Source organism: Roseivirga sp. AWQ4_251 (assembly GCF_056158225.1).
In genome coordinates this window covers 803,439-918,781 of the sequence record NZ_JBSWSW010000001.1, presented here as the reverse complement: position 1 = coordinate 918,781, position 115,343 = coordinate 803,439, and the positions used below count along the sequence as shown (strand labels likewise).

At 39.8% G+C, this 115,343-nt stretch carries 105 protein-coding genes, 1 tRNA gene and 1 other RNA gene (2 of these 107 cut by a window edge); 52 read left to right on the top strand and 55 right to left on the bottom strand.

All coding sequences use genetic code 11. The features are described 5' to 3' along the window. Together ACXACJ_RS04215 and menD are read left to right on the top strand one after the other, a co-directional pair. On the top strand, positions 1 to 843 hold the 3' portion of the coding sequence (locus tag ACXACJ_RS04215; protein ID WP_475133024.1) for a chorismate-binding protein. 378 nt of this gene lie to the left of the window's left edge; the window shows 843 of its 1,221 coding nt (coding positions 379-1,221); its start codon lies off the left edge, out of view; it ends in the stop codon at positions 841 to 843. After that, on the top strand, positions 840 to 2,549 hold the full coding sequence (gene menD, locus ACXACJ_RS04210; protein WP_475133023.1) for a 2-succinyl-5-enolpyruvyl-6-hydroxy-3-cyclohexene-1-carboxylic-acid synthase: 1,710 nt from the start codon (positions 840 to 842) through the stop codon (positions 2,547 to 2,549). The genes ACXACJ_RS04215 and menD overlap by 4 nt, the downstream gene beginning before the upstream one ends. A 6-nt stretch (positions 2,550 to 2,555) precedes the next feature. On the opposite strand, the gene ACXACJ_RS04205 is transcribed toward menD, so the two are convergent. Continuing rightward, a complete protein-coding gene (locus ACXACJ_RS04205) occupies positions 2,556 to 3,674 on the bottom strand; it encodes a carboxypeptidase-like regulatory domain-containing protein (protein WP_475133022.1) in 1,119 nt (372 codons plus the stop codon). Between the two features lie 19 nt (positions 3,675 to 3,693). Here ACXACJ_RS04205 and ACXACJ_RS04200 point away from each other — a divergent pair, with 19 nt between their 5' ends. Next, positions 3,694 to 4,755, top strand: a complete 1,062-nt coding sequence (locus tag ACXACJ_RS04200) for an AMP-binding protein (protein ID WP_475133021.1) — start codon at positions 3,694 to 3,696, stop codon at positions 4,753 to 4,755. A gap of 7 nt (positions 4,756 to 4,762) precedes the next feature. On the opposite strand, the gene ACXACJ_RS04195 is transcribed toward ACXACJ_RS04200, so the two are convergent. Further along, positions 4,763 to 5,566, bottom strand: coding sequence for an XRE family transcriptional regulator (locus ACXACJ_RS04195; protein ID WP_475133020.1), 804 nt, complete (start codon positions 5,564 to 5,566; stop codon positions 4,763 to 4,765). 125 nt (positions 5,567 to 5,691) lie between these two features. Between ACXACJ_RS04195 and ACXACJ_RS04190 the strand changes: the two genes are divergently transcribed. The 4 genes from ACXACJ_RS04190 (at position 5,692) to ACXACJ_RS04175 (ending at position 14,022) form a co-directional block, all read left to right on the top strand. Then, positions 5,692 to 6,375 carry a hypothetical protein gene (locus ACXACJ_RS04190; RefSeq protein ID WP_475133019.1) on the top strand — a complete coding sequence of 228 codons (684 nt, stop codon included), beginning with the start codon at positions 5,692 to 5,694 and terminating at the stop codon, positions 6,373 to 6,375. Between the two features lie 110 nt (positions 6,376 to 6,485). Beyond that, positions 6,486 to 9,782, top strand: coding sequence for a WD40/YVTN/BNR-like repeat-containing protein (locus ACXACJ_RS04185; RefSeq protein WP_475133018.1), 3,297 nt, complete (start codon positions 6,486 to 6,488; stop codon positions 9,780 to 9,782). Between the two features lie 160 nt (positions 9,783 to 9,942). Beyond that, positions 9,943 to 12,765, top strand: coding sequence for a glycosyl hydrolase (locus tag ACXACJ_RS04180; RefSeq protein ID WP_475133017.1), 2,823 nt, complete (start codon positions 9,943 to 9,945; stop codon positions 12,763 to 12,765). A gap of 102 nt (positions 12,766 to 12,867) precedes the next feature. Further along, the gene (locus ACXACJ_RS04175) at positions 12,868 to 14,022 is read left to right on the top strand and encodes a sigma-54-dependent transcriptional regulator (protein WP_475133016.1); all 1,155 of its coding nucleotides are present in this window, start codon (positions 12,868 to 12,870) and stop codon (positions 14,020 to 14,022) included. On the opposite strand, the gene ACXACJ_RS04170 is transcribed toward ACXACJ_RS04175, so the two are convergent. After that, positions 14,023 to 14,160, bottom strand: a complete 138-nt coding sequence (locus ACXACJ_RS04170) for a hypothetical protein (protein ID WP_475133015.1) — start codon at positions 14,158 to 14,160, stop codon at positions 14,023 to 14,025. A 109-nt stretch (positions 14,161 to 14,269) separates the two neighbouring features. Next, positions 14,270 to 15,259: a LuxE/PaaK family acyltransferase gene (locus tag ACXACJ_RS04165; protein WP_475133014.1), complete on the bottom strand. Its 990-nt coding sequence runs from the start codon at positions 15,257 to 15,259 to the stop codon at positions 14,270 to 14,272. A 69-nt stretch (positions 15,260 to 15,328) separates the two neighbouring features. Between ACXACJ_RS04165 and ACXACJ_RS04160 the strand changes: the two genes are divergently transcribed. The 3 genes from ACXACJ_RS04160 to ACXACJ_RS04150 all read left to right on the top strand — a co-directional run bounded on the left by ACXACJ_RS04160 (position 15,329) and on the right by ACXACJ_RS04150 (position 18,825). After that, positions 15,329 to 16,108 carry a hypothetical protein gene (locus ACXACJ_RS04160; RefSeq protein ID WP_475133013.1) on the top strand — a complete coding sequence of 260 codons (780 nt, stop codon included), beginning with the start codon at positions 15,329 to 15,331 and terminating at the stop codon, positions 16,106 to 16,108. Between the two features lie 88 nt (positions 16,109 to 16,196). Next, complete coding sequence (locus ACXACJ_RS04155) at positions 16,197 to 16,670, top strand: (2Fe-2S)-binding protein (protein ID WP_475133012.1); 474 nt, start codon at positions 16,197 to 16,199, stop codon at positions 16,668 to 16,670. Continuing rightward, entirely contained in the window at positions 16,657 to 18,825 is a 2,169-nt protein-coding gene (locus ACXACJ_RS04150; protein ID WP_475133011.1) for a molybdopterin cofactor-binding domain-containing protein, read from the top strand. The genes ACXACJ_RS04155 and ACXACJ_RS04150 overlap by 14 nt, the downstream gene beginning before the upstream one ends. 177 nt (positions 18,826 to 19,002) lie before the next feature. On the opposite strand, the gene ACXACJ_RS04145 is transcribed toward ACXACJ_RS04150, so the two are convergent. The 4 genes from ACXACJ_RS04145 to ACXACJ_RS04130 all read right to left on the bottom strand — a co-directional run bounded on the left by ACXACJ_RS04145 (position 19,003) and on the right by ACXACJ_RS04130 (position 25,284). After that, on the bottom strand, positions 19,003 to 20,442 hold the full coding sequence (locus tag ACXACJ_RS04145) for a TolC family protein (protein ID WP_475135069.1): 1,440 nt from the start codon (positions 20,440 to 20,442) through the stop codon (positions 19,003 to 19,005). Between the two features lies 1 nt (position 20,443). Further along, complete coding sequence (locus tag ACXACJ_RS04140; protein ID WP_475133010.1) at positions 20,444 to 23,596, bottom strand: efflux RND transporter permease subunit; 3,153 nt, start codon at positions 23,594 to 23,596, stop codon at positions 20,444 to 20,446. A 25-nt stretch (positions 23,597 to 23,621) separates the two neighbouring features. Further along, on the bottom strand, positions 23,622 to 24,707 hold the full coding sequence (locus ACXACJ_RS04135) for an efflux RND transporter periplasmic adaptor subunit (RefSeq protein WP_475133009.1): 1,086 nt from the start codon (positions 24,705 to 24,707) through the stop codon (positions 23,622 to 23,624). A gap of 160 nt (positions 24,708 to 24,867) precedes the next feature. After that, entirely contained in the window at positions 24,868 to 25,284 is a 417-nt protein-coding gene (locus ACXACJ_RS04130; protein WP_475133008.1) for a hypothetical protein, read from the bottom strand. A 465-nt stretch (positions 25,285 to 25,749) separates the two neighbouring features. On the opposite strand from ACXACJ_RS04130, the gene ACXACJ_RS04125 reads away from it, so the two are divergent. From ACXACJ_RS04125 to ACXACJ_RS04105, 5 genes are all read left to right on the top strand, one after another. Beyond that, the gene (locus ACXACJ_RS04125) at positions 25,750 to 26,592 is read left to right on the top strand and encodes a hypothetical protein (protein ID WP_475133007.1); all 843 of its coding nucleotides are present in this window, start codon (positions 25,750 to 25,752) and stop codon (positions 26,590 to 26,592) included. A gap of 124 nt (positions 26,593 to 26,716) precedes the next feature. Continuing rightward, complete coding sequence (locus ACXACJ_RS04120) at positions 26,717 to 28,357, top strand: ABC1 kinase family protein (protein WP_475133006.1); 1,641 nt, start codon at positions 26,717 to 26,719, stop codon at positions 28,355 to 28,357. Between the two features lie 392 nt (positions 28,358 to 28,749). Beyond that, positions 28,750 to 29,724: an alpha/beta hydrolase family protein gene (locus tag ACXACJ_RS04115; protein ID WP_475133005.1), complete on the top strand. Its 975-nt coding sequence runs from the start codon at positions 28,750 to 28,752 to the stop codon at positions 29,722 to 29,724. Positions 29,725 to 29,807: 83 nt separating this feature from the next. After that, on the top strand, positions 29,808 to 30,389 hold the full coding sequence (locus ACXACJ_RS04110; protein WP_475133004.1) for an O-methyltransferase: 582 nt from the start codon (positions 29,808 to 29,810) through the stop codon (positions 30,387 to 30,389). A gap of 40 nt (positions 30,390 to 30,429) precedes the next feature. After that, positions 30,430 to 31,611, top strand: a complete 1,182-nt coding sequence (locus ACXACJ_RS04105) for an alginate lyase family protein (protein ID WP_475133003.1) — start codon at positions 30,430 to 30,432, stop codon at positions 31,609 to 31,611. Positions 31,612 to 31,655: 44 nt separating this feature from the next. On the opposite strand, the gene ACXACJ_RS04100 is transcribed toward ACXACJ_RS04105, so the two are convergent. Both ACXACJ_RS04100 and ACXACJ_RS04095 read right to left on the bottom strand, forming a co-directional pair. Then, the gene (locus tag ACXACJ_RS04100) at positions 31,656 to 32,036 is read right to left on the bottom strand and encodes a DUF3037 domain-containing protein (RefSeq protein WP_475133002.1); all 381 of its coding nucleotides are present in this window, start codon (positions 32,034 to 32,036) and stop codon (positions 31,656 to 31,658) included. After that, positions 32,014 to 32,808 (bottom strand): HipA family kinase, encoded by a 795-nt coding sequence (locus ACXACJ_RS04095; RefSeq protein WP_475133001.1) that lies wholly within the window; start codon positions 32,806 to 32,808, stop codon positions 32,014 to 32,016. The genes ACXACJ_RS04100 and ACXACJ_RS04095 overlap by 23 nt, the downstream gene beginning before the upstream one ends. 236 nt (positions 32,809 to 33,044) lie before the next feature. On the opposite strand from ACXACJ_RS04095, the gene ACXACJ_RS04090 reads away from it, so the two are divergent. Then, positions 33,045 to 34,109, top strand: a complete 1,065-nt coding sequence (locus tag ACXACJ_RS04090) for an AI-2E family transporter (protein ID WP_475133000.1) — start codon at positions 33,045 to 33,047, stop codon at positions 34,107 to 34,109. 601 nt (positions 34,110 to 34,710) lie between these two features. Here the strand turns inward: ACXACJ_RS04090 and ACXACJ_RS04085 are convergent. The 4 genes from ACXACJ_RS04085 to ACXACJ_RS04070 all read right to left on the bottom strand — a co-directional run bounded on the left by ACXACJ_RS04085 (position 34,711) and on the right by ACXACJ_RS04070 (position 39,784). After that, a complete protein-coding gene (locus ACXACJ_RS04085; RefSeq protein WP_475132999.1) occupies positions 34,711 to 35,970 on the bottom strand; it encodes a PepSY-associated TM helix domain-containing protein in 1,260 nt (419 codons plus the stop codon). 158 nt (positions 35,971 to 36,128) lie between these two features. Beyond that, on the bottom strand, positions 36,129 to 36,407 hold the full coding sequence (locus tag ACXACJ_RS04080) for a hypothetical protein (protein WP_475132998.1): 279 nt from the start codon (positions 36,405 to 36,407) through the stop codon (positions 36,129 to 36,131). Next, positions 36,370 to 37,356, bottom strand: a complete 987-nt coding sequence (locus ACXACJ_RS04075) for a DUF4374 domain-containing protein (RefSeq protein ID WP_475132997.1) — start codon at positions 37,354 to 37,356, stop codon at positions 36,370 to 36,372. The genes ACXACJ_RS04080 and ACXACJ_RS04075 overlap by 38 nt, the downstream gene beginning before the upstream one ends. Positions 37,357 to 37,396: 40 nt before the next feature. Beyond that, complete coding sequence (locus ACXACJ_RS04070; RefSeq protein ID WP_475132996.1) at positions 37,397 to 39,784, bottom strand: TonB-dependent receptor; 2,388 nt, start codon at positions 39,782 to 39,784, stop codon at positions 37,397 to 37,399. A gap of 198 nt (positions 39,785 to 39,982) precedes the next feature. Here ACXACJ_RS04070 and ACXACJ_RS04065 point away from each other — a divergent pair, with 198 nt between their 5' ends. From ACXACJ_RS04065 to ACXACJ_RS04035, 7 genes are all read left to right on the top strand, one after another. Further along, the gene (locus ACXACJ_RS04065; RefSeq protein WP_475132995.1) at positions 39,983 to 40,333 is read left to right on the top strand and encodes a DoxX family protein; all 351 of its coding nucleotides are present in this window, start codon (positions 39,983 to 39,985) and stop codon (positions 40,331 to 40,333) included. Positions 40,334 to 40,349: 16 nt separating this feature from the next. Then, positions 40,350 to 41,207 (top strand): helix-turn-helix domain-containing protein, encoded by an 858-nt coding sequence (locus ACXACJ_RS04060; RefSeq protein WP_475132994.1) that lies wholly within the window; start codon positions 40,350 to 40,352, stop codon positions 41,205 to 41,207. A 333-nt stretch (positions 41,208 to 41,540) separates the two neighbouring features. Further along, entirely contained in the window at positions 41,541 to 42,044 is a 504-nt protein-coding gene (locus ACXACJ_RS04055) for an anthrone oxygenase family protein (RefSeq protein WP_475132993.1), read from the top strand. 18 nt (positions 42,045 to 42,062) lie between these two features. Continuing rightward, positions 42,063 to 42,899, top strand: coding sequence for an SDR family oxidoreductase (locus ACXACJ_RS04050; protein ID WP_475132992.1), 837 nt, complete (start codon positions 42,063 to 42,065; stop codon positions 42,897 to 42,899). Between the two features lie 162 nt (positions 42,900 to 43,061). Continuing rightward, a complete protein-coding gene (locus ACXACJ_RS04045) occupies positions 43,062 to 43,616 on the top strand; it encodes a carboxymuconolactone decarboxylase family protein (RefSeq protein WP_475132991.1) in 555 nt (184 codons plus the stop codon). Positions 43,617 to 43,795: 179 nt separating this feature from the next. Beyond that, positions 43,796 to 44,266, top strand: coding sequence for a MarR family winged helix-turn-helix transcriptional regulator (locus tag ACXACJ_RS04040; RefSeq protein ID WP_475132990.1), 471 nt, complete (start codon positions 43,796 to 43,798; stop codon positions 44,264 to 44,266). Between the two features lie 31 nt (positions 44,267 to 44,297). After that, positions 44,298 to 44,705: a DUF1801 domain-containing protein gene (locus ACXACJ_RS04035; protein WP_475132989.1), complete on the top strand. Its 408-nt coding sequence runs from the start codon at positions 44,298 to 44,300 to the stop codon at positions 44,703 to 44,705. 34 nt (positions 44,706 to 44,739) lie between these two features. Here ACXACJ_RS04035 and ACXACJ_RS04030 read toward each other — a convergent pair whose 3' ends face one another. Next, a complete protein-coding gene (locus tag ACXACJ_RS04030) occupies positions 44,740 to 45,132 on the bottom strand; it encodes an acyl-CoA thioesterase (protein ID WP_475132988.1) in 393 nt (130 codons plus the stop codon). A gap of 1 nt (position 45,133) precedes the next feature. After that, the gene (locus tag ACXACJ_RS04025; RefSeq protein ID WP_475132987.1) at positions 45,134 to 45,583 is read right to left on the bottom strand and encodes a Dps family protein; all 450 of its coding nucleotides are present in this window, start codon (positions 45,581 to 45,583) and stop codon (positions 45,134 to 45,136) included. Positions 45,584 to 45,678: 95 nt separating this feature from the next. Here ACXACJ_RS04025 and ACXACJ_RS04020 point away from each other — a divergent pair, with 95 nt between their 5' ends. Then, a complete protein-coding gene (locus ACXACJ_RS04020) occupies positions 45,679 to 46,608 on the top strand; it encodes a LysR substrate-binding domain-containing protein (protein ID WP_475132986.1) in 930 nt (309 codons plus the stop codon). Positions 46,609 to 46,610: 2 nt separating this feature from the next. Here ACXACJ_RS04020 and ACXACJ_RS04015 read toward each other — a convergent pair whose 3' ends face one another. Next, positions 46,611 to 48,059: a hypothetical protein gene (locus ACXACJ_RS04015; protein WP_475132985.1), complete on the bottom strand. Its 1,449-nt coding sequence runs from the start codon at positions 48,057 to 48,059 to the stop codon at positions 46,611 to 46,613. Positions 48,060 to 48,216: 157 nt separating this feature from the next. Then, the gene (locus ACXACJ_RS04010; protein WP_475132984.1) at positions 48,217 to 48,426 is read right to left on the bottom strand and encodes a hypothetical protein; all 210 of its coding nucleotides are present in this window, start codon (positions 48,424 to 48,426) and stop codon (positions 48,217 to 48,219) included. A 215-nt stretch (positions 48,427 to 48,641) separates the two neighbouring features. Here ACXACJ_RS04010 and hisS point away from each other — a divergent pair, with 215 nt between their 5' ends. The 4 genes from hisS to ACXACJ_RS03990 all read left to right on the top strand — a co-directional run bounded on the left by hisS (position 48,642) and on the right by ACXACJ_RS03990 (position 53,211). Further along, entirely contained in the window at positions 48,642 to 50,015 is a 1,374-nt protein-coding gene (gene hisS, locus ACXACJ_RS04005) for a histidine--tRNA ligase (RefSeq protein ID WP_475132983.1), read from the top strand. 114 nt (positions 50,016 to 50,129) lie between these two features. Next, the gene (locus ACXACJ_RS04000; RefSeq protein WP_475132982.1) at positions 50,130 to 51,848 is read left to right on the top strand and encodes a T9SS type B sorting domain-containing protein; all 1,719 of its coding nucleotides are present in this window, start codon (positions 50,130 to 50,132) and stop codon (positions 51,846 to 51,848) included. 23 nt (positions 51,849 to 51,871) lie between these two features. Further along, positions 51,872 to 52,204 (top strand): YbaB/EbfC family nucleoid-associated protein, encoded by a 333-nt coding sequence (locus tag ACXACJ_RS03995; RefSeq protein WP_475132981.1) that lies wholly within the window; start codon positions 51,872 to 51,874, stop codon positions 52,202 to 52,204. Then, positions 52,204 to 53,211, top strand: coding sequence for a glycosyltransferase family 2 protein (locus tag ACXACJ_RS03990; RefSeq protein WP_475132980.1), 1,008 nt, complete (start codon positions 52,204 to 52,206; stop codon positions 53,209 to 53,211). The genes ACXACJ_RS03995 and ACXACJ_RS03990 overlap by 1 nt, the downstream gene beginning before the upstream one ends. On the opposite strand, the gene ACXACJ_RS03985 is transcribed toward ACXACJ_RS03990, so the two are convergent. Further along, complete coding sequence (locus ACXACJ_RS03985; RefSeq protein ID WP_475132979.1) at positions 53,208 to 53,426, bottom strand: PspC domain-containing protein; 219 nt, start codon at positions 53,424 to 53,426, stop codon at positions 53,208 to 53,210. The genes ACXACJ_RS03990 and ACXACJ_RS03985 overlap by 4 nt on opposite strands. 125 nt (positions 53,427 to 53,551) lie before the next feature. On the opposite strand from ACXACJ_RS03985, the gene ACXACJ_RS03980 reads away from it, so the two are divergent. The 4 genes from ACXACJ_RS03980 (at position 53,552) to ACXACJ_RS03965 (ending at position 57,838) form a co-directional block, all read left to right on the top strand. After that, positions 53,552 to 55,345: a tetratricopeptide repeat protein gene (locus tag ACXACJ_RS03980; protein ID WP_475132978.1), complete on the top strand. Its 1,794-nt coding sequence runs from the start codon at positions 53,552 to 53,554 to the stop codon at positions 55,343 to 55,345. Positions 55,346 to 55,473: 128 nt separating this feature from the next. Beyond that, positions 55,474 to 56,451 (top strand): pyruvate dehydrogenase complex E1 component subunit beta, encoded by a 978-nt coding sequence (locus ACXACJ_RS03975; protein WP_475132977.1) that lies wholly within the window; start codon positions 55,474 to 55,476, stop codon positions 56,449 to 56,451. A gap of 61 nt (positions 56,452 to 56,512) precedes the next feature. Continuing rightward, on the top strand, positions 56,513 to 57,013 hold the full coding sequence (locus tag ACXACJ_RS03970) for a nucleoside/nucleotide kinase family protein (protein ID WP_475132976.1): 501 nt from the start codon (positions 56,513 to 56,515) through the stop codon (positions 57,011 to 57,013). 84 nt (positions 57,014 to 57,097) lie between these two features. Next, positions 57,098 to 57,838 (top strand): hypothetical protein, encoded by a 741-nt coding sequence (locus ACXACJ_RS03965; RefSeq protein WP_475132975.1) that lies wholly within the window; start codon positions 57,098 to 57,100, stop codon positions 57,836 to 57,838. Between the two features lie 48 nt (positions 57,839 to 57,886). Here the strand turns inward: ACXACJ_RS03965 and ffh are convergent, their stop codons facing one another. Beyond that, entirely contained in the window at positions 57,887 to 59,218 is a 1,332-nt protein-coding gene (gene ffh / locus ACXACJ_RS03960) for a signal recognition particle protein (RefSeq protein WP_475132974.1), read from the bottom strand. A 146-nt stretch (positions 59,219 to 59,364) separates the two neighbouring features. Between ffh and ACXACJ_RS03955 the strand changes: the two genes are divergently transcribed. Beyond that, positions 59,365 to 61,809, top strand: coding sequence for a YfhO family protein (locus ACXACJ_RS03955; RefSeq protein WP_475132973.1), 2,445 nt, complete (start codon positions 59,365 to 59,367; stop codon positions 61,807 to 61,809). An 87-nt stretch (positions 61,810 to 61,896) separates the two neighbouring features. Here ACXACJ_RS03955 and ACXACJ_RS03950 read toward each other — a convergent pair whose 3' ends face one another. Both ACXACJ_RS03950 and ACXACJ_RS03945 read right to left on the bottom strand, forming a co-directional pair. Then, on the bottom strand, positions 61,897 to 63,531 hold the full coding sequence (locus ACXACJ_RS03950; RefSeq protein ID WP_475132972.1) for an amidohydrolase: 1,635 nt from the start codon (positions 63,529 to 63,531) through the stop codon (positions 61,897 to 61,899). Next, positions 63,531 to 64,304: an AMP nucleosidase gene (locus ACXACJ_RS03945; RefSeq protein WP_475132971.1), complete on the bottom strand. Its 774-nt coding sequence runs from the start codon at positions 64,302 to 64,304 to the stop codon at positions 63,531 to 63,533. The genes ACXACJ_RS03950 and ACXACJ_RS03945 overlap by 1 nt, the downstream gene beginning before the upstream one ends. Positions 64,305 to 64,334: 30 nt before the next feature. On the opposite strand from ACXACJ_RS03945, the gene ACXACJ_RS03940 reads away from it, so the two are divergent. The 5 genes from ACXACJ_RS03940 (at position 64,335) to ACXACJ_RS03920 (ending at position 67,484) form a co-directional block, all read left to right on the top strand. Next, positions 64,335 to 64,796 carry a type I restriction enzyme HsdR N-terminal domain-containing protein gene (locus ACXACJ_RS03940; RefSeq protein ID WP_475132970.1) on the top strand — a complete coding sequence of 154 codons (462 nt, stop codon included), beginning with the start codon at positions 64,335 to 64,337 and terminating at the stop codon, positions 64,794 to 64,796. 151 nt (positions 64,797 to 64,947) lie between these two features. Beyond that, positions 64,948 to 65,034, top strand: a tRNA-Ser gene (locus ACXACJ_RS03935). A gap of 127 nt (positions 65,035 to 65,161) precedes the next feature. Then, a complete protein-coding gene (locus tag ACXACJ_RS03930) occupies positions 65,162 to 65,536 on the top strand; it encodes a hypothetical protein (RefSeq protein WP_475132969.1) in 375 nt (124 codons plus the stop codon). Continuing rightward, entirely contained in the window at positions 65,533 to 66,240 is a 708-nt protein-coding gene (locus tag ACXACJ_RS03925; protein ID WP_475132968.1) for a hypothetical protein, read from the top strand. Before ACXACJ_RS03930 ends, ACXACJ_RS03925 begins: the two co-directional genes overlap by 4 nt. A gap of 851 nt (positions 66,241 to 67,091) precedes the next feature. Beyond that, on the top strand, positions 67,092 to 67,484 hold the full coding sequence (locus ACXACJ_RS03920) for a hypothetical protein (protein WP_475132967.1): 393 nt from the start codon (positions 67,092 to 67,094) through the stop codon (positions 67,482 to 67,484). Positions 67,485 to 67,502: 18 nt separating this feature from the next. Here the strand turns inward: ACXACJ_RS03920 and ACXACJ_RS03915 are convergent, their stop codons facing one another. The 6 genes from ACXACJ_RS03915 to ACXACJ_RS03890 all read right to left on the bottom strand — a co-directional run bounded on the left by ACXACJ_RS03915 (position 67,503) and on the right by ACXACJ_RS03890 (position 73,525). Then, positions 67,503 to 70,085, bottom strand: coding sequence for a M1 family metallopeptidase (locus tag ACXACJ_RS03915; RefSeq protein ID WP_475132966.1), 2,583 nt, complete (start codon positions 70,083 to 70,085; stop codon positions 67,503 to 67,505). Continuing rightward, a complete protein-coding gene (locus ACXACJ_RS03910) occupies positions 70,082 to 70,660 on the bottom strand; it encodes a hypothetical protein (RefSeq protein ID WP_475132965.1) in 579 nt (192 codons plus the stop codon). The genes ACXACJ_RS03915 and ACXACJ_RS03910 overlap by 4 nt, the downstream gene beginning before the upstream one ends. Before the next feature lie 38 nt (positions 70,661 to 70,698). Then, complete coding sequence (locus ACXACJ_RS03905; RefSeq protein ID WP_475132964.1) at positions 70,699 to 71,445, bottom strand: SDR family NAD(P)-dependent oxidoreductase; 747 nt, start codon at positions 71,443 to 71,445, stop codon at positions 70,699 to 70,701. A gap of 74 nt (positions 71,446 to 71,519) precedes the next feature. Then, on the bottom strand, positions 71,520 to 72,254 hold the full coding sequence (porT, locus tag ACXACJ_RS03900) for a type IX secretion/gliding motility protein PorT/SprT (protein ID WP_475132963.1): 735 nt from the start codon (positions 72,252 to 72,254) through the stop codon (positions 71,520 to 71,522). Further along, positions 72,203 to 72,925, bottom strand: coding sequence for a bifunctional demethylmenaquinone methyltransferase/2-methoxy-6-polyprenyl-1,4-benzoquinol methylase UbiE (gene ubiE, locus ACXACJ_RS03895; RefSeq protein WP_475132962.1), 723 nt, complete (start codon positions 72,923 to 72,925; stop codon positions 72,203 to 72,205). The genes porT and ubiE overlap by 52 nt, the downstream gene beginning before the upstream one ends. 171 nt (positions 72,926 to 73,096) lie before the next feature. After that, a complete protein-coding gene (locus ACXACJ_RS03890; protein ID WP_475132961.1) occupies positions 73,097 to 73,525 on the bottom strand; it encodes an FKBP-type peptidyl-prolyl cis-trans isomerase in 429 nt (142 codons plus the stop codon). Between the two features lie 127 nt (positions 73,526 to 73,652). Here ACXACJ_RS03890 and yihA point away from each other — a divergent pair, with 127 nt between their 5' ends. From yihA to ACXACJ_RS03875, 3 genes are all read left to right on the top strand, one after another. Continuing rightward, positions 73,653 to 74,243: a ribosome biogenesis GTP-binding protein YihA/YsxC gene (gene yihA, locus ACXACJ_RS03885; RefSeq protein ID WP_475132960.1), complete on the top strand. Its 591-nt coding sequence runs from the start codon at positions 73,653 to 73,655 to the stop codon at positions 74,241 to 74,243. A 66-nt stretch (positions 74,244 to 74,309) separates the two neighbouring features. After that, positions 74,310 to 74,750: a DUF5606 family protein gene (locus ACXACJ_RS03880; RefSeq protein WP_475132959.1), complete on the top strand. Its 441-nt coding sequence runs from the start codon at positions 74,310 to 74,312 to the stop codon at positions 74,748 to 74,750. A 28-nt stretch (positions 74,751 to 74,778) separates the two neighbouring features. Next, positions 74,779 to 75,099 (top strand): hypothetical protein, encoded by a 321-nt coding sequence (locus ACXACJ_RS03875; protein ID WP_475132958.1) that lies wholly within the window; start codon positions 74,779 to 74,781, stop codon positions 75,097 to 75,099. A gap of 90 nt (positions 75,100 to 75,189) precedes the next feature. Here ACXACJ_RS03875 and ACXACJ_RS03870 read toward each other — a convergent pair whose 3' ends face one another. Next, entirely contained in the window at positions 75,190 to 76,572 is a 1,383-nt protein-coding gene (locus tag ACXACJ_RS03870; protein ID WP_475132957.1) for a M28 family peptidase, read from the bottom strand. A 493-nt stretch (positions 76,573 to 77,065) separates the two neighbouring features. On the opposite strand from ACXACJ_RS03870, the gene ACXACJ_RS03865 reads away from it, so the two are divergent. Together ACXACJ_RS03865 and gloA2 are read left to right on the top strand one after the other, a co-directional pair. Next, on the top strand, positions 77,066 to 77,662 hold the full coding sequence (locus tag ACXACJ_RS03865) for a hypothetical protein (RefSeq protein ID WP_475132956.1): 597 nt from the start codon (positions 77,066 to 77,068) through the stop codon (positions 77,660 to 77,662). Positions 77,663 to 77,669: 7 nt separating this feature from the next. Continuing rightward, complete coding sequence (gene gloA2, locus ACXACJ_RS03860; RefSeq protein ID WP_475132955.1) at positions 77,670 to 78,062, top strand: SMU1112c/YaeR family gloxylase I-like metalloprotein; 393 nt, start codon at positions 77,670 to 77,672, stop codon at positions 78,060 to 78,062. A gap of 5 nt (positions 78,063 to 78,067) precedes the next feature. Here the strand turns inward: gloA2 and ACXACJ_RS03855 are convergent, their stop codons facing one another. The 14 genes from ACXACJ_RS03855 to tsaD all read right to left on the bottom strand — a co-directional run bounded on the left by ACXACJ_RS03855 (position 78,068) and on the right by tsaD (position 90,735). Next, positions 78,068 to 78,934 (bottom strand): nucleoside phosphorylase, encoded by an 867-nt coding sequence (locus ACXACJ_RS03855; RefSeq protein WP_475132954.1) that lies wholly within the window; start codon positions 78,932 to 78,934, stop codon positions 78,068 to 78,070. Beyond that, complete coding sequence (gene trhO / locus ACXACJ_RS03850; RefSeq protein WP_475132953.1) at positions 78,935 to 79,900, bottom strand: oxygen-dependent tRNA uridine(34) hydroxylase TrhO; 966 nt, start codon at positions 79,898 to 79,900, stop codon at positions 78,935 to 78,937. It abuts the gene before it with no gap. An 84-nt stretch (positions 79,901 to 79,984) separates the two neighbouring features. Continuing rightward, entirely contained in the window at positions 79,985 to 80,617 is a 633-nt protein-coding gene (locus tag ACXACJ_RS03845; protein ID WP_475132952.1) for an acetyltransferase, read from the bottom strand. A gap of 48 nt (positions 80,618 to 80,665) precedes the next feature. After that, complete coding sequence (locus ACXACJ_RS03840) at positions 80,666 to 81,961, bottom strand: DUF2851 family protein (RefSeq protein WP_475132951.1); 1,296 nt, start codon at positions 81,959 to 81,961, stop codon at positions 80,666 to 80,668. 24 nt (positions 81,962 to 81,985) lie between these two features. Continuing rightward, positions 81,986 to 82,801, bottom strand: coding sequence for an orotidine-5'-phosphate decarboxylase (gene pyrF, locus ACXACJ_RS03835; protein ID WP_475132950.1), 816 nt, complete (start codon positions 82,799 to 82,801; stop codon positions 81,986 to 81,988). Further along, complete coding sequence (lolA1, locus tag ACXACJ_RS03830) at positions 82,802 to 83,443, bottom strand: outer membrane lipoprotein periplasmic chaperone LolA1 (protein ID WP_475132949.1); 642 nt, start codon at positions 83,441 to 83,443, stop codon at positions 82,802 to 82,804. A gap of 19 nt (positions 83,444 to 83,462) precedes the next feature. Next, a complete protein-coding gene (locus ACXACJ_RS03825; protein ID WP_475132948.1) occupies positions 83,463 to 86,009 on the bottom strand; it encodes an FtsK/SpoIIIE family DNA translocase in 2,547 nt (848 codons plus the stop codon). A gap of 80 nt (positions 86,010 to 86,089) precedes the next feature. Next, positions 86,090 to 87,133: a quinone-dependent dihydroorotate dehydrogenase gene (locus ACXACJ_RS03820; RefSeq protein WP_475132947.1), complete on the bottom strand. Its 1,044-nt coding sequence runs from the start codon at positions 87,131 to 87,133 to the stop codon at positions 86,090 to 86,092. Positions 87,134 to 87,251: 118 nt separating this feature from the next. After that, on the bottom strand, positions 87,252 to 87,653 hold the full coding sequence (locus ACXACJ_RS03815; RefSeq protein WP_475132946.1) for an HNH endonuclease: 402 nt from the start codon (positions 87,651 to 87,653) through the stop codon (positions 87,252 to 87,254). A gap of 95 nt (positions 87,654 to 87,748) precedes the next feature. After that, on the bottom strand, positions 87,749 to 88,543 hold the full coding sequence (locus ACXACJ_RS03810) for a C40 family peptidase (protein ID WP_475132945.1): 795 nt from the start codon (positions 88,541 to 88,543) through the stop codon (positions 87,749 to 87,751). Beyond that, the gene (smpB, locus tag ACXACJ_RS03805) at positions 88,543 to 89,010 is read right to left on the bottom strand and encodes an SsrA-binding protein SmpB (protein ID WP_475132944.1); all 468 of its coding nucleotides are present in this window, start codon (positions 89,008 to 89,010) and stop codon (positions 88,543 to 88,545) included. Before smpB ends, ACXACJ_RS03810 begins: the two co-directional genes overlap by 1 nt. Further along, positions 89,011 to 89,406 (bottom strand): thioesterase family protein, encoded by a 396-nt coding sequence (locus tag ACXACJ_RS03800; protein ID WP_475132943.1) that lies wholly within the window; start codon positions 89,404 to 89,406, stop codon positions 89,011 to 89,013. It lies immediately after the preceding gene. Continuing rightward, positions 89,396 to 89,716, bottom strand: a complete 321-nt coding sequence (locus ACXACJ_RS03795) for a hypothetical protein (protein WP_475132942.1) — start codon at positions 89,714 to 89,716, stop codon at positions 89,396 to 89,398. The genes ACXACJ_RS03800 and ACXACJ_RS03795 overlap by 11 nt, the downstream gene beginning before the upstream one ends. Before the next feature lie 5 nt (positions 89,717 to 89,721). Further along, the gene (tsaD, locus tag ACXACJ_RS03790; RefSeq protein ID WP_475132941.1) at positions 89,722 to 90,735 is read right to left on the bottom strand and encodes a tRNA (adenosine(37)-N6)-threonylcarbamoyltransferase complex transferase subunit TsaD; all 1,014 of its coding nucleotides are present in this window, start codon (positions 90,733 to 90,735) and stop codon (positions 89,722 to 89,724) included. Between the two features lie 65 nt (positions 90,736 to 90,800). Here tsaD and ACXACJ_RS03785 point away from each other — a divergent pair, with 65 nt between their 5' ends. The 4 genes from ACXACJ_RS03785 to rnpB all read left to right on the top strand — a co-directional run bounded on the left by ACXACJ_RS03785 (position 90,801) and on the right by rnpB (position 98,031). Continuing rightward, positions 90,801 to 95,327, top strand: coding sequence for a translocation/assembly module TamB domain-containing protein (locus ACXACJ_RS03785; RefSeq protein ID WP_475132940.1), 4,527 nt, complete (start codon positions 90,801 to 90,803; stop codon positions 95,325 to 95,327). A 40-nt stretch (positions 95,328 to 95,367) separates the two neighbouring features. Further along, positions 95,368 to 96,669, top strand: coding sequence for a cryptochrome/photolyase family protein (locus tag ACXACJ_RS03780; protein WP_475132939.1), 1,302 nt, complete (start codon positions 95,368 to 95,370; stop codon positions 96,667 to 96,669). Between the two features lie 123 nt (positions 96,670 to 96,792). Further along, positions 96,793 to 97,677 (top strand): DUF2279 domain-containing protein, encoded by an 885-nt coding sequence (locus ACXACJ_RS03775; RefSeq protein WP_475132938.1) that lies wholly within the window; start codon positions 96,793 to 96,795, stop codon positions 97,675 to 97,677. Positions 97,678 to 97,715: 38 nt separating this feature from the next. Beyond that, positions 97,716 to 98,031, top strand: an RNA gene (gene rnpB, locus ACXACJ_RS03770) — RNase P RNA component class A. Here the strand turns inward: rnpB and ACXACJ_RS03765 are convergent. The 8 genes from ACXACJ_RS03765 to ACXACJ_RS03730 all read right to left on the bottom strand — a co-directional run bounded on the left by ACXACJ_RS03765 (position 98,032) and on the right by ACXACJ_RS03730 (position 104,394). Then, positions 98,032 to 98,904, bottom strand: a complete 873-nt coding sequence (locus ACXACJ_RS03765) for a glycerophosphodiester phosphodiesterase family protein (protein ID WP_475132937.1) — start codon at positions 98,902 to 98,904, stop codon at positions 98,032 to 98,034. A 63-nt stretch (positions 98,905 to 98,967) separates the two neighbouring features. Continuing rightward, positions 98,968 to 100,146 (bottom strand): aminotransferase class V-fold PLP-dependent enzyme, encoded by a 1,179-nt coding sequence (locus ACXACJ_RS03760; protein ID WP_475132936.1) that lies wholly within the window; start codon positions 100,144 to 100,146, stop codon positions 98,968 to 98,970. Between the two features lie 132 nt (positions 100,147 to 100,278). Continuing rightward, entirely contained in the window at positions 100,279 to 100,551 is a 273-nt protein-coding gene (locus ACXACJ_RS03755; RefSeq protein ID WP_475132935.1) for a hypothetical protein, read from the bottom strand. Between the two features lie 156 nt (positions 100,552 to 100,707). Further along, positions 100,708 to 101,412 carry a DUF4097 family beta strand repeat-containing protein gene (locus ACXACJ_RS03750; RefSeq protein WP_475132934.1) on the bottom strand — a complete coding sequence of 235 codons (705 nt, stop codon included), beginning with the start codon at positions 101,410 to 101,412 and terminating at the stop codon, positions 100,708 to 100,710. A gap of 1 nt (position 101,413) precedes the next feature. Continuing rightward, positions 101,414 to 102,163 carry a hypothetical protein gene (locus ACXACJ_RS03745; RefSeq protein ID WP_475132933.1) on the bottom strand — a complete coding sequence of 250 codons (750 nt, stop codon included), beginning with the start codon at positions 102,161 to 102,163 and terminating at the stop codon, positions 101,414 to 101,416. Between the two features lie 87 nt (positions 102,164 to 102,250). Next, on the bottom strand, positions 102,251 to 103,018 hold the full coding sequence (locus ACXACJ_RS03740) for a DUF4097 family beta strand repeat-containing protein (protein WP_475132932.1): 768 nt from the start codon (positions 103,016 to 103,018) through the stop codon (positions 102,251 to 102,253). A 97-nt stretch (positions 103,019 to 103,115) separates the two neighbouring features. Further along, positions 103,116 to 103,895, bottom strand: coding sequence for a HEAT repeat domain-containing protein (locus ACXACJ_RS03735; RefSeq protein ID WP_475132931.1), 780 nt, complete (start codon positions 103,893 to 103,895; stop codon positions 103,116 to 103,118). After that, positions 103,882 to 104,394 (bottom strand): RNA polymerase sigma factor, encoded by a 513-nt coding sequence (locus ACXACJ_RS03730; protein WP_475132930.1) that lies wholly within the window; start codon positions 104,392 to 104,394, stop codon positions 103,882 to 103,884. Before ACXACJ_RS03730 ends, ACXACJ_RS03735 begins: the two co-directional genes overlap by 14 nt. Before the next feature lie 185 nt (positions 104,395 to 104,579). Here ACXACJ_RS03730 and ACXACJ_RS03725 point away from each other — a divergent pair, with 185 nt between their 5' ends. Beyond that, complete coding sequence (locus tag ACXACJ_RS03725) at positions 104,580 to 105,305, top strand: YdcF family protein (RefSeq protein WP_475132929.1); 726 nt, start codon at positions 104,580 to 104,582, stop codon at positions 105,303 to 105,305. Positions 105,306 to 105,317: 12 nt separating this feature from the next. On the opposite strand, the gene ACXACJ_RS03720 is transcribed toward ACXACJ_RS03725, so the two are convergent. After that, positions 105,318 to 106,682 carry an NAD-dependent succinate-semialdehyde dehydrogenase gene (locus ACXACJ_RS03720; RefSeq protein WP_475132928.1) on the bottom strand — a complete coding sequence of 455 codons (1,365 nt, stop codon included), beginning with the start codon at positions 106,680 to 106,682 and terminating at the stop codon, positions 105,318 to 105,320. 48 nt (positions 106,683 to 106,730) lie between these two features. Further along, on the bottom strand, positions 106,731 to 107,033 hold the full coding sequence (locus ACXACJ_RS03715; protein ID WP_475132927.1) for an ArsR/SmtB family transcription factor: 303 nt from the start codon (positions 107,031 to 107,033) through the stop codon (positions 106,731 to 106,733). A 204-nt stretch (positions 107,034 to 107,237) separates the two neighbouring features. Between ACXACJ_RS03715 and ACXACJ_RS03710 the strand changes: the two genes are divergently transcribed. Further along, on the top strand, positions 107,238 to 107,738 hold the full coding sequence (locus ACXACJ_RS03710) for a metallophosphoesterase family protein (RefSeq protein ID WP_475132926.1): 501 nt from the start codon (positions 107,238 to 107,240) through the stop codon (positions 107,736 to 107,738). Between the two features lie 56 nt (positions 107,739 to 107,794). Here the strand turns inward: ACXACJ_RS03710 and ACXACJ_RS03705 are convergent, their stop codons facing one another. Together ACXACJ_RS03705 and ACXACJ_RS03700 are read right to left on the bottom strand one after the other, a co-directional pair. Next, a complete protein-coding gene (locus tag ACXACJ_RS03705; RefSeq protein ID WP_475132925.1) occupies positions 107,795 to 108,484 on the bottom strand; it encodes a hypothetical protein in 690 nt (229 codons plus the stop codon). 25 nt (positions 108,485 to 108,509) lie between these two features. Further along, entirely contained in the window at positions 108,510 to 109,931 is a 1,422-nt protein-coding gene (locus ACXACJ_RS03700) for a CCA tRNA nucleotidyltransferase (protein ID WP_475132924.1), read from the bottom strand. Between the two features lie 278 nt (positions 109,932 to 110,209). On the opposite strand from ACXACJ_RS03700, the gene ACXACJ_RS03695 reads away from it, so the two are divergent. From ACXACJ_RS03695 to ACXACJ_RS03685, 3 genes are all read left to right on the top strand, one after another. Further along, on the top strand, positions 110,210 to 111,829 hold the full coding sequence (locus tag ACXACJ_RS03695; protein ID WP_475132923.1) for a CTP synthase: 1,620 nt from the start codon (positions 110,210 to 110,212) through the stop codon (positions 111,827 to 111,829). 12 nt (positions 111,830 to 111,841) lie between these two features. Further along, on the top strand, positions 111,842 to 113,659 hold the full coding sequence (gene yidC / locus ACXACJ_RS03690) for a membrane protein insertase YidC (RefSeq protein WP_475132922.1): 1,818 nt from the start codon (positions 111,842 to 111,844) through the stop codon (positions 113,657 to 113,659). Positions 113,660 to 113,745: 86 nt separating this feature from the next. Next, on the top strand, positions 113,746 to 115,343 hold the 5' portion of the coding sequence (locus ACXACJ_RS03685) for a prolyl oligopeptidase family serine peptidase (RefSeq protein WP_475132921.1). It continues 493 nt past the right edge of the window; the window shows 1,598 of its 2,091 coding nt (coding positions 1-1,598); the start codon lies at positions 113,746 to 113,748; its stop codon lies off the right edge, out of view.

Below are 115,343 nucleotides of genomic sequence, written 5' to 3'. Positions count from 1 at the left end.
GAAAAAGCACCTCAATTTCACATTAAGCCTTTAGCAAACAGCAACACCATCAGCTATACCAATTTGGTCGAAGCTGGCGTTGAGGCAATTAAATCTGGTGCATTCGAAAAAGTAGTTCCTGCAAGAACAAAGCAAATCAAACTTCAATCTGGCTTCAACATTATTAGCCAGTTTATGGCCCTTTGCCAAAAATACCCCAATGCATTTGTGAGCATTGTTTCTACTCCTGAATCGGGAACTTGGATGGGCGCCACACCAGAACTTCTTCTAGGAGTAGATGGTGACATTTTCCATACCGTTTCTTTAGCCGGAACCCAACGAAGAGACCCTGAAAAACCTTTGAGCGAAACGGCTTGGATGCAAAAAGAAATTGAGGAACAGGCTTTGGTAAGCCGATACATCATCAATTGCTTCAAAAAAATACGCTTAAGAGAATACGAAGAAAGAGGACCAAAAACTGCTGTTGCTGGCAACCTACTTCACCTCAAAACAGAATTTAAAGTAGACATGAAGTCTACCAATTTCCCTGAACTTGGTACCATAATGTTAGAATTACTCCATCCCACTTCGGCCGTGGCAGGCATGCCAAAAGATTCGGCCTTGGCTTTTTTAAAAGAAAACGAAGGTTTCGACAGAGAATACTACGCTGGTTTCTTGGGGCCTGTTCAAAATGAAGGAAAAACACAGGTTTTTGTAAACCTCAGATGCATGCAATTGTTGAATAATAGTGCTATTCTGTATGCAGGAGCTGGAGTCACGCAAGACTTTAACCCTCAAAAAGAATTGGAAGAAACCGAACTGAAATTCAATACACTTTTAAGTTTACTGAATCCCGAAAATTGATACTGCAACACATCTACGATATAGCCTCAATTTGTGCGGCTCATGGCATTGAGTCAGCCATCATTTCCCCTGGCTCAAGGTCTGCAACTTTAACTTTAGCTTTTGTTCGCCATCCCGATATAGAAACCAAGATTGTCCCTGACGAAAGGTCTGCTGCCTTTATCGCCATGGGAATGGCCCAACAACAAGGCAAGCCTGTAGCTCTGATTTGCACTTCGGGTTCTGCAGCGTACAATTATGCTCCGGCTATTGCCGAAGCCTTCTACCAAGAAATTCCGTTGCTAGTATTAACCGCTGATCGTCCTCCTGAATGGATTAATCAATATGATGGACAAACCATTCAGCAATCAGGAATTTACGGCAAGCATGTTCGGGCTTATTATGATTTGCCAGTAGATGCCTCGCATCGTGATGCAAAATGGCAATGCAACAGAACCGTAAATGAAGCTGTAATTACGGCTACCAACAAAAAAGGGCCTGTGCATATCAATGTACCAATCAGGGAACCCTTCTACCCCGATAGCAACGAGGTGGTGAGTTTTCCTGAAGTCAGGATTATACAGAATAAGAAACTCGACTTTAACATAGAGCATTTCGATTGGATACGACTTGGCAGAGCTTGGCAAAAGCACAAAACCAAAGCCATTGTAATTGGTCAAATGGAGTATTCTAAAGCCTTTTTGAATGCTTTATACAAGTTTACAGAAAAGGCGGGTGTGCCTGTGATTGCCGATGTGATTAGCAATCAGCAGGATTTACCAGGCGTTATTACCCATCAGGATTCATTTTTACAGCCTCAATTGAACACAGACCATAAAGAAATGGCTCCTGAGCTTTTAATTACGGTTGGAAAATCTTTGATGTCGAAAAGTTTGAAACTGTTCTTAAGAAACAATCCTCCACAAGAGCATTGGCATATAAGTACATCTTCTCAACTCAATGACACTTTACAAAATCTCACTGAAGTAATTCGCTTAAAGTCAGAGATGTTCTTCAATGAGTTTGTTCGCTATATAGGTGGCAAAGGTGATTTCAACTTTTTGAATGCTTGGCAGCGAGCCGACCAGCAAGTGATTGAACAGCAGGATAAGTTTTTGAAGCAACGTAAATTCAGTGAGTTTCAAGCGTTCAGTTGTGCTTTAGAGCATTTACCTAACAAAACCTTGGTTCATTTAGCCAATAGCATGTCGGTACGTTACGCGAATGTACTTGGAGTGCCTAAAAATAAGAGCCTCCAAGTTTTTGCAAACAGAGGCACTAGCGGAATTGATGGCAGCAACAGCACGGCTGTTGGAGCGGCTTTAAGCCAAAAAAACCTTGTCACTCTTTTTACGGGCGACATGGCCTTTTTCTACGACAGAAACGCATTCTGGCACAATTACAATCTGAAAAATCTTCGACTAATTGTTTTCAACAATCATGGAGGTGGTATTTTCAGAATGATTGATGGACCAAAGAGACAGCCTGAACTTCAGGAATATTTTGAAACCAAGCAAAAACTTGATGCAGAGAATACAGCTCGTGATTTTGGATTTGAATATGTTTGTGTCTCTAATTTAAAGGATTTGAAAGAAGAACTTTCTTCCTTTTATCAAGCTTCAAAAACTGCCAAAATTCTGGAAATCCAAACCCAAACTGAGCGAAACACTGAAGTTTACAACGAATACAAAAGACAGGTTTTAGAGAGCTTTAAGAAGAGTGAGTAAAATAACTCACTCCTTTTCTCTTGTGTGGATATAATCAATAGGCATTAATTCACCTACTTTTTCGTATCCCCAATATTCTCCAACAAGAAAATCAAGCGGATTATATATATAACCGTTGCTTTCAAATTCTATATAGGTTTTGCCTTCTCTTAAAAAGAGAACCGAACGCTGTCTATTTCCTCCTGAAAAAGATGAAGGCGATCTAAAATCTCTTGAAGGAGACAAAATATCTGGAGCTTCTCTGGTGTAGGTAACATATAGAATATTCTCAAATTCTAAACGCTTGGAGTTTGAAGTTTGCCCTGGTTTTACAAATTGGTTGAGATCAATTTTATTTCTATCTAAAAACCGCTTGCCATCAACATCTCTACCCATTTGAACATAAAAACCTTCATCATCCAACTTCCCGCTAAACAAGCTGCTAAAAAAGTGGTCAACAGAACCATTATAAGCTATTTCCCTATTATCCAACCACCTGTTTCTTGGGCCTTTTTCTCGCAATTCTTCAAAAGAAGGGAAACCCCAATATGAAGTATATCTTTCATTATAGTAAACCTTATAACCTTCAAGAACATATTTAAGTCTATAACCGAGCGACTTATTCTCTATGATTAATGGCTCGTTTGCAAATGCCTCAAAAACATTGTTCTCCTTATCGAAGTAAAAATCTATGGCCTCTTCATTCACGATTTTACAACGTTGGGCAAAAATGGAAGTGCCTAAAAATCCCTTTTTAAAATCCTCAAGATTTCTTCTCCACTCATCATCCTTTTTTGCAGTAACAACTACGCCCGACAGCTGTCGAGTTTCCGGAGTCAATTGTACATCTATATCGATGGTTTTAAATTCAAAAAACTGCACAGACCTCACATAAGTCTCATAAGCAGCGAATTTCACAATAAAATCATAAGACCCCTTTTTCGGAATGATCAACTCAAAATCACCATCCTTATTGGACACGGTACCTATCGTTGTATTAGCCAAGAAAACAGAAGCGAAAGGCAAAGTCTCGCCTGTTTCGGCATCGGAAACTGTTCCTTTTATAACGTATTGCGTGCTTTGAGCATTGATCTTTATCGCAAAGGCGAGCAGAAACAAGAAACTTAGAATTTGAACTCTAAACATAATAAACTAAAATTGGCCTATGAGCGGCACAGTGATTTGGGATAGTACAAAAAAACATTTTTCAAAAGCTTCAGATCAACAAAAATCGAGCCGTGATCTCTCCCTTATTTCTTCTTTCAAGTTTATAGAAGAATGGCTTTCCGACCAACCCAATTTTCAACAAAAAACCTCTGGATCTACTGGCCAACCCAAAATAATTTCGATCCAAAGGAATCAAATGGTCGCGAGTGCACAACGAACAGGGCAAGCTCTAAAACTTGCTGAAAACACAACAGCGCTGCTATGCATTAACCCTGACTTTATTGGTGGAAAAATGATGATCGTCCGTGCTATTGAATTGGGTTGGAAATTGATACATATTCCTCCATCCTCAGATCTTTCTGCTCACTTAGATATTGATCAAAAATTTGACTTCGCGGCTATGGTTCCTCTTCAAGTAGAAAACCTATTGAATAGCGAAAAAGGAATAGCCATCCTCAACAACGTTTCTAAGCTTATTATCGGTGGAGCGAGTGTAAGCCAAAAGCTAGTGGAGAGACTTCAAACCATAAAAACGCAAGTCTTTAGTACTTACGGCATGACAGAAACCGTCTCTCACATTGCACTGAAAAGACTTAATGGAGCAGAAAAAAGCGACTTTTTCGAACTACTACCTGGTGTTGAAGCCAAGTTAGATCAGCGTGATTGCCTGGCCCTAAAAGCGGATGTTACTCAAAACGAATGGATACAAACTAATGATGTGGTCAATCTTAAAGGCGAAAAATTTCAATGGTTAGGCAGAGCAGATTTTGTCATTAACTCTGGTGGTATCAAAATCCACTTGGATCAATTGGAAGAAAAAATAAAATCGTTGCTGAATACTGATTTAGCACTCATTAAAACCCTTCATGAAAAGTATGGGGAATCCTATGCTGCGGTGATTGCCTCTACCAATTTAAATCTTTCAGAAGATGAAGTTCTTTCAAGACTCAAATTAGAGTTGCCCAAATACCATGCTCCTGCTAAAGTTCAAATCTTAGAGAAACTTCCGTTAACTCCTTCAGGAAAAGTAGATCGGCAAAAGATAAAATCTTTGCTCTAAGCTTCAATTAATTTACCTTGGAACCAGAATCCTTTAGTTTAATAACTTCTTGTTGAAGCTCCAAAACTATTGATTTTAGCTTTTCAAAGTCCATGTCGTCTTTTGAGTATTCCGGTAAATCCATGCTCAAATATGCTTTGGCTTCCCATACCTCGATAACATCATTCACATCAATATCATAAGGTGAATATGCTTTGTTATCAGAGACCAAAAAGAGCTTTCCGTTCTCATTGGTATAATCGAAAACCCGTTTATAAACCACACCTTCTTCCCTAGAAAGAATCACATAGCATCGACCATTTTTAATCTCCCTCACATCATCCAAATACTTACCGATCACTATGGTTCCAGGCTTCAAAGGCAACATAGAATCTCCTGTAATTTCGAATGCTCTATACGTACCAGATTTCGGCAAATTAGGCAGCTGAAACTTGGGCAAATCTCCTAAATATTCAGGATCGGCATAGCCATTTAAATAACCTGCAGAGGCTTTTTGAGGAATTAGGTCAATCAATTCTTCATTATCTTGATCTACCGTAATGGACAAAATTTTAGATGAGCCTTTTTTAGGAGCAACTAGCTTTTGAATTTGCTCAAGAGAAGAGCCTGAAAGGTCTTTTGAAATCAATAAGTCCACCTGCACGCGAAAAACCTTCGACATGTTCAGTAAATTGTTTAGGCGAGGGTCTGCCCTACCTTCTTCATAAGCACCAACAAGCGAACGCTTAATATCAATCTTTTCAGCAAAATCAGCTTGTGTCCAACCTTGGAGCTTTCGCAGGTGTTTAATATTATCAGAAACTATGCTCATCCTAAAAAATTTAGACAACAATATTACTAATTATTTTAGACCGAACTCTATTTAATTTTACTTAAAATGTCAGCTATTTTTTGGCACAATCTTGGTTTAGAAAAAGTTGGTCAAACGCTTCAATCATGAAAAAATTATTTTTTGCGCTTACTATTATAGCGCTCTCGCTGCCCAAAGTTCAGGCTCAATCAACACTAGGTTTTAGTATCAACGGATTTCTTCCTACAGGCGAACTAAGAAACGATTCTCCAGAAATATGGGGAGGCGGTTTTAGTACCGATGTTGCTGTTCAAATCAGAAACTCACCAATCCATCTCGGTGGAATTTTCAGCATGACAAGATATGGGTCAGAAGTTCGCGAAGGTTATCACGGCCCCGACTTGGGAGATGTTCGAGTAAGAAGGAACAACAGTTTCGCCAACCTTAGCGCTCTTCTTCGCATTAAACCGCCAACCAAAATTGGTGTTCAGCCTTATATTGATTTCACTACTGGACTGAGCTACATCTATACGGTCGCCAGTTTTCGTGACAGTGCATGGGATGAACCTTGGGATCGGGTTTTAGATCAAGATGATTTTGTACTGAATTACGGTTTGGGTGTTGGTTTAGAGGTTTACCTGAATGATTACTTGAGCTTCGATACTCATTTACGATCCACGATTTCCAACCGAGCTCAATATTTAACGCCCCAAAGTGTATTTTACGATCATGAAAATGAATGGTACGACATGACTGTTCGTGATTCAAGGTTCAACTATCTCACTTTTGGTATTGGCATTAAAGTACTGCTCTCATATGTAGAAGATTAGTATTCGTAACCATTCATACACCAAAGAGAATACTTCTTAGAAAACGATATTGTCCGATTGATAGAAAAAAGTTAGCTTAACTCAACATCATTCAAACAAATTTCTAATCTATGAATAACACTCAAAAAATCAAGTTCGGAACCCTGAGCTTGGTGATGGTGCTTATGCTAGTATCTTCTTTTGCCTTTGGGCAAAAGGTAGATATGGAGCTTTTCAAAGATATGAAAGCCCGTAGTATAGGCCCAGCCGCCATGAGCGGTCGAATAACCGCGATTGACGTGGTAGAAAGTAATCCTCAAATTATTTATGCTGGAGCCGCTTCAGGAGGCCTTTGGAGATCTACCGGAGGTGGCCTTGACTGGGAACCTCTTTTCGATGACGAAAGAGTTTTAGGCATTGGCGCTATCGAAATTTATCAAAAGAATCCTGATATCATCTGGGTAGGTACAGGAGAAGGAAATCCAAGAAACTCTGTAAGTGGTGGATATGGCGTTTACCGTTCTTTAGATGGCGGAGACACTTGGGAATTGATGGGGCTTGAAAAAACAAGAAACATCTACAGAATCTACATTCATCCAGAAAATCCAGACATCGTTTATGTAGGAGCAATAGGTTCTCCTTGGGGAGAACATGAAGAAAGAGGTCTTTATCGTACAAAAGATGGAGGTAAAACCTGGGAGAAAATTCTTTACACCAACAATTTGAGCGGTGTGGCCGATATGATCGCAGACCCTTCAAACCCTAACAAAATTTTTGTTGCCATGTGGGAACACAAAAGATGGCCTTGGTTTTTCAAATCAGGTGGTGAAGGTTCTGGGCTATACGTTACTTATGATGGTGGTGATAACTTCAAAAAGTTATCTTCAGAAGATGGCCTTCCGAAAGGCGAACTCGGCCGAATTGGTTTAGGAATTTCAAGAAGCAACCCTAACTACGTTTATGCTTTAATCGAATCAAGCGCCAATGGACTTTATCGCTCTACCGATGGTGGTAAATCTTGGGAATTACGAGGTGCTTCTGCGAGCACAAGAAATATAGGGGATCGTCCTTTCTATTATGCAGATATTCACGTTGACCCGAAAAACGAAAATAGAGTTTACAGCCTTTACTCAAGAGTTTCTCGTTCTGAAGATGGCGGTAAATCTTTTGAAGAAATCCTGCCATATTCAGGAGTACACCCTGATCACCATGCACTTTGGATTCACCCAGAAGACCCTTCTTTCATTGTTGACGGAAACGATGGCGGTTTGAACATTACTCGCGACATGGGCGATACTTGGAGATTTACCGAAAAACTTCCAGTAGGTCAGTTCTATCATGTAAATGTGGACAATGAAATGCCATACAATCTTTATGGTGGCATGCAAGATAACGGTTCATGGGTAGGCCCGGCTTATGTGTTCAACTATGCTGGCATTCGAAGCTCTGATTGGCAAGAACTGAGTTTTGGTGATGGTTTTGATGTTGCCCCAATTGAAGGTGATTCTCGCTATGGATATACCATGTCGCAAGAAGGAAACGTAAGCCGTTTTGACAAAGTGAGTGGTTATGCGAAAACAGTAAGACCCACTGAGCCTGATACTGCTACAGAACTTAGATTTAACTGGAATGCGGCACTTTCAACAGACCCTCATGATCCAAATGGAGTGTATTTTGGCTCTCAATTCTTGCATTACAGCACCAACCGTGGTGATGACTGGACCATTATTTCTCCAGATTTGACCACAAACGATCCTGAAAAGCAAAAGCAAAACGAAAGCGGTGGACTTACAATTGATGCTACTGGCGCAGAGAACTTCACCACCATTTTGGCAATTGCTCCTAGTCCACTAGACAAAAACGTGATTTGGGTAGGCACTGATGACGGAAACGTTCAAGTAACAAAAGATAAAGGTGGAAACTGGGAAAACGTTGCCGCTAAGCTACCTGGCTTGCCTGCTGGCAGCTGGATTCCACAAATTCGCGCTTCTGATTACAATGCTGGCGAAGCGTTCTTAATCGCTAACAACTACAGAAGAAACGATTTCTCTGCTTATGCTTATCACACCACCGATTACGGCCAAACTTGGACCAGAATTGTGGATGACAACGATGTATTCGGTTATACTTTATCCATTCTTCAAGACCCAGAAGAGCCAAACTTGATTTTCTTAGGAACTGAAAACGGGCTTTATGTGAGCTTCGATAAAGCACAAAACTGGAACAAATGGAATCACGGATACCCATCTGCTTCTACTATGGACCTTGCTATTCAAACGAGAGAAAACGACTTAGCTATCGCTACTTTTGGTAGAGCCATGTATGTTTTGGACGATATCCGTCCGTTGAGAGCCTTTGCAGCTCAAGGAATAGACAAAGTGAAGAGCTCTGACATTGTAATGTTCGATATTCAGGATGCTTACCAGATGACCTACCGCCAACCAGCGGGCATGAGATTCCCTGCAGATGGTGGACCATACGAAGGTGAAAACAAATATTTAAGCGCTGCCAATGTAAAATTCTGGGTTAGAAATGACGAGAAAAAAGACGAAGTTTCTGATTCGAAATCAAAAGGCAAGAAGCGTAAAGGCAAAACTGAAGAAGCTCCTGCAGAAACAAAGGAACTACCTACAAAGGTTAAAATGACAGTTCTGAACTCAGCTGGAGACACAGTAAGAACTTCTACTTCAAACATTAAAAAAGGAGAAATCAACACGGTGACTTGGGGATTGGATAGAAGAAATCCATATCCAACAGTTGGTGGTGGAGGCCGAGGATTCGGTGGTTTTGGTGGAGGCTTCGGTGGCGGAGGCAACCAAAACAGAGAACAATCTGCTGGTTCGGCTCTACCTGGCACTTATAAAATAGTGTTAGAACTAGGTGACCAACAGGTTTCTAAAACTGTAACTGTTCACCAAGACCCAAGAATGGAAATCAGCCTGAGTGAGCTTCAAGCCAACAAAGCTTTTGAAGATGAAGTATTGAAAATGGCGCAATCATTCTCTGAAATTACTGACAGGGTAAGAAAGGCTGATGACATTATTGAGAAAGTTGAAGCACAAATCAAAAATGCAGACAGCAAAAATCTGAAAGAGTTAAAAGAGGCCTTGAAAGCCGTGAAAGAAGAATTTGAACCTGTTCAAAAACTCACTACTGGTATTCAAGGCCCTAGAGGTCAAGCTGTGGTAAGAGAATCAACCACAACTGCCAATAACTGGATTCAGCAGGCTCGCAGATACAACAACTCTCGTATGGGTGCTCCTGGACCAAACGAGAAAAACTTGTTAGAAAATGCTCAAAAAATGATGAATCTGACGATTGAAAAAGCTAACGAATTCTTCCAAAACGATTGGCCGAAATTCAAAGCTGTTTACGACAAAACGGATTTAAACTTCTTTGAAGATTTCTCTAGTCCAATCAAGAAATAACAACTAGCAAATCACTTATCAAAGGCCATCGGAAACGGTGGCCTTTTCTTTTGCTCCACATCAAAACAGGCTGGATAAACGGCCAAACTTTTTACCTTGTGCTAATTTTCAATATAAAAATGAGACTCATCAATGCGAGGCTCAACCTTAACCACGACCAATGAAAAGAAGAGATTTTGTTAAAAGCAGCTTTGTTGCTGGTTCTGGAGTATTTTTCATTAACTCTACGCTTGGCAACCTTGCCGACACTTTAACTTCCCCTCAAAACTTAGAAAGTCTTTATAAAGGTTTTCAAAACCCTCCGCTAAACACTCATTTGTTCGTAAGGTGGTGGTGGAACGGCAACCGTTTAGCCGAAAAAGAAATTCTGAGAGAACTCGATGTAATGAAAGCCGCAGGCATTGGCGGAGTAGAAATAAATCCTATTGCCTTCCCGGGAAGTACCGATCCTGTTGGCTACAAATCGCTCACCATTTTTGAGAAAGATTGGCTAGAAATACTTCAAGTGGCTTTGAAGGGAGCGAAAGAACGAGGCATGACCTGCGATATGATTGTAGGTTCTGGCTGGCCTTTTGGTGGTGAGTTTCTTGAAAAAGATCACCAAACCCAAATGGTGACCATCGGAACCGTTGATTTAAAAACAGGCAGCCATCAACTTAAAGTAAAGGAACTACTCGATGCTGTTGACCCTGCGCTTCATTCTAAAAACAAAACGGTTTATAAAGAAATCATAATGGCTAGGTTGGCTCCTAAACAAGCCAGTAAGTTTACTGAAGGTGTTGACCTGACTCAAAACATTCAAGATGAAACTCTTTCAGTGGAAGTACCTTCAGAAAGTGTACTTTATTATGTAGTTAAATTGACGGGCTACATGGCTGTAATCAATGGTGCCCCTGGAGCAGCCGGCCCAGTATTGAATCATTATAGTAAGCCTGCCACTGAAGCTTATTTAAATAGGATTTCGAACCTAATTACCGGGCAAGTTGGTGATATGGGCCAATACATCAGAGCGATGTTTTGCGACAGTATGGAACTAGAAGGCGCCAATTGGAATGATGATTTACTTGCTGAATTCGAAAAAAGGAGAGGTTACTCACTTCTACCCTATTTGCCATTTGTGTTGAAAAAAGTTGGCCATATGGGCAACCCTTTAAACGAAGAATACGGCACACAATTCCCAGAAGAAGTGATCGATCAGATTAAACGGGTAGACCTTGATTACTACAAAACGCGTATCGAGCTATTCAAAGAAAGGTTTATAGACACATTTAATGATTGGTGTCACGCCAACCATGTTAAATCCCGAATGCAAGCTTACGGCCGAGGAATGCATCCGTTGGAAGCCAGTATGTCCATAGATATCCCCGAAAGTGAAACTTGGCTTTTCAAAGATGTTGGTCGCGAATACCCTGATACTGGGCTTAGTGGCCGAGCACCCCGAATGTCGAATAAATATGTTTCTTCTGGAGCTGTTTTGGCAGGAAAGAAAATTGTGAGCTGCGAAGAAATCACAAATACGGAAATGGCTTTTATGGCCACGTTGGAAAACATCAAAGTAGCTGGCGATCAGAGTAATATCTCCGGTGTTACGCATTCTATCTTACATGGCTTCAATTACTCCCCACCTGAAGCAAAATTCCCTGGATGGATTAGATACGGAGCCTATTTCAATGAAAGGAATACATGGTGGCCGTATTTCAAAAATTGGGCTAATTACAAAGCCAGATTCTCCTATTTTCTTCAGAACACAACGCCTCAGGCTAACGTGGCAATCCTTCAACCATTAACAGATTTATGGCTGAAATATGGGCCGCAACGCGATCCATTTCCTCAAAAGTGGTATCCAGAATACCAAAACAATATCTGGGAAGCCATTCAACAAAACGGAGGAGGCAGTGATTATGTGAGCGAACATATTATTCAGAATTCGCAATTCCGTAAAGGTGAAATGCATTACAACCAACGTGCGTATCGTTGCATTCTTTTGCCAGAAATTGAAACGCTCACTGTTGCTACGGCAAAGGCTTTAATGGCTTTCGCTAAAACTGGTGGAAAGATTGTCTTTATTGAGAAAAAACCATTCAAATCCACTGATTTTCTCAATGCCTCACAAAGTGACCTTGAAGTTAAAAACCTGATAAATAATCTGTTAAAAGAACACTCAGCAAACACCGTAATTTACCCTGCGCCCAAAGAAGATATTATTGGATGGTATAAAAAACTTCAAACAGAATTAAACATTCTGCCTTACATTAAATTGAATAAGACTCACAAATATTTGAGCCAAGGAAGTTATTTAGCTGATGGCAAGCCTGCATTTTTCTTAGCTAACACCAGTCTTTCGGAACACATCTCAGTAGAAGCAGATTTTTCTGTAGACAAGAATCTTTACCCACATTTATGGGATTTAGAAACAGGCAAAAAATGGCTCTACCCTACCGCCAAGGCTAACAATCAACTCAAATTGGAATTGCCCAAAGCTACTTCCCTACTTATTGTATTCGAAGAAAAAGCGAGCGGTGAAGTCTATAGCCCATTCAACTTCAGCCAAAAAGGAAAAACGATAGCAGGTGCATGGCAATTATCGCTGAACCATATGGACGGCAGCTCACAAAACATCGATTTCTCTGAACTAAAAGATTTGATTGAAGATCCCAAAACCAAACATTTTGCGGGAGAAGTGATTTATAAAAAGACCTTTGAGGCCAATAGAAATGAGTTCTCACAAATAGATTTGGGCAATGTTCAAGGGGTTACAGAATTAACCTTAAACGGAAAAAACCTGGGAACTCGTTGGTATGGATCACATAGCTATAATATTGCAGAAGCACTTAAAAGTGGCACGAATCAACTTGAAATCAAACTGACAACCATAACTGGAAACTACATGAAGAGCCTTGAAGATAATCAAGTGGCACAAAATTGGACGAGGCATCAATCGTACTATCCAATGGGAATTATTGGTCCCGTACGTTTAATTTAGAAGTACAATCTTTTTAAAATTAATACCGAGTCAGTGTAAACATTAATTTCGCTTCTCGTTGTATAGTTGTTAACACCATTTTAGATATTATAAAACCGAACCATGGCAAAAATCTTAATCATAGATGATGAACAAAGCATCCGCAGTACACTCAGAGAAATTCTAGAATACGAAAACTATAGTGTCGATGAGGCTAAAGACGGAGAAGAAGGACTTAAAAAGTTAATTGCTGATGGTTTCGACATTGCGTTATGCGATGTGAAAATGCCAAAAATGGATGGTATCGAACTTTTGGAACGCGTTCAAATGGCTGGAATTGACACTCAATTCATCATGATTTCGGCCCATGGTACCATTGAAACAGCTGTGGACGCTACCAAAATGGGTGCCTTCGATTTTGTTCCGAAACCACCAGATTTGAACAGGCTTTTACTTACGGTAAAAAATGCCTTAGAAAAGTCTTCTCTGGTTACCGAAACCAAAACACTTAAAAAGAAGCTCTCTAAAAAATACGAAATGGTAGGCCGATCGCAAGCCTTAAAAGATGTGATCGAAATGATGGACAAAGTTGGTCCAACAGACGCTCGTGTACTCATCACTGGCCCTAACGGAACAGGAAAGGAGCTTGTAGCCAGAGGAATTCATGAAAGAAGCAATAGAGCAAAGGCGCCTTTCGTAGAAGTCAATTGTGCTGCCATTCCAGCAGAACTCATAGAAAGCGAACTTTTCGGCCATGAAAAAGGCTCATTTACTTCTGCCCATAAACAACGAATTGGAAAGTTTGAGCAGGCCAATGATGGAACGCTCTTTTTAGATGAAATCGGGGACATGAGCCTTTCAGCACAAGCTAAAGTATTGCGCGCGTTGCAAGAGCACAAAATCAACCGAGTGGGCGGAGACAAAGACATCAATGTGAACGTACGCGTATTGGCTGCCACCAATAAAGATTTGAAAGCTGAAATTGCAGAAAATCGCTTCAGAGAAGATTTATACCATCGTTTGGGAGTAATCCTTATTCAAGTTCCGGCCTTAAAAGACAGGAAAGAGGATATCCCTTTGTTGGTTGATAAATTTTTGGAAGACATTGCCAACGAGTACGGCAATAAAAAGAAGCAAATCGATGATGATGCAATCGAAGAACTTCAAAAGTATGATTGGTCAGGAAATATTAGGGAATTACGAAACGTTACCGAACGATTGGTAATTATGGCTGGAGATGTAATCAATCAGCAAGATGTAAGGAAGTATCTGATTTGATCAGAATCTTCCTTCTTGCTTCTCTTTTTTGTATTTCATGTCGGCCTTAGTGTAAGCAGGACATGGCTGCTGAACACAAGAAGAAAGACCAAGAATTAAACCAGCAAGAAGAAGAGCTAATACTTTGAGTTTTTTCATCACAACTATTTGAGTAACAAAAATATAAATTTTTAAAATTTTTCAGCAGATAAACTACAACAATCTGTGTCAAAACGATTGTGTATGTAGATTATTATTATGTAACCAGTCAGAGTACCATAAGGTTACAGCCTCTGATATCGGAATTATCCATTCGCCCTAAAACCTCAAATCCCCCGGTAGAGTGAGTTTTTCCGATGTCTTTGGTTTCAATAAAACTACAGGTGTCCACGTTTGCCAAGTCAATGATATTCATTCCCCCACTTTTCAATGTATCTGAAAGAAAGAGTGGATCGTTGATATCACGAAGCAAAACCTTCATGGATTTTCCTGAGAAAAAGATGCCGTCCTTAGGAGCATAAGCCTGGGAAAACAGTTCTGTCATACCATATTCTGAATGAATAGCATCGACTTGAAAAGCAGCTTTCAGCACATCGTGAACTTCGCTTCGCACCATTTCTTCCTTTCTTCCTTTCATTCCACCAGTTTCCATAACCATCAACTCTGGAAATGGGAAGGCAAACTCATCCACAAAATCAAGTAATCCAAAAGTCACTCCCAGCAGAAGCGTTTTCTTCCCTTCGGCTTCGCAACTTTTTAAAGTCTCAGCGAGTTTATCGAAGTCGTTCAGAAAAAAACCAGAGCGGTCATCTTCTGAAATCTCAATAAACCTTTGTGCCATGGCCACCAAACTGGAATTTCCTCTTTCTAAGTAAGAAGGTAAAAGTGCCAAAACCGTGAAATCCTCAATCTTCCCATAGCGCTTTTCAAAAATGGAAACCGCCATTTTCAAATAGAATTCCTCATCAGCCACATAATGCTTACTTGTAACCTGGCCAGTGGTGCCGCTGCTTTCGTAATATTTTTGGGGATTCCAACTTCCCGACTGAATCTTGTGCCTTTTAAAGAACTCTATGGGCAAAAAAGGTATTTGTGCTACGGCATCAATTTCATTCCTTTTTCTTCCCAAATGATCGACAAACGAACGATACAATGGATTGTAATCATACTGATAGCGAAACACATCGAGAGCCAAATCATCAAAGGTTTGATCCTCTACATAAAAAATCCGCTCGTATAAACTTTTGCCAAAAATCATTCGTTATTCAATCGGTCTTAAGCCCTTTAGGGCAAATATGACTATAATTGTATTCAGTAATAAAATCGGATGGCTTTAAGTTTCTCAAAACACTCAAAATTCTATCTATCGCTGATCTTTTTAGGAGCAGTCACTAGCTGTTTCCGTCCACCGGAGTTTCCCAAAGAACCTTCCATCAGCTTTGAAAATGTAGAATTTGAAGAAGTTATCGACATTATTGGAACTGCGGGCGTTGAAGTTCGCTCGGGTGTAATCAGGCTTTCTTTTAACGTAACCGATGGAGATGGTGATATTGGTTTTGACGGTGGTGAGACTGGGCCAGACTTCGACTTTGTTTACAACAACCAAGGGAAAATTGTTCAATATGGCGAACGACCTGAAGATCCTCCTTTCACTTGTATCGACTATTTGAGAGAAGAATTGGAAGGCGACAACGGTATTGATTATAATAATGACGGAGACGCGCTGGATACCTTGAGAAGGACTTTAAATGAAGATCGTTTTAACTTCTTCATCAACTTTTATGTGAAGAAAAACGGTCAGTTTGAAGAGCTTGACTTTCGCAGATTACCATTGGCCGCCAATGGAGAAACTTACTGTGGTGAGGTTCCATTCGACAGCCGGATCCCTTGCCTTTCTAACGAAGACAATCCGTGTATTGACCTGAAAGACAACCCTGGGCCGATTGAAGGAATTATCACTTATGAAATGAAATCTGGTTTATTTCTTCCCACTTTCAGAACGGACACCATAAAGCTTCAATTCCAGATGCAAGACAGGGCTCTGAACAAGAGTAATATTGTCGAAAGCCCCGAGTTCACACTTCAAAGCGTCAAAATAAACGACTAGTACAAGGAGTAAAATCTCCTTTCAATTTATTTCGGCCTACATTTCATCGAATTATCTTCTAACTTGTATAGCATAACAAATTTGTGCTATGGCTAAGTTTACGTTAGAAATTAATCAAAAGAAATATACGGTCGATGCCGACCCTCAAACACCTTTGCTCTGGGTAATTAGGGATGAAATTGGCTTGACTGGAACGAAATACGGTTGCGGAATCGCTCAATGCGGAGCCTGCACCATCCACTTAAATGGCAATGCAGTGCGTTCTTGTGCCATTCCAATTTCAGGAGCTGCAAATCAACAGATTACGACTATAGAAGGTCTTTCCGAAGACAATTCTCACCCTGTTCAAAAAGCATGGTTAGAAGTACAAGTTCCTCAATGTGGCTACTGTCAATCAGGGCAAATCATGTCGGCTACAGCGCTGCTAAAAGCCAATCCCAACCCAACAGATGATCAAATCGATTCTGCAATGGCGGGCAATATTTGCCGCTGTGGAACCTACACGCGTATCAGAAAAGCAATTCATTCAGCCTCAAAAGAAATGAACCATGGAAGCAAGTAAAATCAACAGAAGAAGATTCCTGAAAATTTCGGGGCTTAGTGGAGCAGTATTGGCCGTTGGATTCGAAACGTTGGCTTTCGGAGAGGAAGTGTCTATTAAAAAGCTAATGGCAGAAGACCTTGTAGAAGGAACTTCCCTTAATCCTTTTGTAGTCATAAGCGAAGACGGGACAATTTCCATCATGGCACATATTCCCGAATTAGGGCAAGGCATTTTTCAGGGATTACCTGCGGTAATTGCTGAAGAGCTGGATGTAACAATGGATCAAGTTACCATTGTAAAAGCCAGTGCACTTAGAAAATATGGCCAGCAATCCATTGGAGGTAGCCGAAGCATGCGCACTCTTTTCACTCCTATGAGAACTTTAGGGGCCGCCACAAGAGAAGTATTGATAGAAGCTGCAGCAAAAAATTGGGGAATTGATAAAAACCACTGTTATGCGAAGGAAGGAAAAGTTTTCAGAAAAGATACTCAAGCTTCAATTCCATATGCAAAGTTGGTTAAAACGGCTTCTACGTTAGAATTGCCTAAAAAGCCAACCCTTAAAGCCAAATCTGATTTCAATATTATTGGAACTGCAACGGAAAGGCCAGACCTAAAAGGTAAAGTAAACGGCACGGCTGACTTTGGTATGGATGCAAAAACCGAAGGTATGCTTTATGCTACAGTGGAACGCTGCCCAACACTTCAAGGCAAAGCGGTCGGCTATGATAAAGCTGCGGCAATGGCTGTTGATGGCGTAATTGATGTAATGGAAGTTACACGGACTGTTTACGGCAAAGCCAATACTGGAATCGCAATAATCGCGAAAAACCACTATGCGGCTTTACAAGGCAGAAAAAAGCTGAATGTAAAATGGGATAACGCTGAATTTCAAAATGTAACCACGGAAAGTTTATTCGCCCAAATGAATGAGCTTTCCAAATCAGAAGGTTTGGAACATTTCGAAAAAGGCAACTTCAAAGAAAATTATGCTTCTGCGGCTAAAACCTTAGAAGCCACATACGAACTCCCCTACCTATCTCATTCATGCATGGAACCCATGAACGCCACAGTTCATGTAAAGCGAGATAATACGGTAGAAATTTGGGCTTCGAGCCAAAGTCCTCAGGTGCAGCGACAATTTGCGAGAGAGTTGGGTATTCCAGACGATCAAGCTGAAGAGAAAATCAAAGTGCATATGCCGTTTATGGGCGGTGGTTTTGGCCGAAGATCGATGAACGATTCGCTGGAAGAATGCTTTCAGATTTCGAAAGCCTTACGGAAACCAATAAAATTGATTTGGACCAGAGAAGATGATACTTCACAAGGCCCTTTCAGACAAGGCACCGTTCATGGCTTTAAAGCTTCTTTTAATGCAAAAGGAGAAGCTCAGGGAATGCAACACAAAATGACAAGCCAGGCCATTACTACACAAGGTCGCCCTGCTAATGGACGCATTCCTTTTGAGGTAATGGAAGGCATAAATACCCACTACGAATTTGAGGATTTATCCGTGCGTTACAACGAATTCCAAAGCCAAGTCCCAATTCATTGGTGGCGTTCGGTTTTCGCATCTACCAATGGGGTAGCTCACGAAGCTTTTGTAGATGAAATTGCTATCATGGCCAGCAAAGACCCTCTTCAATTCAGAAAAGAGAAACTGAAAGCTGAGCCTCGATTTGTAAAAGTGTTGGAAAAGCTAGAGCAAGAATCCAATTGGAATCAAAAGTTACCTGAGAATGAAGGCAAAGGGGTGGCCATTGTGGAGAGCTTCGGGACCATTGTCGCGCATGCTATTTTCTTGAAAAAGAAAAACGGAAAAGTAACCATACCCAAAGTGATCTCAGTGGTAGACTGTGGTATTTATGTTAATCCTGATCAGGTAAAAGCCCAAACCGAAGGGAACATCATTTTTGGTTTAACAGCTGCTTTGAAAGACCCAATTACCTTTAAGAATGGTGCTGCGGAACAAAGCAATTTCCATAACTATCGTATGTTAAGGATTAACGAGGCTCCTCGCGACATTCAAGTTCATTTAATGGAAAATGATATTGCTCCTGGCGGTGTTGGCGAACCTGGTTTACCGCCTATTGGATCGGCACTTCTAAACGCAGTGTACGATTTAACCGGTAAGCGAATCAGAAAATTACCTTTCGATTTACAAGAGATTTAGAATACAAAACAGGTTGTTTTAAAGCTGGATGAATTGATGCTTCTGAATTCATTTTGGGAACATCACCTTCTTTAGAACAGCCTTTTTTTGGCTAAAAAAAGAAACGGTCACCGCAAAACTTGCAGTGACCGCCTACTCTACTTAATGCTAACCTTTACTGTTCTTCAATCATTATTATTAATTCCATCCACCGCCAAGGGCTCTGTAGATGTTTACCGTAGCATTCATTTGTTTCACTTTGGTTTCAACCAAATCGAACTTCGATTCTAGGGCATCACGCTGAGTCAGCAAAACTTCCATATAATCCGCGCGGGCAGATCTAAACAAAGTGCTCGAAATGTCGATTGACTGATTTAACGCATCTACTTCTTTAGAACGAAGGTCATAGCTTTGCTCCAAGTTGGTGATCATAGCCAACTGATTAGCTACTTCAACAAAAGCATTCAAAACTGTTTTTTCATAGTTGTAAATAGCCTGAATCTGTTTTGCATCGGCAGTGTAATAAGCAGCCTTAATTGCATTCTTATTGATAAGTGGACCAACCAAATCGCCAGCCAAATTATACAATAAAGAATGAGGCATTTTCACCAAATATGTTGGGTCGAAAGCTTGTAAACCGATACCCGCTGTAATTCCCAATTGAGGATAAAAACGAGCTCTGGCCACTTTAACGTCAATTTTTGCAGCTTCTAACTCAAGTTCTGCTTGTCTAATATCAGGTCTGTTTACTAACAATTGAGAAGGAATACCTGTAAACATTGTTTTAGGCACCAAATCATTGAAGCTTTTAGAACTTCTTTCAACAGGCTGAGGATAACGACCAATCAAGAAATTGATCTTGTTTTCAGTTTGAGTGATTTTCTGCTGAATATCATACTGAAGGCTTCGTGTATGATAAACTTCAGCCTCAAACTTACGAACTGCCAACTCGGTAACTCTAGCCGATTCCTTTTGCAGCTTCACAATTTTCAAAGCGTTGCTCTGAATTTCGATGTTCTGTTGAACAATCTCCAATTGATTATCCAACGCAAGCAATTCGTAGTATGAATTTGCAATTTCAGCAATCAAATTGGTTACCAAGAAATTCTTAGCGTCCATTGTAGACAAGAATCTAGAATAAGCTGCTTTTTTAGCATTTCTCAATTTGTGCCAAATATCCACTTCCCAAGTAGCATAAGCGCCCAACATGAAATCGCCCAATGGCTCAGGAAATTCTTTGCCAGGTTCAATATCAGTATTCGCATCATTTGCGCCTTGGCTGGTGTATCTACCCACTTTTTCAACTCCAGCACCACCGGCCAAATTCACAAATGGTAAGTACTCCCCTTTTTTCTCTCTTACTTCATTTCTAGCAATCTCAATTTCCTGTAAGGCAATGTTCAATTCCTGATTATTCTGAAGTGCAGTATCGATAAGGGAAGCCAAATAAGGATCAGTAAAAAACTCCTTCCACTGCACCTGAGCAGTGTTGGTAGTATCCTGCGAGTTGTTATTAAAACTCGCAGGCATATTACTGGTATTGGCTGTTCTTTCTACTAAGTCTGGTGCCTTACAAGCCGTAAAGGCAAACAAAAGACTAGCAACAACTAAATATTTATATTTCAATCTATTACACATATTAGTCATAATCTTCAGTTAGTGGTCTATCGTGTTCGTCTCTAATCATTTTGCGGCCACTAGCCAATGATCCGAATATGTAATACAATCCTGGCACGATAATAACACCGAAAATTGTTCCGAATAACATACCACCCATGGCAGAAGCACCAATGGTTCTGTTACCAATCGCACCCGCACCTGTGGCAATAATCAAAGGAATAAGACCTGCAATGAAGGCGAATGAAGTCATCAAAATAGGACGGAAACGAACCTTGGCTCCCTCAATGGCAGCTTCAAGAATTGACGATCCGTGCCGGTGCTTCTGAACCGCAAACTCTACGATAAGTACGGCATTCTTACCCAGAAGCCCCACCAGCATGATCAGACCAATTTGAGCATAAATGTCATTATCTAAGCCCATGGCCTTCAGCAACATGAACGAACCAAACACCCCAACAGGTAGCGAGAAGATTACCGCCAATGGAATGATAAAGCTTTCGTATTGAGCAGCAAGTACCAAGTAAACGAAGGCCAATACAATGATGAATACATACAATGATTCGTTACCTCTGTCGGCCTCATCGTATGAAAGACCTTCCCACGCAATGTCATAACCTTTTGGCAATGTTTGCTCGGCAACTTCTCTAATTGCGGCAATGGCATCACCAGTGGTATATCCTTTAGCTGGAAGCCCTCTAATGGCCGCAGAGTTGTACATGTTGTATCGAGTTACCTCGTTAGGTCCTTGTTTCTTCTCAATTTTCATGAAAGAAGAATAAGGCACCATTTCACCATGATCGTTTTTCACAAACAGGTTCAAGATATCTGAAGGAAGTCTTCTGAACTCAGGAGCTGATTGCACATAAACTTTGAAGAAACGACCGAAACGGATGAAGCCTTGTTCGTATGTACTACCAATCAAGATGTTCAAGTTTTCCATCGCTTTACCGATAGAAACACCTTTCTGCATCGCAAGCTCGTTGTCGATAATCAACTCATATTGAGGATAGTTAGCAGCGAAGAAGGTAAACAAACCTGTTAGTTCTTCACGCTTGCCAAGGTTATCCATGAATTCTTTGTTGATTTTATCGAATTCTTGGTAATCAGTACTGGTTGTTTTATCCAACAAACGCATTGAGAAACCACCTGATGAACCGAAACCTGGGATGGCTGGTGGTTCGAAGAACTCGATAATAGCTCCTAAACCTTTAGATTTTTCTTCCAGCTCTTCCATGATCTCTTTCACAGTGTGTTCACGCTCTGACCAAGTTTTAAGGTTAATCAAACAAGTACCTGCGTTTGATCCCCGACCTTCAGTCATGATTTCGTAACCTGCCAAAGAAGATACTGATTCTACACCTTCGATTTCTTCACAAATCTTCTGAAGCTTTTGAGAAACCAAGTTGGTTCTTTCCAGCGTAGCACCAGGAGGTGTTTGGATGATGGCGTAGATAGTACCTTGGTCTTCAGAAGGAATGAAACCCGCTGGAAGAATCTGGCTTTCGTAGAAAATACCGAAACCGAAGGCCAAAAGAATACCGAATGTAAGTACTCTTCTACTAACAATACGCTTCAGAATATTTGTATAACGACCCGTTAGTTTATCAAAACCTCTGTTGAAGCTATCCAAACCTCTGTTGAGCAAGTGTTTCTTTCTTGGTTGACCATGTGTGTTTTTCAACAACATAGCACAAAGTACTGGAGTCAATGTAAGAGCGATAACCGCTGAAATTACAATAGAGCTGGCCATAGTAATAGAGAACTGACGGTAGAATGTACCTACAGGCCCCGTCATGAAGGAAATCGGTAAGAACACCGAAACCATTACCATGGTGATGGCGATAATCGCACCGCTAATTTCACCCATTACTTCTTTCACCGCATTGTACGGAGAAAGATGCTTCTCTTCCATTTTAGCGTGCACCGCCTCCACTACTACAATGGCGTCATCCACCACAATACCAATAGCGAGTACAAGGGCAAACAGCGTAACCAAGTTGATGGACAGGCCAAAGAACTGAATTACGAAGAAGGCTCCAATCAAGGAAACAGGAACGGCCAAGATTGGAATCAATGTAGATCTCCAGTCGCCAAGGAATACGAATACTACCAAGGCCACCAAAATAAATGCGTCTCTAAGGGTGTGCGTAACTTGTTCTATGGAAGCATCCAAGAACTGAGATACGTCATAACTAATTTTGTAATCCATACCTGGAGGGAAGTTCACTTTCATTTCCTCCAGTTTCTCTTTAACGGCAGCAATTACATCACTCGCGTTACTACCGTAGTTTTGCTTCAATACGATGGCCGCAGAAGGGTGACCATCAAGGTTAGAGTAGATATCGAAGAACTCACTACCAAGTTCCACTTTAGCCACATCTCTTAATCGAATGCTTTCACCTTCGGCATTTGCTCGAATGATGATGTTTTCATACTCTTCTGGCTTATTGTATCGGCCTTTGTAGGTAAGTACATACTCCAAGGATTGCGCTGCAATACCGGAGCTTCGCCCTAACCTACCAGGACGACCCACGATACTTTGCTCGGCCATAGCTTCCATAACTTCATCGATGGAAATGCTATAGGCTCTCATACGGTCTGGATTTAACCAAACACGCATGGCGTATCTACGGCTACCTAGAATTTGTGCTCTTGCTACCCCTTTGGTCCTGTTTATTTCAGGAATCATTTGGACGTTGGCGTAGTTGTACAAGAATTTTTCGTCCATACTTTCACTCTCACTATAGAGGTTGACATACATCAACATACTAGGTTGAATAGGAGTAATAATTACCCCCTCGCGTTGAACCAGTTCCGGTAACAGCGGCATTACCTGGTCCACCCGCGTCTTGACCCGTATAACCGCCTGGTTGGGGTCCGTTCCGGGTTCAAAAATTACTCTAAGGGTTGCTTCACCAGCACTTGTGGCGTCTGTTGCCATATACCTCATACCCTGCACACCATTGATTGAGTTTTCAAGTGTAATCAGGGTAGATTTTACTAATACATCGGCACTCGCACCAGGGTAAGCAATAAAGATGTTTACCGTGGTTGGAGCGATCTGGGGGAACTGCGATATAGGCAGCTGTTTAATGGCCAGCGTGCCTATAAAGACGATAATGACCGATATTACGATCGCAAAGACCGGTCTGTGAATTATTTTACTAAACATTTCTTCAGTTTTTTTGGAGACTTAATTATTCTGCGTAAAGTTCTAGGCTTGAGAGTGCAGAATTAGGCTCAATGAAGTCATATTCGATTTCTTGATTCTCTCTTACAAGGCGTAAACCTTCAAGAAGAATCTTATCATTTTCTTCTAAACCACCAGAAATTGCATACACGTGAGGCATTTCTTCAGCTACAGTGATTTCTCTAGATCTGATTTTGTTTTCCTCATCAATCACGTATACATATCTTTTGTCTAGAACCTCGAATGTTGCTTTTTGAGGGATTAGCAATGCATGTTTAAGTGGAATGGTCATTAATACATTACCAGTTTCTCCATGGCGTAGCAAACCTTTAGGGTTTGGGAATGTAGCTCTGAAGGCAATGTTACCTGTTTCGTTATTAAAGTCAGCTTCAATGGTTTCAATCTGACCGATTTGGTTGAACACTTTATTGTTCGCCATCAACAGATTTACCTGCACTAAGCTGTCCTTTTTAATGGTGGTTTTGTAATCCAAATATTCTGCTTCAGGAACGTTGAAGTACACCCACATTTGGCTGTTGTCAGAAAGTTCGGTTAGCAATTCACCTTCATCTAAAAGGCTACCCAATCGAACATGGAAACGGTCCATAATTCCATCGAAAGGCGCTTTAATTTGAGTAAATCCTAAGTGAACTTTTGCCAATTCTAATTCAGCGTTGGCTTTGTCTAATTTAGCTTTTGCTAATGCCAATTCGTTTTGAGATACCACGTTGCCATCTGCCAATGACTTTGTGTTTTTGTATTCAATTTCAGCGAAATTAGCTTCAGCTTGAGCTTTTTGTAATTCAGCTTGATATAACAAAGGCATTACTTGGAACATTTTCTGTCCTTTTTTCACAAACTGTCCCTCATCTACATAAATGTTTTGTAGATATCCTTTTTCCAGCGCACGAACCTCAATGTGGTTGATAGAGCGTATTTGACATACATACTCTCTGGTAATTGAGGTGTCCATTCTTACCGGACTTGTAACCTGAAACTTAGTTTCAACTTCTTCTTTTTCTTTGTGTGATTCACAGCTTGTGTACAATACCAGCGCGATACACAAGCTCATAAACATGAAAACTCTCTTCATAATGATTTTTACTTTAAACTTTAAGTTTTGAAGAGTTCTTTACGAAGTGCCTTGGGGGGTACACTTTAGCAGCTCATTGATTATTGGTTGAGCATTCTAACATAAAGAACCCGTAGAGTTGGATTAGGCAAATTGATCCCCTGCCTAGTTGGTTATTGTATTATATCCGAAATACCTTGAAAAGGATGTACCAATGGTATGACGTGATATATGAAAAGCGCTGAAAGAAGGCTTCGCGCTTTTTAAAACTGGTGAAGAGAAAACCAACAACTATGGCAAACAAAATGGCAGTAAGGTAACTACTGCTGGCCACGTATTTTTTGGCAGTAAAAACTTCGTCTTCTTCTACTTCGTTTTCCGCGATTTCAATTTTGTAATTTTTGCTGGCTTCCGATGAAGTAGATGTACTGATTGTGCTGCGTTCGTGTATATCAGAATGGGCGAAAGCATTTGAGGAGGAATCGTCTACCGAGGAAAAGCAAGCACAACCTTGAAGAGCATGGGCATATAAATGACCATTGCCACTCACAAAGAGAATGCAAAGGGGTAGAAATAAACCGAAAAATAACTTCCTCATCTCGGGGGCGAAGCTACATTATGGGAAAGATTTCGCCAAACAATGTTTTGTTAAATAATGTTTAACGGAATTGAACGTTAGGTGGAAAACAAGTCAAATTTTCAGAATTTGACCATTACAAACGATTGCTGACGTTTTTTAATTTTTTAGAAAAATTAACAGTAAATCAGCCAGTTGAATCCTTAAAAAAAGCATTTCATATCAATTTTTAAGATGTTCGGTGGTTTATCTAGGGTAAATCTATATGCCGCCTCCACCTCCCCATAGATAAGTTATAAGCGGTAAGGATTTGAAACTCTCTTTTTCCAAAAAGAAGAAATCTGGAACATTCAGATAGAGTTCTCCTACCTAAGTCCAGATGAACGATTTTGGGAGCTTTAATTTAAATTTGAATTAACTCAATTTATTAACTTAATAATTATAATATTAAGACAAACTATTTTTGAGTTTAGCCATATTTACTCTATGAGAAAACAATTGATCATCACTTTTTTAACTATTATTTCTTATGCCCTTTTTGGTCAAAAATCTTTCCCTTATGTAGAAAAAAACATCATAGAAGATCGCTTGTTTCAAGGTCGAATCAGTGACCAATACCCTATTACTATTTATCTAAAATTTGAGGGCTATTCTAATTACAGTTCGGGTTCTTATTCAGTAAAAGGATGGTATTATTACGACAAAATAAAAACCCCAATCCCTTTGGTTGGCCTTTATGATGGATCATTAACCCTTTACAACTTCCAAGACAGCTCTCAGGTAAATAAAATGCTCCATTTTTCAGAAATGAAAAGCAACCATTGGGAAGATATGGATTACTACAAGGCCTTGGAAGCGTATATTGAAAAGTTCGTAATTACCGATACGGCTTCATCCTGGACGAACAAGGATAAAAAATTGAGTCTAAAAGTTTCTCACAGCAATTTCAATATTCGAAAAACCTCAGAATTACTGAAACTAAATCCAACCACAACATTCGACCTGAATAACTTTGGTGGTTGGGAATGGAATTTTAAGCTCATCGCTTCCCATGGGAATAATATTTTACTCAAGTTCTCATATGCTTCTCAGAATCTGAAGACTGGCTTTTGCGGGGCAGGTCAAGAAAAAGGTTTTTTGCAGCTGAGTTTTGACAAAAACAACAATCTAGAAAGCTTTAAAGAGGTATTTTACGAAAGTTGCAATTTATCTATCAACCTTGGTAAAGAAGAAAAAATATCAGCATCCGAAACAAAATTCAACATAGAAAGGAATCAAAATCGCGAAACCTTCACCATAGACTTTAACAAAGCCATAATTCATAATTAGAATATTTTTTTCGACTTGGGCCAAACCAACCCCAAACACCTCTTCATCATTTGGGTTAGTATAGTGAGTGAAATTTCTTTCACTTTGAAAGAATTTGCTGCTCTCAACCATAAACCCAAAAACATTGAAGCACCTCGCCAAATATAAAGACATTGCCCTATTTCTGTTCAAATACGGCACTACTGACATTGTTAAAGAAACCGGGCTCGATCAAGATGCTACGCTCCAACCTGAAAAAAAAGTAGAGCCTGCCGATCTAGATACTGCGGAGTTCATTCATGACATTCAAAAACTTGGGCCAACCTTTGTAAAAATGGGCCAGCTGCTTTCCACTCGCCCCGATTTGATTGCAGAGCCTTACCTTTCCGCTCTCAGACATCTGCAAGACGACCTTGAGCCCTTTTCCTACGAAGAAGTCGAAAAGGTAATTCAAGAAGAACTTGGCGTACGAATTTCCAAGGCTTTCGATTCATTTGAAAAAGAACCACTGGCAGCGGCTTCGTTGGGCCAAGTGCATCAGGCCACACTCCGCAATGGAAAAATAGTGGTAGTTAAAATTCAACGCCCGGGCATTCGCAAACAAGTTTTGGAAGAACTGGAAACGCTTGAAGAAGTCACCAGTTTTTTAGAGAACCACAGTTCCTTAGGCAGAAAATACAGGCTGAACAAACTCTTCTTTCAGTTCAAAGGCACTCTTTTAAGAGAGTTAAATTATTTAAAAGAAGCGCAAAATATGATGTTGCTTCACGAGAATCTGAAGGAGTTTAAGCGGATCGTAATCCCCACAGCCATTGCCGATTATACCAGCGACAAAGTTTTAACCATGGAGTTTATCGATGGAAAAAACATCAGTAAAATATCTCCGCTTAGAAAAATTGAACTGGATGGCAACGCACTTTGTGAAGAGCTTTTCAGGGCCTATTTGCAGCAAATTGTAGTGGATGGCTTTATGCATGCCGATCCGCATCCTGGAAACGTGCACCTTACTAATGACAATCGTTTGGCTCTGTTGGACATGGGCATGGTCTCTTATATTTCTGAAGAAGTTAGGCGAGATTACCTCAAACTGATCCTTAACATCAGCAACAACAAAGCAGAAGAAGCCATCAGCATAATTCTGTCCATGAGCACGCCCCAACCTCATGCCGATGAGGAGAAATTCCGAAGCCATATCACCGAATTAATTCAAGCCACGCAACATTCTTCCGTAGAAGAAATTGATACAGGCAGAATGATGTTCGGGCTGATTCAAACCGCAGCCGACACGGGGTTTGAACTTCCTTTAGAACTCAGTTCTGTAGGAAAAGCCCTCATGAATATCGACTTAGTAGCCCACACTTTGGCTCCTACTTTTGAACCGAATGAATCCATCAAAAAGCATGCGGTAAGTCTTCTCAATAAAATCATGGTGAAGGACTTAGCTCCTCAAAACTTCTTTTCTACCCTTTTGGAAAGCAAAGAATTGATTGAGAAAATGCCCGAAAGGTTGAACAAAATCGTAGGCAATCTTTCAGAGAACAAACTGAAAGTAAATGTCGATGCCTTTGATGAACATCGGCTTATGCGTGGTTTTCAGAAAGTAGCAAATAGAATTACTGTTGGATTGATTATCGCAGCACTCATCATCGGTTCTTCTTTAATGATGCGCGTAGAAACCAGTTTTTCTCTTTTTGGTTACCCCGGCATTGCCATGAGTGCCTTCATTTTAGCAGTTTTAGGTGCCCTAATGTTAGCCATCAGCATCTATTTTTATGATGAATCTTAAGAGAGAAATCCAAAGCTTTTATCAAACTTCAAATTATTGATAATCGAAATAAGATGTCATTATCCTTTCATCTTGAACTCCGCGAAAGAACTTTTTCTCCAAACTTAGAACCTTTGTTTTTTAAGGGAGAAAATCATTTCTAGAGTACATTTAGCCCTAACCTTGAAAAAGTCTCTGCTACGAGTTTTTCCCAAACAAAAGGGAGTGGTTCTAAATAGCTCGACCGATTAAATTTCAATCTTTTTTAATTCCGCGATTACAAAAGTCAATAGCCTTCGTCAACTTCTATAAATGGGAGAAATTATCTGTCAGATTTTTGAAATGCTTCCGGCCAAAAGCATACTGAACAGTCAGCAAATTCTTCCTTAATCATCAACTCAAAACAAGCAACAATGAAATTTATCAAAGTATTGATACTGGCATTTCTATGCCTAAATCTCAACGCGCAAGAAGGCAATCTTCTCATCAGCAAAAAGCTCGTAGACGATCTTTCAAAAACTCCTGTTTACCCAAGATTGGTTACAGAAGTGAACGGAAAAAAGGTTTGGAAAGAGCAATTCAAATATCTCGACAACATTGAAATCTATGTAATTACCTACCTCAGCGATGGTCTGAAAGTTAACGGCCTGATGGTAAAGCCTAAAGCTGAAGGAAATCATCCATGCATCATCTTTAACAGAGGTGGAAACCAAGATTTCGGTCAACTAATTCTGGCGCATGGCATCACTACCCTTGGACAATTGGCAAACGAAGGTTATGTGGTAATTGCCAGCCAATATCGTGGAAATGGAGGCAGTGAAGGTAAGGAAGAATTTGGTGGTGACGATGTACACGATGTTACCATTCTTACCCAAGTATTGGAAGAAGTTGAAGGTGCGGACACGGATAAAATCGGCATGTATGGCTGGAGCCGTGGTGGCATGATGACTTACCGCGCCTTAACCGAAACTGACAAAATAAAGGCAGCTGTTGTTGGCGGTGCGCTCGCGGATGCGCATCAAGCCATTAGTGACAGGCCACAAATGGAAGCCGGAGTTTATGGACAATTGATTCCTGATTTTCAGGCCAATCGCGAAAGGGAATTGGACAAGCGTTCTGCGGTAAAATGGGTAGATCAATTTCCAACAGACGTTCCTATTCTAATGCTTCATGGAAATGCAGACTGGCGTGTAAAACCAGAGCAAAGCTTACAAATGGCACTTGAGTTTCAGAAGTACAAAATCCCTTACAGACTGATTATGTTCGAAGGTTCTGACCATGGTATTTCCGAGCATCAAGCCGATGTTAATGAACAGGTTGTTGCCTGGTTCAACAGATACTTGAAGAACTCTGAATCTTTACCGAATATGGAATTTCACGGAAAATAAGCACTCCTGATTCTTCAATTAAACTTCATGGGCTTTTTGGCTCATGAAGTTTAATTATATTCAGAGCTAAAGCATTCACAATCATGAATCAAGCTCAAGTAGCAGACACTCCAAAAGTATATGCTCAATTAGAAGCCAAATGCAGAGAAATTGGCTTCACCATGCCATCAGATATTTATATTGGCACACTTTTGAAATCTCTTGTGGCATCTAAACCCAATGGAAGATTTTTAGAATTAGGAACAGGAATGAGCCTATCGCTGGCTTGGATGATAGAAGGACTTGATGAAAATTCTACCCTCATAAGTTTAGACAACGACCCTCAACTCATAGACATTGCCAAAACTTTCTTTGGGTCCGACAAAAGAGTGAACCTCATTTGCTCCAACGGAACGGACTGGATTCTAAATTATAAGGAAGAACCATTCGACCTTATTTTTGCCGATACTTGGCCTGGAAAATACAATGAACTGGAAGAAACTCTCGATCTTCTAAAGGTTGGTGGTTTCTACGTGATCGATGACATGACCCCTCAACCCAATTGGCCAGAAGGTCACGATAAAAAAGCGGAGCAGCTCGTTGAATATTTAGAATCTAGAAGCGACTTAACCATTACAAAGATGAACTGGTCGACTGGTGTAATTATTTGCACCAAGAGAGCTTAGATCGTCTATATTGGTTGAAGAATCAGTTTCTTGCTTCATCATGTTCAATCGATCCGCCTTTTTCCTGCTAATAATAATTGTTTTTTGCCTACCTGCCTGTGACACTCAAAAGCCAACATATTACGAAAAAGCGGTTCAGGTTCTACAGGATTCAACCCTCCTACTCGCCAATAAAAACCTGACTGAAGAACCTATTACCGTTACAGCCTACACATCAGAACGTAGCGCTGGCGGTATTCACGACTTTTATTCCGAAGGTGATTACTGGTGGCCAGATAGCCTGAATCCAGAAGGACCATATATTCGAAAAGATGGCCTTACCAATCCGGATAATTTTGTGGCTCATAGAGAAGTTTTAATTCGGTTTAGCGAAATCGTTGGGAACCTCACCTCTGCTTATTTGATCACGGGCGACCAGAAGTTTGCCCATCAAGCGCTTAAGCATTGCAAAACATGGTTCGTTGCCGAGAACACCAAAATGAACCCCAACTTGCTTTTCGCACAAGCCATTAAAGGCAGATTTACCGGCCGGGGAATTGGCATTATAGACGCCATTCATTTTATGGAAGTGGTTCAATCACTTCGAGTTCTAGAAAAACACAATGAAATTAATGCTGAAGACCTTTCAAAAATCAAAGCTTGGTTTGCTGAATTCACCGAATGGTTAACCACACACCCATATGGGAAGGATGAAATGGTTCATCCTAATAACCATGGCACTTGTTGGAATATGCAGGTTGGGTTGTATGCAGCGTTTACTGGAAACAATGAGGTTCTTAGTTTTTGCAGAGAGCATTACAAAACCAACATTCTGCCCAACCAAATGGCCGCGGATGGCAGTTTCCCATTAGAATTAGAACGAACCAAACCTTATGGCTATTCGCTTTTCAATTTGGATGCCATGGTTATGAACTGCTTGATTTTATCTGATCAAGAAATCGATTTATGGAGCTATACCACTGAAGACAGCAAAAACATTTTGAGGGCTGTGGAGTATATGAAACCTTTCGTTGCTCAAAAGTCGCTTTGGCCTTTGCCGCCCGATGTGATGTACTGGGAAAATTGGCCCGTTGCCCAGCCTTCTTTTTTATTTAGTGCAGCATATTTTAACAGGCCAGATTTATATAAGGCCTGGGAAGACAAAAAGCATTTTCTTGAAGTGGACGAAGTAAAAAGAAATATGCCAATCAGAAATCCTCTGCTCTGGTTAGAAGATTATTGAAATGGAATAAAATTTCGAACTGAACCCATGTTATAGGCAAACTCCTAAGCTACATTCTCTTCAAAAAGCCTCTGCAAGGTTTTGGCCAAGTCTGAACTGAAACCTGTGTGCGGACGCGAAGTTTGGATAATAGAACTGCGCACAGCCGTAAGCCATCGGAATCGTGAGGCCAAATCCATATCGGCAATTTGACCACCTTCATTCCCTGAACAAATCTTCTCGAAAGAACTCAAGTTAAGCTTGATCATTTCCACATCAGCTTCAGGATCTAGAGCCAAAAGCTTCTGCTCATTGAGCTGAATTTTAGCACCGATGAAACCGCTCTTGGCATCGCAAAGAATTGCTCCTACGTTGATAAACTCTTCCCTTTCCACCCGAGGCACCACCCGGATGATAGCATACTCATATAAGTGCTGTCCTTGCATCCTGGGCTTCTTTAGTGAATTGATCTGAATTTGAAAGTCGCAGTTTTAGGAAACTGGCGTAAATGGCTCTGGCATCAGCTGGGTTTTCTTCATCACCTGCGGCTAACAACCATTCATCGGGAATAAGCGCTACCAAAGCATCGATGTGTTCAGGGCTCAAAAGTGATCTCAAAGCCTCATTTGCCTCTTCCAATTGGCTTGCTTGCTTCAACAAAACGTGGTTGGCGATGATTGGAAATTTCCCCGTAGCATTCTTCTCCCAATTCGTCCATGAGTGATGAAAAAGGAATGCCGCCCCATGATCGATCAGCCAAAGTTCGCGGTTCCACATCAGCATGTTTGTGTTGCGGAAAGTACGGTCCACATTGGTGATCAGCATATCCAACCAAACGATTTTGGAAGCCAATAGCGGATCAACCGACATCGCAAGTGCATCGTAATTGATGGAACCGGAGAGAAAATGGAGTGCCAGATTCAAGCCTTGGCTACCTTTGAGCAAATCCTGAATTTCTTCATCACCTTCCGATCTGCCAAAGGCCGGATCTAACTCAGCGAAAACCAATTCCGGAACCTTCAATCCGAGTATTCGTGCAATTTCGCCTCCCAAAAGTTCGGAGATCAAAGCCTTTTCGCGCTGACCCGCACCTCTGAATTTGAGCACATACTTAAATCCGTCATCCGCATCGGCCAAAGCTGGCAAGGAGCCACCTTCGCGTAACGGAAGTATATATCTGGTAACATTTACCTTACGCAGTTGAAGAGTATTTTCCATCGATTAAACCCAGTGTTGGTTGAAAAGGCTCAACACCATCGTTTCTTTATTCATTCAAAGATTCAACAAAAGTTTCGTTTTGCAAACTGAGATCCCACTCAGTTTCAAACCTAAGATTCAGGTAGCTCAAAAAGAAATGGACAAATATTTCCATTACTGCCAACCCTCGCCAGCATTCCACGTATTGGCCTGCATACATCTATTGCGCTAAGCAAAACCAACAAGACTTTCACTTTATGCGGGATTTAAAAACCACTAACACCCTGTTATTAATCATTGCCATTCCCGTAGTTTTCTACCTAATTAAAATCCTATCATTTATACTGATTCCTCTGGTTTCTTCCATGTTTATTGCCTTGCTTTTCTTACCATTGATGCGATGGCTCAAGAAAAGGAAAGTGCCCAAAACCCTCAGCATTCTCATCGTGATTCTGATTATAGCTGCTGTGTTTAAAATTGGCGGTGAACTTATTCAGGTTTCGAGTAAAGAACTTACCAGCAACAGCGGCTTTTTCGACAAGGCGCAAGACAAGCTTTCCGATCTACTTATTTCTACCGAAGACTTCTTCGGTATTACCCTGCTAGACAGGGAAAATGTGCTTTCGACATTCGTTCAGAAGGACAACATGGCGAAGAATTTCGGCACCACACTCGATTTTGTAGGCGGCACCATTTCCATGATTCTTATGACTTGCTTTTTCGCCATTCTGTGGTTGGCCGAATCCATGGACTTTGAAAAACTGCTGAACAGCACCATTCTGAAAAAGCGATTTGTATCGGTAAAGGCTTTCATGAAAATTGAAAGAGATTTAATCACCTTTATCAAAGTGAAATTTCTGGTCAGTCTTTTTACAGGAATAGGCACAGGTTTAGCCTGTTATTTCTTCGGAATCAGTTTTCCCGTTTTCTGGGGTCTGTTCGCCTTTATCATCAATTTTGTGCAAATGGTGGGATCGTTTATCACTGTGATTTCTCTCAGTCTTTTTGCCTTTGTTGAAGTTGATGCTACTGGCTATTTGCTGTTCTTTATTTTAACCATCACAGCCGTCCAAGCGATTTTTGGTGGCGTGCTGGAACCTGTATTTATGGGAAAATCCTTTTCGATCAACATTATCACTATACTGGTTATGCTGATGCTTTGGGGCTACTTATGGGGTGTTCCTGGAATGATCATGTCTATCCCTATTACTGTTTTCTTGAAGATTATTATGGAGCAATTCCCTAAAACCAAAGTGGCTGCTAACCTCATGGCTGGCCCGGAAAAGAACAGAAAGATTATTGCGACAAAGCCTAAGGTTTAAGCAGTAGAGAATTTTACCTAATCTGGCTTAACAAAGCAAGGAAACTCATCGTCTCATCCCTCCAAAAGTTCATCTATCTAGATAAATATAAGGTTTCAGCTTCTGACTGAGTTAAGAATACCAACTTTTGGAGGGTTTTCTCATAGCAACAGCAAGTGCCAATATTATGCACAGCCCAGAAAAGAACAGAAAGATTATTTCAGCAAAGCCTAAGGTTTAAGCAGTAGAGAATTTCACCTAGGCTAACATAACAAAGAAACTCACTGCTTCATCCCTCCAAAAGTTTATCTATCTAGATTAACACAAGACTTCAGCTTCTGACTGAGTTAAGAATACCAACTTTTGGAGGGTTTTCTCATAGCAACAGTGGCTGTCAATATTATGGATAGCCTAGAAAAGAAAGATTATTCCGGCAAAGCCTAAAGTTTAAGCAGTAGAAAATTTAACCTGAGGTAGCTTAACAAAGAAACCGCTGCTTCATCCCTCCAAAAGTTCATCTATCTAGATAAATACAAGGTTTCAGCTTCTGACTGAGTTAATAACACTAACTTTTGGAGGGTTCTTCCACCGAGTATTTCTCTCTATTTTAAAGAGAAGGCTTTCAAACCCCAGCTTCTACCCTCTTCACCTTTGGGCGGACAATTTTCGGATTTACATTTTGAGAAGCTGGATTCTTTGGCTGACCGTTCTTCTTCGTCTTTTTCTTTTTGTTCAGCCAAACCAGGAAACCGGTAACTGGTAAACTGGCACAGATTAAACTGATGAAAAAGGCAAGGATTTTTCCCGGCATTCCTAACGCCACACCAATATGCATATCGTAGTTAAGCATGGTGAGTTGATCGGCAAAACCAGCTTCGGCAAATCGGTCACCTTCATTTCGGTATTCTTCTAAAGTATAGCGATCGTAATAGTAGGTGTTTTGATTGTAGAACGAGCCGTGATCCTGATAAGCAATCAACTCAATAGCATCGTCATCATCGCGAAGAATTGGTGTCATATACCAACCTTGAGCATCTGGTTCTTGCGCAATGGTTTTGTACCAAGCCTTATCCAGTTGGGAAATACTATCGGTTGGAACCAGACCAGCCTGAGAAACATCTGAGTGCGGATGACTGTGTTCTGGCCTTTCCTCGCCTCCCGAAGTAACATAATAGAGACCATCGGCAAACCATTCAAAACTATAAACCAAGCCTGTAATAGCCAGCACAAGCGCCAGAAGCAAACTGTAAAAACCCAAGACATTGTGAAGGTCATAGTTCACCCGCTTGAACTTTCCGTTCCACTTGATTTTGAAGCTTTTCCTTAGCTCAGATTTCTTTAAATTTTTCGGCCACCACATCACCAAACCGGTGATGAGCAACACCACGAAAATCAGTGTTCCTACCCCAACAATAGGACGGCCAATTTCATATGGCAACCAAAGTGCACGGTGCCCATCAATGATAAAGCGGAAGAAATCTATATCTCCTCCAATGGTTTGTTGGCTTTTGAGGAATTCTCCGGTATATGGATTCATGAAGATTGCCGTAAAACTGCGTTGGCCATCCTCGAAAGAAGAGAAACCAACAGCTGCAGCACCTTCCGCATTACTATATGTTAATCCCGTTGGCTGAACACCCGGCATATAGCTTTGAGCAGTATCCAAAAGTACACTTGGCGGCACATAGACCTTATCCTGAGCCTCTACAAAACGCCATGGTTCCATGGCATCCTTAATATCTTGCTGAAAAACATAAATGCAGCCTGTAAGACTTATGACCAAGACAATCAGGCCGGAAATCAACCCCAGCCAAAGGTGAACCCAGTCGTTGAAACGTCTTAACGCACTCTTCTTTTTCGGCTTGCTGCTTTTGTTTTTCATGTATTTGGGAAGGCTGAGAATAGAAGTTGGGTTGTCTTAGAGCTTTGTCCATTCCGTCACCCTGAATTCATTTCAGGGTCTGTTGGTTCAATAGAACGAGATGCTGAAACAAGTTCAGCATGACGTGGGAAGCTTTAAGACAACCCGTTTAAAACATCTTAGTATTTGAAGAAACCAGCAACGAAGTTGGCTTCAACTTCAGCACCTTTTGTAGCCGTGTAGTTGTTCAAATCCATTTTGTAAACGAAGATTCCGTTGTCTTCAGGCACACACATATACATAAAATCACCATCGTGAACTGCAGCCAATCTTCTCCCTTGACCAGCATGTTCAGGCACATTGGCAATGTAGTTTACCGTTTTAGCCTCCAAATCAAGTACAGCAGATTGAAGCGGTCCGTCAGACCATCTCTGCTTGCTCTTCTCTTTCAGCCACATTGATTTCGCTGAACACTTTTCCATCGCCCAAATACACCATGTGAGCAGTGTTGAAACCGTCACTTGCAGTCGCGATATCGAAGAAGTAATCTTGATCAAACTCGGTAGTTCCGCTCTTAATTCTCAAGATTCCACTTGGCTGAGTGCTTTGGCTGTAACCGTTAGCAGGGTTTGAGTGCGAAACCGCATAAACATCACCGTTTTCAGTTTTGATCAAACCAGACTTCACGTTAAATCCACCAATCGGACCAACACGGTCGTCAGTCATGATTTTCTGGAATTCGAAATCAGGGTACGAGTAAACAGCTACTTCAGCCTGAGCTGTAGATGGAGTGTCATAAGTAGTTGGGTCGCTTACGTAGTAGGCCAAGTACAAGAAATCGCCACTCACAACCATACCCGCATAAGATGCTGAATATTCAGAAACCAAGTCAGAAACTGGCAATTCGAAAGTTTCAGTCACTTCTACAGTATTGATATCAATAGTGTGGAATTTCACCTGATCTGAATTAGAAGAAAGCTCCAAAGCCACCAAAGTGTTATCATCAGCTTTCACAATGTCAGAAATGCTGTTATCGAAAGAAATATCACCAACCTGGCTCAAAGAACCATCATCGTTTTTGGTGATACCTACCACGTTCACATCGTCCAAACCACCAATGCTATAGATGGTGTTGTCGATTTGAGTGAAGTCATAATAACCAGGCTGCTCAATTCCCTGACCAACCGCAGAAAGTGTACCTTCCATTACATCAGCAAAAGGCACAGAGTAGTAAGTGAAATTGTTATCGCTGCCCTGAATGGCCAAAGAAAGCACAAATGGAGTTTCTTCTACTGGGTCAACAGGATCTGGATTAACATCATCAGAATCATCACAAGCAGTAACAAAAAGGGCTGCAAACATTAGCATTGGCAAAGCCCATAGTTTGATTTGTTTTTTAGAAAACATATCTAAGCGTTTAGATTTATAGAATTAGTTTAATATTCGATTAGAGCGTATACCTGAACTTTACATAGAAAGCACGCCCCGGTTTTTGTAAATAGTATTTATCGTAAAGCCTTGCATTGGCCAGATTTCGGCATTCTACCGAAACATTATATTTGCCATTTTTCAGACTTAATGCCAGTTCAACATCGTGTGAAGTTTGTCGAGGAATTACCTTTTTGGTATCGCGAGAACCCAACTCTGCCCAGCTGAGGAAATACTGCTGCACAAAGTTGAAATAGTAGTTGAAGTTTAGGGTTGAACCCTCTCCTGCCAAGTTCTGGAAACTCAAACCTGCATTGGCATTTCCGAAGAAGTATGGCGTATTCGGCAGCCTGAAACCTTTCTGGAAATTCCGCTGATAACCTGTGTTGGTGTACGATTCATTGTACACAGAATCAGCCTGATCGGTTATGTCTTGAAAAGTGATGTTTCCACCCAAACGCAGTAAATTCTTGTACTGATAATTCAGGCTTCCCTCCACTCCCAAAACACGCGTTTGGCTTAGGTTGTCATAATGCGTTTCTGGGCTCGCCACCTTTACCACTTGATAAATCAAGTCTTTCGATTCGCGATAAATGAAGCTGCTTTCCAAAGCGAATTCATGGTCTCTTTTCAGCTTGAACTGATATGCCGCGCCAAAATTGAAATTATCACTTTGCTCAGGACCAAGGTCTGGATTGTCTTGCACGAACAAACCATCACCGAAAATCTCAGTGGCCCAAGGCATGCGGTAAGTATGTTCGAAGGAAGCCTTTAGCTGAAGTTCAGGTTGAAGAAAATAGGCTGAAGCCACGCCATAGCCGAAGTTCTGTTTCTTGTTCTGAACCGCTTCAGTTCGCTGAGTAGAAAGTCCGAAATCGAATTGCTTGCTGGTTTCTGCTTTCAGTAAATACAGTTTACCGAAGAAGGTGGTACTCCATTTCTGGTTCAAATCGAACTTATAAGCCAGTCCTAAAACCTGCTTTCTGATCGATTTCGGAAATTGGTTCTCAATTCTATCTGGATTCTCAGTATCGAAAATCTCTCTTTTGAATTGCGAAATCGAATAATTCAAGGCCAATGAATTCCGCTCATTGAGGGTATAACCTGCATTCAACTGAGTGTTGAAATCGGTATCGTCCATGGTGGTAAAAGTCCTTGAAAGCTCACCATCATTAGAATTTGGGTTATAGGTAGTGTCGCCCAACCAATTGTACCGAACACCTCTCAAAGTATCGATCACCTCATTTTTGGTAATGTTGTAAGCTGAATTCAAGCTCACATTCAAGCCTTCTGCAAGAAAATTCTCTTTGTTGTATTTAAGAGAAGGAATAACCGACTGGCTGTTCCTCACAATTCCACCATAAACGCTGTTCATGGTAGCACCCGTTTGAACCTGCTTGTCGTTGCCAGAAACCATTAGGCCGAAAAGCAGATTGTCAGCGTAGCTTTTATCGACCAAACCAGCTTCCAACTTCACAGTGCCCGAGCGATATCTGTCATGGAAACGCTCCACATTGGCCGAATCGACAATGTTATTTCCCTCTTTAATCGGCACCCAAACCTTATAGTTATTGTCGGAATAGTTGAGGTTTACATTGCCTCTGAAAGTGAAGCCACTTTGCGGATTGGTATACGCACCATTTAAGGAAACGCGATGCGTATTGAAAGAACCAACCGAATAAGAAGCATCCAAAAACTGGCTCTTTTTATTGGTAACAATGTTTACCGCACCACCAAGCGCATCAGTTCCCAACCAAACCGGAACCACACCTTTATAAACCTCAATTCTATCGATGGTATTAACCGGAATATTGTTCAGACTGAGGGAAGAACCGTAGTTATCCATCGGAATTCCATCCAAGAAAAACTTGATTTGATCGCCAGAAAAGCCATTAAGAGTAAAGCTCAGATTAGAACCCACACCACCTTCTTCCAACACACGAACACCAGAAACACGATTCAAAACAGCTTTAGCATCGGCCGTGCTGTTGTAAAAGTCCTTCGCACGAACAGCAGAAACCGCATAAGGCAATTCCTTGATTTCGGTACTCTCTGATTTGCCTACAACTTCAACATCACCGAGCTTATAACTTACATCCTGAAGCTCAATATTGAGTGTAAGCTTTTGGTTCTCAGAAAGGTTAATTTCCTTTTCAAAAGTTTCAAACCCTAAAAATCGAGCCTGAAGAATATATTTTCCTGTGGATAAATTATGAATATCATATCGCCCTTCTATGTTGGTGGAAGAACCTAGGTTTGTGTTTTTGATCAACACGTTTACGCCAACCAATACTTCTCCAGAAGTAGATTTGATGATTCCAGAAACACTGGCGTTATCATGACTACCTTGGCCATAAACAGCCTGAGCCCAACACATTAACAACACCACACGAAGAGTTTTTTTCAATTGCCGAACCACCTTATCCTTATTTAGACTGATTACAAACAGCAGCAAAGGTAAAGCTGAAATCGAAAACAGAAAAGTTTATTTAGATTAAATCTAAATAAAGAATTACTTCTAACTGAATAACAGTAAGATAGACGCTTATATTTTTAAGAGTAAGCTCTAAAAACTTCTGAATTCAATTTTATGTACCTTTTGATCATGGAAAATTTTGGAATGTATATAATGGCCGGGCTTTACATGCTAGCAGGAATACTTCACTTTCTAAAACCGAGCGTTTACCTAAAAATAATGCCTCCTTACATTCCCTATCACAAGTTCATGGTCTACTTCAGCGGGGTGCTGGAATTTTCTTTTGGCGCTATGCTCTTGTTTCCTGAAACTCAAACCATTGGCGCGTGGGGAATTATAACCGTGCTCATTGGTGTTTTCCCGGCTAATATCTACATGCTCACTTCTTACAAAGGCAAAAGAACTTGGTATAGAATAGCACTTTGGTTGCGTTTGCCCCTTCAATTGCTGTTGGTATATTGGGCATGGATTTACACATAAAGCTTCATTTTTTAATATGACCCGCGACATTCTAGACATCAACGATTTCATCGTTTTGGTAGAAGAAGCCAACGCTATGGAAGCTGTTGTAGACGCTTGTTCTTTTGATGAACCTCTGATTGCTGTCGCCTTTTATGGAGAAGGAAATGTAGATCTGGATGTAAATTACGGTTCAGAAACCAGAAAATATGCGCACACTAAAGGTTTAGCACTCTCCTTTTTTGCCAATGAAAAGGTAGAATTTATGCATACGGTTTCCGCCCATAAGCCATTAGAATGTATTGTAATTGCCACTACCATCCGTAATCTTTCTAAACTGCCGGAACAAGAATTAGAATTGTTTGGTGAAATGCTGAATCAGTTGGTAAACCCAAGCGATCATTTTGTTGAAGGCCCAAGCTTTTACATGTCACCTGAAATGCAATCTATTGTAAATCAGATTTTTCATAGCAAGTATGAAGGCAAAGCGAGGATGATGTTCTTTAAAAGCCAAATCACATCCTTATTGGCACACTATTTCGGGCAATTATCTCTTATTTCGGAAAGTGGAATTCCCGATCATGAAAGGGAAAAACTTCAGCTAGCAAAAAATATTCTTTCTGCAAATCTTGAAAATCCTCCATCGTTGAGCGAACTCTCTAGAGAAATTGGCCTCAATACCTTTAAGCTGAAAAAGAATTTCAAGGAATTATTTGGCGTACCTGTGTTTAAATACTTGCAAAACGAAAGGCTCACAAAAGCGCACAATCTCTTGCGCAATCAAGAAATGACCATTCAAGAAGCCGCATGGCATGTGGGATACGATAGCCTCAGTTCTTTTTCAAATGCCTTTTCTAAAAAATTCGGTTTCCGCCCAAGCGAAATAAAGGCCTAATACTTTTCGAACAAATCATGCTCCTTTTCCGACAAATGCACGGCTTGTAAAAGTCACAGCTTTGTTTCATCAAATGATTACAACGCGATGAACAAGGTTAGAACACTCATTTTAGGAATTTGTATTGCAGCTATAGCTGTTGAAGAATCCGGTTTTCATGGAGTTGCCAACATATCGTTGGCACATGCCAAAGAGTTGTTGTGCAAACCAGAAATGTACTTACGATGCTCAACTCTCTGCTCGCTCCAATTCAACAACATGGGTTATGCGATTTGGCTTCTCAGATCTTAAAGCCTGCCTTCTTTTCACTGAAAAATATCTAAAGCCACTCAAATGGAATTCTCTACAAAATCAATCACACTTATGGGAGCCGTATTGCTCACTGGGCTCTCGGCTGGTTTGTTCTATGCTTGGGCCTGCTCAGTGATACCTGGAACCAAAAGAGTTTCAGACATCACATATCTGGAAACCATGCAATCCATTAATACAACTATTCTGAACCCTGTGTTCTTTGCTTCATTTATAGGAAGCTTACTGCTGTTGACCGTGAGTAGTTTTCAACTTTACTCAACAGGCGTTCCGTTCGGTTTTACAATCTCAGCAACGCTCTCATACCTTATCGGAACCTTTTTAGTGACCGCTTTGGGAAACGTACCGCTCAATAATGCACTTGAAGTGCTCAATCTGAAAGAGCTTTCTTCATCGGAATTGTCAGTATTTCGGCAATACTACGAAGTGAAGTGGAACAGATTTCACAACATCAGAACATTGTTCAGTATTGTTTCCTTCAGCCTATCAGTGTTGACACTTTATACCTATTCCAAATCTGTTCATTAATTCAAACTCATATATAAAATGGAAAACAACATTCTAGTAATCGGTGGCACGGGCAAAACCGGCCGAAAAGTAGTACAAAAACTAAAAGAAAAAGGTGAAAACGTGCGCGTAGGCTCGCGAAGTGCCAACCCGCCTTTCGACTGGCAAAATCAGGATACGTGGCCTGCAGCGATGGAAGGCATTCAAAAAGTTTACATCACTTTTCAACCAGATTTGGCTGTGCCAGGCGCTTTAGAAGCCATTGAGGCTCTGGTTAAACAAGCCAAATCGAGCGGAGTGGAAAAGTTGGTTTTGCTTTCAGGAAAAGGGGAAAAAGAAGCCGAGCTTTGCGAACAAGTAGTGATTCATTCCGAGTTGAAATACACTATTGTAAGAGCTAGCTGGTTCAATCAGAATTTCAGTGAAAGCTTCTTTCTCGATCCTATTGTTGCAGGCCATGTTGCCCTACCACAAGCCAATGCGAAAGTTCCTTATGTTGACACGGACGATATTGCAGATGTGGTAGTCGCCACCTTAACTCAAAATTCGCACGATGAAAAGATTTATGAACTGACTGGCCCAAGAGCCTTAACCTTCAAAGAAGTTGTTGAGGAAATTGCCACAGCCACAGATAGAAATATAGAATTCACTTCTATCTCTCTAAGCGGCTACACTAAGATGTTGGAAGAATTCGGTGTTCCTTCGGATTTTATTTGGCTTATCAGCTATCTATTTTCATCTGTGCTCACTGCTGAAGGCAATAATTTAATCACTAACGACATTGAAAAAGTACTTGGTAGAAAGGCAAAGGATTTTTCAGAATACGTAAGAGAAACTGCCCAAACAGACGTTTGGACACCCAAATTGGGCAATTAACCTCCCATTCTATTTTCCTCCACTTTAAACTTTAATTAAAAGCATACACACAAAAGTCAGATGACTGACTAAATTCATTTCAATGTTTGAACTTCAATGTTACAACTTCAGTTTAACCATTGAAACAAGAAAACAACAATTCAAAACTTAAAAATTTTAACAATGAGAACATTTGAAGTACCAACCAGAGAACAAGTAGCACCAGAAACTCAAGCTATTTTCGACAACTTGAAAAAACAAATCGGAATGGTTCCAAACCTTTACGCTACCATTGGCTATTCACAAAACGCTTTGAGCTCATACCTTGCTTTTCAAGGTGCTCAAGCAAAAGGCAGTTTCAATGCGAAGGAAAGAGAAGCCATTTTCTTAGCAGTTTCTGAAGTGAATGGCTGTGCTTATTGCTTGGCTGCACACACCACTTTGGGTAAAATGAACGGTTTTACTGAAGACCAAACCATTGACCTAAGACAAGGAAAAAGCGAAAATGAAAGATTAAACGCCATTGTGAAATTGGCAAAAGACATTACCGAAAACCGAGGTAGAGCTTCAGAAGAAAACGTAGAAGCTTTCTTCGCCCAAGGTTTTGATAATGCGGCTTTGGTAGATTTAATTTCGCTTGTTGCTGATAAAATCTACTCAAACTTCTTACACAATCTCACTCAAATTCCTGTAGATTTTCCTGCTGCCAAACCTCTAGCTGAAACTGTAGAAGCTTAATCGCTTCTCAAAAATGGTTTTCTAATAAGGCTGTTTCGAAAGGGCATAAATGCAGTTCTGAACCCATAATTTGGGATATGTTCAGCATGACATGTGATACTCTTTTGAGACAGCCTCTTTTGCACTTCCTGCATTTGAAGCAAAACACTACCTTTATACATTGAGCATTCAGCACGCATATGAAAATTGAAGAGCAACTGGAAAAAGGAAGTTTTCAAAGCCAAAAACATAGGCTTAGGGTGAACTTGCTCTATACCTCTTATTGGCTTGCCGATCATATTGCTGATTTTCTCAAGCCATTCGGCATTACGCAACAACAATTTAATGCTCTACGCATTTTGCGCGGTCAATTTCCTGAACCTATCAGCACAAAACAGCTTCGCGAAAGAATGATTATGAGCAACTCCGATACTTCTCGTCTTATAGACAGACTTTGCGATAAAGGTTTGGTTTGGAAGAGGCCTTGCCATAACGATGGCCGCTTAATTCAAGCCTTTATTGATGAAAAAGGAAAAGAACTCCTGACAGAAATCGACAATAAAATTTATCAGTTGGACAATGTAATGGCCAACCTCACCGAACAGGAAGCGGAAACCTTGAATTCACTGCTCAACAAAATGCGTTTTCACTCCGGAAACAAGTTGGTTTAATACCTATATTCAATTTCTAATCATTTTTTCAATGAGCGAAAACCCTGAAGTAATCGGATTTCTAGAAAAGCTAGATCATCCTTTAAAAACCGAAATCCTAGAAATCAGAAAGCTGATTTTAGCATCGAACGAAGGCGTTTCAGAGCAAGTAAAATGGAACGCTCCTAGTTTTTGCTTTGCTGGTGACGATAGAATTACCTTCAATTTGGCGGGCAAGAACAAAAATATGTTTAGGCTAATCTTCCACCGAGGTGCTAAACCCAAAAAACTGAATTCCTCTGAAAAGTATATTCATTCAAGCTCTTCACTTCTAGAATGGCCAGCAAACGATAGAGCTATTTTAACTTTTAAAACTGCTGAAGAAATTCAAACACATAAACCTGACCTTCAAAAGATTGTAACGGCCTGGTTAAACGCAGTAGCTCAAGAAGCACAATAAAAAAGAGAGCCGAAGCTCTCTTTCTATTAGTCGTTTAATTTTTTGTCAGTCGAACTCTTACGAACTCGATTTGCGTTTTGCCGTGTGGCGCTGGCTTTCCATCTTCGCCCAAATTCACCATCGTAATCTTATCAATACTGAGAATATCTTCTCGGGTCAGTTTGTTCCTCACTTCGCATCTAAGTGTAATCGAAGTATTTCCAAAAGCGACAGCTTCAATCCCAATTTCTATAATATCTCCTTGCTGTGGCGCATTGATAAAATTGATTTCCGAAATGAATTTGGTTACGATTCTGCGGTTGTCCAACTGCACCACAGTGTAAAGAGCGGCCTCTTCATCGATCCATTCCAAAAGCCTTCCTCCAAACAATGTTCCATTCGGATTTAGATCTTCTGGCTTCACCCATTTTCTAGTATGAAAATTCATATTATGACTTTAAGAATGATTTCATCATCCAATTTTGCTTTTGCAATTCTTGAATGTAGCTGGTAAAAATATCCAAAGTACCTTCATCTTCTGCCTCATTAGCAGCAGCTAGCAAGCTCTCTAAATTAGAAATCAAAGCTTTATTGGCGGTAACAATGGCATTCACCATGTTTTCAGCGTCAATAATCTCATCATATGATTCTACTTCAGCATGCTTCAAAATGTTCTTTAAAGAACCCTTAGGCGTTCCTTCCAAGGCCAAAATTCTCTCGGCAATTTCATCGATTTTCTCTGCTGCCTCTCTATATAATTCTTCGAATTTATCGTGCAGAATAAAGAAGAAAGGGCCTTTCACATTCCAGTGAAATAATCTCAAATTTTGATAATGTACCTGATAGTTAATCAATAATTGATTTAGTGATTCAACTACTTTTTCTGTTTTCTGTGCCATGATTGTTTTTGTTTGTAAGGAGAACCAAAACTCACCTATCAGGGTTCATTAAACAAATTTATACTTTCTATATTTGTATAGAACTTAACTATATCATGACCCTTCAGCAATTAGAGTATATTGTAGCTTTAGATACCCACAGGCATTTTGTAACGGCAGCCACCCACTGTTTTGTAACTCAACCCACTCTTACCCTGCAAGTTAAGAAGCTAGAAGATGAAATGGGAACACTCATTTTTGATCGGTCGCGACACCCCATTGAACCTACTCCAACGGGCGTAAAAATCATTGCCAAAGCCCGACAAATTTTGCGTGAAGCACAGCAGTTGAAGGAACTTGTGAACAGTGAAAAAGATACCATCACAGGGAATTTCCGTGTGGCTGTAATCCCAACAATTGCACCTTACTTAATGCCTCGTTTTCTGAAGAGTTTTTCGGAGAAGTATCCAAATACACATCTTCAAATTCGAGAAATGGAATCGGAAGATATTATTCACGCTCTTAAACATGATTTTGTAGACATTGGGATTTTAGCAACGCCTTTGGAAGAGAATTCTATCCGCGAAATCCCTTTGTATAACGAACCTTTTTTGGTTTATACTTCTGAAAATCATTTACTCTACAGCAAAAAGGACCTTACGCCAGATAAGCTTCCGATGAATGGCTTATGGCTATTGAATCAAGGTCACTGCTTTAGAAATCAGGTTCTTAATATTTGTGAGAAGAAAAAGGAGAACGAATCTCTTGGCTTTTCTTACGAAAGTGGTTCTATAGAAACATTGAAAAACATGGTTCGCTCTAACATGGGATACACTTTAGTGCCCGAGCTTTCTGTTATTGATGAACTGAAAAACCCTAAAATCAAACGCTTTCAAAAACCTGAACCCAGCAGAGAAATCAGTTTAGTGGTTCATAAGAGTTTTACGAAGGAAACTTTGATAGAAAAGCTCAGAGAAGCCATTTTAGCTACCATTCCTAGCAATTTTCAAAAAGGAAAACACTTTGTAAAAGTGAAATGGCGTTAGGCTTATTCTACCCAGAAATTCAGCTTCGCTAACGGTCTCATGCTAATATCCTTTTCCTTAATCCCTACAACTCGGGAGCTACCGGAAGCTGTGAGTTTATGCACTTCTAAAATGTGCTTTCCTCTGCCAATGGAATCAACATCAATTACGGTTATATAACCCTTTTCGCTATTGGAAGGGTGATTCTTGAAAGCATATTCCAATTCGGAATAAAGAACTCCATCAATATAAACATTGAACATCGCGGTTTGGCATTTCAAAGAAGCCACTACCCTACCTTCATAATCTTGGTCCACAATTAAATCTTCAATATTTAGCGTGGTATCCATTTGCGATTCAATACCCGCTTGCATTCCTCTGAAAATCCCTTCATTAGGACTGATTTTATAGGAATCTGGGCAAATCCATTCTAATAAGGCATTGTCTTTTGGGTTGTAGCGAAGAAACAATTCTAGGAATCCATTTTTCACGTACTTAGAAGGAATACTCAAGCTGTTGATGTATTGATCTGAATTTCTGAGGTCATCATAAAATTCGTCTACCATAAATGATTCCGTCAATTTGGTTCGCTCAGGGTAAAACACATTTACATCTAAGGCATTAGCCCTTAAGGTAACAAACAGCACTACCAACAATACTGAAGAGACAGCAACAATCTGCTTTTTCGGGTAGTTTGTGATGAGGTGATAATAAATAGATCGATAAAGAACCGACAGAGAAATAACTGAGAAGAACCTATAAACGGGATAATATAAAATCGTAAACCACTTCGATCTTTTAAATGCGCTGAATAAAAGCGTATCCAAAAAGAAGATAAAGGCCAGCACAAAATAAGCCAACACCAGAACGATCACCAATAAGTTCAGGGTACCCATAAAGGCATCCATTTCTACATTCATTCCGATGACAACCACTACACTGAACAAGCTCATGCCTATAGCCAACACAATCACCACACTAATAATAGAGAACACAAGCAGGAAGGTGTAAGCGAAAATCACACTGGAAATCTTATCCAGATAAACAATAAGTTCGTCCAGGCTGCGAACTTTCTTGGGAATAAAGGTTCTAAAACTGCCTCTGAACTTAAGTTTATCGTAATCAATTTTGCTAGAAACGGAACTCAACCCAACAATCCCAATCCAGAAGCCTCTTAATAAAAGGTGAATCAAGAGGTTGATCAAGAAAAACTTCATTCCGATAGGAATGGTATCCAGAATGAAATTTATTGAAACACCAAGTAATGGATTGATACCATTTGCACCTGGATTCAGTTGGTTTTCCTGAATCTGTCGGTTGATATCGTTGTATTCATCAATACCTGTAGCCAATAAGAAAATGGAAAAACCCGTGATGAGTAACTCAAGCTGCCAGCTTTCCAATTGTAAATTGGCTACCCATCGCCTGAGTTTATTTTCATCTTTTGAATTCGGACGGTCTTGATTAATCATTTTATAGCGGGTTGATCTTCGAAAATAGCCATTTTTCAATTCTTTCTAATTTCTACCGCTACAAAGAAAAAATTAGGGCATAAAAAAAGGAGATCGTCATAAGACAATCTCCTTATCAATATTTTTAAAGCTACGGAAATCCGAAAGCCTAAATAAATTAGTTCTCTTCAGCTGGAGTTTCTGCTTTAGCCTCTTTTTTCGCTTTAGGCTTTTCTTCTTTAGCAGGAGTTTCAAAAGAAGCTTTCAATTCTTCTTTATCAACATTAGCAATTACCGGAACGGCACTCAATTGCTTGATTTTATTTACTCTATCAGCAGATCTTTGCTTATTTCTTCTCGCTTTTCTCTTTAATCTGGTTACTCCCATGACAGTACTTGTTCGAAATGAGGTGCAAAGATATGCTTTTACATAGAATTAATAAACCCTTCTTCAATTATTTTTCAGAATAATGAAAATTAAATTCGGTCTACACTTCTCAAACGGAAGTATTGAACTGAAAATAAATCTGCCTTGGTGAAATCTGAACGAATAACAATCAGATTAATGCAGTGTTTAGTAGTTTTGCTTCTCAAAGAATTAACATGGCCCAAAAACCTTCATTACCTAAAGGTGTTCGCGATTTCGGTCCCGAACAAATGACTCGCAGAAACTATCTTTTGGACACCATTAAAGGTGTTTTCAAAAAATACGGCTTTATGCCATTAGAAACTCCTGCGATGGAAAACCTCAGTACCTTAACCGGAAAGTACGGTGATGAAGGCGACCAACTGCTTTTCAGAATTTTGAATTCAGGGGATTTTCTTTCTAAAACTTCAGAAGAAGATTATCAGGCCGGAGCCAAAGAACTGACCAAGAAAATAGCAGAAAAAGGATTGAAGTACGATCTCACCGTACCTTTTGCTCGGTACGTGGTCATGAATCAACATGAAATCACTTTACCCTTCAAGCGTTACCAAATTCAGCCCGTTTGGAGAGCCGACAGACCACAAAAAGGCAGATACCGTGAATTTTATCAGTGCGATGCTGATGTGATTGGCACTGATAGCCTTGTTTGCGAAGCTGAATTGATGGCCATGGTCAATGAGGTTTTTGCCAAACTTCAGTTTAATGATTATAAAGTTTCGATCAGTAGCCGCAAAGTTCTGGAAGGTTTGGCCGATGTAATTGGTGCTGCCGATAAATTCAGCGCTTTCTGTGTAATTCTAGACAAACTTGATAAAATCGGTTTGGAGAAGATGCTTGCCGAAATGCTAGAATTAGGCATTTCTCAAGAAGGCTTGGATAAGCTAACTGCAATTTTAGCTATTGACGAAGACAACAAAGCTAAAATCGAAACCCTTAAGAACGTTTTTGCAAATTCGGAGATAGGCTTAAAAGGTCTAGCGGAAGTAGAAAAAACTCTGGGTTACATGGAAAGCATGAAAGCCCCAACCGACAAAACCATTTTCGATTTAACCTTAGCAAGAGGCCTCTCCTATTACACTGGCATTATTTACGAGGTAAAACCTACTTCTGTAAAAATGGGAACCATTACCGCGGGCGGTCGCTACGACAACCTAACTGGAGTTTTCGGTCTAAATGGCCTTTCTGGTGTTGGAATTTCATTTGGTGTCGATAGAATTTACGATGTGCTTGATGAGCTGAACCTTTTCCCTGCCAACCAATTGGAAGGCACAAAAGTGATGATTACCAACTTTGACGATGATTGCTTGAATCATGCTTTGAAACTTGCTACTGCACTCCGAAACAGCGGCATCAATTGTGAGGTTTACCCCGAAGCAGCTAAAATGAAGAAGCAGCTGGGCTATGCCAATAAAAAGAACATTCCGTTTGTGGTTATGGTGGGCACCGAAGAAGTTAGCACTGAAATTTACACCTTAAAAGACATGGCCGAAGGCGATCAACACAAGAAAACATTGTTAGAGTTGATCGATTTTCTTGAAAATGGACTTTGAAAAGAAGAACAATCTGTACTTTGCCAAATAAGTTTAGAGACAAAGTACCGTTAATCAAGGAGCAGATTTTCCATGATTGAATTGAGCGTTCGGTTAAAAACAATACTAAAACCTATGAATTCGGCCACTATTTTTTATTTGGCCGCTTTTCTTTGTTTTTGCTTTCAGAATATAGCCTTTGCTCAAACGGCCAGTACACCTAATGGAAATTTTGAAGTAGAAAGCGTTACAGGTTGTGCTCCCTTTACAGTCAGTCCCCAAAACATCTTAACCGGCAGCGGTTCTATACAATATAATTTCGACAACACACTAGATCCATCAACCTGCAGCTCTAATTACCAAGCTGACCCTTTTAGCTGCACAACGGGGTCCTACACAAGCGACAATTCTTTCACCTACTCTTCTCCTGGCACTTATTACTTGGTTCAACTCAATGGAAATGCAGCAGATGGCGATAAAGTGAGTTATGTAAAAATCACAGTGGTTGACCCCATCCAACCGGTTTTTGAGTTGGAATCCTGCGCTAATAATAAAGTATTCGTTACCATAGATTTCGATCAAGATGAATATGATGCATATCAAGTTGATTTTGGAGATGGAAACACGAGCACGTTAACCAAAAGCGGAAGCAATACAATTGAATACGATTACGCCAGTTCTGGGAATTACGATATTTCAGTGCTAGGAACGGTGGCTGGCAGTTCAATTAACTGCTCTGAAACCTCAAAAAACTTCACCACACTTGATGCCGGAGAACAGCCTGAAGTTATTTCTGTTGAAGTAATAGATTTCAACTCTGTTCAAATTGATTATGCAGAACTCGATTCGCGCCTCAATCATCAATTGACTATTCGATCTCAAGACGGAAGCACTCATTTAGACCTAGGCATTGATGCCGATACCAACCCTAATCAAATCACAATCTCCGATGCCGCACTTGACTTCAACAACACCGTTTACGGAATTTACATAAAAACACGCGATCGCTGTGATGAAATTGACATACCGGCTTCACCCACAGTTTATACTTTAGCTGTTGATTACACGGCCCAATATATAGGAGCCGTAATAGAACTTGAATTCAACTTTAAAACGGATTCGGACAATTTAACTCAGGTGAATTTTGTTGAGAACGGAACTTTGCAAGAATCCTTCGATACTGAAACAGGAACAACTATAAGAGCTTTGGCAAGTTGTGAAGACGCCCAAGTTTATGCCTTCTCAGCAAAATTCGGAAATGCCATTTCAAAAAGCGCCCCCATAGCTGTAGACCTTGACGGAACTTTAACGCCAGTTGCCATTCAAAACATAAGTGGAGAATTAAACAATGCCGTTTTCGAACTCCAATTTGATGAAGCTCCAATTGACGCATCTTTCTATTCTATTTATAAAAAAGATGCTAACGGAAGTTTTCAATTGGCCGGCACAAGCAGCAGCAATAATTTCAATGACACCAATTTAAAAACCGGTGTTCTGAAAATATGCTACGCGATAACCTATACAGACGCCTGCGGAAATGAATCGAAAATGAGCGACCCCCAGTGTTTTGAAATTTCCAGCAGCACAGTTTTAGTCCCAAATGCATTTACGCCTAATGGAGATGGAGAAAATGATTACTTCAAAATTGTAGATGGCGTTTTCTTCGATTTCGAAATGAGAATCTTCAACAGATGGGGAGTTTTGTTGTTTGTTTCTACCTCCTCAAGTTTAGGTTGGGACGGCAATTACAATGGAAAACCCGCCAATATAGGCAACTACGTTTACCGACTTAGATATAAAGATGGCGCAAATACCATAATAGAACAGTCGGGAACTTTTGTTTTAATTCGATAGCTTTACAGCAAAATTATGCACTTATGTTTGATATGATGAAGATGATGGGCAAGGTGAAGGAGATGCAAGCCAAAATGAAAGAAGCCCAAGACAAACTAGAGTATATACAAGAAGTTGGCGAAGCTGGCGCTGGAATGGTTAAGGCAACCGTAAATGGCAAAAAGCAGGTGATTTCTATTGATATAGATGAAAGCTTAATGACCATTGCCGATAAGGAAACTGTACAAGATTTAACTGTTGCTGCCATTAATAATGCGCTTGAAAAAGCTGAAATAAGCGCTAAAGAAGAAATCAGAAAAAGTACTGAAGGCATAATGCCAAACATTCCAGGTATGGACTTGGGTAACATGTTCTAATGTCGAAACTCACAGTTGCCTTACTTAATTTTAACGGCAAGGCACATCTTGCAGATTTTTTACCATCAGTTGTCAAATTCAGCCAAGAGCATGATGTTGTAGTAATCGACAATGGTTCTACAGATGATTCAGTTGAATTTGTAAGAAATAACTTCCCTTCGGTTGCTCTCATAGAATTTAAAGAGAACTACGGATTTTGCGGTGGCTACAACAAAGCCATGAAGCAGATTACTTCGGAATTCGTGGTTTTGCTCAATACCGATGTGGAAGTTACAGACAACTGGATTTCACCCATTCTTTCCCTGTTAGAATCAGACGAATCGATAGCAGCGGTTCAACCTAAAATCCTTGATCAGAAAAGGAAAACTCATTTTGAATACGCTGGCGCTTGTGGTGGTTATTTAGATGTAATGGGTTACCCGTTCTGTAGAGGACGTGTTTTTCATACCATCGAAAAAGACACCAACCAATACCAAGACACGGTAGACGTTTTTTGGGCCTCAGGCGCTTCTCTTTTTGTAAGGCGGTCGGCTTATATTGATGCGGGTGGTTTAGATGAAGATTTTTTCGCCCATATGGAAGAGATTGACCTTTGCTGGCGATTTTGGAACTTAGGTTACAAAGTCAAGGTATGTCCGCAAAGCACAGTTTTCCATGTTGGTGGCGGAACGTTGGACAAATCAAGTCCAAGAAAGACCTATCTCAACTTCCGCAATGGAATTAGCATTCTTATCAAAAACGAAAGGTCTTCAGCTTTGATCTGGAAATTACCAATCCGATTGCTCTTAGACTGGGTAGCTTTCTTTCAATTCACATTTTTAAGTGGTGTACCTCACGGTATAGCGATTTTACGCGCACATTGGGATTCAACCTTCGCGCTAACCACCCACATCAAAAAAAGAAACAATACACAACGCGAACAGGCAAACAATCCGCGATATAAAGGGTTAATGATCTGGCAATATTTTATTCGCGGCCGAAAAGTGTTTAGTAAAATCCCAAACTAATTATACCAAACAGGGTTCTGTCGCCTTCTTAAATGTTGCCTTATATTAATAATATAGGCAAGCGCCAAATAGATAATTAAGGGAGAGCCAAAAGTGATGAATGAGGCATAGATAAATGATAAGCGAATGGACGAAGTTGAGAGGTTCAATTTCTCTCCCAATTTAGTACAAACCCCAAACGCTTGACTTTCGAAAAACCTTTGAATCCTTTCCATTTTCCTAATATTACCTCAAATTTAAGAAACAATTTATTATTGACGAAAATCGGAATCTATTAAAATTTTGTTAAACTTGCATGCCTAAAATTAAGGCTATACTGTTCTAAAACAATCAAATTCATATGAAAACCCAAACTGCTAAACTGATTTTTCCATGCTTGATAATTGGCATTCTGTCAATGTCTGGTTGTGCTTTGAGCAAAATGATCAAAGCCTCTAAAGACCAGAATTTGACAGTTGAGCCAACACCTTTGGAAGTTCACGCTGATACTGTAAGATTCGAAATGTCAGCGAACCTACCGCTAAAAATGATGAAACCTAAAAAGGTTTACACATTAAACACTTACTACAGATACGGAACTCAAGAAAAACAATTGACTCCTATCGTATTTAAATCTGCTGATTATCCAAACTCTGACACAGAACAGCCAAAAGTTACTCAAGAGTTTGTTTTCCCATATACTGAAGAAATGTCTAGAGGTAACTTGGAAATCCAAGGTGTTGCTTCTAACCCAAAAACAGGGAACTCTGTAGAATCTGAAAGATTAGGCATTGCTGAAGGTCTTATCACTACTTCTACTTTAGTTCAACCTTCTTACTTCGCTGCATACGCTCCTCACGGATACAACGATCAAGAAGAGCTTATCCCAACTAACGTTGAATTCTTCTTCGACCAAGGAAGATCTTTATTCAAAACTTCTGAAAAGAACAGTGACAGAGGTGAGCGTTTAGCTGCTTTCATTGCTGAGAAAAACGTTACCAGAACTGTTACTATCACTGGTACTCACTCTCCTGAAGGTAAAGAAAGAGTAAACTCTGAACTTGCTCAAGAAAGATCTGCTGCTATCGAAAAATGGTACAGAGAGCAAATGGATAAGTACGATTACAAAAACATGGCTGATCAAATCAGATTCATCAACAAACCAATCGTTGACGACTGGTCTGGTTTGAAAACTCTACTTGCTAGCTACAGCGGAATTTCTTCTGCTCAAAAATCAGAATGGACTAGCATCATCAACGGTTCAGGTTCATTCGAGCAAAAAGAAAAAGAGCTTCAAAAATTGAGCACTTACAAGCAAGTATTCAAAGACCTGTATCCTAAATTAAGAACTGCAAAAACTGAAGTTCTTACTGTTAAGCCTAAAAAATCAAGAGAAGAAATCATCACTTTGGCTCAGTCTATTTCTCAAGGTAGAGAGTTTGCTGACAAACTTTCTGTAGAAGAATTGGCTTATGCTGCTTCTTACACGCCTTCTTTGGAAGAGAAAAAAGCAATCTACGAAGCTGCTGCTAAGAAAAGTGACACTTGGGCAATCCATAACAACCTTGGTGTTGTAGCTTTCCAACAAGCTCAAGAAGCTTCTGGAAGAACTAAAACTAACTTGTTGAGAGACGCGATCAACCACTTCGAAATCTCAAACCAAAAACAAGCTAACACTTACGCTCAAGCTAACTTAGGTATGGCTTACGCTGCTCAAGGTAACCTTTGGGGTGCTCACGCTGCATTTGCTAAATCTTTGAGCCTTAACCCAGGCAACGATGTAAGACAAGGTGTTAATGGTGCTAAAGGTTCTGTAGAAATCATGGTAGGTCGTTACGATCTTGCTATCGCTTCTTTGAACAACGCTACTAACCGTTCTGTAGATCAGTACAACAAAGGTTTGGTACAATTGCTAAGAAAAGATTTCAGAAACGCTCAATCAACACTTGAGTTTGTAATCAGCAGCGATAGAGGTTATGTTTGGGCTCATTACGTAGCTGCAGTTGCTGCCGCTCGTCAAGGTAACGAGAACAAAGTAATCGAGCACTTGAGAAACGCAATCAGCGCAGATGCTTCATTGAAGCAAAAAGCGATGAACGATCTTGAATTCAGACAATTCTCTGGAACTCAAGCTTTCACTGATTTAGTGAAATAAGAAATTCAACTTAAACATAAAGCCTCGGATGAAAATTCGGGGCTTTTTTTATTCCCCCACTCAAATCAATCTTTCTTTGTGAATTGAGAGGTGAATGTTTATTTTTACGGCCTTTAAAACATAGATGAATGAGAGAAATACAGTTTCGTGAAGCCCTGAGAGAAGCGATGTCTGAAGAAATGAGAAAAGATGACAAAATCTTTCTCATGGGAGAAGAAGTAGCAGAATACAACGGTGCTTATAAAGTGAGCCAAGGCATGCTTGACGAGTTCGGTCCTGAAAGGGTTATTGATACCCCTATTGCTGAATTGGGTTTTGCAGGTATTGGTGTTGGAGCAGCCATGAACGGCTTAAGACCAATCATTGAATTCATGACCTTCAACTTCTCATTGGTGGCCATTGATCAAGTTATCAACTCAGCTGCCAAAATGATGTCTATGTCTGGCGGTCAGTTTCCAGTGCCTATCGTATTTAGAGGGCCAACGGGTAACGCAGGTATGTTGAGTTCTCAGCATAGCCAGAACTTCGAAAACTGGTATGCCAACACCCCAGGTTTGAAAGTAGTAGTTCCTTCTACACCTTACGATGCCAAAGGATTGTTAAAAGCAGCTATTAGAGATAATGACCCTGTAATCTTCATGGAATCTGAATTGATGTATGGAGATAAAGGTGAAGTTCCTGAAGAGGAATACGTTTTAGAAATTGGCAAAGCCCACGTAGAAAGAGAAGGTAGCGATGTGACTTTGGTTTCATTCGGTAAAATGATGAAAATCGCTCACGAAGCTGCTGACGAACTTGCTAAAAATGGCGTAAGTGCTGAAGTAATCAACTTAAGATCTGTTAGACCTTTGGATTACCCAACCATCATTGAGTCTGTGAAGAAAACCAACCGATTGGTGATTGTGGAAGAAGCATGGCCACTTTCTTCTTTGGCTACTGATATCGCTTTCAATGTTCAGAAAGACGCTTTCGATTATTTAGATGCTCCAGTAAAAAGAGTAAACAGCTTGGATCTTCCATTGCCTTACGCTCCAACGCTTATTGAGGCTATTCTTCCAAATGTGAAGAGAACCCTTGAAGCAGTTGAATCTGTGATGTACAAATAATTCGATTTTAAAATATCTGAGAAAGAGGTTGTCTAAAAGCAACCTCTTTTTTGTTTCAAGTATGTCAGTTTTAATCAATATTGGTGGGGTAAGTAGATCTGGAAAAAGCTCGTTGGCCGCGTGGCTACAAGAGCATTTGCCCAATGCACTGTGCCTGCACCAAGATGATTTCGTTAAACCAACAGACCAAATCCCCAAGATCAAAGACCAAATCAATTGGGAACACCCAGATTCTATGGATTGGGCAAAATGGAACCAAACTGTAGCTTCTGAGCTCTTCAAACAAAACTACCTTATCACCGAAGGTATTTTTGCATTCCATCCTTCTGAGAGCTTAAAAACAGCTGACATTAACATTTACCTGAGCATTGATAAAATTACTTTTTTAGAAAGAAGGGCTAAAGAAGAAAGATGGGGAAAAGAACCAGAGTGGTTTATCAATTATGTGTGGGAAGCGCATTTTAAATATGGGCTACCCCAAAAAAATTATGACACACTCCATCTTCAAAATCCTAGCCTAGACGACTACTCCCTCATTCTGCAAAAAATCATATCGATTTAACCAATTAAGGACTTTTTAAAGTTTAGCTATCACTTTGTGATATTGGTTTTTTTGAACTACATTAACGAATAAATTAGTTACATTTTGAAGACTTTAGTTCGTTTCCTTTCCATTGTATTTTTAGGCATCTGCTCATGGAGCTGTACAAGGCCTGCAAAACCACCTGAACTTGATAATCCCAAAGTGGTGGAAGAAGAAATCCCTAGAATCCCGATTTCTGACGTTTCTGGTACCTTGCCCACTTATAAATTCGCGTTTTCTTCCTTGGTTCTAAACATGCCGCTCGAAGAGTTGGACCAAAGGGTTTTCAAACATTTTGGAGAATTCTATACAGAAGACTTTACAATTTTTAGACTGGACAGAATAGACTATTTAGCCGAATCTCATTATATCGATGAAATCAACCTATACTTTATTGATAGCGCACTAGTAAAAATCCAGGCCTTTTTGAGAGAAGACCGTTCTAATGAACTTATTAATCAATACGGGAAAGCGAAAATATCAATCACTGACTATTACAACCGTAAAATTCTTGAAAACGAAAAGGTACTTACCAAGCAAAATGGAAAGTTGCGTATTAATGAGCACCTGAACCAATACAAACTAAAGTGGAATCGCGATAATGCCGACATAGAATACGAGGTGAACGAAAAAATGCAAAGCGACAGCGTTCAAGCTAATTTGCCTAAGCACAATTCCATTCTTAGCCCAAGTAATTTCAAATACAAGCTGACCTTTCAAGCCAAAGATTTTGATTATCAAATGGCCTGGATCAAATGGGAATCTTATAAAGAATCAAGAGGTTTAACCACTACCATTGAATAAAAAAGGGCCGTTAAAACGGCCCTTTTTTATTCAATTTTTTTTGTTCGATTATCTTCTCATTCCTCCAAGATTGGCTAAGGCTCGTTTTCCTCCTCCCATCTTGTTCATAGTTTTCATCATTTTACGCATATCCGCGAATTGCTTCATAAGGTTGTTTACTTCTTGAATGGAAGTTCCACTACCGCTTGCGATACGCTTTCTTCGGCTACCGTCAATAATATCCGGGTTTGCTCTCTCGGTCTTCGTCATCGACTTAATGATGGCTTCAATTGGCTTGAAAAAGTCGTCATCAATATCCAAACCTTTCAAAGCTTTGCCCATACCCGGAATCATCCCTAGAAGATCTTTTATGTTACCCATCTTCTTGATTTGGTCTAACTGAGAAAGGAAGTCGTCAAAATCGAATTTATTTTGTCGAATTTTCTTATTCAGCTTACGGGTTTCTTCTTCATCGAAGTTCTGTTGAGCTCTTTCAACCAAAGAGACAACGTCACCCATACCCAAAATACGGCTCGCCATCCTTTCCGGGTGGAACACATCAATAGCGTCCATTTTTTCACCCGTAGAAATGAATTTGATTGGCTTATCTACAACCGTTCTGATGGAAAGTGCGGCACCACCTCTTGTATCACCATCTAATTTGGTCAATACAACGCCATCAAAATCCAGTCTTTCGTTGAAAGTTTTAGCCGTATTTACCGCATCCTGCCCTGTCATAGAATCGACAACGAACAAGGTTTCGGTTGGATTGAGAGCCTTTTTCAGACCTTCAATCTCTTGCATCATTTGCTCATCAACAGCCAAACGACCCGCGGTATCCACAATCACGATTTTCTTGCCTACAGCTTTTGCATGTTTGATGGCATTGTTCGCGATTTCTAGTGCGTTTTTATTTTCAGGCTCAGCGTAAACTTCTACTCCAACTTGCTCTCCCAAAACCTTAAGCTGATCGATAGCCGCAGGACGGTAAATATCACAAGCCGTTAAAAGCACTTGGCGACCTTGCTTTTTAAGCATGCTGGCCAGCTTACCAGAGAAAGTAGTTTTACCCGAACCTTGTAAACCGGAGATCAAAATCACGGCAGGATCGCCCTTAATGGAGAAGTCAGCCTTCTGGCCTCCCATCATTTCCGTTAATTCTTCACTCACGATTTTAACCAAAAGCTGGCCTGGCTTCACAGAGATCAACACATCTCTGCCTAAAGCTTCAGTTTTGATTTTATCCGTTACATCCTTGGCAACTTTATAGTTAACGTCAGCCGCAATCAATGCACGTCTGATTTCCTTAACGGTAGACGCTACGTTAATTTCGGTTATCGATCCTTGTCCTTTTAGCGTTTTAAACGCTTGTTCCAGCTTGCCACTTAAATTTTCAAACATATTCTCAATTGTAAACGGAGTGCAAAAATATAAAAATATTCGGGAGGGTGAAGACCGATTTGCGCAAGGTTATACCAAAAAAAACAATTCACCTTTTTAAATACATCTGATATGGAGATATTGGTGCCTTCATAAGCCAAATACTCATGATCAAAATTGATTTCAAGAAAGATATTCTCCCTCATCTTATTGCAGTATCCATTTTTTTGGTGCTAACGATTTTACTTTTTCAACCCGTATTTTTTGAGAATAAAGGGCTTTATCAAGGCGATATTTTACAATGGGAAGGTGGAGCCAAAGAGCTTTTAGATTACAGAGACCAAACCGGAGAAGAAGGCTTATGGACCAACTCGATGTTCAGTGGAATGCCCGCTTACATGGTCAATGTAAAATGGGGAAATGAATTGATTAAAGTAACTCATGCGATTTTAAGCTTTGGTCTTCCCCACCCCGTTCGGATTGTTTTTGTTTCCATGGTGTCTTTCTACATCATGTTACTGTGTTTTAGGGTGAGGCCCTATTTCGCCATTATTGGAGCTGTAACCTTTGCTCTTTCCTCGTACAATATCATAGGTATAACTGCTGGACATAACGCTAGAATCAGCGCTGTTTCACTTATGCCCCTTGTTATGGGAGGCATTCATCTTTGTTTCACGAGGAATAAATGGCTAGGCTTTAGTTTAACAGCACTCGCCTTAGCCATGCAAATGAGGGTAAATCACCTTCAAATCACTTACTACTTGGCTTTTGTCGTAGGCATTTACGGACTTATTCAACTGGTTTCTGCCATTAAAAACGGCAGACTACCTGAGTTTGCAACGAGGCTTGGCTTGCTGGTTTTGGCAGCAGTTTTGGCTGTAGGTACTTTTTTCGGGGAGTTTTATACCACTTATGAATACGGAAAATATTCTAACCGAGGAAAATCTGAGCTTACTCAGCAAACAGATGAAGAAATGAATAAGGATGGCCTCTCTAAATCCTATGCCTTTATGTACAGCAATGGCATTTCAGATCCTTTCACCTTATTTATCCCTAATGCTTTGGGCGGAAACTCACCATTAGGCTCAAACTCGCATATAGCCAATGAATTGAGAAAAAATGGAGCAACTGAAGCTCAAGTGCTCCAAACTATTTCCCGATTGCCAACTTATTGGGGTTCAGAATCACCAACAACCTATTATGCTGGAGCCATTATGGTTTTCTTATGTGTGGTGGGTATTTTCTTTGTTGAAAGAAAGTATGTCATCTGGCTTCTGAGCATTTCTCTGTTGGGTATTTTATTGAGTTATGGCAGAAACTTTCCAAGCTTGAATTATTTTCTCTTCGATTACTTTCCTGGTTACAATAAATTTCGCTCGGTAACCTTCACTATTATTCTACCCATTTTTGGAATCATCTTCTTGGGCATGCTAGGCTTGGAAAAGGTGTTTTCTCAAAAGCTGAATAAAGATATTCAGAAGAAGTTATTGATAGCTTTAGGTTCTACCGCTGGCTTGGCACTGTTATTTGCAATCATTCCAGGCATTCTAGGTTTTAAAGCGGCCTTTGATGCTCAACTGCCTCCAGAGTATGCTAGTGCGCTTCAAGATGACAGAAAATCGCTATTAAGAGCCGATGCTTTCCGAGCTTTCATCTTCATTACACTTTTCACTTTGGCCTATGCGCTGTTTGCCATAAACAAAATTGGCAAAGGACTGATGTATGCCGCCATGATTCTTCTTGGCATTCTCGATGTTGCTCTAGTTGCCTCACGATTTATTGGTGATTCCAATTTCCAAAGAACACCAAGGCAGCAGTTTTTCGCAGAAAGCAAGGCAGATCGTTTTATAGAACAGAATGAAAAGCCAGGAGACAGAGTGTTGGATTTGACGGCCGCCAACTTCTACAATGCTCGTTCTGCATATCACCACCATACCGTAAATGGCTATCATGGTGCAAGGCTGAGAAGATATCAAGAGCTGATTGACAAGAGTATTTTAAGTGAAGTAGAAACCGCCACCAGGACCATTAAAGGAGGCAGCAATAACTTCAACAATCTGGAAGTTCTCAATATGCTAAACACTCGCTATTTCATCATTAACCCAAACTCAGACCAAGGAGCTATGGTGAATTCTTCGGCCAATGGAGCAGCTTGGTTTGTAAGTGATTTGGTGAAAGTAAAAGATGCAGACGGTGAGTTTAATCAAATGGACAACCTGAATACGAAAACTTCAGCAGTGGTAAACATATCGGAATTTGATATAAACGAAAACAACTTAAATACTGACGGAAACATCCAACTGAAAGAATATCATCCAGGATATTGGAAATACACGTCCAACAATTCAGGAAAAGGCTTTGCTGTATTCTCAGAGATTTATTACCCGAAAGGATTTAAAGTAACCATTGATGGCCAACCTGTTGAAATGCTGAGAGCAGATTATGTTTTAAGAGCTTTGGAAGTTCCTGCTGGGCAACACGAAATCGTTTTTGAATTCAGACCTAAGATTTTCACCACAGGAACTGTAGTTATGAAAATCTTCTCGATTTTGGTGATTCTACTTTTCTTAGCTACGGTTTACTTCAGTTTAAAACCCCAAAAAGCAGCATAAAACGAAAGACATAAAAAAGCGGTTTTGTCTATGAGCACATTGGCTTTAAGACAAAACCGCTTTTGTTTTATGATCGGGTTCTAACTATTAATAAACCTTCTTCCCGTTTAAATAAGTAGCTTTTACTTTTAGGTTTCTCAACTCCGATTCTGGGGCTTTCATCATATCCTTTTCAGTAATTACGAAGTCAGCAAATTTACCAGCTTCGATCGTTCCTTTCTCATCTTCTTCAAAGTTGGAATACGCAGCCCAAATGGTCATGCCACGTAAAGCATCTTCCCTACTCAACTTATTTTCTGGCTGCCAGCCCCCTTCAGGCCAGTTTTCAGCATCTTGACGAGCAACCGCTGCATGAAAACCATACATTGGGTTTATATCTTCCACAGGAAAATCACTACCCAAAACGATATAACCATTTTGATCCATTAAATCCTTGAAAGCATAAGCCGTTTTCACTCTTTCTTCACCCAATCTCTCAGCTGCCCAATACATATCGGAAGTTGCGTGAGTAGGTTGAACTGAAGGAATCACATTGTATTTACCAAACTTATCAATATCGTTTTTGCTCACCACTTGAGCATGTTCAATCTTCCATCTTAAATCATTTCCTTCAGGAAGATATTTTGAATAGATGTCTAAGATAACGTGATTAGAATTGTCGCCAATGCAGTGCGTATTCATCTGAAAACCCATTTCGTAGCTGATTTTTGCCAGCGTATCGTACACATCTACATCCGACAATAAGAAGCCAGCATTCCCAGGATCATCAGAATAATCTTCCAAAAGGCTTGCACCTCTTGAACCTAAAGCTCCATCGCCATAAACTTTGAAAGAACGAACGTTAAGCTGATCCGTTTTGATTTTTCCACGCTTCTGAAAATAAGCGATATTCTCTTGACTTGGCGCCACCATGGTGTACAACCTCATTTTCAATTCACCTGATTTATTCAGTGAATCGATCAATTCAATGGTATCTACTTCCAAACCAGCATCCACTACAGAAGTTAACCCAACAGCAAAACAGTTCTGCTGAGCCATAATTAAGGCTTCAACCCTATCCGCTTGAGTTTGTTCTGGAACATATTTACTAATTAAATCGATGGCGTTATCTACCAAAACACCTGTTGGTTCTCCGTTTTTATCGAAGTAGATTTTTCCTCCGTTAACAGTTTTTGTATTGGCAAAAACCTCGCTCTGACCCATAGCAGCAGAATTTGCTAAAGCAGCATGGCCATCAATTCTGGTCAAGAAAACAGGCACATCTGGAAAGAGTTTATCCAGCTTTTCTTTTGAAGGAAATTCCTTTACTTCCCAATCATTTTGGTCCCAACCACGGCCGAGAATCCAAGGTTCATCGGGGTACTTTTCTCTATGGGCTTGAAGGATCTCCAGAATTTCATCGAAAGACTTACTGCCTACTAAATCCGCATTTTTTAAGCCTAAGCCGTAACGGTAAAAGTGAGCGTGGCCATCTATTAGACCTGGGTAAACCGGAGCCTTTTCCATGTTGATGGTTTCATCGGAAGTGTACTTCTCTAAAATTTCTTCATCGCTACCAACGGCTAAAAATTTACCATCTTTTACAGCAAAAGCGGAAGCCACTGCAAAGTCATCGTCTACGGTATAAATCGTAGCATTGTGGATAATTAAATCGGCCTCGGTTTTTCCTCCACAAGACCATAAAAGCGCAAGTACAGCAGTTAAGGTTAATATTTTCTTCATTATTCGAATCTTAAGTGTTTTACTGAATCTCCTGAATCCCTCAATTCTCTTAGCGAATCGATACCGATATCGAGGTGATCATTAACAAAGCCCGAAGTTACTTTTTTATCGCTTTCTTCCGTCTTCACTCCTTCAGGAATCATCGGATTATCAGAAACCAACAACAGAGCTCCATGAGGGATTTCGTTCACAAAGCCGACCGTAAATAAAGTAGCAGTTTCCATATCAACAGCCATGGCTCTAATCTTTCTCAAATACTTTTTAAATACCTTATCATGCTCCCAAACCCTTCGGTTTGTAGTGTAACAAGTGCCTGTCCAATAATCACGCTCGTGTTTTTTGATCATAGATGAAACCGCTCTTTGCAATCTAAATGAGGGAAGTGCGGGTATTTCTGGCGGCATATAATCATTACTGGTTCCTTCACCACGAATAGCGGCTATGGGCAAAATTAAATCACCGATTTCAGTCTTCTTTTTTAAGCCCCCACATTTACCCAAAAAAAGTACGGCCTTTGGATGAATTGACGATAGAAGATCCATTACCGTAGCGGCCATGGCGCTTCCCATCCCAAAATTGATAATGGTTATATTTTCTGCAGTAGCCGACTGCATTGGCCGATCCTTTCCACGAACTTCAACCCCAAACTTATCGGCAAACATCTGCACGTAGTTTATAAAATTGGTGAGAAGAATGTATTCTCCGAAGTCCTCATTCGGCACACCTGTATAACGAGGTAGCCAGTTGTCAACAATTTCCTGCTTAGTTTTCATATAGTATTTGGGTTCAATTACTTTTGCTCAATGGATTTGCTTAACCTGCCAGCTTACGAATATCGCCTTGAAAAGAGAGCCGGCAAATTAGTCATTTTTGACCCGATCAGGAAAAAGTTTATTGTACTCACCCCTGAGGAATGGGTAAGACAGCACTTTGTGAACTTTCTAACCAAGCACTTGGGCTACCCAATGGCTCGAATGGGTGTAGAACTCGGAAACAGATACAATGAGTTAAGAAAACGCTCTGACATAGTTTTCTACGATCAAGAAATGAATCCATTTATGATTGTGGAGTGCAAAGCCCCGCATGTGAAAATCACGCAATCCGTTTTCGACCAAATTTCAGTGTACAACAAAACGCTTAAAGCCAAATTACTGATTGTCACAAACGGGCTTCAACATTACGTTTGCCAATGCGATCACAACACTTCTCAAATCACTTTTTTAGAAAAATTACCGAGTTACGAGGAGTTAAAGCCACTTTCTTAGAGAAACTTCCTTTTTGTAAAGTCTCATTTTCAAGGGCTTAAAAATTCGTTACCCGTTAGGCTAGTTTTTTTTATCAACTCGCTTGGGTATGTGAAGTCTATTAGATTATATTTGCACTCCTCTTACGAAAGAGGAAGTTTTAGCAACCCACGGAGAGATGGGTGAGTGGCTGAAACCACATGTTTGCTAAACATGCGTGCGGGAAACTGTACCGGGGGTTCGAATCCCCCTCTCTCCGCTGAAAGGCTTTGATGAAAATCAAAGCCTTTTTTTTATTTCATCAGATTATTCTTTGGCATTGTACCATATTGGGGATGGTTTCTTGGGCCATTCTTATATATTAGGGTTCACTTAAACCTTAAAACATGACTACATTTAGCAGCTCTACGGGAGGCCCAATTGGCAGTAGTGATGCCACCTCAAGAATTAATCAATTCAAATCGCAACACTCTACGCTTACCGTTTCCAATTCCCTCGGTAAAGAATATATTTTAAAAATGGCCCTGTTTTTTGAAGAGAATCCAGAATATACAGGGGTTGTTATTTTCAACAGTATTTCACCCGACACAGGAGCCATAAAACCCATTTTCTATCCCAGAAAAGACAACGGCAATTTGGGCAACTTTAAATCAGTACTAGGTTCTGGCAATGGATTTGACGATCCTGTAGGAATAGATTTCACAGCAGAATGCCCTTCAGAATGTACATGTGAACCCGATGACCCTGAATGTATCGTATGAGAAATCCATATATGATGTTTTCAGCTATGACCTGCATCATCCCAATAATAATCACCTTCGTTGTTGGGATGATCTATGGCTTCAAAAAACGCCCAACGAAACTGTTTTGGGCCTTAGCTTCTCTCTCTATATTTTATGGTATATCTGAATATTGCGTGACTAATTTTTTATCGTGGCCCATTGCAGATGGATTAAAAAGCAACCAAATTTTACTCGTCCCCTACCTTCCACTTGAACTTACATTCATCAGTTTGGTATTAAAAACCAATAAGCGCGTGCTTTCCAATACCTTCTTTGTATTAAGTCTTGTTGGCCTATTTATTATTATGGCTTTAGAGCATTTTTGGTGGCAGAATGCTTGGTTTTCGATAACCAGAAGTTACGAAGGCATTGTCATTTTGATACTAGCCTCAAAATGGTTTTACAACTCATATTCACTCAAAGAAAGAAAGCTTGAAAATCTGCCTGAGTTTTGGTTTTGCGTATCCATTCTCACTTTGCACATTCCCTCTTTGGTTATTATTTCAACCAACTTTTTAGTCTATAAAATAGATGTAGACGTTTACTCACTTTTGTACAGAATCAAAGACACCTTCAACATCATTTCAAAAGTTCTATTAGCGGTTGCCATATGGAAAAGTAAAAACAATTTTGAACTAAGAGGTAAATCAACCCTTCAGAAGCCCATTATCTCTGAAGAATAGAATTCATAAAACCAAACTGGATTGATTTTTCCACCACAATTCATTAAGAACTTTTACCTGCATTATCTCTTCAATTTCTGTAAAAAGAACTGGCTGTTTATTAACCAGCCTATTGCAGGAAAAAAATAAGGCTTCAAAGTCACCTTTGAAGCCCTCCATATCACATCACATAGTTAAGAATTTTCAGAGAAGGCATAGTAGCCTTCCCTGATCTTTCGTTGTAAAACCATTTTTGAAAGAAAGTCTTGAAACTTTTAATTTGCTTCAAAATCTCGCTTAGAAATCCGATTTCATTAGTTGAGTCTCTAAGAATATTAAATATCCTTAGTTCCAATTAACGCCCAAAGCTTGGATTGAACAAGAGGAATAATAAGCCAATCAAAAAGTTCTTTAATTCACTTATTCCATCCCTAAAATTGTCCTAACATGTTCATTAATGTTCGCTATATTTTATGTGTACAATGTACACTTTTTACTAAATTCGAATTAGGTCTAAGAATTTGTGCAAATCGGCTTTCAAGGCAGACATTTCAACAAATTGCCACTTCTGTATAAATAGTATAATTCAAATTAGAAATTTACTGATTAACAATTTCTAGATTTTGAAAAAGAGCCACATTCCGTTATTTGCGCTCTTCAATCGGTACAGACCTATAATAATAGAATATGTAACCAGGAGAAAAATTCAGTATTCTGGGGATAAGCTCAGTTCTGAATTATTTTAAACTGATAATGATAATAAGCTTACTTGTTTCGAATATCTTTAGGCTAGCTTCACAAAAGCTAGCAGACCTTAACCAAATCAGATTTTTTTCAAACCGATCGACCAAAACGGCTTTGGTCATTGCTGTATGGAAACGAACCTAATTTTTATTGTTGTTGCTGCCTGTAGCATTCTTTCTGCAGGTTTGGTTTTTTTCTATGTAAGGGACAAGTTGCTTACCAATAGGAAATTTAAGCCTATTGAAGTGAAAGAGGCTGAGGCAATGGTGAAACGCCTTATCAAGAAACGTTATGGTAGTCAGAAGAACTACATGCGTTTATTCTATGAAGACTTCGTGAAGCTTTTCCCTCAATTTAATGAAGAACATTACAGCTACACTTATCTTTTGCAATGCCTAAGTCCTCAGAATACTCGTTCGAATGCCGATTTAATTGAATGTGCCCTCACATTTTTCGAAAAGCCTTTGATTGTTGTAGGCAGCATCAATCATGAAATGATGATGGAAAGAGAGTCACAATGACCCCCTTTCCTATTAATCTTATTTTTGCTTCAAATCTCTTGAACTCGAAAGAATTCGTTCTGCTCTGAAAATACCATCTGCGGCCTGCAAAATCTTCATTCTCAATTGGGCATTATAATCAGGATGATCTTCCAAAAATGCTCTCACCGTCTCTACAGCCTCAGGAGAATTGAAACCACCCAAATTTTGATCTAACCATCTTTTCGGAAAGAAGATATCACCCGTCTCCTGAATTTCTTTCAAAAGCTCCAAACTAGGCAATATATAAGCTTCTGACTCCTTTCTTCTGGAAGGGTGATGCAAATAGCCTAGCGCAGAAAGCACCCACGATTCGGTTTCTCTATTCTTCTCATCTTTAAGCAACTCGAAGAATTGATCTCTCACTTTTTTATCGTTAGAAAGAGCAGGCCTAACGAATTCAAATCTCTTTTGAGTATCGGGATTTTTGATGTTTGCCATTTGTTCATCCAGAATCTCCTTTTCTTTATTTGGCATTTTTATCGCCAATTGACTTGCCAAAGAAACCATGTCGTTTTCAGAAAGATTTAATCCATCAATCTTCTTTTCGCCTTTCCAAATCTGGTAGAGTAAATCCGTATTCTCATCCGAGATTATAATTCCTCTAAAGCTGTTAAAGAACATCTTTTTCTCACTTGGCTTATCGGCTAAGTTGGTCATGGCATGGTAAAGTAATTTCTCCAAATCAGGAGATACGGAGGCCCGTTCTTCTTCCGTTAGAAAATCCCAGTAAATCCCTCCAAGTTGGCCCAGAGCCAAGTTCAACAACAATTGATTCTTCTCTCTAGAAATCACCCATTCAATGGTTTCGATGTAACCAATGCGCTTAATTTTTCCTTCAAGAAAGTTCTCGTAAAGATTTACTAAAGCCACTCCCCTTTCCAAATCAGTCATTTTTTCATACTTCTGGGTAATCATGCCCATATCGATTTCGTAAAGTCCATAACCTCTACCCTTCGACATTAATAAAACATCAGCTAACTTCTGAATGGGCAAATCCACATCAGTAACAGAATCCTTAGAAATGATTTTCTTTATGTATTTAGTGCCTTGCAACCAAGCGCTAGCACCAAACTGCTGAGGCCAAACACGGCCTTCTCCCATCGGATCAACTTGTTTGAATTTCAGTTGATTGAGCATTCCGCGCTCTCTTACAATTTCAGCTTTAAACTCTGGCCTTCCTGGCGTATTTACCCAAACCGCGCTCCACTGTTTTAGGTCTTCTGGAGTTTTCTTATCCAGAATGTTAATCAAATCTGGCCATGTAGCATTTTTGAAAGAATAGGCTTTTAGGTATTCCTGAAGCCCTTCCTGAAACTGTTTTTCCCCAACAAGCATTTCCAACTGGCGCATCATTATAGGAGCTTTATTGTAAATAATTGCTCCATACATTTGACCCGCCTCATTCAAGTTATTCAATTCTTGACGAATTGGGTTGGCGCCCTCGGTTCTATCCACAGAATAAGCTGATGGATAATGCCTAACCAAGAAATTCAATTCATGATCGATTTCTGGGAAGCTAGGATTCACCATTTTGGCGGCCATAAAATTGGCAAACACCTCTTTGGTCCACACATCGTTGAACCAATCCATGGTAACCAAATCGCCAAACCACATATGAGCAGTTTCGTGACCTATTAAGCTCGCTCTACCGAGCAATTGCGATTGAGAAGGGTCTTCATCTAGCAAAAGGCTGTTTGCCTGATATTGAATGGCTCCCACATGCTCCATTCCTCCATATTGAAAGCTTGGGATAAGCGCAAAATCGAACTTCTTGAAAGGATATTTTATGCCTGTATAATCTTCAAGCCATTTGATAGATGCATCGTGTAGATAGAAAATCAAATCCAAGTTTCTCGCTACTTTAGCCGAATCGGTCTCTCGGTGAAGCATAGTCATTTGCCTTCCACCAACCGATCTGTTCACTGATTTAAACTCTCCAGCAACAAAAGAAAATAGGTAAGTACTGATCAAGTCAGACTTTTCGAATTCGATGGTCTTTCTGCCATCCTTTGCATTCAACAAGCCCACAGGTGCGTTCGCAATGGCATTCCAATGTGAAGGAATATCCAACGTAAGCTCGTAGGTAGCTTTTAAATTGGGTTGATCGAAGCAAGGAAATGCTGTTCTGGCTCTATCGGGAACAAAAAGGGTATAAAGAAAATCCTCCTTGCGGTTTAATGAACTTTCACCGGCAAAGAAATTGATCCCCACAATGTTCTTTCCTCTTCTAAGTTTTGCCTTATCAAGCACAAGGTGTTCATTCCTGAAATCTATATCCAAGGACTGATCATTCACCAAAATCGCCTTGACTTTATCTGCCGATTCCCTGAAATCAAGCAATATATCTTCAGAGATATCATTCAGCGTGAAAGTCAACGTTTCTAAGGCTTGAATCGGTTGTTCAACATTTTCAGGAATACGGAACTCCAATTCATAATTAATGTCTGAAATCTTCTCCTTTCTGGATTTAGCCAAAGTAAGAGAAACCCCATTTTCAATTCCGTCCGTTTCTTTCTTATCGTTTGAACAGGCAAATGCAAACAAAAGCAGGCAAAAGAGCCCAAAAATTCTCTTCATCATATCAGTACAAAATCCTTTCTAAGTTCAGGCGGAATGCCAAAATGCTCATCGATAAAGCCATTCATATCTTCTTTGGTTTGCTTTGAAAGCAACGCATTCATTTCTTCCAAAGCCAATTCACCAATCATATATGGCGGCATAAATTTCGTTACCAAACGATCACCTTTAAAACAGGCAGCCATTTGATACTCCGTCATTTCTTCTTTTGGCGTATTGTGAATCATGCAATGTGTTAACCATTGATCGGGCTCTTCGGGATATTCTTCAATTCTACTCTGAACCCCAGCAAAATCAACATTCTGCATCATATACTGAGAAAGGTTCTGCATGCTTTCAGCTGAAAGGCTATCCTTCATTTTCTCATAGCAAACGTTGCAAATGGCGTATTCAAACAGAACTTGTGTAGAATCTAAATTGGGATAGCGCTTAAACACCTTTTCAATCATATAATATCTATCACCTTTCAATACTTCATAATCGCATTGAATGCAGTGAGTCATATAACCTTTGGTATCGGAATTAAGAAAGACTTCCGGAATAGGAAGCCCCTCTTGGTATTCTTTTTCTTCTTCCATTGGGGAGTTGAAGGTTTAAAGTTGAAAGAAAGCTGATCTTATTTTTTAGCTACCATGGTAGAGGCAGCCTGAGCAGCAGGGAAAATGATGGTATCGCTGATGTTAACATGGGCTGGTCGTGTAACAATAAAGCGGATCAAATCTGCAATATCCTCGGCTTGAAGGGCTTCGAAACCTTGATAAACAGATTTTGAACGATCTTCATCACCTTTGAATCGAACCAAAGAAAACTCAGTTTCTACCAAGCCAGGACATACTTGGGAAACTTTCACGCCAGTACCATTCAAATCCATGCGCATACCATTGTTGATTGCATCTACTGCATGTTTGGACCCACAATACACATTTCCGTTAGGGTAAGCTTCTTTACCAGCAATAGAACCAATGTTCACTACATGCCCTGAACCTCTATTCACCATTCCCGGAACTACAGCTTTGGTTACATAAAGCAAGCCTTTTACGTTGATGTCGATCATGGCATCCCAATCATCAATATTTCCTTCGTGAATTTTAGATAGGCCGTGAGCGTTTCCAGCATTATTGATCAAAACATCTATTTGTTGCCAAGCCTCCGGAATACTTTCAATGGTTTCCAAAACCGCATCTCTATCCCTTACATCAAAAGTCAACTGCAAGGTTTCCACTTCCAACTTGGCAGCCAAAGCCTCAAGTCTTTCCTTTCTTCTTCCACAAATAATAAGGTTGTAACCTTCCTTTGCCAATGCTTCGGCTGTAGCCCAACCAATACCAGAACTGGCTCCGGTTACCATTGCTATTTTGTTCATGCTTATGCTTTAATTCTTTACTTCCGAATTTAGAAGAAATAAGCGTAAGACGGAATTAATATGCTTGCGAATGGTTAATCGGTAAAATGAAAATAGAGGGTGAAATTATGAGTTGTGATTTGGCCAATGCCGTTAGAGTAGAAATTACTACCAGGATTAAGCACATTCATTAAGCCGCGCGAGTAACGGATTTCGGGTGCAAATTTGAAGAATTCGAAATAGCTCTCTAACCCAAAGCCCACTTCTACTTTAGCATTGGCTTTTCTGATCTCAAGTCTGTCAGCAGTACCAATATCTTCAGCTTTACTTGCTCGCAAAGAACCACTGAACCCTGCAATAATGTACATTCTATCGTTATTTCTTCTGATGGAGCGATACTTCAGATAAATGCCCGGCTCAATTCTGGTACTTTCTATCAATTGCTCGTCAACCTCCCCATTGGTCATGTTGTAATCGACCTTATTTTGATAAAGGCCAATTTTCACAGGAACCAAACGCACAGTCCATTGGTCTTTAATTCTGAAATTGACCATAAACCCAAGATTGAAACCAGAGTTTACCTGAGAAGTAATGGAAGAAACATTGTCATAGGCGGTTTTAGCAAAAGCATCGGAATACTTTATACCGTAGTAATTCTGATGGAAGCCCAAGAAGAAACCGTATTTCACCGGTTTTTCATCGCTACCTACTCTATGCATTACCACAGGTGCCTTTTGAGCCGATAGGGTTTTGCTGATCAGAAAAACTGAGAACAGAATTATTTTTGCCCGATGTAAATAGAGCTTATTCCAAAAGTTAGTGGCTTGCATTGAGACTTTTTAAATCCTACTTCACTCAAAATATCGAGGAATCTTTGGCCATCAGGAAAAGCGGCAACCGATTCTGGTAAATAGGTATAAGCCGACTGATCTTTTGAAACGACCTTGCCGATAATCGGAAGAATTGACTTGAAATAAAAATTGTATAGTTGCTTCATTGGGAAAACTCGGGGCTGAGAAAACTCAACAATCACCGCTTTTCCGCCTGGTTTCAGCACTCTATACATATCGCTTAGCCCTTGCTTCAGATTTTCGAAATTCCTTACGCCAAATGAAACGATAACGGCATCGAAGGTATTGTCTTCAAACAAAAGCTTCTCGGAGTCGCCCATCTGCATATCAATGATATGATCGTAGCCTTTGCGCTTCATTTTTTCTCGGCCAATCTCCAGCATACCTGCGGAAATATCTACTCCTACTACTCTGTCAGGATTTAGGGCTAAAGCTTCAATGGCAAAATCACCCGTACCTGTTGCGATATCCAAAATCTGCTTGGGCTGGTCAGCCTTGAGCAATTTGATTGCCTTTTTTCTCCATAGAATATCGATACCGAGGCTAAGAAAGTGGTTCAAAAAATCATATCGATGGCTGATGTTATTAAACATTTCTGCCACCTGCTCCTTCTTACTCGCTTGCTTCTCTTTGTAGGGTACTACAGCCATTCTTCTGATTTTGGGTGCAATAATACGAAGGAAACAGGGGGTTCGGGAATAATGTTGCAATTTATGCACCTGAAAAGCTCAAATAATCTGTCAGTGCATGGAAAACTGCACAAATAAAAAAGCCACGAAGTTTAAAACTCCGTGGCCAAATCATTTTGATGGAAATGTCGCTTAAGCGATTTCCACTAATTCAATATCGAAGATCAAGTCTTTACCTGCTAAATCATGGTTAGCATCAATAACTACGATTTCTTCTTTCACTTCTTTTACCTTAACCGGAACCTGCTGACCATTTGGCTGGCTCATTGCCAATTGTTGCCCTACGTGAGGGTTCAAATCTTCTGGCAGATTGCTTTTTGGTACATCGAAATATAATTCTTCATTCACCTCTCCATAGGCCTCAGCGGCAGGGATTTCTGCGGTAACTTTCTGCCCTACTTCCATTCCGTTTACAGCTGCGTCAAAGCCTTTGATCATCTGGCCTGCTCCTACCTGAAAAGCTAGGGGCTCTCTTCCTTCAGAAGAATCGAAAACTGATCCATCTTTAAGTCGTCCAGTGTAGTGTACTTTAACGTTATCGCCTTGTTTTGCTTTTGACATAATGTTTGTTTTAAATTTTCCTTGATTTACAAGAAGTTGCAAAGTTATAAATCATTATTGCAATGCCCAGTAATAACAAGAAAAGCTAGGAAATAGATCAATCCATTTTCATCATTAACTTTGTAGCATGTTTGAAAACGCCAGCTTTGTAGTAAGCAACACCGACTATCAGAAATGTCCCAAGCCCGACAAGGCTGAGTTTGCCTTTATTGGGCGTTCCAACGTGGGCAAATCTTCTTTAATCAACATGCTGACGCAACAAAAGAACCTAGCCAAGACTTCGGGCAGGCCTGGCAAAACTCAGCTCATCAACCATTTTATTATTGACGACCAGTGGTATTTGGTAGATTTACCAGGTTATGGTTATGCTAAAACCAGTAAGAAAAACCGAGAAGATTGGGGTAAAATGATTCAAGATTACTTGATGCAAAGACCTAACCTTCAAATTGTTTTTGTATTGATAGATAGCCGATTAGAACCTCAAAAAATCGATATTGAGTTTATCAATTGGTTGGGCTCTGAAGGCATTCCTTTGGCTCTGATTTTCACCAAAGCCGACAAACAGTCAATCAACAAAACCCAGCAAAGTGTGGCTCGATTTAGAAAAACGCTTAAATCCACTTGGGCCGAACTTCCTATTATGTTTGTAAGCTCATCGGAAACAGGTTTAGGACGCGAAGAGTTGATAGAATATATTGACAGCGTTCTTAATAATTGAGGTTTTACTTGCACCATTGGCAAACCGTGAACTTAATTTGAAACTTTATTGAATACGAATTACTATATGAAATTTGAAGACATAGCCGCAGTAACAGGAAAAGGTGGTTTATTTAGGATTGCTAAACCAGGCAGAACTGGCATTATCCTAGAATCTTTAGACAACCAAAAGAAAAAAATTGTGGCTGGAGCCGATGCACAAGTTTCGGTATTAAGCGAAATTTCCATTTACACCCACACCCAAGAAGGCAGCACTCCATTACCTGAGGTAATGCGCAATATCCACAGTGAGTTTGAAGGAGATACAGGCTTGAGCAAGACCTCCGATTCTAAAGAGTTAAAATCTTTCTTAGCCCATATTCTACCTGACTATGACGAAAGTAGAGTGTATGTTTCGGACATCAAGAAACTCGTTACTTGGTACAACCTTTTAGCTAAAGATTATCCAGAAGTTTTTGAATCAGAGCCAGAAACTGAAGAGAATTCAGAAGAAGAAAACAAAGATTAATAAACTGCCGGTGAAAGCCGGCTTTTTTATGGAATCAGAAGATTTACAAATTGGCGTTAGCCTTATCAGAAAAGACTTTCAGTTAGAACCTGACGAATGGACTGTTTCGAAGCAGGAAAATCAACACGAAGTATTTGATAAGTTGAAAAAGCTAGTTTCTCATTTACTGAGTTGGGATTTTGGTCGTTTGTTGAACGCCCTATATCGAATCGATATTCCTGAACAGAAATTCAAAGAAGCTTTAGCCCAAGCTGATGATCCTTCAGAAACTATTGCCCAGCTTATTTGGCAAAGGGAACTTCAAAAAGTGGAAACCCGAAAAAAATACAGCCAACAACAGTCTTTCTAATTCCTGGGAAACAAGAATTCTCGATACAAAATAAAGAGGCTCTGAAAAATTTCAGAGCCTCTCGTTTTTGATTTGGTTAAGGGTAATATCTTATTCTCTTCCTCTTCTGATTTGCTGATAAGGGAATACAACTGGCGATTCGTTGCCATCTTTGCTAACGGCAGCTACTCCAAAATAGAAATTATCTATTACGATTCCTTCAAGTGTATATTCGTTTACTCCGCTCACAAACTTCGAGTAATCCCAAGTCGGAGAAGTTGTGAGTCTCCAGTAAATCTTATAGCCAGCAATGTTCTTATCGTTTGATTCCTTCCATTGCAAGGTGGTTGAAGGCTGAACAGCTCCTCCAATTCTTACATCTTCAGGAACTTTAGGTCCCCAAGCCAATCCAGCTAAAGAAATTGCGTTTACAGCTGTAAGCTTTTTAGCATAACCGAAGTTTACACCTTCAATTACATCACCATATTTGATTCCATTTTCTTCCCTTATATCTTGGTGCTGGCGGTTATAATTTTCATGCGCCTCCATAATTCTCACACCTGCAAAACCTAAATCGTTGAAAGGTCTGTGATGTCCTCCTCTTCCGAATCTATCCAATCTGTAGATCATCATAGGATTCATTTCCGGCATATAAGTCTGCACTTGATGATGAATAAATCTGGCCAACTGACGAGAATTCCCATCTACTTCACCACCCGTAAATCTTCGGGCAGATCTGGCTCTATCATCTTCGTTGGCAGGTGTCGGCTCAGAGAAAATTCTGAAGCTACGATTATCAATTACACCATCAACACCTTCGATATTTCCGATCATATCGTTGTTCAAAACGCCAACAATATCCCAATTGTGCTCCTGCGCATATTTTGCCAATCCAGTTCCACCAAAAAGCCCTTGCTCTTCACCTGATAGACCTACGAAAGCAATGCTATGCTTAAATTTGTATTTTGAAAGAACACGAGCCGCTTCAATGGTTCCGGCCATCCCCGAAGCGTTGTCATTGGCTCCTGGAGCATCAATTTCGAAATTCATGGTATTTGAAGCACGAGAATCAATATCACCAGACATAATCGCATAGCTATCCGGATAGTCGGTACCTTTCAAAACGGCAACCACATTTACCACCCAAGCATCATGAGGAACTCGAGTTCCAGGTTTTTTCTCAACGAAATCCTTTTGATAGAAAACGTTCAAGCAGTTTCCACATTCTTTGGATATCTTTTCAAATTCAGCTTTTATCCATCTTCTTGCAGCACCAATGCCTCTGGTATTTGATACAGTATCGGAAAATGTGTTTCTGGTTCCGAAGCTCACTAACTTTCTAATATCCGCCTCAATTCTATCGGCAGAAACAGCTTCAACAATATCATACATTCTGGTGTCAACCTGCGGAGGAGTTTGACTTTCTTGAGCATAAACTTGAGCACTCAATAGGCCCAAGCAAGCCATCGTCATAAACTTATTTCTAATCTTCATATGTCAGTTTTGTTAGGTCAGGAATATAGACATAGAAGCCTATGGAATGAAAGCATTAATTGACCAATGGAGAAATTCAGCTGTGGAAACGCTCTTCGAAACACTTGCTGAAATAATGAAAATTTTTCTTCAAATACAGTAAGGGAGAAGGTCGAGGATTGCTGTTTATACGTATGTAAGCTTGCAACTAAAAATTTATTTCAAGTAGAACGCAACATATTTGGCATAAAGGTTGTCTAAGCTTTTAAGTACCCCAAATTAGGATAAATGAAAACGAAAACATTACTATTCACAGCAGCAATCGTTGCCACAGGCATCGGAATAGCAAGCTTGGCAAGTAAAAAAATTACACTGCCAAAACGCAAAAAGAGCACTACATAAGGTTCGACATTGAACTTTATCAGTTCATAAAAACTGTTAAAACGTACGGCCTCGGTTTTACCGGGGCTTTTTAGTTTCTAAACTTTGCTATTTTAGCGATCAAATTAATTTTATGAGGCAACTTTTACTTTCTGCTATATTCTTTTTGATCTTAAGCCAAAGTGGTTTCGCTCAAGAAAAGGAAAGTCATCTTTTTCAAGATCCAAGGCGATATATAGATACGGCTGTCAACTATATGAATCAGGATAAATACCTTGAAGCAGACAAGTATTTCATGGTAGCTCTCGATAAAATCAATGTGCTTTCTGCCGATTTCTGCTATTACTTTGGAAAGAATTCTTTCTTCCTAAATAAATACAGCCAAAGTATAGATTGGCTCAGCAAATATTTGGAACTGAAGGGTTCAAGAGGTCAGTATTCCGAAGAAGTTATTGCCTTATTGAATAAGGCGGAAGAAGAATTCAGAAAGAATCGCTCTACAGGTCAGTCCGTAGATATAAACACAAAATTCTTTTACCTTAATACCATCAAGTGTAAACCCGATGAAAAAATCCTCTGCCCCGTATGCAAAGGTGACGACATTATTACTTCTATGGACAAGCTTGGTGAGCCTATCTACAAAACTTGTCCTTATTCACATAATGGAGTGCTGAGTTGTCAAGATTTTAACCTTTTGGTTCAAGGTAAATTGAAACCGAAAAACAAGTAAATCGCTTATGGCATTCCTAAAGAAAGTTCATCATATCGCTATCATTTGTTCTGATTATGAGCTTTCCAAAACCTTTTATACTCAAATTCTTGGCTTAGAAATTATAGCCGAAGTTTACAGAGAAGAAAGGCAATCCTACAAACTGGATTTGGCTTTAAACGGGAATTACATTATTGAGCTTTTCTCTTTTCCTGAACCGCCTAAAAGAGTTTCTAGGCCTGAAGCTGCAGGACTGAGACATTTAGCATTTGAAGTTGATAACATTCAGGAAAGCATAGACTTTCTTCAGAAGCATGGAGTAAAAACAGAACCCATTCGAATAGATGAATTTACTGGAAAAAGGTTCACATTTTTCAGCGATCCCGATGGGCTTCCTTTAGAGCTTTATGAAAAGGCATGAGCCTTCTATAACTTCTCTAATACCTTTCTGATAAGTGTATCTACGGTTTTTTCTGGAAAACTACTGAAGGTTTGATTTGCTCTATTAGCAATTAAAGCATTGAAACTAACCATATCATGGTCCAGCATTTTGGCCATAGCATAATATCCGGCAGTTTCCATTTCAAAATTGGTAAACTGACCCAGGCTCGATGAAATCTCTCTCAGGTCTTCCAAATAATTAGGGAAAGACGGTTTGAGACGTACCTCCCGCGACTGAGGAGCATAAAACCCAGGCGCAGTGACTGTGATTCCCTGAAACCAATCTTCACTACCAAAATGCTTTAGTAAACGAAAAGAAGCTTCTGCTAAATAAGGTTTAAAAGGAAGCCCTAAAGCGCGTTGTACTTTATTGGCCAGTACCTCACATTCTTGTGTGTTCTGCCATTGGTAAAAAGTCATCAAGGTGTCCATACCCAAGGCGGCACTCGACATTAAAAAACTATCGAGAGGAATTTCCGGACGCATACAACCGGAAGTACCAATGCGAATTATCCGTAGACTTTTAAGATTTTGCTTAACCTTTCGCGTGGCAAAATCTACATTGACCAAAGCATCGAGTTCAGTCATTAAAAGTTCAACATTGTCGGTACCCATTCCTGAACTTATCACCGAAATCGGCTTTCCATTCAACATTCCGGTATGTGTAACCAATTCCCGATGGCTGACCTGATAATCAATACGATCGAAGTACATACTGACTTTGGGTACACGATTAGGATCTCCAACTACAATAATTGTATCGGCAATCATTTCTGGCTTCAGCCGTAAATGAAAAACCGATCCATCTTCATTGATTATCAGTTCAAACTCGGGAATTCTTCCTTTTTCCATTTAATCCAACTTTGCTGGCTCGCGTTTTACGCCCTTAAATGGGTTGTAATGGTTTGTATTTTTCTGATAATAACCTGTTCCGTCATAAGGTCTTCTTTCAGGATTCTGGCGGCATTCTTCAGAGCAGCAACCATCCATAAGCCAACCCGCTTCCTCTGACATAGCAATATGCGCATTGCATTGAGGATTAGCACAGTTCACCATTCTATCGGTAGGCACACCAGTGATATGGCATCTAGAAACCACACTTGGGTTTACAGTATTGACATCGGCAACTATGCGATTATCGAAAACATAACATTTGCCTTCGAAGTCTTCCCCACCTTCTTCAATTCCATATTTAATGATTCCGCCATGCAATTGATAAACATTCTCAAAGCCTTGTTCAATCAAATAAGCGCTTGCTTTCTCGCATTTGATTCCACCTGTGCAGTAAGTCACCACCTTTTTATTCTTAAGTGAATCCAATTCCTTCACTTTCTCTGGGAAATCCCTGAAGTTATGAATGTCTAATGTAATGGCATTTTTGAACCGGCCAACGTTGTGCTCATAATCGCTACGCACATCCAAAATCACGGTATCTTCTGGTTGATTTCGAAGAATCTCTTTGAATTCACTCGGTTCAACATAAGTACCTGTCCTTTCTCTTGGGTTGATGTGCTTCAAACTTGAGTGAACGATTTCAGGCTTTACCCTAACATGAAGTTTAGCGAAAGCCATTTTTTCGTGAGCCTCAACTTTGAATTCCGTATCGGCAAAACGTGCATCGGAACGTACATAATCCATGTACTTCTCACAGTCTTCTTTTAATCCAGAAACCGTTCCGTTAAGCCCTTCGGGTGAAATAATGATTCTTCCTCTTAGGTTATTCTCTAAACAAAAAAGGTGATGATCTTCCCTGTATGCTTCAAAATCCTCGATTTTGGCATAGCAGTAATAAAGTAAAATTGAATATTGCTTTTCCATATTTCCTGCCCTATTTCTTGTAGGGTGAATTATTTCAGCTGTTTTTATTTTAAGGTAGAACTTCTACCTCATGAAAAGAAAGTCTTATACTTCTTTGGCGGGATTACCAAACACAGTAGCTCCGCTTTTGACCTCCGCAATTACTACAGAACCAGCACCAATTCTGGCGTTTTTACCAATCTTAACACCAGGCACAACGGTAACTCCCGAACCGATGAACACATTGTCGCCAATTTCTGCCTCGCTTCCTACTACACTACCGGCACCCACCTGTACTAAATCGCCAAGCTTCGCACTGTAATCCACAGTAGCATTGGTATTTAAAATGCAGTGATTTCCCACCTTCGCATTAGAACCAACCACTACCCCACTGTTAATGAAATTTCCGTGACCAATATGAGCCGATGGAGCAATTTCGGTATTGCTATGAATGGCATTAACAGGCATTTTCTTCCTGCGCTCCATCATTAACTTCACCAAACCTTTTCGAAGGTCTCTATCGTCTACGGCTATAAAGCCTTCACATTTCTTTCCTATCAACTTCAGAAAACCATCATCATCAGTTTTTCCTAAAACCGTGACTTCATTGATTTCCTGGCCATGCTTCGATGCATCATCATCCAAAAAACCATACACCACAATATCGTTACTTTCGAAGATTTCGTGGGCGGCTCTTGCCAATTCATTTGCTCCAAATATGATTACAGGATTGTCCATAGCATTTTCTTTTCGGGCGGCAAAGTTACGCTATTTTCAACGATTTTTCTAAGTATTCGCCTTTGATGGACTTCTTACCAAAGCAATTCCAATATTACATTCTATACATCGCTTTGGCTTGCAATAGTGGTTATAAAGATGAATCAATCCTTGGCTGTCGAAAGCGGAAGAAACATTCCAACCTAACTCTTTCCAGTTTTCAGTAATGTGATTGTGCTCAGCTTTAATGTGCGTGAGCAAACCTAGTGCACGATCTAAATATTTCGGATCATCTTTATGTTTGGCAAGAGCGGCTAAAAAAGGAACCGTAGTATTGATGATCAAATTTTCCCTTGATGCTTTACTGATGCCATTGAGCCTTTTATGAGATTCCTTATCCACGGCATAATGCTTACACCAATACTCCGACTGGAGCACATCCAATTCAGCTATCGCAATTTTAGAATCGTCCATTTCTGAGAAAAAGCTGAAAACATGTGGTTGTGTCACCAATAAAGCTGCCATTTGAGCTATTCTCACAGTAGGATAATTAGAGGGCCTGACTTTCGAGAAGTGCCATTGATTATAACCCACTTTTTGTTTCAATCCATACTTTGCTTTTAGAAAACCATACTCTTTCTGAAGCTTGTATGGATATTCATCTTTTACTTCAACATCTAGAAAACCGGCTTGTCCGAAAAGTAAGGCCTCAATTTGAAAAAGTTGATTGCTATGTTTCAACAGTATTTTCAAGGGAACACTTTCGGCCAGAAGTTGCATGTTATCGGCATTAGTTTTAAAGCCAAACCCTCTTGCCAACCATTGAAAAGCTGCATTCTCCCAGTCGTTTCTGTTTTGTTCTAAAATCTGAAAGAAAATAGCTGATTTTATTTCGAGTCTTTCTACCAAAACCTTTTCTAACATAGAAAGGCGAGTAATGCTCTTTACTTGTTGAATATGGTTAGCACAATGAATTGTCTCAACATTATCAACCAGCCCTTGGTAACGCTGAAGAACACCGGGTTTCACCAATCCCTTTAATTCCAACGTAGGAATCGGCAATCCATCGGCATTAAGAATATCTCGATCGTTTTCCCATACAACATGTAGAATAACATTGCCGTAATTAGGATCATTCTGATGACCATGAGAGAGCCATTCAGAAGTTTTGGTGTGGATTTCGATGGAACCATGCCATTCCATTTCCCCAAAATAAATGGTAGCTTCTTTGAAATCGGGGCCAGCCAAGTGGTTTTGAAAACCCGGATTGGAAACAGAAAGCTCTTGTCCAGTACTTGTTTTTAGCAGTGAAGCATTAAAATATTGGTAGCGCCAAATGAAATGTATAAATGATTCGGATAACATTAAGAAGTTTTTACACTTCTTAAATTACAAATATTCATTTAAATATTTACTCATCTCAACTTGAAGCTCTTTTGCCTTACCAGCTGCTACTTGAGCGAAGTCTTCATTAGAGGAAGCATAAATAATACCGCGGCTAGAATTCACCAACAAACCGCAATGACTATTCATGCCGTTTTTAGATACTTCTTCCAAACTTCCTCCCTGCGCGCCAACGCCTGGCACCAAAAGAAAATGATCAGGGACAATGCTTCTGATTTTTGCAAAAGCTTCAGGACGCGTAGCACCCACCACATACATCAATTGATCCACAGAACCCCATTCTTGACTTTTGCGGAGAACTTCTTCAAACAGCTCTCCTCCTTGTCTCAATTCCAAATTCTGAAAATCCTTTCCTCCTATATTCGAAGTAAGCGCCAACAAAATCACCCACTTGTTTTCAAACTCAAGAAAAGGTTTTACGGAATCTTCGCCCATGTAAGGCGCCACAGTTACCGCATCGCAGTTCATATTTTCGAAGAAAGCACGAGCATACATTTTGGATGTATTACCTATGTCTCCTCTTTTGGCATCCGCCAAAATAAAAATGTCCTTAGGTATGTAATTGATGGTTTTTTCGAGGCTTTGCCAGCCCTTTACGCCATCAGCCTCATAAAAGGCTATATTAGGTTTATAGGCCACTGCGTATTCTGCAGTGGCATCAATAATTTGCTTGTTGAATTCGAAAACCGGGTCTTCGGTGTCGAGTAAATGCTGGGGGATTTTTTTGATATCAGTATCTAATCCCACACAGAGATAAGATTCCTTTTTTCGGATTTGCCCGAAGAGTTCTTCTCTTGTCATTTAGTTTCTGTAGTCTTCTACATGTTGCACTGGGTACTTCTCCTTATCAAATTCAAAGAAGCCTTCTGCATAAGTTTTATTCGGTTTGAAATTGGCCACTTCAAAAGAAGTTTTAATACCATCGTAGTCAATTAAATCCCACGCCTTTAGATAGCTGGTAGATTTATCGATGTACATAACGATGTTTGTGAAATCGCTGTCTTCATCAGTTGAAACCAACTCAATCACATCAACCAATGTTCCATTCAGGTTTTCTGAACGTTTGTATTTGTAAGTAAAACCTTCTTTATAAATGTCGTAAATGTTGGTTGGGTTAATCATGGTTTCTTCGGGCTCAAAATTGGTAATAGTCAATTCTTGAGATTCCACCAAGTATGTCCAAAGAACTGGGCCGTTGCAGAAAATGTACTGATCTCTAAACTTGATCATAAACTTTTCTTTTGAAACAGCTGCTGAACCAGAAAAGCGATCAAGCACTTCTGATTCGCTCAATACTTTTTGTACAAATTCAATTTCAAAGCCTGGCATGGCTTTATAAGTGGCGCTCATTTTATCTAAAATGGCTTTTGGATCCTGCCCTTTCACTTCGGTTAGCGTAGCACTAACCAACATCATCATCAAAAATCCTAGTATTCTTTTCATTGTATGTTATCTAACGGAATTAGTTATTGTCCAAATTATTCAATAACTGTTCCAAACTATATTCGTCAGGGATTAGTACGTCCCTTGCTTTACTACCTTCAAATGGCCCAACCACTCCAGCGGCCTCCAACTGATCGATGATTCGCCCTGCCCGGTTGTACCCTAATTTCAGTTTTCGCTGAATCAAAGAAGTACTTCCCTGCTGATGAGCGACAATCAAACGGGCCGCTTCATTAAACATTGCATCACGATCCGATAAATCCACATCTGACTTGCTACTATCCCCTTCATCTCCAGAGAATTCAGGCAACACATAAGCAGAATCGTAACCTCTCTGCGAACCAATAAAGTCACAAATGTCGTCTACTTCTGGCGTATCTACAAATGCGCATTGTATCCTGGTCATTTCAGAACCCATTGAAAGCAACATATCACCTTGTCCAATCAATTGGTCAGCTCCGCCAGCATCCAAAATGGTCCTTGAGTTAATTTTGGATGTTACTCTAAACGAAAGCCTAGCGGGGAAGTTCGCCTTAATAATACCCGTAATTACATTTACAGATGGCCTTTGTGTGGCCACAACCAAGTGAATACCAATTGCCCTTGCCAGCTGAGCCAAACGTGCAATCGGGGTTTCAACTTCCTTACCAGCCGTCATCATCAAATCGGCCAACTCATCGATAACCAAAACGATATAAGGTAAATATCTATGGCCTTTCTCTGGATTCAGTTTACGATCGATAAACTTCTGATTGTATTCTTTGATATTTCTACAGGCCGCATCTTTTAAAAGATCATAACGCTGATCCATTTCTATACAAAGTGAATTGAGCGTATAGATTACTTTTTTGGTATCGGTAATAATAGCCTCATCACCATCGGGCAACATGGCTAAATAATGGCGTTCAATCTTATTATAAATGGTCAATTCCACCTTTTTCGGATCCACCAAAACAAACTTAAGTTGAGAAGGGTGTTTCTTATAAAGCAAACTGGTGAGAATGGCATTCAAACCAACTGACTTTCCTTGACCTGTAGCACCTGCCATTAACAAGTGAGGCATTTTGGCCAAATCGGTAACGAAAACCTCATTAGAAATGGTTTTACCCAAAGCGATAGGTAAGGCTTTATCACTATTCATGAATTTATCGGTAGAAATCACCGATCTCATGGAAACCATCTCTTTATTGGTATTAGGCACTTCGATACCTATCGTTCCTTTTCCTGGAATAGGCGCAATAATCCTGATTCCCAATGCAGCCAAACTAAGCGCAATATCATCTTCAAGATTCTTGATTTTTGAGATCTTAACGCCAGCCTCTGGAATAATTTCGTAAAGCGTTACAGTAGGGCCAATTGTAGCTTTAATGCTTGAAATACCAATTTTAAAATTGGTAAGTGTCTCTACAATCTTATCCTTATTAGCTTGTAATTCCTCTTTAGTTACTTGAATTTTCCCAGTGGAATATTCCTTCAACAAATCGATAGTTGGGTACTGGTATTTTGGCAAATCCAAAGTTGGATCGTAGTGACCAGCCTTTTCCACCAACTTTTCAGGAGTGTTATTTATTTCTACTTCAAAGGCTAAATCCTCTTTAGGTTCAGGCTTTTCAATAGGTCGATTTTCTCTGGGAGTTTCTAGAATAAGTTCTTCTGGCTCATCCTCCACAAAATTGCTATTGTCAATTTCAAGCTCTAATTCAGCTGGCTTTTCCTTGGCAACCTCGACTTTCTTTTCTTCTGCTTCGGTATTTAAAGTAACCACCCAGTTTTCGAGATTCTCTTCAGATAATTCATCTTCTTCATCGGATTCTTGCTCTTCAACTTCCTCTGAAGAACTGCTTGCTCTCACCACCTCGCGGGTTTCTGTAACTACCGTTTTCTTTTCTTCAGAAGAAGGCAACACATCGGCCATCGCATTCTTTATTGAGAAAATATGACGTATATCGAAGAAGAAAATTATGAAGACTAAAAGCGTAAAAACCAAGAACAATATGGTTCCGAAGCCCATTAGATTATCAAAAACTTCAGCCAATTGATACCCTAAACCACCGCTGTAGAAACTCCATTCTGAAACACCAGAGCCACCTTTGATCATAGACCCCATTAAAAGGCTAATCCATAGCAAAAAGAAAACAACAAAGGCGAATGCCCGCTGAATATTAATAAGCGCTTTGCCGAATACAACTCTGTAGCCGACTACAAAAAGAAAAGGAGGAATAAGAAAAGCAGCAATTCCGAACCATTTGAAAATCAAATAATGTGAGGTATATGCGCCCCAAAGTTTCATCCAGTTGGCTGCTTCTCTGCCCGAGGCTACAACTCCCGTTTCTGAAATGGATTCAACAACACTTTGATCTGCTTTTCCTGTAAACAAATAGCTGACACAGGCCACAAACACGAACACCGCGGAAAGCAAAAGGAATAAACCTACGGTAAGCTGAAATCTGCGGTCTTTCAGAAACTTGAATTGAAATTTCCCTTTCAAGCTAAATCCGGCAGACTTCTTTTTCTTCTCTTGTTTGGTGTTTTTAAATGTATTGGACTTGTAGGTGTTTTTGGCCATGAAAAAAGTTCTTCCCTTTTAGTACGAAATTAACTGAATTTTACGAATCACTGCGATGGATATCCGAAAACATCTGGCAATCACTTGCCCTTTTTCCAATTTAAAATCTCTTGGTTGATTTTTTTCACCATAGCCGGGCCTTCATATATAAATCCAGAATATACCTGAACCAAAGTGGCTCCAGCTTCCAATTTTTCTATGGCATCTTTACCGGTGTTAATTCCGCCAACCCCAATGATTGGGAAAGCGCCACCAGATTTTTGATGCAAATATCGAATCACTTCGGTAGAACGTTCGCGCACAGCTTTTCCGCTTAAACCACCCGCACCAATTTTTTCAACTTTCGATTTTTCTGTTTTCAAACCTTCTCTGGAAATTGTAGTGTTGGTTGCGATTACGCCATCAATTTTGGTTTCTTCTACAATCTCAATAATGTCATCCAATTGCTCATTGGTTAAATCTGGAGCGATTTTCAGAAGGATTGGCTTCTTGATTTGCTTTAAACGATTAGCCGCTTCCAAAGCAGCCAAAAGTAACTTTAAAGGTTCCTTTTCTTGTAAAGCGCGAAGGTTTGGAGTGTTTGGCGAACTCACATTTACCACAAAATAATCTACATGAGGAAAAAGTGCTTCGAAAGCCATCATGTAATCATTTACGGCTTCTTCATTCGGAGTCACTTTGTTTTTGCCAATATTACCACCAATAAGAACTGGCGTTTTCTTTTCTTTTAAACGTTCAATAGCCGCTTCAACACCTTGATTATTGAAACCCATTCGGTTAATCAAACTTTGATCCTTTGGCAGCCTGAACAATCGTGGTTTTGGATTTCCGTCCTGCCCTTTAGGAGTTAGAGTGCCTATTTCAATAAAACCAAAGCCGAAAGCGGAAAGCTCGTCAAACAAGAGCGCATCTTTATCGAAACCTGCAGCCAAACCCACTGGATTTTTAAATTTCAAGCCAAAGGCTTCAACCTCTAAGGCTTCGTCTTCAAAACAATACATTGATTTGGCAATGGCAGCTGCCCCAGGGATTTTAAAAAGTCGCTTTATCCAACCAAAAGTAAAATAATGCGCTTTTTCAGGAGACTTTGTGAAGAGAAACGGACGAATGATTGATTTATACAAGGCTTAAAATTTTGGCAAAAGTACGGCTTCAAAAAGGAAGATGAAAGGAAAGCCAAAGATCGGTTTTGATTAAAACCAAATTAGCTGATTACGAGCCTCAAATGCCTTTTTGCTTACCTCAATTTAAGCTGAGATATTTTAGCCACTCATCGGCTGTAAACCCACTGAAATTCCTCACGAACATAACATAAGAAGGTTTGAAAGGTTTGTTTTTTAATCGCATTCCTGCTTCTTCAGGCGTTTTGTCTCCTTTTACAGAATTGCATCGCTTACAGGCAGTTACCAAATTTTGCCAAGTAGAAGCTCCTCCTTTCGATTTTGGAAGCACATGATCGATGGTTAACTCTTTTTTACTTCCGCAGTATTGGCACTGCTGAGAATCTCGTTTGAAAACATTTTGGCGCGAAAGAATTACGCTCTTGAAGGGGATGTAGATGTATTTCTGAAGCCGAATTACAGACGGCATGGGGTAAACCGAAGATACGGTTCGGATATTTTTGTTCGGACTTTTATGGACCATTTCTGCCTTGTTCAAAAAAATAAGCAGAAAGGCCCGTTCCGCGGAACAGACCGTAAGCGGACTATAATCTTGGTTTAACACTAAAACTCGGTTGTTCATGAGTAATCTCTATGTATACGTTTGATTTTAAACAAATTATGCGAATATGTTTGTTGATCGTTTGCGAAAATCCCTTGTCCATCCAACGTGTCAATGCGTACTTTTCCTGAAGCATGAATCACTTCATTTTTTGAAAGCACAATTCCAACATGATTCATTTTACCTTCCTTATTGGTAAAAAAGGCTAAATCGCCAGGCATGGCATCCACAAACTTCACTTCTTTTCCTTTAGCAATTTGATCTTTGGAATCTCTTGGCAATTGATAGCCTGCCATTCTGAAAACCACTTGCGTAAACCCAGAACAATCTATACCGAACGAAGAACGGCCTCCCCATAAATAAGGCACATTAAGGTACTTTTTCGCTTGGTTCAGCATTTGTTCGGAATTCCACTTTTGGTGAAGACTTTTTGATTCACCTTTAAAAGCTAATTTTTGCTGATCTTCAAACAAAGGATTATTCAAAATAGGAAGAACGGCCCCCATGGTAATGTGGATCACGCTTTTACCGTATAGTATTTCAGAAGTGAAATCAGTACATATTTTATATTCCAAATCGCTCACCTGAGCGAAGTAGGCTTCTGAAATTTCAGCATGCTGCTTTACATCAATCCAGCCTTCGTAATGATCAAAAGCCAACTCTATTTTAAGCCACTTTTTGTCTTTAGAAAGCTCTAAAACCGTGTAATGTTCCCCGAAAAGAAGTTGGGAAATCATTTCGGCAGCATCGCTGGCAGCAGCCCTAATGGGCACAATACTCAAGCGTGAAATTCCGTAGGCGATCGGTTCCATTAATATCTTGCGCGTTCTAAATCTCGTTTAACGTCTTTTTCTTTGATCGAATCTCTTTTATCGAAGAGCTTCTTACCCTTTGCCAAAGCAATTTCCAGTTTAGCGAATCCCCTATCGTTGATAAACAAACGCGTTGGAACAATAGCCAGGCCTTTTTCTTCCAATTTAGATTCCAGTTTGGCCAATTCTTTTTTGTTCAAAAGCAGCTTTCTCTCTCTGTCAATTTCATGATTTTTAAAACTGGCTTCCGTAAACTGAGAAATGTGCATTTGTTTAATATACAATTCCCCATTTTTAAAAAAGCAATAAGCCTCTTGCAACTGAGCTTTGCCTTCGCGAATGGATTTTATTTCCGTTCCCCTCAGCTGCATGCCCGCTACGTATTTATCCAGAAAGGAATATTCGTGACTAGCCTTTCGGTTCTTGATATTTATGTTGTTCGAAAATCGACTTTTATCCTTCGCCATCTATCTTTCTAAACTAGTAAAAATTTGATTCAACTTACTCTTCTTCAATATTTTCTGGCCTGTAAGGCCATTTGCCACTATCCTATCTCCTTGTTTAACCTCGATTTGGCAAATGATTTCGTTGCCATTTTGTTCAATAAGTTTGGCAGCAAAAATCAACAAGGCCTTGGGCAATGCCGGAGAAACGTGTTCTATTTCCAGCTTGGTTCCAATGCCCTCTTCATCTTCTTCTTTCATTTCTAAAGCAAACAAACGAGAACTCCATTCCATTTCTCTAGCCAAAGCAAAAGTGCTCATAACCTGATGCACTGTTCCTGAATCAAAACTTGCAAAGTCAGACGCTTTAACTTCGTATTGATGCTTTCGAATGGAACCTATTTCAATGTTATTCTTCATTCAACCGTTTCATTTTTACCTGAACCAATTCTGAATGCGCCTTTTCATACTTTCCTTTATAATCTTTCAATTTGCTTCTTAAAGATTTTATAGAATCGTTTTGCTGTTGAATGTATAAGTCAGACTTGATTTTCAACTTCTCTTCAGCAGTAAGTTTGTCTTTCTTATTGATCTCTATTTTAAGTTCCAGTTCAGCTTTTTTTCTTTGCTTAAACTGATTTTGAACTTCGGTTTTTAGAACCTCAATTTCCTTTTCTAACAATTGAATGTGCCTTTTGGCAATCTCCAACTTCTCAAAATCCGATCTCATGCTAACTAAAATTTCATACGAGGCAAAGCACTTACTTCTTGCCCTACAAACTCTCCTGCCAAATATTTATAATGAGCTGCCATGGCAATCATGCCAGCATTATCTGTACAATATTCAAAAGCGGGAATAAATACTTTCCAACCCTCCTTTTCTGCCATTTGATTTAGCCCTTTTCTCAAACCACTATTGGCCGAAACGCCACCTGCAACCGCAATGTTTTTAATTTTAAACTGCCTCGCTGCTTTTCGCAGTTTTTGTAGCAACATTTCTACGAGTGTGTACTGAATACTTGCACAAATATCGTCCATGTTGTTTTCAATAAATTTCTCGTCTTTTTTCAGTTCGTCTTTCAGAAAATAAAGAATGCCCGTTTTTATTCCACTGAAAGAATATTCCAAACCTGGCATTTCGGTTTGGGGTAAAGAAAAACGAAGAGGATCGCCCAACTGTGCGTGTTTGTCAACTAATGGCCCACCCGGATAACCCAAACCCAACATTTTTGCAGCCTTATCGAAAGCTTCACCAACCGCATCATCTCGTGTTTCTCCAACAATTTCCATGTCTAGATAGTCTTTAACCAAAACAATCTGAGTATGGCCACCACTTACGGTAAGACATAAGAAAGGAAAACTTGGTTTTGGATCGTCAATAAAATGAGCAAGAATATGAGCCTGCATATGGTTCACTTCTATCAAAGGAATATCCAAAGCCAAGGCCATAGATTTAGCGAAAGAAGTACCAACCAAAAGCGCTCCCATAAGGCCAGGCCCGCGGGTAAATGCAATGGCCGAAAGATCGGCTTTATCAATGGCAGCATTTTTGAGCGCTTGATCTACAACTGGCACTATGTTTTGCTGATGAGCTCGCGAAGCCAACTCAGGTACTACGCCTCCATAATTTGTGTGGACTGATTGCGTTGCGATTATATTATTAAGTATTTTGCCGTTATCGGCTATTGCTGCAGAAGTTTCATCGCATGAAGACTCTAAAGCCAAGATTTTGATTTCGGAGGTGGGCATTGAGTGAGAAAATTAAAAGATCGCAAGTTATTAAAAAACGCATTGTCAAGTCAATTTTGTGGCTAGTGCTCAGCCCCATTATTCTATTATTTGTAGTTATTGGACTTATTCATCTTCCTCCTGTCCAAAATTACATTGCCAATGAGCTTACAGATTACCTTACAGAGAACACTGGGTATCAATCAGAAATAGATTATATCAACATTCGGTGGTTCAATTCTGTGGCCATTGATGGACTCACAGTTTATGATCATGATCATAACAAAATGATTCATGTTCGAGAAGTTGTGGCTTCTTTTAAACTTAAAGAATTGCTCCAACAAAATAACGTTGTGGTTAGAGAGGCTTGGCTGAATAAAGCTTCTGTGAACTTAAGAGATGAAGACGGAGCTAGCTTAAACATTGATGGCTGGGTTACTGAAATCACAAACCTTTTCAGCAGCGGAGGAAGCACTTCCACCGAACCCAGTATTTTCACCATCGATAAAGTGAGCTTGGTCAATTCTGATTTCAGCCTTTCAGATTCCAGAAAAGACACAATCCAGGATGGTTTTGACTACAATCACTTCAAGCTTATCAATCTAAAGGCAGACATTATGAACCTTAAATCGGTTCGCGATACCTTTTCAATCGATGTTGAATATCTTACAGCTGAAGATTCCCTTTCTGGCTTAAAGGTCGATCAACTGAAAACGTTTTTCAAAACCTCCCAAACGGGAATGGCCTTTACCAATTTGGATTTAAAAATGGGAAATACAGAAATACGTGACTCTGTGGTTTTCACATTTGAATCACCAACTGCCATGAGTGAATTCATTACAGACGTTCACATGGATCTTAAGTTAAAAAACACGCATTTACACACACGGGAGCTGAGCTATTTTGTACCTGAATTCAAAAAATATAAACAGTTAATCACCATTGACGGCTACTTCAATGGAAGTGTCAATAGCTTTGAGTTAGATCATTTTATGATTGCCTTTGGGCAAGATTCCCGCCTAAGCGGAAAATTAGACATTGAAGGTTTACCGAATATTGACGAAACGATTTTCGATATAGACCTAGACGATTCTTACTTAAAGGCTACAGATTTAAGGCAGTTTATTGACGAACGAACCTTCCGAATAACGAATAAATTCGGACGTATCAGTTTAAATGGCCAATACGATGGACTTGTAAACGACTTTGTAGCCGATGGCGACTTCGAAACAAAGATTGGCGGCATAAGTTCGAATACCCAAATTACACTTCCGAAAAACGGACTTCCCTCATACAGCGGAGCTTTGACGCTAAGAAATTTCGACATTGGGGTTTTAACTGAAGATGCGACTTTTCAAAAAGTAAATTTGAAAGGAAGTGTAGAAGGTGAAGGCTTCACCATTGAAAATGCAAATTTCAAGCTGGATGCTAACATCAGCAAAATTGGAATTTTGGGTTATAACTATGTAAACATCACTACAGACGGAAAATTTGCTCAGTCTTTCTTTAATGGAGAAATCGAAGTTGACGACCCAAATCTGATCTTCAATGCTGCCGGATCTGTAGATTTAAGAGACAACCGAAAGATTTTCAATATTGATGGAAGGCTTTCGAAAGCAGACCTTAAAACCACTCACCTTACCAAAGACGAACTTTTTCTAGCCAGCGATTTCAACCTAGATTTTGAAGGCATTAAGCTTGATAGTTTACTCGGAAACTTCAACCTCACCGACACTTACCTTGAATACAATGGTCAAGATATTCTGATCGATTCCGTTTATTTCTCTTCCAGAAGAAGCAACCAGCAACGTTCCGTAAGCTTTAATTCAGACTACTTTGACGTTCACATGGATGGAAACTTTGAGTTCTCCGATTTGCTCGATGAAATTGGAAACATCAATGAACAATATCGATTGGTTTTTTCAAGTAGAACCAACGAGCTCAACAGTTTTCTGGTCGATCATGGTCGATCTAAAAACCCTTTCGATATCACATATACCGCTGACTTACCCAACATTACGCCAATCATTAACCTTTTCGACACGGCTATTTATGTGGGAAAAAACGCTTCGATCAGTGGGCGGTTTACCAATAGCCAATCTGAAGATTTTCAGCTCAATTTAAAAGTGGACACGCTTCAATATGCGAAAGCTACATTTCTGAATAACGAGTTAGACATTAATGCCAACAGTTTAAGAGACCCAAGCAAAGTTCTCGCTTTGGGTTACCTGTATTCTGAAAAGCAGATTTACTCCAACACTTCAGAAACCAATTCACTGACGTTAGATGCCGTTTGGGATGGAAAACGAATTGAATTACGCCAAAACTTGGAGCAAGAGTCCAGCGGCAATTATGCTGAAATTGGTGGTGGTATCGACTTCTTTGATAACCGCACGGAGCTTAGGTTTGAAAAGTCGAACATCATTGTTTTGGGTGAAACCTGGAGCATTACCGAGGATAACGTCATCGTATTTGGCGAAGAAAACATCTCTGTTGAAAATTTAGATATCTATAACGATAACCAATCGATTAAGCTAGATGGAAACATTTCCGTAAGCCAAGACAGTACGCAATCTTTAAGAATTGCTTTTACTGATGTTCAAGTTGAAAACTTCAATTCACTTACCCTCAAGAAATATTCTGGCCAAATTAACGGTTCGGTAAGTGCTCAGAATTTATTGAAATCCCCTCTTCTTTTTGGCGATGTAAACATTAGCACTTTTAAAATTGACGAATTTCTGGTTGGCGATGTAAGTGGAGCTTTACTTTGGGATGATGCACGTAAAAAGTTTGATTTGAATTTTACAGTCGATCGACTAAACAAACGCATTATCAGTTTGGATGGCGACTTTTATCCGTCCCGAAACACCAACCAATTGGATTTAGACCTATCGCTCAATCAAGCGAATCTAAATATTGCAGAGCCTTATATAGAAGATTACTTTACTGAAATCGCAGGAACGGTTAGCGGCAAAATGACCATTGGCGGAACAACTAGCGATCCTGTCATCAAAGGTTCTGGCAGAATTTCGGATGGCGGCATTAAAATCAACTATTTAAACACCAATTACACCTTTGAAGGTGACGTTCGGCTCGACAAAGATTTGATTTCGCTTCCACAGATTGACTTCGAAGATATTAATGGCAATCCAGCGGTTTTTAGTGGAGAAGTAAGGCACAAATCATTTAGGGATATGAGTTTGAATTTAGATGGTCAAGTCACCAATTTTCAGGTACTGAACACCACCTTCAACGATAGTGATTTGTACTACGGAAATGCCTTTGCTTCTGGTACAGTTGGCCTTAAAGGAGCCGCTAGTAATCTCACTATCAATGCCGATGTTTCAACAAGGCCAAACACAAAAATCTACATTCCGATTTCTGAAAATGACGATTTGGGAGAAGTGGATTACATCACGTTTATCGATAGAACTGACACAGCGCAAACCACACCAACAAACCAAGATGAGGTTGAAAAAATAAAGATCGAAGGGCTTAAACTGGATTTGAACATCAATGTAACGCCAGACGCTTACACTGAAATTATTATTGACCCTAAAACGGGAGACATTATTAGAGGGCGAGGGAATGGTCAATTGAGGCTTCAAATCGATACTCAAGGTGACTTTCAAATGACAGGCGGATTGAACATTACTGAAGGTGCTTATAACTTCTCCCTTTATAACATCATCACCAAAGAGTTTGATATTGAGCAACCTAGCCGCATTACTTGGTATGGCGATCCGTATGCAGGAGTTATGAATATTAATGCTTCTTATTCGCAAACTACTTCTTTGGATCCTGTTATGTCACAAGCCGGCCTTGCTAACCCAGCAGGTTCTTCAAGTAGTGGAAGACGTTATCCTACCAAGGTATTGCTGAATTTGGAAGGCCCCCTGCTTTCTCCTCAGATTAATTTCGACATTGACTTTTCGCAAGTAACTACCCAAGATTTTCAGCTTCAAACAGCTTTAACGGCTTTCAAAAATAGAATTAGTAGCGATGAGCAAGAGCTAAACCGCCAAGTGCTCAGTTTGATTGTACTGAACCGTTTCTCAGTCACAGGCGACTTCAGTATTGGAGGAAGAAGCGCCACTCAAAACGTGAGCCAGCTCCTTTCTAACCAATTAAGCCAGCTTGTTGCTCAGTTAGATGAAAACTTAGAGATCAACTTTGATTTGGCCGATTTGAGCACAAATGCGTTCAATACATTCCAGTTGAGACTTTCCTACACCTTCTTAAACGGAAGGTTAAGAATTACAAGAGAAGGTGGTTTAACCAATCAATCCTCGCAAGTAATTTCTAACCAAGTAGACATTAATAGTATTGCAGGTGACTGGACCGCAGAATACCTTTTGACTTCCGATGGAAAATATAAAGTGAAGGTGTATTCCAGAAATAATTATGACTTGGCTCGCTCTCTCAGTTCTACCAGTGGAACGCACCAAACTACAGGAGCCAGCTTAACGCAATCCTCTAGTTTTAATACACTTAGAGAGTTTTTTACAGGATTTGAAGACAAGAGAAAAAAGAGGAAGAATAAGAAAAAAGAGGAAGATCAAGGAGAAGCAAACGACTCGACTTCACAAATTTCTAACCGTGGCATAAACTAAAAGCTTAGAAAAAGGTTAACCAGCCAAACCATTTCCAAATATGTCAAAAATCAACATTTTCTGGTTCAGAAGAGATCTTCGCTTTATGGACAACACAGGTCTTTTTTATGCCCTAAGTGAAGAAAAACCAGTTTTACCCATCTTTATTTTTGACACCGATATTCTAGATGATTTGGAAGACAAAGAAGATGCGAGAGTGGAATTTATTCATAATACGCTTCATGAAATGAATGAAAAGCTCAAGGAAAAAGGCTCTGTTCTTAAAACGTTTTATTCAACTCCCATTGAGGCGTATAAGCAACTTACAAGTGAATTCGATGTTGAAGCGGTTTACACCAATCGCGATTATGAGCCGTATGCAAATCAAAGAGACAAAGAAATTGAAGTTTTTCTGAAAGAGAAAAACATCGGCTTCTACACTTTTAAGGATCACGTAATTTATGAAAAGGAAGAAATCGTTTCAGGGAGTGGTTCTTTCTATAAAGTCTTTACGCCTTACAGCAAAGCTTGGCTAGAAAAGTACAGAAAATCAACTCCAGAAAGTTTTTCAAGCGGCCTACGTTTTAACAATTGGTTTCAAACCAAAACACAGAAAATTCACAGTTTATCGGATATGGGATTTAAACCCACAAAAATCTCAATTCCTACTCAAAACCTGAATGAAGATCAGATTGAAGAATACGATAAACTAAGAGACTTTCCTGCCAAAGATGCCACTTCAAGGCTGGGCATTCATTTACGTTTTGGAACGGTAAGTATTCGTCAATTGGCCAAAAAAGCTCAAAACCTGAATAAAACCTTCTTGAACGAATTGATTTGGCGTGATTTCTACGCCATGATTTTAGCCAACAATCCCCAAGTTGTAGACAAGGCTTTTAAGCCTGAATACGACCAAATTCCTTGGCGAAACAATGAAGATGAATTCGACAAGTGGTGCCAAGGACAAACGGGCTACCCGATTGTAGATGCAGGTATGCGACAATTGAATGAAACGGGCTATATGCACAACCGCGTAAGAATGGTTGTAGCCAGTTTTTTAACCAAACATTTGCTGATTGATTGGCGTTGGGGCGAAGCATATTTCGCGAAGAAATTACTCGATTTTGACCTCGCTTCCAACAACGGTGGCTGGCAATGGGCCGCGGGTACCGGAACTGATGCTCAGCCTTATTTCAGGGTTTTCAATCCTCAATCTCAAACCGAAAAATTCGACCCAGAATTGAATTATATTAAAAAATGGGTTCCAGAATATGGTACTTCCAAATACCCAAAACCCATGGTCGAACACAAATTTGCTCGTCAAAGAGCGATTGACACTTACAAGGAAACATTGAAAGGCTAACTAAATCAGTACATAAAGCTTATTTGAGGTTTTCAAATAAGCTTTATGACCTTTGAGTTTGATAGAATCGTAGTAATTTCGAGCCCAGAAAACTGATAGACTCTGATTCAAACTCTATCCCTAATGAAGTATTATCGCCTCTTTCTTTTCATACTTTCATTTGGTTCTATTTTATCCATTTCCGCTGTAGCTCAAACGGATTCACTTTACCAAAAAAGGATTAAGAAAGTCGCCATTTATGGTGGCGCTGCATATGGCGCAACTGTGGTGGGTTTGAGTCAAGTTTGGTACAAAGAACAAGGCCTAAGCTCCTTTCGCTTTTTCAACGATAATGCTGAATGGAACCAAGTAGACAAAGTCGGTCACTTCTATTCCACATATCAACTCTCCCGAATAGGTTCTTCTGTATTTCAAAGTATAGGTATGCCTTCAAAAAAAGCAGATATATGGGCCAGCGCCATTGGAACAGGGCTTTTACTTCCTATCGAGATTTTGGATGGGTTTTCTCCTGAATTTGGATTTTCCTACGGAGATATGATTGCAAATGCTTCGGGTTCGGCTCTATTTCTCAGCCAGCAACTTTTATGGGGAGAACAAAGAATTAAACCCAAATTTTCATTTCATCAAACCAGCCTTGCCAAGGTTAGCCCCCATTTACTCGGTAGTGGTTTTCAGGAAGAATTGATTAAAGATTATAATGGTCAGAGTTATTGGTTTTCAATAGACATTCATGCTTTTGCCAAACAAACGGCATTTCCAAAATGGCTAAACTTGGCCGTGGGTTATGGTGCTCAAGAAATGGTTCGAGGAAGAGAATTCCAAAATCATGAAGCAGGATATGACAGTTATAAACAACTGTATTTAGGTTTAGACTTCGATTTATCACACATTCAAACCCGTAAAAAATGGCTTAAAACGGTTCTTTTTGTATTGGATGGAATCCGTTTGCCAGCACCTGCCCTCGAATTCTCGGGAAGAGGAAACAAAATGCATTGGTTTTATTATTGAAAGCCTTCTTTCTCCATTTATCCACTAACTTTGCATCAAATACAAGCCACCTTATCGCTGTTCTGAGTTTTCAGAAAAGAGGAAAGTCCGGGCACCACAGGGAAGCATAGCGGCTAACAGCCGTCATCCCGAGTAATCGGGAGAGGACAAGTGCAACAGAAAGAATGTACAGGTAATGCTGTAGTGAAATCAGGTAAACTCTATGCGGTGAAATGTCACGTATACCTGCGTTTGAGGGTCCCCGCCCGATGCAGGAGGGTAGACAGATAGACCTCGATAGCAATGTCGGGGCTAGATAAATGATAAGGCTTCACATTGTGAAGACAGAACCCGGCTTATAGGCTTGTATTTTTTCTATTTATGTCTTCCCTTCTCCTTCAAAAAAGCGATCAATTCGGAAGGCATGTCCGTGCAAATGGCATTAAAACCTTGATTGAGCACCCATCCCCAACCTTGGTCGGGATGCGTAAGAGAAACCGTATCAGTATGGCCTCCACAGTATTTTGAAAGTTGAGTGGTAGCCATAACATAAGCATCGCTCGACATTTCAGTAGCCAATGAAAGCAACTTCGTATCATCTTCTTCAAAAGAGAATAAATAGTAAGGCGTTTTAACCCCTTCGAAAGTCTGGAGGTAATTTTCGATAGTATCGGATGGTAAAACCAATGGCATATAATTGATTTCGCTAGCCTCTACTGGATAATCACTTTTGAGCTGATTTCCATCCATCAGAGCCATGAAATGAGCCTGCCCTAACGTTTCCGTTTCTTGAAGAATAGTAACAGCAGCTGGCAAAAAGCCATAAGCTTTGTCTACAAAGACCTCGATTTTATCTTTAGCCAAAGTCATTGCTTCCTTGAAAGTTGGAATATGCTGATTGCTGATGGAACCGTCTTCAAATTTTAAATTGAAAGCCAATAATTCATTAAAGTTGTAGTCGCTTACTTTCCCGGTACCCGTGGTGGTTCTTTCCAGTTCTTCATCGTGAAGCAAAACCAAAACACTGTCTTTGGTCATATGAAGGTCAATTTCCACCATATCCACTCCCATATCGATGCAGTTTTGAATGGAAATCAATGAATTTTCTGGCGCATGCCTAAAGTCTCCTCTATGAGCAACCACCTTCACCATTTTTTGAGGTCTGCTTGTTTCCTTTTCTTTCTTCTGACAAGAAGGAAGAATCGAAAAACAGATCAGTGCAAGAGATAGAAACTTTTTAGAAATCATAATCCATTGAATTGAACACAAACTTACCTTTCTTCCTCAATAAGAAATTAGGATTCGTTCATTTTAAATCGCCTTAAGTAATTCAACAAACTTATCAATCTCCTCTTCAGTGTTATAATAGTGAACTGAGGCGCGCACCAACTCCGTTAAACCTCTCGCCTTCATATCGAGTAAAGCATTCGGAACTCCAGTCCATGAAACGTTGATTCCATGTTGATTTAAATAGGTTTTAACCTCGTTGGCAGATCTGCTTTGAACAGAAAAAGAAACCAAACCGCTTTTAACCATTCCCACATCGTGAACTTGAACTTTGGCCAATGCAGAAAGTCTTTCTCTCAAAAGAGCCGACAAATCAGTTACCCTCTGCCAAATATTATCCATACCAATGTTGAACGCGTAATCAACAGCTGTTTTTAACCCCATGATATTTGCATAGCTTCTTTCCCAGCTTTCAAACTTTTTAGCATCCTGCCTGATTTCATACACCTCTTTTTCCATCCAAGTGGCTGATCCCAAATCTATCCAAACGGGAGTTAGTCCTGGCAGTCGTTCTTTTTTCACATACAGAAAACCAGTTCCTCTTGGAGCTCTCATATACTTTCGGCCAGTAGCTGAAAGGGCATCGCATTTGATTTTTTGAACATCGAGAGGATATTGCCCAGCTGATTGACATGCATCCAGCAAATAGAAAACATCGTATTTGCTTGCTATTTCACCAATAGCCTCAACATTGAGTGTAAGTCCGCCATTGGTCGGAATATGCGTTACAGAAAGTAGTTTCGCTCCAACTTTCAGCATACGTTCCAGCGCTTCTAAATCAACATCACTAGAATCGGTTGTAGGCACTATTTTAATTTCTACATCAACCTTTTTCTTTAAATGAAGGTAGGATAGAAAGTTACTAGCATAATCTGCTTGAGTGGTTATGATCACATCACCATTTTTCCAATTTTGAGATTGAAAAGCAGCATTCCAGGCCACTGTAGCATTTTCCACTAAAGCGATTTCACTGGCTTGGGCATTAATCAAATTTCCAATGGATGAATATGTACCCTCTAATTCTGTCGCATATTTGGCTTGGGTTTCATAACCTCCAAAAGTCATTTCTTCTTCCAAATATTGAATTACAGCATTCCTCACTGCATCGGGCGGTAAAGAACTGCCAGCATTGTTAAAATGAATCAGTTTTTCTGCCCCTAGGGTTTCTGCTCTAAAACGGGCGATGTCGTTTTCCGTAATCATAAGGAAAATTAAAGATTATCTAAAAAAGGAAAGCCAATTGGGCATAAAAAAACCCCGATGGGGAACCGGGGCTTGGATAGAAAACACCTGTTTAATTCAATCACCTCAAATCATAACTAAATCAGGTTCTCTTTAATTTCTTGTTCGGTTGATTACAACTTCAAGCTCCTTTTGGGTAACCACTTCCTTCCCTCCTTTTAGCTCTTCCAAAAGCATTTCAGCAATTCTCTCTTCTCCTGAATCAAACGGATTTTCGGCTCTCAGCGTATTGTGCCTATGCAACATTTTTAAATGGTCCAAGAGTAGATCTCTGCAATCATCTTGAACATGAAATACAACACCGCTGATGCTGATTTTATGGTGACCGTCCATAGTTCCGAAGTATAAAGTGGGTTGAGAGAACATTTGGTTTTTTTATTTTAGACCTTCCCTCTGAAGAAAGGTTACCGTAATTTTTGCCTTTGTTGTATAGATGCTCCCAAGCCAGAAAATGTTGCATGAGAGAACCGATTTAACAGAAATTAACCCGATTATTTCAGTTCGTTAACAGTACATTAACACTCAGTGACCCGATTTCTTAAAATAGATGTCGCTTGTAACGGTTTTCAGAAACACTTCTTTGTCTCCGTTTTTATAAGTGCCTTCAATGTCGTGGCTGCTGATGAGGTTCAAACCTTTTTCCTTTTTGCTCTCAATATCTAAATTGGTATAAACCGCTCCGGTAGTCGTTTTCATAGAAACCTTCGCTCCTTGTGTTTCTGGCCAATTCAAATTGATGAGCCCCGTTACGGTTTCCACATCAACGTTCCCGGTCATTCCTTCCACATTGACATCAGCCACAACGGTTTTCAAAAGTAAATCCGATGCAGCAGGCATTTTAATTTCTACCAAAACATCAGCACAAATGCTCTGGCCATGCTCACCCTTCCAAGTAATCGAGCTTTTTTTCTTGTTGTTACAACAACAGATGCTTTCAGCACCCTCAATGCCTTTAAAGTCAACATCTACATTCACTGAAAGCCTACCACGATCATTATCCAAATCGAGCTTTAGGGCATCGTTATTCTTTCCTTCATTGATGAGGTAAGTAATCTTGATACTGATTTCATTTTTATCCCAAGCTTGAACGGAAAGCCCAGTTCCTAAATCCATATCTACATCCACTGTTTGGTTGGAGTATGGAAAGCTTTTCTCAATAACTTCAGCTTGAGCAATTGCCAAAATGGGAGCGCAGAAAAGGAGTGCTAATGCTAATAACTTTCTCATATCACTTCGATTTTCTTAAGTACACATTTCCATATTGCGATTCGGCAATAAGCTTTTGTTTGGCGCTTGTTCTCTGCGTTTTGGCTCTTATCCATTTGCCTAAACCTTCATCATCATTAAATTTCAAATCCATATCTAAATTTGAAAACAGTTGCCCCCATTGGGTTGAAGCTTCTAAATTGAGATCGTCAGAAGGGTTTACCGTAATATCGATACCGCCATACTTGGCTTCTACATCCATTTCAGAAGGCGTACCGAGGACTTCTACCAAGCCATATCTGGATTCTACTTTCACGAGCATATTTCGCGGCACAGTTACGGTGAGTTCAATATCCATTTCAATGCCATTGTAAGTGCGATTGCCTTTGTCTCCAACATTGATGGTAGTGCCATTATTAGAAACCGTTACGGTTCTTTTTTCTCCGTCTTCTTCATCCGTGAAAGTGCGGACATTGTAGTTTTTGTAGCTATCAATGTTCTTGATTTTAGATTTGAGGTAAAAGGTGCTTTCAGAAGTACTTGAGGTTAATTCAAAATCGTCATTGAATTCTCCATGATTGATTTGCACTTCGCCTTCAACCTGAACTTCGTTTTTATCCCATACCTTCACCCTCACGATTTGAGGATAGTCGAAATACAAGTCGAGTTTCTTTGCCTTGGTTACATCATACGTTTCGCTGATATGCTTTTGAGCATAGCCAATAGAAACTACCGTAACCAAAATCAGCAGTATTAAAATTGACCTTTTCATAATGTTTTGAGTTTTTGAAATGAGAATTGTTGTGAGTAGGAAGAAAAAATCCCGAAGGTTATTCGGGATTCATTTCTAGTCGTTTTGTTATTTCTTCCTCAAATAAACATTGTTGTAAGAGGCTTGTAAATCGAGTTCTACACCTCCACCGTTCAACTTTCCTTCTACAGTTGAGCTCATTTTTTTCATTCCGCCCGACTGCTCGAAATCAATTTTCAGGTCAGAAAATGCTTCACCATAAGGAGTTTTAATCTTCAAATTAGCTTTGGCGTTTTCAGGAAGCGTGATATCCACATCGCCATAAACCGACACGATTGAAGTTGGCCCTGATTGGCTCAGTGAAGAAAACTTAGCTTCGATGCCTCCATACACAGTATTTACCAACGCAGGCCCGGTTACATCTTCCATGTATATGCTGTTATAGCGTCCTGAAACTTCTAACTCTTTGCTGATTTTGTAAACTTCGATTTGACCACCTTCATAACTTCCAGTATGTTCAATTTTAACGGTCATTCCTTTAGGTACTTTGATAATGTATTTTCCACTCACTCTTCTGGCCGCCTGCAAAATGGTCACTTCATCTCCGCTGGTTTCTACATTCAAGCCTAAGCCTGTATTGTCTTCTCCCCTTGCGCTCAAAGCTTTTAGCCCTTCAGCCCTTTCTGGGCGGTTTGACTCAGAATCTGTATTGATTTCAATTTTATTGCCATCGTAGGCCTCAACACTTACTCTATTTAGCTCTTTGATAACGACTTTCTTTTGACCAGAAATATCAACCGTATATCCTTGAGCTTGAATGTTGATTGCGGCTAAAAACATGGCTAGTGCCATCAATCCAATTGTTAACTTTTTCATCTTTCTTATTTCTTTTCTTTGTTTTCAGATATTTTGAGTTTGACCATTTTAAGACTGGCCCGTCTGACTTTATATTAAATCGACTTAATTACTTTTTTTACATTTCTCTGAGCTTGAACAAGCCCATATGAGCCTCGTCCTTCACTCCCTTTAAACTGTTTCCATCTGTGGCGATTCTTTCCAAATCATCAATGGCTCGTTTTTCTTTTAAATCCACCAAAGCATCAATCAACCCAATTTGTACCATAGGTTCTTTTTCTTCGGCCAAGGCGTTTAATAAGGCTTGTTTTGCCTTAGGTGAATCTCCGAATCTTGTCAATGCTTCAATCGCTTTTAACCTCACATTCATGTTTTCATCATGATTAAGAACTTTAATTAATGCATTCAAGGTTTCTTTATCTGCGGAAGAAAACTGGAATGAGCTGCTAACGGCTTGAAGTCTTGCACTGGCAGAACTTTCGGTCATCTGGCTAATCATCAGTTGTTTCATTTCCTTCAGTTCGGCTCGCATGTTTTCTACATCATCATTTGCGTTATTCTGCTGGCCAACATAAAAGCCGACTAAAATCAGAACTGCTGCGGCCGCCACTCTGTAGAACCAAACCTTAGCATTAGACTGACGAGGCATTTCTACCATTTTCGGCTCTGTATTTTCAACTTGTTCATCCAGCTTAGCGAAAAGGTTATCTTCTGAAAAGCCTCCCCAAGCAACTTCGGAACGGATTTTCAACTGACTGAACCACGGTTTATAGCTCTTCAAATGGTCGGGAACATCTTCTCCTGAAAAGAAGGTTTGGAGTTGCGCTTCTTCCTCAAGAGAAGTATCCCCGTTGTAATACTTTTCAATCAGATTTTCGATTTCTTTATAGCTGTTCATAATCTGCAATTCTTAAATAATCTTCTCTTGCCTTCTTTCTCGCTCTGCTAATACCTACTCGGATGTTGTTAATCTCCAAACCAGTTTGCTCAGCAATTTCTTCATAACTGAAGCCTTCCACATCGCGAAGAGTAAGTAAAAGGCGTTGCTGTTCTGGCAAGTTTTGAAACACCGAAAACATGGTTTTCAGGTTGTCGTCCAATTCCATTCTTTGGTAAGGAGAAATAAAACCAGAGTCGATTTCCATCTCCTGAACATCCAAATGGCCCTTGTGCTTTTTGGTCTTCAGCCTGTCGAAGCATAAGTTTTTTGTAATTGTTACTGCAAAAGCTTCCAAGCTTCGGTATTCTTGCCATTGCGAACGTTTATCCCACAATTTCACCATTACATCTTGCAGAATATCCTCTGCTTCTTCAACAGAATGAACCAAACTCAGGGCTATTCTGAAAAGCTTATCCTTAATTGGTAAAACCTTTGATTTAAACGCTTGCAACTCCATTCAATAGCAGAGACGAGAGTGGTAAATAGTCATTACACTGATATTGAAAAAAATATCAGATTGTTTCTTACAAAAAGATAACTTATTGATTTTCAAAACATAATGTTTTAAAGAAAGTAAAACGTAATTTCGGAAAAATTTGAAACGTGTTTTTTATTCTCTCTAAAATACTGGCACTTTTTGTAATGCCACTAACCTGGATTATAGCGGCATTCATTTATTCACTTTTCACTAAATCAGCGAAAAGAAAAAAGCGCTTCTTCTTTACGGCTTTAGTCTTGCTGATTTTCTTCTCAAATCAATACATCAGTAATCAAGTTATGCTTTGGTGGGAATATGATGCCGTTCCTATGAACGAAGTGGAAGTTTATGATGTGGGCATTGTCTTTACAGGAGTTACTAACGGAAGTAAAACTCCTTCTGACCGCGTTTATTTCGATCGTGGTGCGGACAGAATCACCCACACTTTGCAACTTTATAATGAAGGCAAGTTGAAGCACATCATCATCAGCGGAGGATTAGGTTTTCAGCAAAAAACCATGAGTTTCGCGGCTGAAAGATTAAAAAGCTTTTTGGTTATGGCAGGAGTTCCAGAGTCCGATATTACAGTCGAAAGAGAAGCTGAAAACACTTATCAGAACGCAAAGCTTACTGCTGAAATTCTTAATAAGAACTTCCCTGACCAGAAGTACTTATTGATAACCTCAGCTTTTCATATGAAACGATCGGCTCTCTGTTTAAAAAAACAAGGCGTAGAGTTTGACGAATTTCCTGCTGGCTTTCTTGTTGGCAGAGGCAATATCAACTTTGATGATGCAGTAATTCCCAAAGGAGAAGCTATTGAAAGGTGGGAAACCATTTTCAAAGAATGGGTAGGCATTGCAGTTTATAAAGTGATGGGCTATTTATAAATACCCCAAGTTCTAGGCTACCACAATCGTTTTTGCATTCACAAATTCTCTAATTCCTAAATGAGAAAGCTCTCGGCCATACCCCGAAGTTTTAACTCCACCAAAAGGCAAACGCGGATCTGACGCTACCATAGCATTTACGAATACGGCTCCAGATTCAACCTTTCGAGCTAAATCTTCTCCCTTTTTTACATCGCTTGTCCAAACAGAACCACCCAAACCAAATTTGCTTGAGTTTGCTAATTCAACGGCTTCATCAGCATTTTTGACTTTAAAAACTGAGGCCACTGGCCCAAAAAGTTCGTCTTCGTACGCTGGCATTCCAGGCTTTAAATTGGTAAGAATGGTAGGTTCAAAGTAGGCTCCTTCCATGTCGGGGCGCTTGCCTCCCAAAACGCACTCTGCTCCTTTTTCAATGCTCTTTTGAACTTGCTCCAAAAGCTCGTTGGCCAAACCTTCAGAAGCCATCGGGCCGCAAGATGTAGTTTGAACACGTGGATCACCCAACCTCAATGCTTTGAAATACGACTTGAACTTTTCTAGAAACGTATCATAAACCCGTTCTACCACAATAAACCTTTTAGCAGCAATGCAGCTTTGACCACAGTTAATCATTCGAGCTTTAACAGCAGTTCTAACCGTGTGGTCCATATCCGCATCATCTAAAACAATAAATGGATCGCTGCCGCCAAGTTCCAAAACAGATTTCTTGATTTTTGAAGCGGCAATACTGGCAACAGAACCACCCGCACCTTCACTACCAGTAAGCGTTACTGCCTTAACCCTATCATCTTCAATCACCTTTTTCACTTTATCCGAACCGATTCTTAGATTTTGGAAAACACCATTCGGAAAACCAGCATCTATAAAAAGGTCTTCAATAGCTTGAGCACATTGCTGAACGTTCGAGGCATGTTTCAACAAACCGACATTTCCAGCCATTAAAGTTGGTGCTGCATAACGAAACACCTGCCAAAGCGGAAAATTCCATGGCATAACGGCCAAAACAATTCCTATTGGATGATAGCTGATAAACGCTTTGCTGTGGTCTGAATCTAAGGGTTCATCTTTTAAAAATGAGTTAGCATTTTCTGCATAATATTTACAAACCCAAGCGCATTTTTCAACTTCTGAAATACCTTCTGAGGTTAACTTGCCCATTTCATTGGTCATGATTTTGCCAAGCTCCTCCTTTCTTTCTTCCATCAGTTTAGCTAAAGCTTTAAAGAGTTTAGCTCTGTTTTCGAAAGTTTCATTCTTCCATTTCTTGAACTCGTCATGAGCTCTTTCAATGGCAGCATCTACAAAAGATTCGGAATGGGGTTCAAACGACTCGATGAGTTCGTTGTTGCGTGGGTTTATAGATTGAAGTGACATAAATGCAATTAAATTTCAATGAGTAAACCCCTATGGAAAGCTCAAAGTTTAGAAAACGATGACTTTGACATCTTCCAGCATTTTGATGATTTCCGGAATCTCTTTCATCTTCAGAAAATAAAAAATATTCTTCCCATCACGCTTACTGCCCAAAACACCTTTCATTTTGAGATTTGCCAAATGGTGAGAAGTTAGGGATTGCTCTAAACCCAAATAAGCGGTGATGTCGTTAACCGACATTCTTTCATTTTTATGAAGAAGATCGATAATACCAATGCGCATGGGGTGCGCAATTGTTTTGAGCACGAAGGCAATTTTCTCGACACGATCGAAATCAAGCTGCTCTTCCATTTATTGAGGTTTTGTCAAATCTATGATCATATGTTCATATTAAAAAGCCATTCACTCTTTTTTCTTTACCCTCAAAAACTCACCAACCCTACAAAAACATTTCTGGCCGAGATGAATAACAGTAAACCTAACAAAGAGTTTACAAAATTTTTCAGGTTTCTATTTAAACGGAACAAAACGACTTAATTGAATTAATTTAGCACAATGAAGATTGGCTTGATTTCAGACACTCACAGTTTTTTGCATGAAAGAGTTTTCCATCATTTCGAAAAATGCGATGAAATATGGCATGCAGGAGATGTTGGGAATTACTCGGTTATCGAAGCCCTTGAAAAATTTAAACCCCTAAAAGGAGTATTTGGCAACATAGATGATTACCGCGTTCAGCAGAGATTTCCTGAATTTTTGGAGATGGAAGTTGAGGGTGTAAAAGTTTTTATAACACATATAGGAGGTACGCCTCCAAAATACGCCAAAGGCGTAAAAAGTAAGCTGAAGCAAAGCAAACCCAAACTTTTTATTTGTGGGCATTCACATATTCTTCGCGTTATGCCCGACCCTGAACTGAACAACATGCTTTACATGAATCCCGGGGCTGCTGGTAATCATGGCTTCCATAAGATGAGAACACTCCTGCGATTCGACTTAGAAAATGGCCAAATCAAAAATCTAGAAGTGATAGAATTAGGGAATAGAGGTGCATAAAAAAACCCTGAAAGTGAAATCACCATCAGGGTTCTAATTTCTTCTAAAGGTTAATTTTAACCTTTATTCAATTCTTCTAAAGTAAGTTTTGGGGCTTCGAAAGCAGCATCAATCTGAAGTGCTTTGTTGAAGAATCCTTTGGCCTCTTCTTTCTTATCCTGATCCAAAGCTATCAAACCTTTCAAATAAGTAAGTGCAGCCTTGAATTTCACTTCTTGGTTTGTTCCATCGCTTTTTGAAAGAACTATTTTTCCTTCACCAACTTTACCCTCTAAAATTTCGATGTTCTTTGAAGCTTCATTATACTTTTTAGAAGAGAACTGCAGATAAGCAATTTGATATAACAAGTTGTTATCGTCAGTTTTCAACCACATTTGCTGATAAAATTCAACGGCCTTATCGTATAACCTAAGCTGCTCATAACTTAAAGCAGCAAGTTCAAGGGCTACAATGTTTCCAGGGTATTTCTTTAAAAAATCTAGGGCTACAAGTGTACTTGAGGTAAATCTTCTATTGTTGAAATAGAATTCGCCTAGGGTTCTCATTACAGTACTATCTCTGTCATTCAAAACCAGCATATCAAAAAGTGCGGATTTCTGAACTTCAAGGTCGTTGTACTGCTGAGCTTTTGTGAATACAGCCATTGCTTTGGCATATTCGTTAGACAGGTAAGTGCTGTCTTGCGCGAATGACGATACAGAGATGAGCATCACTGCTGCAATCATTCCAAACTTCATTTTTCTCATTGTATAGTTAATTCAGGTATAGTTTTCACTTTTTATCAACAACAACCAAGCCTTTTTCCCTACCTAAAGCAAGCATAAACTCAAAAGCCTGATCGTATTCATTTTGTATTGTGCCTTCCAGAACCGCTTCTTTCAACGCCTCCTTAATTTCTCCCACAACATGGCCTGGAGAAACCCCAAAAGTACTCATAATGATTTCTCCGGTAATCACGGGCTGGAAGTTACGAATTTTATCTTTTTCCTCTACCTCCCGCATTTTTTGCTCTACCTTATCAAAATTCTGCAGAAAACGCTTCACCTTAACATGATTCTTAGAGGTGATATCCGCCCGACAAAGCATCATCAAATCTTCGGTATGCTCGCCTGCTTCGTATAAAAGCCTGCGAACAGCCGAATCGGTAATTTCATCTTTTACCAAAGCGATTGGTCTCAAATGTAGCCTTACCAACTTCTGAACCATTTTCATTTCGCTACCTAATGGCAACTTTAGCCTTCTGAAAATTTTAGGCACCATTCGGGCTCCTTTATCTTCATGACCATGGAATGTCCAGCCTACTTTTTTATTGAAACGCTTGGTCGCTGGTTTGGCTATATCGTGCAAAATAGCAGCCCATCTGAGCCACAAATCATCTGTGTGCTCGCTAATGTTGTCCAGAACTTGCAGCGTGTGATAAAAATTATCTTTGTGCGATTTATCTTCAATGGTTTGAACACCTTGCAATTCAACCATTTCAGGGAAAATCTTTTGCAATAAGCCAGAAAAGTACAGAAGCTTAAATCCGTAAGAAGGTGTTTTGGACAGAATGATTTTGTTCAACTCTACAATAATGCGTTCCGCAGAAACAATTGAAATTCTATCGGCCATTTCGGTGATGGCTTCAAAAGTATCGGCTTCAATATCGAAGTTGAGTTGAGATGCAAAGCGAATCGCTCGCATCATTCTCAAGGGGTCATCTGAAAATGTAATCTTGGGATCAAGAGGTGTTCTAATAGTTTTGGAATGCAAATCGGTAACACCATCAAACGGATCGACTAACTCTCCATAATTCTTCTGATTCAAAGAAATAGCTAAAGCGTTTATCGTAAAATCCCTGCGATTTTGGTCATCTTCCAAAGATCCATCTTCTACAATAGGTTTTCGGGAATCCCTTTGATAAAACTCCTTTCTGGCGCCAACAAATTCTAATTCTTGATCGCCATTTTTGATCATTGCCGTACCGAAATTCTTAAAAACAGAAAAAGGCAGGTTACCACCCAAGGCTTCATGAACTCCTTTGGCTAGTTCTATACCTGGGCCAACACAAACAAAATCAATATCTTTTGAAGAACGCTTTAATAATAAATCGCGCACGTACCCACCAACCACATAGGTTTCTAAGCCCTTTTCTTTAGCCACCTGGCCAACCAACTCAAAAATCCCGTCTTCTAAACGTTCTGATAAATTCATTCTGGTTTACCCTTTAATTTAAAAAGGATGCCAAAGTTAGCACGATTTAAAACGGGGTCAAAAATTGCTTTCGAAATGAATTAATTCTGTTCAGATGGATTTACGCAAAAGGTTCAGCTTCCATCTTATCCATGCATCCATAAATATTATGGAAAGCCATTTGCCTGATTTACACCACTTGAGAAAAGGTTTCCCCAATCTTTCTTAAACTTCTCTCCAAATCATAGGAATTGTGTTACCTTTGTATCCCATAAGTTATTTTCTGATTACTCTTACTTATGGCTTCTGCAAAACATATTTTCGTTACCGGTGGTGTAACTTCCTCATTAGGAAAAGGCATTATTGCTGCTTCATTAGGTAACCTACTCATGGCGAGGGGATATCGCGTAACCATCCAAAAATTCGACCCTTATATTAACGTTGACCCGGGCACTCTTAACCCTTACGAACATGGCGAATGCTATGTAACTGACGATGGGGCCGAAACTGACCTTGATTTAGGACATTACGAGCGTTTTCTAAACGTTCGCACCTCCCAAGCCAACAACGTAACTACTGGCAGAATCTATTACAATGTAATTACCAAAGAAAGACGTGGCGATTATTTAGGAAAAACCGTTCAGGTTATTCCTCATATTACTGACGAGATTAAACGTAATTTCTATAAGCTGGGCGAAACTGGCGATTACGATATTGTGATTACCGAAATTGGTGGTTGTGTAGGCGATATTGAATCCCTACCATTTATTGAAGCGGTTCGCCAAGCGAAATGGGATTTGGGCGAGAGCAATTTCTTGGTAGTTCACCTTACGCTAATTCCTTATTTAGCAGCTGCTAAAGAACTTAAAACCAAACCTACTCAGCATTCTGTAAAACAGCTTTTGGAAGCAGGTATTCAACCTGATATTTTGGTTTGTAGAACCGAGCAGCCGCTTCCTGCAGATATTAGAAGAAAGCTCTCTTTATTCTGTAACGTTCAGTTGAATTCTGTAATCGAAGCTCAAGATGCTGACACCATTTACGATGTTCCGCTTTTGATGAGAAAAGAAAAGCTGGACGAAAGAGTGTTGACCAAGCTTAAATTACCACACAAGGAGCAACCTCAGATTGATGACTGGAGATCATTCCTTGGCAAATTGAAAAACCCAACCAACGAAGTTCATGTGGGTTTGGTAGGTAAATATGTTGAACTTCCTGATGCATATAAATCAATTGCCGAAGCATTTATCCATGCTGGCGCCCATTTGGAGTGCAAAGTGAACGTTCATTGGATTTCTTCGGAAACCATTTCTTCAAAGTCCGTAAAAAGATCATTAAGCGATTTGGATGGCGTTTTAATAGCTCCAGGATTCGGTGAAAGAGGAATTGAAGGTAAAATTGAGGCCATCCGCTATGTCAGAGAAAATAATATACCTTTCTTTGGCATTTGTTTGGGAATGCAATGTGCTGTAGTAGAGTTTGCCCGCAATGTTTTGGGCCTAGAATCTGCTGCTTCTACAGAGTTGAATAAAGAAACTGAGCACCCTGTAATTGACTTGATGGAAGATCAAAAGAAGATTACAGATTACGGTGGAACCATGCGACTTGGTTCTTATGAATGTAAGCTCAAAAAACCATCGAAAGCCTATAATGCATACAAATCTTCTTCCATTGAAGAGCGTCATAGACACAGATATGAGTTCAACAACAAGTACCTCAAACAAATGGAAAAGGCTGGATTAAAAGCCGTTGGGGTAAACCCAGAATCTGGATTGGTTGAAATCGTTGAACTTGAAAACCACCCATATTTCGTTGGTACCCAGTTCCATCCAGAATTAAAAAGTACAGTAATGAGCCCACATCCTTTATTTGTGAGCTTTATTGATGCTATAGTAAAAAACAAGAAGAACAGAGACTAAGAAAACGAGAAGATGGACAGAAATCAGATGATCGGCTTCGGTCTGATTGCAGCGCTGTTAATAGGCTATGCAGTCATTTTTAAACCACCGGTAGCCGAAGAAGATTTAACCCCTGCCGCCACTGAGCAAACCACTGAGAATGCTCAAACACCAAGCAGCGAAACCGAGCAGGAGGTTGAAAGCGATACGATAAAAACCAATTATGATGAACAATATGGCATTTTTGCTGCTGGTGCAAGCGGAACTGCCAAACGTTTAACCATAGAAAATGAAGTAGCCAAATTCACTTTTGGTTCCAAGGGTGGAAATGTAAAATCAGTTGAGCTAAAAGAGTTTAAAACTTGGGATGGCCACCCACTGATTTTGCTCGATGAGGACAGCAACCTCCAATCTTTGGTGATTCCAACTACAAAAGGAAACATCAACCTTTCGGATTTGTATTACCAATCGAATGCGAGTAGCCAAGTTATTTCTAAAGGCGATACGATTCAGGTAAAATACAATCTGGATTTAGGTGGCAACAATTCCATTGAGCAGATTTACACACTTGCGGGCAATTCTTACCAAATCGGTTACGAATTAAAAGTTAATGGCCTGAAAAATGCCATTCTTGGAGAGCAAATGAGCTTGACATGGTTCCACGAAATGAAAAGGTTCGAAAAGAACTTAGATGATTCTCGTGTTAAGAATACCATCAAATGGTACACCATGGCCGAAGATGTAGACGATTTAAAAGCTTCATCTAAAGAGCTTATTCAAGAAAGCATTACAGAACCAATCAAGTGGTTAAGTTTCGACCAAAAGTTCTTTAACACAGGTATTATTGCAGAAAACGGCTTTAGTTCAGCCCAAGTTTCTACGCAAGTACCCATTTCAGATACTACTGTTGTAAAAGGTGGTGAAATGAGATTGACCGTACCTATGGCCGACCTTTATAATGGTGGGAAATTCACTTATTATTTTGGCCCGAACAACTACAAAATTCTTAAGAAAGTAACAGACGAATACGAAGACAACATCAACTTGGGTTACAAACTAGTAAGCTGGGTAAACAAGCTGATTATCATTCCGTTGTTCGACTTCCTTCAGAAATACATTTCCAATTACGGTATCATTATCATGATTATCGTTTTGGTTATCAAGCTGGCACTTTTCCCTCTTTCAAGAAAATCATACTTGTCGATGGCTAAAATGAAGGCCATGAAACCTGAACTTGATGAGCTGAAAGAAAAGTATGGAGACGACATGCAGAAAATGCAGCAAGAGCAAATGAAGCTCTACCGCCAAGTTGGAGTAAATCCTGTGAGCGGCTGTATTCCTGTGGTACTTCAAATGCCAATTTTGTTTGCCATGTTCTTCTTCTTCCCTAATTCAATTGAACTAAGAGGAGAATCATTCTTATGGGCAACAGACCTTTCGACTTACGATGTGTTATTTCACTTACCATTTACCATTCCTTTCTATGGCAATCACGTAAGTGGATTCACTTTGCTTATGACCATGTCTACCATTCTTTATACTTGGTCAAACAATCAGGTAAGTACCGTTCAAGGCCCAATGAAAACTGTGGGTTATGTTATGCCGGTAATTTTCATGTTTGTGCTTAACTCCTACTCCGCTGGGCTTAGCTTCTATTACTTTGTATCGAACTTGGTAACCTTCGGTCAGCAGACTTTGATTAGAAGATTTGTAGATGATGATAAAATCAGAGCAACACTAGAAGAAAACAAGAAGAAGAATGCGAGTAAAGGCAAATCTAAATTTCAGCAGCGCCTGGAAGAAGCAATGAAAGCAAGCCAAGAGGCTAAAAAACAGACGAAAAAGAAATAGACAAATAATAATATTAAAAATAACATTAAAGAAGGCTTCAATAACAGAAGCCTTCTTTATTTTTACCCCTTTCCAAAGACGTTACAATGAAAGCGTATTTATTTTTAGCTCTTAATTTTATATTTCTTTTCAATATAAACGCCCAAGAAATTGAATACCCAAAAACTAAAGTCGCGAATTCTGCTGATACATTTTATGGAGAAGTAATAGCCGACCCTTATAGATGGTTAGAAAACACCAATTCGCCCGAAGTAGTTGATTGGTACCAAAAACAAAACGCTTTAACGAGGAAGGCTTTAAATAAAATTCAAGCTAAACAAGACCATAAAAATCGAATAGATAAATACTCATATGTCGACTTTAATACCCACCAGAAAATAGGGAAGTATTATTATACTCGTATCAGGTATTCCAATCATGGAGAAGGTTCCATTGCGTACAAAACCAGAGAAAATGGCCCTTACAATCTTTTGGTTGACCCAAACTATATAGACAAAAACGACAGAATCAACATTCAGGAAATCCGTCCATCACCAGATTCAGAATTTCTTGCATTTACTTATAACAGAAATGGTTCTGATTGGAGAGAGGTTCAAATTGTAGAAATCAAATCAAAAACCATTCTCTCTGACCATCTCACAGATGTTAAGTTTAGTAATTTGGAGTGGAAAGGAAATGGATTTTACTACAGTAAATATGCTCGCTCAGAAAAATATGGCCCAATATCAAAAGAAGAGATCTATTTCCACAGTTTAGGAGATGATCAAAGCCAAGATAGTTTAGTGTTCCGAAGGGTAAATCCTGCTATTTCGTTTAATTATATGGTTACCAATGATCAGCAATATCTCATTATAGAGGAGAATAATGCTGAAACAGATAAAAAGACCATATACCTTCAGTATTTCAATAACGAAACTCCTAGGTTAATTCCTCTTTTCAGAAATATAGAGAAGAAACTCTCCATTTTAGGAAACGAAGGAAACAAGCTTTTCGCACTTACAAATTACAATTCAGAATATGATCGTGTTGTAGAAATAGATTTATCTAATCCGAATCAATGGAAAGAGATATCTCATTTATTTTCCGATGCGACTTTATTGGATGTCCGTTTTTTTAACAACCGTATCATAAGTTATTACTTCAGTAAGTTCCAAACCATAATGGTTATTCAGGACTTTACCGGCAAAGTTCTCCATACTCATACATTTCCATTGGGAACAACTCCAACTACTATGTTTGGTTCCTATGATGATCTAGAAATAAGCTTTTCATTAAGTGGATATTTGATTCCAGTAGTTGGGATGAAATTGAACCTCCAAACCTTTAAACAATCTATTGTTCAACAAACAACAGTTGGTTATGGCTATGATAAAATCCATACTGAGGTAAAGGAATTTGAAATGAGTGATGGAGCAAAAGTACCAGTGTTATTAATCTATGAAGGGCAACTTGAGCTCGATGGCAAAAGACCGCTTCTATTATCGTCATATGGAGGTTTTGGTACCATTACAAAACCTAGCTTTAATGCTGGACTTATCTTCCACATTAAAGAAGGAGGAGTTTTTGCCTTTGCTGCAATAAGAGGAGGAGGAGAAAAAGGAAATAAATGGCATAAAGCGGGAAAGGGAGATCGTAAGTTAAGGTCTATTCAAGACTTTATAGAAGTTTCTGAAACATTGATTAA

Bases quoted from the DNA above. Each gene is read 5' to 3' on its own strand.
- ACXACJ_RS03945 (WP_475132971.1), bottom strand. From the start codon at position 64,304: ATGAAAACTAAGCAGGAAATTGTTGACAACTGGCTACCTCGTTATACA.
- ACXACJ_RS03980 (WP_475132978.1), top strand. From the start codon at position 53,552: ATGAAAACCCAAACTGCTAAACTGATTTTTCCATGCTTGATAATTGGC.
- ACXACJ_RS03755 (WP_475132935.1), bottom strand. From the start codon at position 100,551: ATGTTCTCTCAACCCACTTTATACTTCGGAACTATGGACGGTCACCAT.
- ACXACJ_RS04140 (WP_475133010.1), bottom strand. From the start codon at position 23,596: ATGTTTAGTAAAATAATTCACAGACCGGTCTTTGCGATCGTAATATCG.
- ACXACJ_RS03925 (WP_475132968.1), top strand. From the start codon at position 65,533: ATGAGAAATCCATATATGATGTTTTCAGCTATGACCTGCATCATCCCA.
- ACXACJ_RS04020 (WP_475132986.1), top strand. From the start codon at position 45,679: ATGACCCTTCAGCAATTAGAGTATATTGTAGCTTTAGATACCCACAGG.
- ACXACJ_RS03910 (WP_475132965.1), bottom strand. From the start codon at position 70,660: ATGGAAGAAGAAAAAGAATACCAAGAGGGGCTTCCTATTCCGGAAGTC.
- porT (WP_475132963.1), bottom strand. From the start codon at position 72,254: ATGCAAGCCACTAACTTTTGGAATAAGCTCTATTTACATCGGGCAAAA.
- hisS (WP_475132983.1), top strand. From the start codon at position 48,642: ATGGCCCAAAAACCTTCATTACCTAAAGGTGTTCGCGATTTCGGTCCC.
- ACXACJ_RS04040 (WP_475132990.1), top strand. From the start codon at position 43,796: ATGAAAATTGAAGAGCAACTGGAAAAAGGAAGTTTTCAAAGCCAAAAA.
- ACXACJ_RS04205 (WP_475133022.1), bottom strand. From the start codon at position 3,674: ATGTTTAGAGTTCAAATTCTAAGTTTCTTGTTTCTGCTCGCCTTTGCG.
- ACXACJ_RS03975 (WP_475132977.1), top strand. From the start codon at position 55,474: ATGAGAGAAATACAGTTTCGTGAAGCCCTGAGAGAAGCGATGTCTGAA.
- ACXACJ_RS04030 (WP_475132988.1), bottom strand. From the start codon at position 45,132: ATGAATTTTCATACTAGAAAATGGGTGAAGCCAGAAGATCTAAATCCG.
- ACXACJ_RS04110 (WP_475133004.1), top strand. From the start codon at position 29,808: ATGAATCAAGCTCAAGTAGCAGACACTCCAAAAGTATATGCTCAATTA.
- lolA1 (WP_475132949.1), bottom strand. From the start codon at position 83,443: ATGAAAAGAATACTAGGATTTTTGATGATGATGTTGGTTAGTGCTACG.
- ACXACJ_RS03940 (WP_475132970.1), top strand. From the start codon at position 64,335: ATGGATTTGCTTAACCTGCCAGCTTACGAATATCGCCTTGAAAAGAGA.
- ACXACJ_RS03775 (WP_475132938.1), top strand. From the start codon at position 96,793: ATGAAGTATTATCGCCTCTTTCTTTTCATACTTTCATTTGGTTCTATT.
- ACXACJ_RS04180 (WP_475133017.1), top strand. From the start codon at position 9,943: ATGAAAAGAAGAGATTTTGTTAAAAGCAGCTTTGTTGCTGGTTCTGGA.
- ACXACJ_RS04090 (WP_475133000.1), top strand. From the start codon at position 33,045: ATGCGGGATTTAAAAACCACTAACACCCTGTTATTAATCATTGCCATT.
- ACXACJ_RS03920 (WP_475132967.1), top strand. From the start codon at position 67,092: ATGGAAACGAACCTAATTTTTATTGTTGTTGCTGCCTGTAGCATTCTT.
- ACXACJ_RS03840 (WP_475132951.1), bottom strand. From the start codon at position 81,961: ATGTTATCCGAATCATTTATACATTTCATTTGGCGCTACCAATATTTT.
- ACXACJ_RS03810 (WP_475132945.1), bottom strand. From the start codon at position 88,543: ATGGAACCGATCGCCTACGGAATTTCACGCTTGAGTATTGTGCCCATT.
- ACXACJ_RS03715 (WP_475132927.1), bottom strand. From the start codon at position 107,033: ATGGAAGAGCAGCTTGATTTCGATCGTGTCGAGAAAATTGCCTTCGTG.
- ACXACJ_RS03970 (WP_475132976.1), top strand. From the start codon at position 56,513: ATGTCAGTTTTAATCAATATTGGTGGGGTAAGTAGATCTGGAAAAAGC.
- ACXACJ_RS03700 (WP_475132924.1), bottom strand. From the start codon at position 109,931: ATGAATTTATCAGAACGTTTAGAAGACGGGATTTTTGAGTTGGTTGGC.
- ACXACJ_RS04145 (WP_475135069.1), bottom strand. From the start codon at position 20,442: ATGTGTAATAGATTGAAATATAAATATTTAGTTGTTGCTAGTCTTTTG.
- pyrF (WP_475132950.1), bottom strand. From the start codon at position 82,801: ATGACAAGAGAAGAACTCTTCGGGCAAATCCGAAAAAAGGAATCTTAT.
- ACXACJ_RS03735 (WP_475132931.1), bottom strand. From the start codon at position 103,895: ATGAACAGCTATAAAGAAATCGAAAATCTGATTGAAAAGTATTACAAC.
- ACXACJ_RS03740 (WP_475132932.1), bottom strand. From the start codon at position 103,018: ATGAAAAAGTTAACAATTGGATTGATGGCACTAGCCATGTTTTTAGCC.
- ACXACJ_RS03725 (WP_475132929.1), top strand. From the start codon at position 104,580: ATGCCACTAACCTGGATTATAGCGGCATTCATTTATTCACTTTTCACT.
- ACXACJ_RS04160 (WP_475133013.1), top strand. From the start codon at position 15,329: ATGGCTTTAAGTTTCTCAAAACACTCAAAATTCTATCTATCGCTGATC.
- ACXACJ_RS03760 (WP_475132936.1), bottom strand. From the start codon at position 100,146: ATGATTACGGAAAACGACATCGCCCGTTTTAGAGCAGAAACCCTAGGG.
- ACXACJ_RS03930 (WP_475132969.1), top strand. From the start codon at position 65,162: ATGACTACATTTAGCAGCTCTACGGGAGGCCCAATTGGCAGTAGTGAT.
- ACXACJ_RS03915 (WP_475132966.1), bottom strand. From the start codon at position 70,085: ATGATGAAGAGAATTTTTGGGCTCTTTTGCCTGCTTTTGTTTGCATTT.
- smpB (WP_475132944.1), bottom strand. From the start codon at position 89,010: ATGGCGAAGGATAAAAGTCGATTTTCGAACAACATAAATATCAAGAAC.
- ACXACJ_RS03745 (WP_475132933.1), bottom strand. From the start codon at position 102,163: ATGAAAAGGTCAATTTTAATACTGCTGATTTTGGTTACGGTAGTTTCT.
- ACXACJ_RS04050 (WP_475132992.1), top strand. From the start codon at position 42,063: ATGGAAAACAACATTCTAGTAATCGGTGGCACGGGCAAAACCGGCCGA.
- ACXACJ_RS04105 (WP_475133003.1), top strand. From the start codon at position 30,430: ATGTTCAATCGATCCGCCTTTTTCCTGCTAATAATAATTGTTTTTTGC.
- ACXACJ_RS03905 (WP_475132964.1), bottom strand. From the start codon at position 71,445: ATGAACAAAATAGCAATGGTAACCGGAGCCAGTTCTGGTATTGGTTGG.
- ACXACJ_RS04015 (WP_475132985.1), bottom strand. From the start codon at position 48,059: ATGATTAATCAAGACCGTCCGAATTCAAAAGATGAAAATAAACTCAGG.
- ACXACJ_RS04155 (WP_475133012.1), top strand. From the start codon at position 16,197: ATGGCTAAGTTTACGTTAGAAATTAATCAAAAGAAATATACGGTCGAT.
- ACXACJ_RS03795 (WP_475132942.1), bottom strand. From the start codon at position 89,716: ATGAGATCGGATTTTGAGAAGTTGGAGATTGCCAAAAGGCACATTCAA.
- ACXACJ_RS04115 (WP_475133005.1), top strand. From the start codon at position 28,750: ATGAAATTTATCAAAGTATTGATACTGGCATTTCTATGCCTAAATCTC.
- yidC (WP_475132922.1), top strand. From the start codon at position 111,842: ATGGACAGAAATCAGATGATCGGCTTCGGTCTGATTGCAGCGCTGTTA.
- ACXACJ_RS03695 (WP_475132923.1), top strand. From the start codon at position 110,210: ATGGCTTCTGCAAAACATATTTTCGTTACCGGTGGTGTAACTTCCTCA.
- ACXACJ_RS04195 (WP_475133020.1), bottom strand. From the start codon at position 5,566: ATGAGCATAGTTTCTGATAATATTAAACACCTGCGAAAGCTCCAAGGT.
- ACXACJ_RS04000 (WP_475132982.1), top strand. From the start codon at position 50,130: ATGAATTCGGCCACTATTTTTTATTTGGCCGCTTTTCTTTGTTTTTGC.
- ACXACJ_RS04135 (WP_475133009.1), bottom strand. From the start codon at position 24,707: ATGAAGAGAGTTTTCATGTTTATGAGCTTGTGTATCGCGCTGGTATTG.
- ACXACJ_RS04025 (WP_475132987.1), bottom strand. From the start codon at position 45,583: ATGGCACAGAAAACAGAAAAAGTAGTTGAATCACTAAATCAATTATTG.
- ACXACJ_RS04185 (WP_475133018.1), top strand. From the start codon at position 6,486: ATGAATAACACTCAAAAAATCAAGTTCGGAACCCTGAGCTTGGTGATG.
- trhO (WP_475132953.1), bottom strand. From the start codon at position 79,900: ATGGAAAAGCAATATTCAATTTTACTTTATTACTGCTATGCCAAAATC.
- ACXACJ_RS04175 (WP_475133016.1), top strand. From the start codon at position 12,868: ATGGCAAAAATCTTAATCATAGATGATGAACAAAGCATCCGCAGTACA.
- ACXACJ_RS03705 (WP_475132925.1), bottom strand. From the start codon at position 108,484: ATGAGAAAAATGAAGTTTGGAATGATTGCAGCAGTGATGCTCATCTCT.
- ACXACJ_RS04125 (WP_475133007.1), top strand. From the start codon at position 25,750: ATGAGAAAACAATTGATCATCACTTTTTTAACTATTATTTCTTATGCC.
- ACXACJ_RS04060 (WP_475132994.1), top strand. From the start codon at position 40,350: ATGACCCGCGACATTCTAGACATCAACGATTTCATCGTTTTGGTAGAA.
- ACXACJ_RS03990 (WP_475132980.1), top strand. From the start codon at position 52,204: ATGTCGAAACTCACAGTTGCCTTACTTAATTTTAACGGCAAGGCACAT.
- ACXACJ_RS04095 (WP_475133001.1), bottom strand. From the start codon at position 32,808: ATGGAAAATACTCTTCAACTGCGTAAGGTAAATGTTACCAGATATATA.
- ACXACJ_RS03710 (WP_475132926.1), top strand. From the start codon at position 107,238: ATGAAGATTGGCTTGATTTCAGACACTCACAGTTTTTTGCATGAAAGA.
- ACXACJ_RS04130 (WP_475133008.1), bottom strand. From the start codon at position 25,284: ATGAGGAAGTTATTTTTCGGTTTATTTCTACCCCTTTGCATTCTCTTT.
- ACXACJ_RS03870 (WP_475132957.1), bottom strand. From the start codon at position 76,572: ATGAAGATTAGAAATAAGTTTATGACGATGGCTTGCTTGGGCCTATTG.
- ACXACJ_RS03845 (WP_475132952.1), bottom strand. From the start codon at position 80,617: ATGGACAATCCTGTAATCATATTTGGAGCAAATGAATTGGCAAGAGCC.
- ACXACJ_RS04190 (WP_475133019.1), top strand. From the start codon at position 5,692: ATGAAAAAATTATTTTTTGCGCTTACTATTATAGCGCTCTCGCTGCCC.
- ACXACJ_RS04100 (WP_475133002.1), bottom strand. From the start codon at position 32,036: ATGCAAGGACAGCACTTATATGAGTATGCTATCATCCGGGTGGTGCCT.
- ACXACJ_RS04075 (WP_475132997.1), bottom strand. From the start codon at position 37,356: ATGTTTTCTAAAAAACAAATCAAACTATGGGCTTTGCCAATGCTAATG.
- ubiE (WP_475132962.1), bottom strand. From the start codon at position 72,925: ATGGCTGTAGTACCCTACAAAGAGAAGCAAGCGAGTAAGAAGGAGCAG.
- ACXACJ_RS03720 (WP_475132928.1), bottom strand. From the start codon at position 106,682: ATGTCACTTCAATCTATAAACCCACGCAACAACGAACTCATCGAGTCG.
- ACXACJ_RS04200 (WP_475133021.1), top strand. From the start codon at position 3,694: ATGAGCGGCACAGTGATTTGGGATAGTACAAAAAAACATTTTTCAAAA.
- gloA2 (WP_475132955.1), top strand. From the start codon at position 77,670: ATGGCATTCCTAAAGAAAGTTCATCATATCGCTATCATTTGTTCTGAT.
- ACXACJ_RS04165 (WP_475133014.1), bottom strand. From the start codon at position 15,259: ATGATTTTTGGCAAAAGTTTATACGAGCGGATTTTTTATGTAGAGGAT.
- ACXACJ_RS03950 (WP_475132972.1), bottom strand. From the start codon at position 63,531: ATGAAGAAAATATTAACCTTAACTGCTGTACTTGCGCTTTTATGGTCT.
- ACXACJ_RS03730 (WP_475132930.1), bottom strand. From the start codon at position 104,394: ATGGAGTTGCAAGCGTTTAAATCAAAGGTTTTACCAATTAAGGATAAG.
- ACXACJ_RS04035 (WP_475132989.1), top strand. From the start codon at position 44,298: ATGAGCGAAAACCCTGAAGTAATCGGATTTCTAGAAAAGCTAGATCAT.
- ACXACJ_RS03890 (WP_475132961.1), bottom strand. From the start codon at position 73,525: ATGTCAAAAGCAAAACAAGGCGATAACGTTAAAGTACACTACACTGGA.
- ACXACJ_RS03875 (WP_475132958.1), top strand. From the start codon at position 74,779: ATGGAATCAGAAGATTTACAAATTGGCGTTAGCCTTATCAGAAAAGAC.
- tsaD (WP_475132941.1), bottom strand. From the start codon at position 90,735: ATGCCCACCTCCGAAATCAAAATCTTGGCTTTAGAGTCTTCATGCGAT.
- ACXACJ_RS03815 (WP_475132946.1), bottom strand. From the start codon at position 87,653: ATGGTCCATAAAAGTCCGAACAAAAATATCCGAACCGTATCTTCGGTT.
- ACXACJ_RS03865 (WP_475132956.1), top strand. From the start codon at position 77,066: ATGAGGCAACTTTTACTTTCTGCTATATTCTTTTTGATCTTAAGCCAA.
- ACXACJ_RS04150 (WP_475133011.1), top strand. From the start codon at position 16,657: ATGGAAGCAAGTAAAATCAACAGAAGAAGATTCCTGAAAATTTCGGGG.
- ACXACJ_RS04080 (WP_475132998.1), bottom strand. From the start codon at position 36,407: ATGTGGCTGAAAGAGAAGAGCAAGCAGAGATGGTCTGACGGACCGCTT.
- ACXACJ_RS03855 (WP_475132954.1), bottom strand. From the start codon at position 78,934: ATGGAAAAAGGAAGAATTCCCGAGTTTGAACTGATAATCAATGAAGAT.
- ACXACJ_RS03780 (WP_475132939.1), top strand. From the start codon at position 95,368: ATGTCAAAAATCAACATTTTCTGGTTCAGAAGAGATCTTCGCTTTATG.
- ACXACJ_RS03825 (WP_475132948.1), bottom strand. From the start codon at position 86,009: ATGGCCAAAAACACCTACAAGTCCAATACATTTAAAAACACCAAACAA.
- ACXACJ_RS03765 (WP_475132937.1), bottom strand. From the start codon at position 98,904: ATGATTTCTAAAAAGTTTCTATCTCTTGCACTGATCTGTTTTTCGATT.
- ACXACJ_RS03985 (WP_475132979.1), bottom strand. From the start codon at position 53,426: ATGGAAAGGATTCAAAGGTTTTTCGAAAGTCAAGCGTTTGGGGTTTGT.
- ACXACJ_RS04065 (WP_475132995.1), top strand. From the start codon at position 39,983: ATGGAAAATTTTGGAATGTATATAATGGCCGGGCTTTACATGCTAGCA.
- ACXACJ_RS04055 (WP_475132993.1), top strand. From the start codon at position 41,541: ATGGAATTCTCTACAAAATCAATCACACTTATGGGAGCCGTATTGCTC.
- ACXACJ_RS03880 (WP_475132959.1), top strand. From the start codon at position 74,310: ATGAAATTTGAAGACATAGCCGCAGTAACAGGAAAAGGTGGTTTATTT.
- ffh (WP_475132974.1), bottom strand. From the start codon at position 59,218: ATGTTTGAAAATTTAAGTGGCAAGCTGGAACAAGCGTTTAAAACGCTA.
- ACXACJ_RS04010 (WP_475132984.1), bottom strand. From the start codon at position 48,426: ATGGGAGTAACCAGATTAAAGAGAAAAGCGAGAAGAAATAAGCAAAGA.
- ACXACJ_RS03995 (WP_475132981.1), top strand. From the start codon at position 51,872: ATGTTTGATATGATGAAGATGATGGGCAAGGTGAAGGAGATGCAAGCC.
- ACXACJ_RS04170 (WP_475133015.1), bottom strand. From the start codon at position 14,160: ATGAAAAAACTCAAAGTATTAGCTCTTCTTCTTGCTGGTTTAATTCTT.
- ACXACJ_RS04045 (WP_475132991.1), top strand. From the start codon at position 43,062: ATGAGAACATTTGAAGTACCAACCAGAGAACAAGTAGCACCAGAAACT.
- ACXACJ_RS03955 (WP_475132973.1), top strand. From the start codon at position 59,365: ATGATCAAAATTGATTTCAAGAAAGATATTCTCCCTCATCTTATTGCA.
- yihA (WP_475132960.1), top strand. From the start codon at position 73,653: ATGTTTGAAAACGCCAGCTTTGTAGTAAGCAACACCGACTATCAGAAA.
- ACXACJ_RS03750 (WP_475132934.1), bottom strand. From the start codon at position 101,412: ATGAGAAAGTTATTAGCATTAGCACTCCTTTTCTGCGCTCCCATTTTG.
- ACXACJ_RS04085 (WP_475132999.1), bottom strand. From the start codon at position 35,970: ATGAAAAACAAAAGCAGCAAGCCGAAAAAGAAGAGTGCGTTAAGACGT.
- ACXACJ_RS03800 (WP_475132943.1), bottom strand. From the start codon at position 89,406: ATGAAGAATAACATTGAAATAGGTTCCATTCGAAAGCATCAATACGAA.